This is a genomic window from Shewanella canadensis, from assembly GCF_003966225.1.
In the GTDB taxonomy this organism is placed as follows: domain Bacteria; phylum Pseudomonadota; class Gammaproteobacteria; order Enterobacterales; family Shewanellaceae; genus Shewanella; species Shewanella canadensis.
In genome coordinates this window covers 115,344-230,686 of the sequence record NZ_RXNU01000002.1, presented here as the reverse complement: position 1 = coordinate 230,686, position 115,343 = coordinate 115,344, and the positions used below count along the sequence as shown (strand labels likewise).

106 protein-coding genes and 1 other RNA gene (2 of these 107 cut by a window edge) are annotated in these 115,343 nt (G+C 46.7%); 49 read left to right on the top strand and 58 right to left on the bottom strand.

Annotated elements, in window-relative coordinates:
- Both ccoG and EKG38_RS04545 read right to left on the bottom strand, forming a co-directional pair.
- Positions 1 to 1,419, bottom strand: the 5' portion of a protein-coding gene (gene ccoG / locus EKG38_RS04550) for a cytochrome c oxidase accessory protein CcoG (RefSeq protein WP_126519036.1). It extends 27 nt beyond the left edge of the window; only the first 1,419 of its 1,446 coding nucleotides appear in the window; it begins with the start codon at positions 1,417 to 1,419; the stop codon falls past the left edge of the window.
- Between the two features lie 298 nt (positions 1,420 to 1,717).
- Positions 1,718 to 3,178 carry a sigma-54 interaction domain-containing protein gene (locus EKG38_RS04545; protein WP_126519035.1) on the bottom strand — a complete coding sequence of 487 codons (1,461 nt, stop codon included), beginning with the start codon at positions 3,176 to 3,178 and terminating at the stop codon, positions 1,718 to 1,720.
- Between the two features lie 178 nt (positions 3,179 to 3,356).
- Here EKG38_RS04545 and EKG38_RS04540 point away from each other — a divergent pair, with 178 nt between their 5' ends.
- Positions 3,357 to 4,016: a LysE family translocator gene (locus tag EKG38_RS04540; protein WP_126519033.1), complete on the top strand. Its 660-nt coding sequence runs from the start codon at positions 3,357 to 3,359 to the stop codon at positions 4,014 to 4,016.
- Positions 4,017 to 4,148: 132 nt separating this feature from the next.
- Here the strand turns inward: EKG38_RS04540 and EKG38_RS04535 are convergent, their stop codons facing one another.
- The 3 genes from EKG38_RS04535 to EKG38_RS04525 form a co-directional block, all read right to left on the bottom strand.
- Complete coding sequence (locus tag EKG38_RS04535; protein ID WP_126519032.1) at positions 4,149 to 4,448, bottom strand: DUF3144 domain-containing protein; 300 nt, start codon at positions 4,446 to 4,448, stop codon at positions 4,149 to 4,151.
- A 272-nt stretch (positions 4,449 to 4,720) separates the two neighbouring features.
- Positions 4,721 to 5,266, bottom strand: a complete 546-nt coding sequence (locus tag EKG38_RS04530) for a type II secretion system protein (RefSeq protein WP_246033085.1) — start codon at positions 5,264 to 5,266, stop codon at positions 4,721 to 4,723.
- Between the two features lie 90 nt (positions 5,267 to 5,356).
- Positions 5,357 to 5,920, bottom strand: coding sequence for a type II secretion system protein (locus EKG38_RS04525; RefSeq protein ID WP_126519383.1), 564 nt, complete (start codon positions 5,918 to 5,920; stop codon positions 5,357 to 5,359).
- A 197-nt stretch (positions 5,921 to 6,117) separates the two neighbouring features.
- On the opposite strand from EKG38_RS04525, the gene ung reads away from it, so the two are divergent.
- The gene (gene ung, locus EKG38_RS04520) at positions 6,118 to 6,786 is read left to right on the top strand and encodes a uracil-DNA glycosylase (protein ID WP_126519029.1); all 669 of its coding nucleotides are present in this window, start codon (positions 6,118 to 6,120) and stop codon (positions 6,784 to 6,786) included.
- Here the strand turns inward: ung and EKG38_RS04515 are convergent.
- Both EKG38_RS04515 and EKG38_RS04510 read right to left on the bottom strand, forming a co-directional pair.
- The gene (locus EKG38_RS04515) at positions 6,770 to 7,279 is read right to left on the bottom strand and encodes a copper resistance protein NlpE (RefSeq protein WP_126519027.1); all 510 of its coding nucleotides are present in this window, start codon (positions 7,277 to 7,279) and stop codon (positions 6,770 to 6,772) included. The genes ung and EKG38_RS04515 overlap by 17 nt on opposite strands.
- A 70-nt stretch (positions 7,280 to 7,349) precedes the next feature.
- The gene (locus tag EKG38_RS04510) at positions 7,350 to 8,006 is read right to left on the bottom strand and encodes a 5-formyltetrahydrofolate cyclo-ligase (RefSeq protein ID WP_439332638.1); all 657 of its coding nucleotides are present in this window, start codon (positions 8,004 to 8,006) and stop codon (positions 7,350 to 7,352) included.
- A gap of 312 nt (positions 8,007 to 8,318) precedes the next feature.
- On the opposite strand from EKG38_RS04510, the gene EKG38_RS04505 reads away from it, so the two are divergent.
- Positions 8,319 to 8,711: a hypothetical protein gene (locus EKG38_RS04505; RefSeq protein ID WP_126519026.1), complete on the top strand. Its 393-nt coding sequence runs from the start codon at positions 8,319 to 8,321 to the stop codon at positions 8,709 to 8,711.
- Between the two features lie 315 nt (positions 8,712 to 9,026).
- Here the strand turns inward: EKG38_RS04505 and ssrS are convergent.
- A non-coding RNA gene (ssrS, locus tag EKG38_RS04500) (6S RNA) lies at positions 9,027 to 9,207 on the bottom strand.
- Between the two features lie 203 nt (positions 9,208 to 9,410).
- Positions 9,411 to 9,719 carry a cell division protein ZapA gene (locus EKG38_RS04495; RefSeq protein WP_126519023.1) on the bottom strand — a complete coding sequence of 103 codons (309 nt, stop codon included), beginning with the start codon at positions 9,717 to 9,719 and terminating at the stop codon, positions 9,411 to 9,413.
- A gap of 769 nt (positions 9,720 to 10,488) precedes the next feature.
- Here EKG38_RS04495 and EKG38_RS04490 point away from each other — a divergent pair.
- The 7 genes from EKG38_RS04490 to EKG38_RS04460 all read left to right on the top strand — a co-directional run bounded on the left by EKG38_RS04490 (position 10,489) and on the right by EKG38_RS04460 (position 19,720).
- On the top strand, positions 10,489 to 11,055 hold the full coding sequence (locus EKG38_RS04490) for a UPF0149 family protein (protein ID WP_126519022.1): 567 nt from the start codon (positions 10,489 to 10,491) through the stop codon (positions 11,053 to 11,055).
- 135 nt (positions 11,056 to 11,190) lie between these two features.
- Positions 11,191 to 12,453, top strand: coding sequence for a 2-octaprenyl-6-methoxyphenyl hydroxylase (gene ubiH, locus EKG38_RS04485; RefSeq protein ID WP_126519020.1), 1,263 nt, complete (start codon positions 11,191 to 11,193; stop codon positions 12,451 to 12,453).
- A gap of 88 nt (positions 12,454 to 12,541) precedes the next feature.
- Complete coding sequence (locus EKG38_RS04480; protein WP_126519018.1) at positions 12,542 to 13,756, top strand: FAD-dependent monooxygenase; 1,215 nt, start codon at positions 12,542 to 12,544, stop codon at positions 13,754 to 13,756.
- 310 nt (positions 13,757 to 14,066) lie between these two features.
- A complete protein-coding gene (gene gcvT, locus EKG38_RS04475) occupies positions 14,067 to 15,161 on the top strand; it encodes a glycine cleavage system aminomethyltransferase GcvT (protein WP_126519016.1) in 1,095 nt (364 codons plus the stop codon).
- A gap of 160 nt (positions 15,162 to 15,321) precedes the next feature.
- Positions 15,322 to 15,711, top strand: coding sequence for a glycine cleavage system protein GcvH (gcvH, locus tag EKG38_RS04470; protein WP_126519015.1), 390 nt, complete (start codon positions 15,322 to 15,324; stop codon positions 15,709 to 15,711).
- A 136-nt stretch (positions 15,712 to 15,847) separates the two neighbouring features.
- Positions 15,848 to 18,736: an aminomethyl-transferring glycine dehydrogenase gene (gene gcvP, locus EKG38_RS04465; protein ID WP_126519013.1), complete on the top strand. Its 2,889-nt coding sequence runs from the start codon at positions 15,848 to 15,850 to the stop codon at positions 18,734 to 18,736.
- Positions 18,737 to 19,246: 510 nt separating this feature from the next.
- Positions 19,247 to 19,720, top strand: coding sequence for a hypothetical protein (locus EKG38_RS04460; RefSeq protein WP_126519012.1), 474 nt, complete (start codon positions 19,247 to 19,249; stop codon positions 19,718 to 19,720).
- 187 nt (positions 19,721 to 19,907) lie between these two features.
- Here EKG38_RS04460 and yghU read toward each other — a convergent pair whose 3' ends face one another.
- Complete coding sequence (gene yghU / locus EKG38_RS04455) at positions 19,908 to 20,777, bottom strand: glutathione-dependent disulfide-bond oxidoreductase (protein ID WP_126519381.1); 870 nt, start codon at positions 20,775 to 20,777, stop codon at positions 19,908 to 19,910.
- A 146-nt stretch (positions 20,778 to 20,923) separates the two neighbouring features.
- Entirely contained in the window at positions 20,924 to 21,772 is an 849-nt protein-coding gene (locus EKG38_RS04450; protein ID WP_126519010.1) for a type 1 glutamine amidotransferase domain-containing protein, read from the bottom strand.
- A gap of 185 nt (positions 21,773 to 21,957) precedes the next feature.
- Here EKG38_RS04450 and EKG38_RS04445 point away from each other — a divergent pair, with 185 nt between their 5' ends.
- Complete coding sequence (locus EKG38_RS04445; protein ID WP_126519009.1) at positions 21,958 to 22,830, top strand: LysR family transcriptional regulator; 873 nt, start codon at positions 21,958 to 21,960, stop codon at positions 22,828 to 22,830.
- Positions 22,831 to 22,876: 46 nt separating this feature from the next.
- On the opposite strand, the gene EKG38_RS04440 is transcribed toward EKG38_RS04445, so the two are convergent.
- The 12 genes from EKG38_RS04440 to EKG38_RS04385 form a co-directional block, all read right to left on the bottom strand.
- Entirely contained in the window at positions 22,877 to 23,563 is a 687-nt protein-coding gene (locus tag EKG38_RS04440; protein WP_126519007.1) for a transposase, read from the bottom strand.
- A 199-nt stretch (positions 23,564 to 23,762) separates the two neighbouring features.
- Positions 23,763 to 25,475 carry a Na(+)/H(+) antiporter subunit D gene (locus EKG38_RS04435; protein WP_126519005.1) on the bottom strand — a complete coding sequence of 571 codons (1,713 nt, stop codon included), beginning with the start codon at positions 25,473 to 25,475 and terminating at the stop codon, positions 23,763 to 23,765.
- Positions 25,462 to 25,857, bottom strand: a complete 396-nt coding sequence (locus tag EKG38_RS04430; protein WP_126519003.1) for a hypothetical protein — start codon at positions 25,855 to 25,857, stop codon at positions 25,462 to 25,464. Before EKG38_RS04430 ends, EKG38_RS04435 begins: the two co-directional genes overlap by 14 nt.
- The gene (locus EKG38_RS04425; RefSeq protein ID WP_126519002.1) at positions 25,847 to 27,337 is read right to left on the bottom strand and encodes a monovalent cation/H+ antiporter subunit D family protein; all 1,491 of its coding nucleotides are present in this window, start codon (positions 27,335 to 27,337) and stop codon (positions 25,847 to 25,849) included. The genes EKG38_RS04430 and EKG38_RS04425 overlap by 11 nt, the downstream gene beginning before the upstream one ends.
- Positions 27,334 to 28,812 (bottom strand): monovalent cation/H+ antiporter subunit D family protein, encoded by a 1,479-nt coding sequence (locus EKG38_RS04420; protein ID WP_126519000.1) that lies wholly within the window; start codon positions 28,810 to 28,812, stop codon positions 27,334 to 27,336. The genes EKG38_RS04425 and EKG38_RS04420 overlap by 4 nt, the downstream gene beginning before the upstream one ends.
- A complete protein-coding gene (locus EKG38_RS04415) occupies positions 28,812 to 29,174 on the bottom strand; it encodes a cation:proton antiporter subunit C (RefSeq protein WP_126519380.1) in 363 nt (120 codons plus the stop codon). The genes EKG38_RS04420 and EKG38_RS04415 overlap by 1 nt, the downstream gene beginning before the upstream one ends.
- Positions 29,174 to 30,193, bottom strand: a complete 1,020-nt coding sequence (locus EKG38_RS04410; protein ID WP_439332644.1) for a Na(+)/H(+) antiporter subunit B — start codon at positions 30,191 to 30,193, stop codon at positions 29,174 to 29,176. Before EKG38_RS04410 ends, EKG38_RS04415 begins: the two co-directional genes overlap by 1 nt.
- 23 nt (positions 30,194 to 30,216) lie before the next feature.
- Positions 30,217 to 30,558 carry a monovalent cation/H(+) antiporter subunit G gene (mnhG, locus tag EKG38_RS04405; protein WP_126518998.1) on the bottom strand — a complete coding sequence of 114 codons (342 nt, stop codon included), beginning with the start codon at positions 30,556 to 30,558 and terminating at the stop codon, positions 30,217 to 30,219.
- The gene (locus EKG38_RS04400) at positions 30,555 to 30,851 is read right to left on the bottom strand and encodes an MrpF/PhaF family protein (RefSeq protein ID WP_126518997.1); all 297 of its coding nucleotides are present in this window, start codon (positions 30,849 to 30,851) and stop codon (positions 30,555 to 30,557) included. The genes mnhG and EKG38_RS04400 overlap by 4 nt, the downstream gene beginning before the upstream one ends.
- Positions 30,845 to 31,378: a Na+/H+ antiporter subunit E gene (locus EKG38_RS04395; RefSeq protein ID WP_246033084.1), complete on the bottom strand. Its 534-nt coding sequence runs from the start codon at positions 31,376 to 31,378 to the stop codon at positions 30,845 to 30,847. The genes EKG38_RS04400 and EKG38_RS04395 overlap by 7 nt, the downstream gene beginning before the upstream one ends.
- A gap of 85 nt (positions 31,379 to 31,463) precedes the next feature.
- Positions 31,464 to 31,907 (bottom strand): hypothetical protein, encoded by a 444-nt coding sequence (locus tag EKG38_RS04390; protein WP_126518996.1) that lies wholly within the window; start codon positions 31,905 to 31,907, stop codon positions 31,464 to 31,466.
- Positions 31,908 to 32,645: 738 nt separating this feature from the next.
- Positions 32,646 to 33,095: a dCMP deaminase family protein gene (locus tag EKG38_RS04385; protein ID WP_126518995.1), complete on the bottom strand. Its 450-nt coding sequence runs from the start codon at positions 33,093 to 33,095 to the stop codon at positions 32,646 to 32,648.
- 242 nt (positions 33,096 to 33,337) lie between these two features.
- Here EKG38_RS04385 and EKG38_RS04380 point away from each other — a divergent pair, with 242 nt between their 5' ends.
- Positions 33,338 to 34,444, top strand: a complete 1,107-nt coding sequence (locus EKG38_RS04380) for a M20/M25/M40 family metallo-hydrolase (RefSeq protein ID WP_126518994.1) — start codon at positions 33,338 to 33,340, stop codon at positions 34,442 to 34,444.
- Between the two features lie 287 nt (positions 34,445 to 34,731).
- Positions 34,732 to 34,980 carry a DUF3297 family protein gene (locus EKG38_RS04375; RefSeq protein ID WP_126518993.1) on the top strand — a complete coding sequence of 83 codons (249 nt, stop codon included), beginning with the start codon at positions 34,732 to 34,734 and terminating at the stop codon, positions 34,978 to 34,980.
- A 265-nt stretch (positions 34,981 to 35,245) separates the two neighbouring features.
- Here the strand turns inward: EKG38_RS04375 and EKG38_RS04370 are convergent, their stop codons facing one another.
- On the bottom strand, positions 35,246 to 35,977 hold the full coding sequence (locus EKG38_RS04370) for a nucleoside phosphorylase (RefSeq protein ID WP_126518992.1): 732 nt from the start codon (positions 35,975 to 35,977) through the stop codon (positions 35,246 to 35,248).
- 1,086 nt (positions 35,978 to 37,063) lie between these two features.
- Here EKG38_RS04370 and EKG38_RS04365 point away from each other — a divergent pair.
- The 5 genes from EKG38_RS04365 to EKG38_RS04345 all read left to right on the top strand — a co-directional run bounded on the left by EKG38_RS04365 (position 37,064) and on the right by EKG38_RS04345 (position 44,440).
- Positions 37,064 to 38,617, top strand: a complete 1,554-nt coding sequence (locus EKG38_RS04365; protein ID WP_126518991.1) for an ammonia-forming cytochrome c nitrite reductase subunit c552 — start codon at positions 37,064 to 37,066, stop codon at positions 38,615 to 38,617.
- Positions 38,618 to 39,416: 799 nt separating this feature from the next.
- Positions 39,417 to 40,490: a DUF3083 family protein gene (locus tag EKG38_RS04360; protein ID WP_126518990.1), complete on the top strand. Its 1,074-nt coding sequence runs from the start codon at positions 39,417 to 39,419 to the stop codon at positions 40,488 to 40,490.
- 480 nt (positions 40,491 to 40,970) lie between these two features.
- Positions 40,971 to 43,022 carry a bifunctional 2',3'-cyclic-nucleotide 2'-phosphodiesterase/3'-nucleotidase gene (locus EKG38_RS04355; RefSeq protein WP_126518989.1) on the top strand — a complete coding sequence of 684 codons (2,052 nt, stop codon included), beginning with the start codon at positions 40,971 to 40,973 and terminating at the stop codon, positions 43,020 to 43,022.
- A 271-nt stretch (positions 43,023 to 43,293) separates the two neighbouring features.
- Positions 43,294 to 43,521, top strand: coding sequence for a hypothetical protein (locus EKG38_RS04350; protein ID WP_126519378.1), 228 nt, complete (start codon positions 43,294 to 43,296; stop codon positions 43,519 to 43,521).
- A gap of 502 nt (positions 43,522 to 44,023) precedes the next feature.
- The gene (locus EKG38_RS04345; RefSeq protein WP_126518988.1) at positions 44,024 to 44,440 is read left to right on the top strand and encodes a ribosome recycling factor family protein; all 417 of its coding nucleotides are present in this window, start codon (positions 44,024 to 44,026) and stop codon (positions 44,438 to 44,440) included.
- Between the two features lie 39 nt (positions 44,441 to 44,479).
- On the opposite strand, the gene EKG38_RS04340 is transcribed toward EKG38_RS04345, so the two are convergent.
- Entirely contained in the window at positions 44,480 to 46,516 is a 2,037-nt protein-coding gene (locus EKG38_RS04340) for an alpha/beta fold hydrolase (RefSeq protein ID WP_126518987.1), read from the bottom strand.
- Between the two features lie 431 nt (positions 46,517 to 46,947).
- Between EKG38_RS04340 and EKG38_RS04335 the strand changes: the two genes are divergently transcribed.
- Together EKG38_RS04335 and EKG38_RS04330 are read left to right on the top strand one after the other, a co-directional pair.
- Entirely contained in the window at positions 46,948 to 48,192 is a 1,245-nt protein-coding gene (locus EKG38_RS04335; protein WP_126518986.1) for a DUF2325 domain-containing protein, read from the top strand.
- A 250-nt stretch (positions 48,193 to 48,442) separates the two neighbouring features.
- Positions 48,443 to 49,789, top strand: a complete 1,347-nt coding sequence (locus EKG38_RS04330) for an aspartate aminotransferase family protein (RefSeq protein WP_246033083.1) — start codon at positions 48,443 to 48,445, stop codon at positions 49,787 to 49,789.
- 121 nt (positions 49,790 to 49,910) lie between these two features.
- On the opposite strand, the gene EKG38_RS04325 is transcribed toward EKG38_RS04330, so the two are convergent.
- Positions 49,911 to 50,963, bottom strand: coding sequence for an alkene reductase (locus EKG38_RS04325; protein WP_126518985.1), 1,053 nt, complete (start codon positions 50,961 to 50,963; stop codon positions 49,911 to 49,913).
- Positions 50,964 to 51,105: 142 nt separating this feature from the next.
- Here EKG38_RS04325 and EKG38_RS04320 point away from each other — a divergent pair, with 142 nt between their 5' ends.
- A complete protein-coding gene (locus EKG38_RS04320) occupies positions 51,106 to 51,687 on the top strand; it encodes a TetR/AcrR family transcriptional regulator (protein ID WP_126519376.1) in 582 nt (193 codons plus the stop codon).
- Positions 51,688 to 51,817: 130 nt separating this feature from the next.
- Here the strand turns inward: EKG38_RS04320 and EKG38_RS04315 are convergent, their stop codons facing one another.
- Positions 51,818 to 53,155, bottom strand: coding sequence for a hypothetical protein (locus tag EKG38_RS04315; RefSeq protein ID WP_126518984.1), 1,338 nt, complete (start codon positions 53,153 to 53,155; stop codon positions 51,818 to 51,820).
- Between the two features lie 568 nt (positions 53,156 to 53,723).
- Complete coding sequence (locus tag EKG38_RS04310) at positions 53,724 to 54,350, bottom strand: AAA family ATPase (RefSeq protein ID WP_126518983.1); 627 nt, start codon at positions 54,348 to 54,350, stop codon at positions 53,724 to 53,726.
- Positions 54,351 to 54,691: 341 nt separating this feature from the next.
- On the opposite strand from EKG38_RS04310, the gene EKG38_RS04305 reads away from it, so the two are divergent.
- From EKG38_RS04305 to EKG38_RS04295, 3 genes are read left to right on the top strand one after another with little or no spacing between them, the layout of a single operon-like run.
- On the top strand, positions 54,692 to 55,345 hold the full coding sequence (locus EKG38_RS04305) for a metallophosphoesterase family protein (RefSeq protein ID WP_126518982.1): 654 nt from the start codon (positions 54,692 to 54,694) through the stop codon (positions 55,343 to 55,345).
- 2 nt (positions 55,346 to 55,347) lie between these two features.
- Positions 55,348 to 56,253 (top strand): hypothetical protein, encoded by a 906-nt coding sequence (locus tag EKG38_RS04300; protein WP_126518981.1) that lies wholly within the window; start codon positions 55,348 to 55,350, stop codon positions 56,251 to 56,253.
- Between the two features lie 2 nt (positions 56,254 to 56,255).
- Positions 56,256 to 57,542, top strand: a complete 1,287-nt coding sequence (locus tag EKG38_RS04295; protein WP_126518980.1) for an MBL fold metallo-hydrolase — start codon at positions 56,256 to 56,258, stop codon at positions 57,540 to 57,542.
- A 346-nt stretch (positions 57,543 to 57,888) separates the two neighbouring features.
- Here EKG38_RS04295 and EKG38_RS04290 read toward each other — a convergent pair whose 3' ends face one another.
- Both EKG38_RS04290 and EKG38_RS04285 read right to left on the bottom strand, forming a co-directional pair.
- The gene (locus EKG38_RS04290) at positions 57,889 to 60,108 is read right to left on the bottom strand and encodes a TonB-dependent hemoglobin/transferrin/lactoferrin family receptor (RefSeq protein ID WP_126518979.1); all 2,220 of its coding nucleotides are present in this window, start codon (positions 60,106 to 60,108) and stop codon (positions 57,889 to 57,891) included.
- 350 nt (positions 60,109 to 60,458) lie between these two features.
- Positions 60,459 to 61,886 (bottom strand): trypsin-like peptidase domain-containing protein, encoded by a 1,428-nt coding sequence (locus EKG38_RS04285; protein WP_126518978.1) that lies wholly within the window; start codon positions 61,884 to 61,886, stop codon positions 60,459 to 60,461.
- Positions 61,887 to 62,251: 365 nt separating this feature from the next.
- Between EKG38_RS04285 and EKG38_RS04280 the strand changes: the two genes are divergently transcribed.
- From EKG38_RS04280 to EKG38_RS04270, 3 genes are all read left to right on the top strand, one after another.
- The gene (locus EKG38_RS04280; RefSeq protein ID WP_126518977.1) at positions 62,252 to 64,555 is read left to right on the top strand and encodes a molybdopterin-containing oxidoreductase family protein; all 2,304 of its coding nucleotides are present in this window, start codon (positions 62,252 to 62,254) and stop codon (positions 64,553 to 64,555) included.
- 127 nt (positions 64,556 to 64,682) lie between these two features.
- Positions 64,683 to 64,955, top strand: coding sequence for a hypothetical protein (locus EKG38_RS04275; RefSeq protein WP_126518976.1), 273 nt, complete (start codon positions 64,683 to 64,685; stop codon positions 64,953 to 64,955).
- A gap of 324 nt (positions 64,956 to 65,279) precedes the next feature.
- On the top strand, positions 65,280 to 66,557 hold the full coding sequence (locus EKG38_RS04270) for an outer membrane protein transport protein (RefSeq protein WP_246033082.1): 1,278 nt from the start codon (positions 65,280 to 65,282) through the stop codon (positions 66,555 to 66,557).
- A 136-nt stretch (positions 66,558 to 66,693) separates the two neighbouring features.
- Here EKG38_RS04270 and EKG38_RS04265 read toward each other — a convergent pair whose 3' ends face one another.
- Both EKG38_RS04265 and EKG38_RS04260 read right to left on the bottom strand, forming a co-directional pair.
- Positions 66,694 to 68,763, bottom strand: coding sequence for a M13 family metallopeptidase (locus tag EKG38_RS04265; protein ID WP_126518974.1), 2,070 nt, complete (start codon positions 68,761 to 68,763; stop codon positions 66,694 to 66,696).
- Positions 68,764 to 68,861: 98 nt separating this feature from the next.
- A complete protein-coding gene (locus EKG38_RS04260) occupies positions 68,862 to 69,182 on the bottom strand; it encodes a DUF1840 domain-containing protein (protein WP_126518973.1) in 321 nt (106 codons plus the stop codon).
- A gap of 376 nt (positions 69,183 to 69,558) precedes the next feature.
- On the opposite strand from EKG38_RS04260, the gene EKG38_RS04255 reads away from it, so the two are divergent.
- Positions 69,559 to 70,113 (top strand): outer membrane protein, encoded by a 555-nt coding sequence (locus tag EKG38_RS04255; RefSeq protein ID WP_126518972.1) that lies wholly within the window; start codon positions 69,559 to 69,561, stop codon positions 70,111 to 70,113.
- A 99-nt stretch (positions 70,114 to 70,212) separates the two neighbouring features.
- On the opposite strand, the gene EKG38_RS04250 is transcribed toward EKG38_RS04255, so the two are convergent.
- The 3 genes from EKG38_RS04250 to EKG38_RS04240 form a co-directional block, all read right to left on the bottom strand.
- Positions 70,213 to 70,623: a hypothetical protein gene (locus EKG38_RS04250; protein ID WP_126518971.1), complete on the bottom strand. Its 411-nt coding sequence runs from the start codon at positions 70,621 to 70,623 to the stop codon at positions 70,213 to 70,215.
- A gap of 106 nt (positions 70,624 to 70,729) precedes the next feature.
- Entirely contained in the window at positions 70,730 to 71,626 is an 897-nt protein-coding gene (locus tag EKG38_RS04245; protein ID WP_126518970.1) for a prohibitin family protein, read from the bottom strand.
- 207 nt (positions 71,627 to 71,833) lie between these two features.
- The gene (locus EKG38_RS04240) at positions 71,834 to 72,079 is read right to left on the bottom strand and encodes an HP1242/YdcH family protein (RefSeq protein WP_126518969.1); all 246 of its coding nucleotides are present in this window, start codon (positions 72,077 to 72,079) and stop codon (positions 71,834 to 71,836) included.
- Positions 72,080 to 72,787: 708 nt separating this feature from the next.
- Here EKG38_RS04240 and EKG38_RS25085 point away from each other — a divergent pair.
- The 3 genes from EKG38_RS25085 to EKG38_RS04225 all read left to right on the top strand — a co-directional run bounded on the left by EKG38_RS25085 (position 72,788) and on the right by EKG38_RS04225 (position 76,791).
- Positions 72,788 to 74,497, top strand: a complete 1,710-nt coding sequence (locus tag EKG38_RS25085; protein ID WP_221767745.1) for a thrombospondin type 3 repeat-containing protein — start codon at positions 72,788 to 72,790, stop codon at positions 74,495 to 74,497.
- A 333-nt stretch (positions 74,498 to 74,830) separates the two neighbouring features.
- On the top strand, positions 74,831 to 75,397 hold the full coding sequence (locus tag EKG38_RS04230; RefSeq protein WP_126518968.1) for a coiled-coil domain-containing protein: 567 nt from the start codon (positions 74,831 to 74,833) through the stop codon (positions 75,395 to 75,397).
- Positions 75,398 to 75,678: 281 nt separating this feature from the next.
- Entirely contained in the window at positions 75,679 to 76,791 is a 1,113-nt protein-coding gene (locus EKG38_RS04225) for a GGDEF domain-containing protein (protein WP_246033081.1), read from the top strand.
- Positions 76,792 to 76,845: 54 nt separating this feature from the next.
- Here EKG38_RS04225 and EKG38_RS04220 read toward each other — a convergent pair whose 3' ends face one another.
- Genes EKG38_RS04220 through EKG38_RS04205 form a run of 4 tightly spaced genes read right to left on the bottom strand, consistent with a single transcriptional unit; the run spans position 76,846 to position 81,733 of the window.
- Positions 76,846 to 77,718 (bottom strand): M48 family metallopeptidase, encoded by an 873-nt coding sequence (locus EKG38_RS04220; protein ID WP_126518967.1) that lies wholly within the window; start codon positions 77,716 to 77,718, stop codon positions 76,846 to 76,848.
- Positions 77,715 to 78,275, bottom strand: a complete 561-nt coding sequence (locus EKG38_RS04215) for a hypothetical protein (protein WP_246033080.1) — start codon at positions 78,273 to 78,275, stop codon at positions 77,715 to 77,717. The genes EKG38_RS04220 and EKG38_RS04215 overlap by 4 nt, the downstream gene beginning before the upstream one ends.
- Positions 78,275 to 80,101 carry an adenylate/guanylate cyclase domain-containing protein gene (locus EKG38_RS04210; protein ID WP_126518965.1) on the bottom strand — a complete coding sequence of 609 codons (1,827 nt, stop codon included), beginning with the start codon at positions 80,099 to 80,101 and terminating at the stop codon, positions 78,275 to 78,277. Before EKG38_RS04210 ends, EKG38_RS04215 begins: the two co-directional genes overlap by 1 nt.
- Before the next feature lie 9 nt (positions 80,102 to 80,110).
- Positions 80,111 to 81,733, bottom strand: a complete 1,623-nt coding sequence (locus EKG38_RS04205; RefSeq protein WP_126518964.1) for an HD family phosphohydrolase — start codon at positions 81,731 to 81,733, stop codon at positions 80,111 to 80,113.
- Positions 81,734 to 82,125: 392 nt separating this feature from the next.
- On the opposite strand from EKG38_RS04205, the gene EKG38_RS04200 reads away from it, so the two are divergent.
- Positions 82,126 to 83,214, top strand: coding sequence for an NHL domain-containing protein (locus EKG38_RS04200; protein ID WP_126518963.1), 1,089 nt, complete (start codon positions 82,126 to 82,128; stop codon positions 83,212 to 83,214).
- Between the two features lie 168 nt (positions 83,215 to 83,382).
- Here EKG38_RS04200 and EKG38_RS04195 read toward each other — a convergent pair whose 3' ends face one another.
- Positions 83,383 to 84,264, bottom strand: coding sequence for a radical SAM protein (locus EKG38_RS04195; protein ID WP_126518962.1), 882 nt, complete (start codon positions 84,262 to 84,264; stop codon positions 83,383 to 83,385).
- A gap of 45 nt (positions 84,265 to 84,309) precedes the next feature.
- On the bottom strand, positions 84,310 to 85,122 hold the full coding sequence (locus EKG38_RS04190; protein ID WP_126518961.1) for an enoyl-CoA hydratase/isomerase family protein: 813 nt from the start codon (positions 85,120 to 85,122) through the stop codon (positions 84,310 to 84,312).
- 167 nt (positions 85,123 to 85,289) lie between these two features.
- Here EKG38_RS04190 and EKG38_RS04185 point away from each other — a divergent pair, with 167 nt between their 5' ends.
- The 3 genes from EKG38_RS04185 (at position 85,290) to miaA (ending at position 88,347) form a co-directional block, all read left to right on the top strand.
- Positions 85,290 to 86,240 carry a LysR family transcriptional regulator gene (locus EKG38_RS04185; RefSeq protein ID WP_126519373.1) on the top strand — a complete coding sequence of 317 codons (951 nt, stop codon included), beginning with the start codon at positions 85,290 to 85,292 and terminating at the stop codon, positions 86,238 to 86,240.
- Between the two features lie 305 nt (positions 86,241 to 86,545).
- Entirely contained in the window at positions 86,546 to 87,256 is a 711-nt protein-coding gene (gene deoD / locus EKG38_RS04180; protein WP_126518960.1) for a purine-nucleoside phosphorylase, read from the top strand.
- A 185-nt stretch (positions 87,257 to 87,441) separates the two neighbouring features.
- Positions 87,442 to 88,347 (top strand): tRNA (adenosine(37)-N6)-dimethylallyltransferase MiaA, encoded by a 906-nt coding sequence (gene miaA / locus EKG38_RS04175; RefSeq protein ID WP_185826771.1) that lies wholly within the window; start codon positions 87,442 to 87,444, stop codon positions 88,345 to 88,347.
- 43 nt (positions 88,348 to 88,390) lie between these two features.
- Here miaA and EKG38_RS04170 read toward each other — a convergent pair whose 3' ends face one another.
- Positions 88,391 to 89,275, bottom strand: coding sequence for a LysR substrate-binding domain-containing protein (locus EKG38_RS04170; protein WP_126518959.1), 885 nt, complete (start codon positions 89,273 to 89,275; stop codon positions 88,391 to 88,393).
- A gap of 101 nt (positions 89,276 to 89,376) precedes the next feature.
- On the opposite strand from EKG38_RS04170, the gene EKG38_RS04165 reads away from it, so the two are divergent.
- From EKG38_RS04165 to EKG38_RS04155, 3 genes are all read left to right on the top strand, one after another.
- Positions 89,377 to 89,679 (top strand): putative quinol monooxygenase, encoded by a 303-nt coding sequence (locus tag EKG38_RS04165; protein ID WP_126518958.1) that lies wholly within the window; start codon positions 89,377 to 89,379, stop codon positions 89,677 to 89,679.
- A 3-nt stretch (positions 89,680 to 89,682) separates the two neighbouring features.
- Positions 89,683 to 90,678 (top strand): Gfo/Idh/MocA family protein, encoded by a 996-nt coding sequence (locus tag EKG38_RS04160; protein WP_126518957.1) that lies wholly within the window; start codon positions 89,683 to 89,685, stop codon positions 90,676 to 90,678.
- Positions 90,679 to 91,131: 453 nt separating this feature from the next.
- A complete protein-coding gene (locus EKG38_RS04155) occupies positions 91,132 to 91,596 on the top strand; it encodes a hypothetical protein (protein WP_126519371.1) in 465 nt (154 codons plus the stop codon).
- A 96-nt stretch (positions 91,597 to 91,692) separates the two neighbouring features.
- Here EKG38_RS04155 and EKG38_RS04150 read toward each other — a convergent pair whose 3' ends face one another.
- Positions 91,693 to 92,184, bottom strand: a complete 492-nt coding sequence (locus tag EKG38_RS04150) for a MarR family winged helix-turn-helix transcriptional regulator (RefSeq protein ID WP_246033079.1) — start codon at positions 92,182 to 92,184, stop codon at positions 91,693 to 91,695.
- A gap of 99 nt (positions 92,185 to 92,283) precedes the next feature.
- Between EKG38_RS04150 and EKG38_RS04145 the strand changes: the two genes are divergently transcribed.
- Positions 92,284 to 93,498, top strand: a complete 1,215-nt coding sequence (locus EKG38_RS04145) for a multidrug effflux MFS transporter (RefSeq protein ID WP_126518956.1) — start codon at positions 92,284 to 92,286, stop codon at positions 93,496 to 93,498.
- A gap of 41 nt (positions 93,499 to 93,539) precedes the next feature.
- Positions 93,540 to 93,815 carry a hypothetical protein gene (locus EKG38_RS04140; RefSeq protein ID WP_126519369.1) on the top strand — a complete coding sequence of 92 codons (276 nt, stop codon included), beginning with the start codon at positions 93,540 to 93,542 and terminating at the stop codon, positions 93,813 to 93,815.
- 131 nt (positions 93,816 to 93,946) lie between these two features.
- On the opposite strand, the gene EKG38_RS04135 is transcribed toward EKG38_RS04140, so the two are convergent.
- The 8 genes from EKG38_RS04135 to EKG38_RS04100 all read right to left on the bottom strand — a co-directional run bounded on the left by EKG38_RS04135 (position 93,947) and on the right by EKG38_RS04100 (position 100,578).
- Positions 93,947 to 94,357: a MoaF-related domain-containing protein gene (locus tag EKG38_RS04135; protein ID WP_126518955.1), complete on the bottom strand. Its 411-nt coding sequence runs from the start codon at positions 94,355 to 94,357 to the stop codon at positions 93,947 to 93,949.
- Between the two features lie 178 nt (positions 94,358 to 94,535).
- Positions 94,536 to 94,949: a nuclear transport factor 2 family protein gene (locus tag EKG38_RS04130; protein ID WP_126518954.1), complete on the bottom strand. Its 414-nt coding sequence runs from the start codon at positions 94,947 to 94,949 to the stop codon at positions 94,536 to 94,538.
- 173 nt (positions 94,950 to 95,122) lie between these two features.
- Entirely contained in the window at positions 95,123 to 95,311 is a 189-nt protein-coding gene (locus EKG38_RS04125) for a hypothetical protein (RefSeq protein ID WP_126518953.1), read from the bottom strand.
- Between the two features lie 88 nt (positions 95,312 to 95,399).
- The gene (locus EKG38_RS04120) at positions 95,400 to 96,263 is read right to left on the bottom strand and encodes a nuclear transport factor 2 family protein (protein ID WP_126519368.1); all 864 of its coding nucleotides are present in this window, start codon (positions 96,261 to 96,263) and stop codon (positions 95,400 to 95,402) included.
- Positions 96,264 to 96,347: 84 nt separating this feature from the next.
- Positions 96,348 to 97,223 carry an AraC family transcriptional regulator gene (locus EKG38_RS04115; protein ID WP_126518952.1) on the bottom strand — a complete coding sequence of 292 codons (876 nt, stop codon included), beginning with the start codon at positions 97,221 to 97,223 and terminating at the stop codon, positions 96,348 to 96,350.
- Between the two features lie 111 nt (positions 97,224 to 97,334).
- The gene (locus EKG38_RS04110; RefSeq protein WP_246033078.1) at positions 97,335 to 98,918 is read right to left on the bottom strand and encodes a Na+/H+ antiporter NhaC family protein; all 1,584 of its coding nucleotides are present in this window, start codon (positions 98,916 to 98,918) and stop codon (positions 97,335 to 97,337) included.
- Complete coding sequence (locus tag EKG38_RS04105) at positions 98,890 to 99,819, bottom strand: NmrA family NAD(P)-binding protein (RefSeq protein WP_126518951.1); 930 nt, start codon at positions 99,817 to 99,819, stop codon at positions 98,890 to 98,892. Before EKG38_RS04105 ends, EKG38_RS04110 begins: the two co-directional genes overlap by 29 nt.
- Positions 99,820 to 100,188: 369 nt before the next feature.
- Positions 100,189 to 100,578: a VOC family protein gene (locus EKG38_RS04100; protein WP_185826770.1), complete on the bottom strand. Its 390-nt coding sequence runs from the start codon at positions 100,576 to 100,578 to the stop codon at positions 100,189 to 100,191.
- A gap of 427 nt (positions 100,579 to 101,005) precedes the next feature.
- Between EKG38_RS04100 and EKG38_RS04095 the strand changes: the two genes are divergently transcribed.
- Complete coding sequence (locus EKG38_RS04095) at positions 101,006 to 101,281, top strand: hypothetical protein (protein WP_185826769.1); 276 nt, start codon at positions 101,006 to 101,008, stop codon at positions 101,279 to 101,281.
- Between the two features lie 227 nt (positions 101,282 to 101,508).
- Here EKG38_RS04095 and ppiC read toward each other — a convergent pair whose 3' ends face one another.
- On the bottom strand, positions 101,509 to 101,787 hold the full coding sequence (ppiC, locus tag EKG38_RS04090; RefSeq protein ID WP_126518950.1) for a peptidylprolyl isomerase PpiC: 279 nt from the start codon (positions 101,785 to 101,787) through the stop codon (positions 101,509 to 101,511).
- 307 nt (positions 101,788 to 102,094) lie between these two features.
- Here ppiC and EKG38_RS04085 point away from each other — a divergent pair, with 307 nt between their 5' ends.
- Positions 102,095 to 102,403: an ArsR/SmtB family transcription factor gene (locus EKG38_RS04085; RefSeq protein WP_126519364.1), complete on the top strand. Its 309-nt coding sequence runs from the start codon at positions 102,095 to 102,097 to the stop codon at positions 102,401 to 102,403.
- A 71-nt stretch (positions 102,404 to 102,474) separates the two neighbouring features.
- Here EKG38_RS04085 and EKG38_RS04080 read toward each other — a convergent pair whose 3' ends face one another.
- Positions 102,475 to 103,905, bottom strand: a complete 1,431-nt coding sequence (locus EKG38_RS04080; RefSeq protein WP_126518949.1) for a glutathione synthase — start codon at positions 103,903 to 103,905, stop codon at positions 102,475 to 102,477.
- A gap of 165 nt (positions 103,906 to 104,070) precedes the next feature.
- Here EKG38_RS04080 and EKG38_RS04075 point away from each other — a divergent pair, with 165 nt between their 5' ends.
- Both EKG38_RS04075 and EKG38_RS04070 read left to right on the top strand, forming a co-directional pair.
- Positions 104,071 to 105,186: a permease gene (locus EKG38_RS04075; RefSeq protein WP_126518948.1), complete on the top strand. Its 1,116-nt coding sequence runs from the start codon at positions 104,071 to 104,073 to the stop codon at positions 105,184 to 105,186.
- Between the two features lie 379 nt (positions 105,187 to 105,565).
- Positions 105,566 to 105,925, top strand: coding sequence for a hypothetical protein (locus tag EKG38_RS04070; protein WP_126518947.1), 360 nt, complete (start codon positions 105,566 to 105,568; stop codon positions 105,923 to 105,925).
- Positions 105,926 to 106,041: 116 nt separating this feature from the next.
- Here the strand turns inward: EKG38_RS04070 and pyrC are convergent, their stop codons facing one another.
- Positions 106,042 to 107,076 carry a dihydroorotase gene (pyrC, locus tag EKG38_RS04065; protein ID WP_126518946.1) on the bottom strand — a complete coding sequence of 345 codons (1,035 nt, stop codon included), beginning with the start codon at positions 107,074 to 107,076 and terminating at the stop codon, positions 106,042 to 106,044.
- Between the two features lie 209 nt (positions 107,077 to 107,285).
- Here pyrC and EKG38_RS04060 point away from each other — a divergent pair, with 209 nt between their 5' ends.
- Positions 107,286 to 108,107 (top strand): substrate-binding periplasmic protein, encoded by an 822-nt coding sequence (locus EKG38_RS04060; protein WP_185826768.1) that lies wholly within the window; start codon positions 107,286 to 107,288, stop codon positions 108,105 to 108,107.
- A gap of 10 nt (positions 108,108 to 108,117) precedes the next feature.
- Here EKG38_RS04060 and EKG38_RS04055 read toward each other — a convergent pair whose 3' ends face one another.
- Positions 108,118 to 108,684, bottom strand: a complete 567-nt coding sequence (locus EKG38_RS04055; RefSeq protein ID WP_126518944.1) for a TetR/AcrR family transcriptional regulator — start codon at positions 108,682 to 108,684, stop codon at positions 108,118 to 108,120.
- Positions 108,685 to 108,821: 137 nt separating this feature from the next.
- Between EKG38_RS04055 and EKG38_RS04050 the strand changes: the two genes are divergently transcribed.
- Both EKG38_RS04050 and EKG38_RS04045 read left to right on the top strand, forming a co-directional pair.
- Positions 108,822 to 109,373 (top strand): dihydrofolate reductase family protein, encoded by a 552-nt coding sequence (locus tag EKG38_RS04050; RefSeq protein ID WP_126518943.1) that lies wholly within the window; start codon positions 108,822 to 108,824, stop codon positions 109,371 to 109,373.
- A 68-nt stretch (positions 109,374 to 109,441) separates the two neighbouring features.
- Complete coding sequence (locus tag EKG38_RS04045) at positions 109,442 to 110,233, top strand: CLCA_X family protein (protein WP_126518942.1); 792 nt, start codon at positions 109,442 to 109,444, stop codon at positions 110,231 to 110,233.
- A gap of 89 nt (positions 110,234 to 110,322) precedes the next feature.
- Here the strand turns inward: EKG38_RS04045 and EKG38_RS04040 are convergent, their stop codons facing one another.
- Entirely contained in the window at positions 110,323 to 110,862 is a 540-nt protein-coding gene (locus tag EKG38_RS04040; RefSeq protein WP_126518941.1) for a redoxin domain-containing protein, read from the bottom strand.
- Between the two features lie 489 nt (positions 110,863 to 111,351).
- On the opposite strand from EKG38_RS04040, the gene EKG38_RS04035 reads away from it, so the two are divergent.
- Positions 111,352 to 111,579, top strand: a complete 228-nt coding sequence (locus EKG38_RS04035; protein WP_126518940.1) for a hypothetical protein — start codon at positions 111,352 to 111,354, stop codon at positions 111,577 to 111,579.
- 96 nt (positions 111,580 to 111,675) lie between these two features.
- Here EKG38_RS04035 and EKG38_RS04030 read toward each other — a convergent pair whose 3' ends face one another.
- Positions 111,676 to 112,626: a LysR family transcriptional regulator gene (locus EKG38_RS04030; protein ID WP_126518939.1), complete on the bottom strand. Its 951-nt coding sequence runs from the start codon at positions 112,624 to 112,626 to the stop codon at positions 111,676 to 111,678.
- 16 nt (positions 112,627 to 112,642) lie between these two features.
- Complete coding sequence (locus EKG38_RS04025; protein ID WP_126518938.1) at positions 112,643 to 113,599, bottom strand: LysR family transcriptional regulator; 957 nt, start codon at positions 113,597 to 113,599, stop codon at positions 112,643 to 112,645.
- 400 nt (positions 113,600 to 113,999) lie between these two features.
- On the opposite strand from EKG38_RS04025, the gene EKG38_RS04020 reads away from it, so the two are divergent.
- Positions 114,000 to 115,343: the 5' portion of an OmcA/MtrC family decaheme c-type cytochrome gene (locus EKG38_RS04020; RefSeq protein ID WP_126518937.1), read on the top strand. It continues 885 nt past the right edge of the window; 1,344 of the gene's 2,229 nt are visible here — the first part of the coding sequence; its start codon is at positions 114,000 to 114,002; the stop codon falls past the right edge of the window.

Here is a 115,343-nt window from a genome sequence, read left to right as displayed (position 1 = left end):
TCCGAAGAAGTTAGACTCCTGGAAAACCGCAGTCTCATCGTGACCGACTTCAGAGACCGAAAATATGATCGGACTTGGCGTGCCGGGTAGCATGAGTGGGTCGGCTCGTACCGTGACCGGGTAATCAAGCAGCTCACCCGGCTTTATCACTAACTCCTGTTGCGCGGAGAGCTGAAATAGATCCCGGTTATCGACAGATAGACGATAATACCGTGTCTCTTGGGTCTTGTTTCGAATCTTGAGCGTATAGCTATTTTCAACCATATCATCGACGGTTTCACGATATAGCTCCTGCCTGTCACGTATGACGCTGAGCTGAATTTCGCTGCGGTTATTCATATCTATGCCAATCACAATAAACATGATGATGGCGGCAATGCCGTAGCCGATAAACTTAGTCGATCGGTATACGGGTTTGGGCTTGCCTTCGAGAGCATTTTCACTGAAATAACCGATTAGGTTTGGCTGGTATCCGAACTTATCCATGGTTTCATTGCAGGCGTCGACGCAGGCCCCACAGTTGATACACTCGTACTGTAAGCCATTGCGGATATCTATGCCGGTAGGGCAGACATCCACGCACAGGTTGCAATCGATGCAGTCACCAAGATCAGTCTCTTGTTTACGTTTTCTGGGGCCACGGCTCTCACCCCGCGTCGCATCATAGGTCACCGTCTTGGTATTGCCGTCGAACATGGCCGACTGGAATCGGGCGTATGGGCAGCAATGAAGGCACATCTGCTCCCGCATCCAGCCGGCGTTGAGGTAGGTACACAGGGCGAAGAACCAGACCCAGGCTGAAATCCAGAAGCTGGCCTTTAGGGTAAAGATATCCGGGTAGAGTTCTCTAGCTGGAACGAAGTAGGCGATAAAGGCGCAACCTGTGAGCAGTGCGGCTAGCCCCCAAGTCAGATGTTTAGCGAGTCTCTTTAGTATCTTATTCGAGCTCCAGGGGGCCTTATCTAAGGCTAAGCGTTTGGTGCGGTTGCCTTCTATGCGGGTTTCAATCCAGACAAACATAAAGGTCCAGGCCGTCTGCGGACACAGATATCCACACCAGACGCGTCCCCAGAATACGGTCACGAAGAAGAGCAGGAAGGCAGCCGCAATAAAGACCCAGGCCAGCACGGTGAAATCCTGTGGCCAGAGACTGGTGCCGAAGAAGAAGAACTGCTGTGCTTCGAGATCAAATAAAATGGCTTGCCGGCCTCCGTAAGAGATAAAGGGCAGCAACACAAACAGCAACACCAGACCTGTGTTCATCCCGGTGCGTATCTGCTGAAATACTCCCTTCTGTTCCTTTATCTGGATCTTATTTGCGCCATGGCTACCGGAGGGAGATCGGTCAACCGGGATCTGTTTGACTGCTATGGTGTTACTCGTGGTTTGGTATTTGGGTTCGTTTTTATTGTTTGGCATCTTACTTCTCTAAATGACACAAATCAGACTCTACACATACGCAGATATAGCAAGGCTTAGGCCAACAATGTGACCTTGTTAACTAACTGAAAGTAAGTTGGTTTATGTTTTTTAGATTAATGCTGGATCACGACATATCACTCTTTGGCGATATGTCGTGATTGGTGAGGCTGAAAGTCTTTAGCTACTTTAACTATAAGCCCTTAGCTATAGGCCGGGGGGCATATCAAGGGCCCATTTCAGAGGCTCATATTAGAGGCTCATATTAGAGGCTCGTACTAGAGATAGGGCCCTGAGCTTATACGGGGCGGGTGATATTGAGTTTCTTCATGCGGGATCTAAGCGTACTTGAGGGCAAGCCCAGTTTAGCTGCGCTACCTGTGGGGCCTGAGATACGCCAATGGGTCTCCTGCAATACCTTGGTAATATGTTGTTTCTCCATCGCGGCAAGGCTCTGATCGCTTGAGCTTTTTACCGTTTCATTTGGAGACGATTCAGGAGCAAGTTGCTGGGACAGCTGCAATACCTGACTCTGAGAAAGGATGGACTCTCTTTCGATAACATTTTGCAGCTCGCGCACATTGCCCGGCCAAGTGTGTTGCATCAGCCTCTGCAGCCCCTTGTGGCTGACACGGGTGATCTTCTTGCCCAGCTTGCGATTAAGCTCTTGAATGATATGGCTGACTAGCTCGGGAATATCGCTGAGTCTGTCTCTCAAGGGAGGGACGAAAATGGGGAAGACATTGAGACGGTAGTAGAGATCCATGCGAAATAGCCCCTGTTCAACCCGCTTGAGCAGATCGTGGTGGGTCGCTGTGATGAGTCTGATGTCGACCTTAATGGTGTCGCTGCTGCCGACTCTCTCAAACTCCTGCTCCTGTATCACCCGCAGGAGTTTTGACTGAGCCTCCAGAGTCAGTTCGGCCACCTCATCGAGAAACAGGGTCCCGTTATTCGCCAGTTCGAAACGTCCCTTGCGGCGACTCGTCGCGCCTGTGTAGGCGCCTTTTTCGTGGCCAAAGAGTTCACTCTCGAGCAGATTCGAGGAGAACGCGGCGCAGTTGACACAGACTAAGGGTTTATCTGCACGATTACTGAGTTTATGAAGGTTGCGGGCGACCAGCTCCTTGCCGGTCCCGTTCTCACCGCTGATCAATACCGTACTCTCGGTATTGGCAACCAATTTAATCTGTCCGATCAGCTGTTTTATTTGTGAACTGGTTCCAGAGATCTCAACATCACCGGTTTTATCTGCCAGCTCCAGTTGAAGATACTGATTTTCAGAAGATAGCTTCTCTGACAGCGCCTGCACCTGCTGCAGAGCCTGTCTGAGTGACTGCTCGGTCTGCTTCTGTATGCTAATATCACGAAATATCGCGACCACACCGATAAGGTGACCATCCTTGTAAACCGGCGTCGAAGTATAATGCACAGGAAAGCTGCTGCCGTCCTTGCGCCAGAAGACTTCATGGCTTATCTCGCGGGCTATGCCATCTTTTAAGGTGTTATATATGGGGCAGTCTTCCTTGGGGTAATGGCTACCATCAAGATGGCTATGGTGATGACAGTCATGGATATTTTTCCCCAATAGCTCGCCACTTTTCCATCCGGTCATGCGCTCGGCTGCGGGGTTAATAAATACCGCGTTACCGTCGAGATTAAACCCATAGATCCCCTCGCTGACCGCATTGAGAATGAGCTGGTTTTCCGGCAGAAAACCGTCATGAGCCGAGCTGGCGTTTAAATTAATACCGGTCATAGGACACCGAAAGAGTAGATGGTTGAGGCCAGTATAACGCTAAATGCCTGAGTCGCGAAATGTCGTGGATTACATGGTGCCGCTTGCAAAAGCCTGTCGCAGCTCTTACCATCCAGAAAAGTGCATGAGATGAAACTCTGAACGAGTGAGTCTTTTGTTAATTAAATGTAGGGATATTATGAGTTTTACTGCCTGGCTGAGTTTACTGGCCATCTGCTGTTTGGGCGCTATGTCGCCGGGTCCGAGTCTGGCGATGGTTGTGCGTCACACACTGACGGGGGGCCGTGGTAAAGGCATACTCTGTGCCTGGGCGCATTCCATCGGTATTGGCTTGTATGCGTTAGTGACATTGCTGGGACTCGCCGTCGTGCTGAAACAGGCGCCTATGGTATTTAATGGTATTGCGATTATCGGCGCACTTTATCTGGCCTGGATGGGGGTTAAAGCATTAGGTTCTAAGGGAGGCATATCGGATAAATTAGATGCCGGAAATGGCTCCGATAGTGCCTCATCAACAGATCTTTCGGCGGGTCATTCGAGGGCGGCAACATTCGCGGCAGCACGAGATGGGTTAGCGATCTCGTTATTCAATCCTAAAATAATGCTGTTTTTCCTGGCCCTGTTCAGCCAGTTTGTTATGGCTGCCGACAGCCTGTTTGGTCAGTCATTAATTGTCTTTACGCCACTGATTATCGATGGCCTTTGGTACACCTTTATCGCGCTTATCTTGTCACACCCTTCGGTGTTGCCTAAGCTCAGAGCAAAGGCTGCTATCATAGATAAACTCTCGGGTGTGGTACTCATCCTGCTGGCTATTCGGGTTATCGTTACTATCTAAGTTATTTGGGCAATGAATAACGACTCTCATCGGCACTAAGCCTAAATCAGGCCCATACGGCGGATACAAAAATGCCATCGCAGTTATCTACTGACGATGGCATTGTTTTGGCTACGAGTTTCGAGCTTGAGCTTAAGCTGGCTCTTCAGTTTTTTCAGCTTGAGAGACTGGTGGATTCTTGATGTGATCCTCCAGGTTATCGTTAAGCATGTCTTTGTATTCTTTTGAAAACCACTCTAGTGCCGCATCTTTCTCTGCCGCAAGATCGGAAGATTTTATTGCCGCTTCGAAAGCGTTGAAACGCGAAGCTGCAAAGCGTAATGCCGTGCCTACCTTACTAACATCTTGCTCTTTACCGCTTAGCTCGTTTGCAAGGGCAATAAACTGATCGGCTAACTGAAAAATGGTGGTTTCTTTTCCCGCTTCTGACATGGTGCACTCACTCTGTAATAAATTTTTAGTAGCCAGATTCTAACTTAAATTAGCCATTAATAAATCATTGTTATGAACTATATGCGATCTTAATCGCTATCGGTTACAAGCTAAGAGTGACGGGCTACGACATTCTCTATGTAGGAGCGGCTTTAGCCGCGAATGTTTTGGGTTAGAATGCGCTACATGTCGGGGCTAATGCTTGTCATCCTGAACTCATTCTTTGTAAAGAGCAGGATCCATCTAGCTTCTAATTGCCTTTGCTTTGCCTCTTAAACTTCCGGATCTGAATCTGTGGTTACCGTACCGTCACGGGAATCATAATAGATGGAAAGTGCGGGCAGCTCATTAAAGAAAAATTTGCATTGATCCGGGCTGATATAGGTCGCTCTATAGACTGAATCAGCCACATCGGCAGAGGTGGATACCTTAGGTGCATCTAGCAGTATGGTGCGCCATACTGACATGCAGTCATTGGTATTGTTCAGTCGTGGACTCGCTTCGAAAGGGGGGTAACTTTGAGCCGGCCACCCCCACTGGTTTATATCCAGTTGACCGCTACTGCCATCGTCATAGACCTGGAGGTTATCGACGGGGCCTGAATAGCCCTTAGATGCCCACTTCACATTGGCCAGTTTTATGCCCGTAGAAAAAGCACCTCCGGTTCCCTCCACCGTCGAAATTTGAGCGTCTTGCTTGATATTAATAAACTGTGGCAGCGCAATAACCGCCAGTATTCCCAGCACGATAATTACCACAACGAGTTCAATTAAGGTAAAGCCTGAGGCTCGTTGTGTTGGGGAATACCTGTTGTTCATTCTGTCATCCATGCAAGTGATTATCGGGTGAGCGTTATCCGCTAGCCCTCTTTTAGTTGTTTTAGTTATGTGTGTTATTTCTGGGTGTTATTAGCTATCTGGATCTGAGTCGATAGTGACACTGCCGTCAATCGAGTTGTAGCTGATGCTCAGGTTAGTATTGGCCGAGTAATCATAACGGCATCGTTCTGGTGATAGGTAGTTAGCCTTATAGTCGGTTTCATCGCTGCTGTCCGCCTCTGAGATGCTGGGCTCATCACCTTCGAAAATGGTTTCCCAGACAGAGATGCAATCGGCCTCATTATCGAGTTTAGGTGAGTCGCCTTTTGAATCTGCGGTTTCCCAATGCTGCGCCGGCCAACCGGTGTCGTTAAAGTCTAATTCGCCATCCTTGCCTGTGCCGAAGACCTGCAGATCATCGGCGGGGCCGGAGCCTACGCGGGTAGCCCATACGGCTTTAGCCAGGTTTATGCCTGATTTAAATGCTCCACCCGTGGCTTTAACCGTGGAAATATGGGCATCTTGAGAGATATTGAGAAATTTGGGTAGCGCGACGACAGAGAGTATTCCAAGTATAATGATCACCACTACAAGCTCTATCAGAGTAAAGCCTTTAGTTTTTGCGATGGAAGAGGTCAGTGAGCCAGAATACATACTTGTAATAAACCGAGTGCTATTTAATCTGACCATAATAACACTTTAAAATCGGTTTATAATCTGAGGCTTGTCAGAATTGTAAAAATAGTTGTAATAATAGTTGTAATGTTTGTCGTGCATGCCTGATGTAAATGCCTGTTTGTTACTGGTTTTTGTTGGTGTGTTAATCGAGTTTAAATCGTTAATGAGGGTATATGGTAGAACATTCGAACTGGGATTCATTTATTGAGGCTGAGAAACAGCAGGATTATTTCACTCAACTTCAGGCATTTGTATCTGCCGAGCGAGCCCAGGGTAAAGCTATCTTTCCCCCCCAAGATGAGGTGTTTAGCGCCTTCGAATTGACCCCTCTAAACAGGGTTAGAGTCGTTATTATCGGTCAGGATCCCTACCATGGTCCGGATCAGGCCCACGGTCTCTGTTTCTCGGTCAAGCACGGCATTAAAACGCCGCCCTCATTGGTGAATATGTATAAAGAGCTCGTCGATGACATCGACGGGTTTGTTACTCCTGATCACGGGCATCTGTCGAGCTGGGCTGAGCAAGGTGTGTTGATGTTAAATACCGTGTTGACCGTAGAGCAGGGCAAGGCCCACTCCCATGCCAAATCCGGTTGGGAAACATTTACCACTCATGCATTGGAACTGTTGAATCAACAGACGACATCGATTGTCTTTATTCTGTGGGGCGCTCACGCCATTAAAAAGGGCAAGGTGATCACCGCACCTCAGCACCATATTCTATCCGGGCCGCACCCTTCACCACTCTCGGCTTATCGGGGGTTCTTCGGTTGTAAACATTTCTCCAAAACCAATGCCTTACTGGCATCTGAGGGAAGTGAACCTATCACCTGGCAGGTTTGATTTTAATTAAACGATAGCTGTCGGCCAAGGTGCCGGTAACGCGATTACCAGCCCTGTCTAACAAAAATAACTGGTTCTCGCCGACCAGAAACTGCTTTTCTGTTTTCTCGTTGGCGGGCTCTTGCTTCAAGCTTATTTTACTACCTGTCGAGTTCCACTCAAACACCCCTTGCTCGATAAAGGTCTTATCACTTCTGCCTAAGTATTCAGATTCCAGAATATAGCGATTATCGCGCTTGAGGGTCAGTAGGGTCTTGATCCCCTCGCAGCTTGCACAGGGTGTGATACCCGAATAGGTGCCATCCCAATCGAGAGCATTTTGGCTATTATCGCCAATCGGCAGTTGCACCGCCTGCTCAGAGACCTCAAGGGTTGACTGGGTTGTCTCTGCGTCTTTCTTCTGTTCAGGGACCTGAGTCGAACAGGCCGTAACGGTTATCGCTAGCAGAGCCAACAGAGCCAAGTTAGCTCGTACATTAAATTGAAGTTTCATCCTATTCCTTATTCTTTGTTGGTTTCCGCTCTCTACTCGCACCTCGTCCCTCGCTCCTAAAACCTCGCATTTAAAACTTCAGCACCCGTGTCGGTGTCACTATCATAGGCAGAGGGACATCCCAGTGCTCGCTGGGGAGCGATTGGACCTGCTGGCAATCATGGGCAAAACCTATGGGGTAGGGTTTGCCTATTTTTTGCCAATTGGCTAACGTTCTGTCATAGAAGCCGCCACCCATACCCATTCTGCCCCCAGTGTTGTCGAACGCCACCAAGGGGGTGACAACGGCATCGAGCTGATGGGGTAAAATCATCTTACTGATATCTAATACCGGCTCCAAGATCTTTAACTTATTCTCTACCAATGCCGTCTCGGGCGTGTAAGCGAAGAAGAGTAGGTTGCCTTTAGTGAAAGGATGAAGGCGGGGCAGATATAGGTTAACCCCCTGTTCCCAAAGGGCACGGATCAGGGGCTGAGTATCCAGCTCACCATCATTGGTCAGGTAGAGGGCGACATGTTTAGCCTCGAGCTTAGTCAGTTCAGCAAGTATTAACTGCGTCGCAGTGGCGGCAAAGCTGTGTTGTTCCTTATCACTTATGCATCTTCGGGCATCGCGTACTTGCGCTCTGAGCGCCGTGCGCGTCGCTTTAGCCGATTGACTCGATGAGAATTGTGGTTTCAATGATTGATTCTCTTTCTCTGGTCTGGTTCTGTGTATCCCTTTCACCAGTGTATCTCCTGAAGAGGCTCGACTACAAATGAAGCTATCTCATCTACCTCTGAGTGCCCTAGTGAGGGGCTACCCCATCAGATGCCAAGCCCTCTGCATTAAAAATAGCGCAAATATACAGCAAGTGTCCGGTGGCGGACAGTTGTTGGCCTGACAAGTCTCTATATTATCGCCCTTCAAATAATGAATCTTGATTACTGACAAGGCAACTATGAAGAACTCCTGTTTTTAAGAGCAAGGAGAGTGCTTTGGCTTTGGTCACAATCGTAAGACGTACAAATTTAGCTAAAAGTGGAGTGGAAAGGGTCGATGAAAAACCTTAATAGGCGAGTAAAAAAGAGTGAAGGCCGTAAGCTTGGTTTTATTGGAAGCCTGCAAATCTCTCTCGCATACCTTATTGTACCCGCTGGCGCCGGGGCGCTGCTTGGGTTAGCCGCTGGACTGGCTTTTGCCAGTACGGCAGTAGCGGGTTTCGATGAGAAGGTCGCCGCCTCGTTTGCGGCTAAGTATCAGGTGTGTGCACTGAAACTTAAAGATACACCCGGATACCGACTCAAGGCGTTGGGGCTTAAGGCTAAGTCAGATGAGATTGGCCGCGACAAGCTAGGTGGTGGCGGATATATAGCGGCTTTTCAGAAAGAGAAAAAGAAGGCATGGCTGCTATCAAAGAAAGAGTGCAAGAAGTTCGCGAATAGACTCTGAGAGTTCACATCCTGTTTAGAACCTCTATTTGTGGGGCTTGAGGGTTCATATTCTATTCAATTCTAGCCGAAGTGAGTGTCCCCCATGTAGGAGCGGCTTTAGCCGCGAAGGCTTAATAACCATGAGCTTTGCTCATCATTCTTAACTCATTCTTTGTAAAGAGCAGGATCAATGCCTCTGCTGTTTGAATACTTCACAGATTGTAATAGCTCGATAAAACTCCAGATACAAAAAAGCCATCACGGTTAGGTGATGGCTGGTTTGTTGCTCGAATCTTGTGACTCGAACCTAGGTCCTAGAACCTTCTTTAATAAATTGCTCCCCAAAAAACCGTTGCCAACGTAGCCCTTGAACCGTAGTTCAAGGCGGGTAAATGATTATCTCCTAAGGCTTCTCGATACGAGCCGAGCATGCACAATGTCAATAAAACATTCACCCTGGGTTTTGTAGATATCGGCACAGGGACATTGCCGGCTGACGCGAATCCCAGGGAGCAAAACTGGTTATCAGGTCCATCTTGTTAACTAATTCTTTCTTAGCTAAGCGTCACGCCCGTAAAGGGGTAACACAATAAATGGACACTGATTAAAATCTTATCTTTAACTCATTCCAGAAAACAAATTCCAGAACTCTGTCTCAAATTCTGTCTCTAACTTCTATCTCTAACTATAGTCGCTAACTTCTATCTCTAACTACAGTTTAATCGTCTTTTGTCGAACGCTCAACGAGTGCGTTCTCTAAAGTCGACTGAAGCAAACCGATTTTATCATCCATTTGCTTAATATAATCTTGATTTTTTTGCTGTTCTTCCAACAACTCATAACCGATATTCAGGGCTGCCATAATGGCAATTTCTTCGCGACTCAAATTGTTGGTTCGGTTTTTCAATGAACTCAACTGTTGTTCGAGGTTTTGTGCCACGTGCTGCAATGCTTCCTCTTGTCCTTGCGGGCAAGCGATGGAGTATGTACGGCCTAACAAGCTAATTTCAATAGCGTGGCTACTCATGACGCAAAGGGTCCTTTCTTCTGGCTCTTGAGCGGACTATATCGGTCTGCATGGCAAAGTGCAACATGAGTAAGCGCTAAGATGCCCAAGATTAGATTAAATGTTGTTTAGATAACCAAAGCAGGATGAATAACGCCCAAAATCCATGAGGAACTCGCTAAGATGCCCCAGATTGGCTAGCATCAAAACCGTTTGTTTAGATAACCAAAGCAGGATGAATAACGCCCAAAATCCATGAGGAACTCGCTAAGATGCCCCTGATTGGCTAGCACCAAAACCGTTTGTTTAGATAACCAAAGCAGGATGAATAACGCCCAAAATCCATGAGTAACTCGCTAAGATGCCCCTGATTGGCTAGCACCAAAACCGTTTGTTTAGATAACCAAAGCAGGATGAATAACGCCCAAAATCCATGAGGAACTCGCTAAGATGCCCCTGATTGGCTAGCACCAAAACCGTTTGTTTAGATAACCAAATAGCGCATGAATAAAGGGCAAAGAGCAGGTGGCATGAGCTATATATGTAGGAGCGGCTTTAGCCGCGAATGATGTAGGAGTGGCTTTAGCCGCGAATGTTCTCTCGTTGCTTTTGTTGGATTCTGAAACAAGTTCAGAGTGACAGGAAGGGGGGCTTTCGAAACTTCCCACCTTATTCAACCCGAAAACCATACATAAAGGCTTAGATGTCGGTGTTGTGCATCGCTTTTCTTGGTTGAACGTGTCACTTCTGCTAGCATGTATACCAGTATATTTTGCTTTCGGACACAGTTATGGCTACCCCTCCCTCTTTACGTATAGACAACTTAATGGCAGCACTCGACGCGGCAGAAATTGGTCAGCAGCCGGGTGAAGTACATGGCGCGCTTGTGGGCTTGATTTGTGGTGGTGTCGAGCAATCAAAAAAGGCATGGAATAGTACATTTTTGGAGCTGATGAATGATGGTCTGCCCCTGCCGGATGCACTGCAACAACTGATCGATGAGCTCTATCAGGATACCCTGGCAAGATTGTCTGATCCCGATTTTGGATTTACGCCTATGCTTCCTGAAGAGGAGGAGCCCTTAGCTAAACGTGTCGAGGCGCTTTCTCTATGGGTGCAAAGCTTCCTGACCGGTATTGCCATGGTTCAGCCCAAGCTGAATAAAGCGTCGAGTGATGTGCAAGAGGTTATTAAAGATCTTGCTGAAATTGCGTTGGTGGAATTTGATGTTGGCGATGATGACGAGTCTGAGTCAGCGTACATGGAGCTGACGGAATTTTCTAAGATGGCTGCCTTGCTCTGCTATTCAGAGTTTGGCCCTGAGCCCTCAGAGCAAGAAGCGGGTGTTATTCACTAATAACAGTTGGTAGTCGATAGGCTATAAGCAAATAGTCGCGACACACAAAAATCTATCTCTTATCGAGTTTCGGCACAGCGTTTGTGACTCAGACGTTATGCCGGATAAGAAGCTTTGGTGTAGTAGAGAACCTTAATGAAAGCTCAAACTGAACAAGATACCTGCCAAACAATTAATGTTGTCGATGTCGCCATTGTTGGCGGTGCGATGGCCGGGGCCACCTTGGCCTTAGGGTTAAGAAAATTGGCTAAAGACCTTCGAAGACCACTCAAGATTGCCCTTATCGAGGCTCATCGCCCCGATGACAATCATCCTGGTTTCGATGCGCGTTCAATTGCTGTCGCCCACGGCTCTATCTTCGAGCTGAATCGACTCGGAATTTGGCCAAAGATAGCCCATCTCGGCACCCCGATAGAGAACATTCATATCTCAGATCGCGGTCACTTTGGCATGACCGAGCTCAATGCAGATGATTTTTACCTAAAGCATCTGGGTCAGGTTATCGAACTCGAGCAGGTGGGTAAGGTGCTGTTTAAGCAGATAGCAGACACCGATATTGAACTCTATTGTCCGGCTAAACTTGCTTCGGTTGAGGCGCAAGCTAACGCGCAGTTGCTGACACTCGATGATGGCACCCAATTGAGTACATCACTGTTGGTGGCTGCCGATGGGGTTAACTCCAAAGTCAGACAGGCATTTAAACAGCCTCTCGAACAGGTCGATTTCGATCAGGTTGCGGTCATTGCTAATGTCGAAGTTGCCAATGAAAAAACGGGCAAGGCCCATGAAAACTGGGCATTCGAGCGATTTACAGATTCCGGTCCTCTGGCTATTCTGCCCATGGCCAAGTCTAAAGGGGTCAACAGGGTCTCCTTGGTGTGGGCACTGAGGCCCGATGATGCCGAGCGTTTATTGTCAGTGCCTAAGGCCGAGTTCCTAGCCGAATTGCAGCAGGCATTTGGCTATCGCGCCGGTCAGTTTACCGGTATTGGCGAGCGCCACTCTTATCCCTTGTTACTTTCGCACATGCCCAGACCTATCTACCACCGTACCGTCTTTATCGGTAATGCGGCCCAGACACTGCATCCCATTGCCGGTCAGGGGTTTAACTTAGGTCTGAGAGATCTGGTGAGCTTACTCGAAGTACTAAAGCAGACCATAGAGAGCGAAACTGTCGATGAGCTGGACCTTGGCAGCGCTCAAGTGACTCATCAATATCTGCAAAGCCGGGAAGCTGATCGAAGCACAACCATGACAAATATTGAGTTTCTGGTTCGAGGCTTCTCTAACGACTATTGGCCGCTCGTTGCAGGGCGCAGCCTGGCATTGAGGTTATTGTCATGGCTGCCGCCACTGAAGACGCCTATTGCGCGTAGTGCGATGGGGTGGCGATCATAATCGCTAAAGCTTTAAACATTAGCTTTGACTATAAGTTTTGAGCGCAAGTTTTGCAGAATCATAAGTATTTACTTTTAAGGATGGTTAAATGTTGAGTACACAAACCTATGATGTCGCCATTATCGGCGGAGGAATGGTCGGGCTGGCTACCGCTATCGGGCTGGCAATGGAAGAGTTGCGGGTCGTGGTTATCGATGCGGGCGAAACTCATGTCGTCTCGGGCGAAGCCAGACTTAGGGTCAGTGCCATCAACAAGGCCAGCCAGCGATTACTGCAAAATTTGGGGGCCTGGAGCTACCTGGACAATGAACGTCTCAGCCCCTATCAAAAGATGGAGGTGTGGGATAAGGATAGCTTGGGGAAAATCGGTTTCGATGCTCACTCACTCAGCGAGCAGCACCTTGGCAGCATCATCGAAAATGACAACATCAGTTTTGCCTTGGCGAAAAGAGCGGCCGAGTTTGACGAAATTACCCACCTCGAGAATCACCGCCTGGAGAAAATTGCTTTCGGTGAGCGTGAAGCCTGGTTAACGCTGGACAACGGCGACAACCTTAGTGCCGCATTGGTGATAGGCGCTGACGGTGCTAACTCCTGGGTACGTGAACAGTGTAAAATTCCGATGACGTTCTGGGACTATGGCCATCACGCCATCGTTGCCAGTATACGCACCGAGATCCCGCATTTAGACACCGCAAGACAGGTCTTTCTGGATGAAGGGCCATTAGCCTTCTTGCCTATGTATGAGTCCAACCTCTGCTCTATCGTCTGGTCAGTGCCGCCTGCAAAGGCTAAAAAACTGCTCGACGCCGACAAGCAGGAGTTTGAGCGTACACTTACCGCCGAGTTCGATGGCCGTATGGGCATGTGCCACTTAGAAGGGGAGCCTCAAGCATTCCCGCTCAGAATGCGTTATGCCCGTCACTTTGCCCGTCATCGTCTGTTACTGGCCGGCGATGCGGCGCACACCATTCACCCATTGGCGGGGCAGGGGGTCAACTTAGGCTTCCTGGATGCGGCAGCCATTATTGAGACTATCGGCGAGCTAAAACTCGATGGTAAAGATATCGGCGATTATGGCAATCTGCGCGCGTTAGAGCGTTGGAGAAAGGCCGACGCCCTGGAGATGATCACTGCAATGGAGGGCTTTAAACGCCTCTTCGAAGGGAGCAATCCGGTGAAGAAAGCCCTGCGCGATTTCGGCCTGAATTTGGTCGATAATATTTCTCCTGTGAAAACACTGTTTATGCAACAGGCGATGGGTAATAAAAGCAGCCTGCCCAAACTCTGTAAAGCAGAATAGTAATTTTGTAGGATAGGATTAATAATCCAATTTTTTCAGTAAGTTGTTATGGCTTTATTTGAAAGCGTCTCAGTGCATGTAAAAAAACTACATGCTTAACATGAGAAAAAGTAATGGTTTAATCGTTCGGATTAGAAAATTCTCTTGTATACAAAACTGTGACTCAGGGTATAATTTCGCCGCATTTTGATACATGACTTTGATGCTATTTAACGCAATAGATGTAAGTTCTATCTTTGCAATCACATCCTGGCAGTGAGTTCCCTACGCCAGGCAAAGACCCGAAAAGGGCTACAAAGAAGAGATAATAATGGCTAATAAAACAGTACTCTTTAACAAGCACTTGGAATCTGACGCCAAGATGGTCGATTTCCATGGTTGGGATATGCCTCTTAACTATGGTTCACAGATCGAAGAACATAACGCCGTTCGTCAAGATGCCGGTATGTTTGACGTGTCACACATGACCGTTGTCGATGTGACCGGCACTGATGCTTGTGCTTTCCTACGTAAATTATTAGCGAACGATGTCGCTAAGCTTAAGGTTCCCGGTAAGGCGCTATACGGCGGTATGCTGGACCATAATGCTGGCGTGATTGACGACCTGATCACCTATTATCTTACCGATACCCATTACCGTGTCGTAGTTAACTCTGCCACCCGTGAAAAAGACTTAGCCTGGATTGCCGAGCAGGTTAAAGGCTTCGACGTTGCAATCACCGAACGCCCAGAGTTAGCGATGATCGCCGTTCAAGGACCTAACGCCAAAGCGAAAGCGGCCATGGTTTTTAACGCTGACCAAAACGCTGCTGTCGAAGGGATGAAGCCATTTTTTGGTGTTCAAGCCGACTCTCTGTTTATCGCGACGACAGGTTACACCGGCGAAACGGGTTACGAAATCATCGTGCCTGAAGCCGAAGCCGAAGCGCTATGGCAAGGTCTTTTAGAAGCCGGTGTTAAGCCCTGTGGACTAGGTGCCCGTGATACCCTGCGTTTAGAAGCTGGTATGAACCTATACGGTCTGGATATGGACGAAACGGTTAACCCGTTAGCGGCCAACATGGGCTGGACCATTGCGTGGGAGCCACAGGACCGTGACTTTAACGGCCGTGAAGCACTGACCGCGATTAAAGCCGCCGGTACCGAGAAGATGGTTGGCCTTATCATGGAAGCCAAAGGTGTGATCCGTTCGGGCATGTCGGTATTTTTCACCGATAGCGAAGGCGTTGAGCAGCAGGGCACCATTACCAGTGGTACATTCTCGCCGACATTGGGCTACTCTATTGCGATGGCCCGCGTGCCGAGAAGCATAGGTGATACTGCTGAAGTCGAAATGCGCAAGAAGCGTGTCTCTGTTAAAGTAGTTGCCCCAAGCTTCGTACGCAACGGTAAACAAGCCTTTTAATAGAGTTAGTGGTGGTTGTTTTTTGTTGCCTGTGGTCTTCGATGCACATCAAGTGTGCGCAAGCTCTTGAAACTTGAATGAAACACCTGCTAATTCGAACGAAAAATCAGTATATTGTCTTATCAATAAAATTTAGATCTCGGAATAAGGATTAACAATAATGAGCAACATTCCAACTGAATTAAAATACGCTTCTTCTCACGAATGGATCCGTAAAGAGGAAGACGGTAGCTATACCGTGGGTATCAGTGAACACGCACAAGAGCTTTTGGGCGACATGGTATTCATTGAGCTTCCTGAAGTTGGTGATACCGTGAGTGCCGCTGAAGATTGTGCCGTTGCAGAATCAGTAAAAGCCGCATCAGACATCTACGCGCCAATATCGGGTGAAGTACTTGCCATTAACGAAGCGCTTGAAGATTCTCCAGAGCTGGTCAACAGCGATGCATTCGGTGACGGCTGGTTCTTCCGCGTCATGCCTAGCGATGTTGCAGAGATCGACAACTTGCTCGATGCCGAAGGCTATCAAGCCGTTATCGACGAAGAATAAGCCTTGATTGAAAACAAAGCCTCACTCTCTTAGATTGAGGCTTTGTTCGTTATAGCCATACATCCTAAATCAAAAATGAGACCGGTAACTCCGCCCCCTACAGGTTGGATATCGGCAAAAATGGAACCAGGTTATCATGACCACAGAAACCCTCACTCAGTTAGAGCAGCACGAACTATTTATCCGCCGTCACATTGGCCCGGACAGTGCGCAACAGCAAGAGATGCTGAACTTTGTTGGTGCAGAGTCTTTAGAAGACCTGACACAGCAGATCGTACCTGAGTCAATTCGCCTTAACCGTGACTTAGCCGTTGGCAGCGCGTGTGGTGAAGCCGAAGGTATGGCCTATATCCGTGAAATAGCGGACAAGAACAAGGTCTTCAAGAGCTATATCGGTATGGGTTACTACGGTACTGAAGTGCCAACAGTTATTCAGCGTAATGTATTTGAAAATCCAGGTTGGTACACGGCTTACACCCCATATCAGCCAGAGATCGCCCAGGGCCGTTTAGAAGCGATTCTTAACTTCCAGCAGGTCTCTATGGATCTGACCGGTCTGGATTTGGCCTCGGCATCACTGCTCGATGAAGCCACCGCAGCGGCAGAAGCTATGGCACTGGCCAAGCGTGTCTCTAAGGCGAAAAAAGCCAATATCTTCTTCGTCGCCGATGACGTATTCCCACAGACATTGGACGTAGTGAAAACCCGCGCCGAATGTTTTGGTTTCGAGATTGTCGTCGGTCCCGCAAATGAAGCGGTTAACTACGAACTGTTTGGTGCCCTGTTCCAGTACACCAACCGTTTCGGTGAGATCACCGACTTTACCGAACTATTCGCCGAGCTTAAAGCCAAGAAGGCGGTTGTATCGGTTGCCGCCGATATCATGTCACTGGTGATGCTTAAGTCGCCAGGCTCCATGGGCGCAGATGTGGTCTTCGGTAGTGCCCAGCGTTTCGGCGTACCTATGGGACTTGGTGGTCCACACGCGGCATTCTTCGTTACCCGTGACGCACACAAGCGTTCACTGCCGGGTCGTATTATCGGTGTATCACAAGATACCCGCGGTAACCGCGCGCTACGTATGGCGATGCAGACCCGTGAGCAGCATATTCGCCGCGAGAAAGCGAACTCCAACATCTGTACCGCACAGGTACTTCTGGCCAACATGGCGTCGTTCTATGCCGTATACCATGGCCCACAAGGCCTTAAGATTATCGCCGAGCGTATTCATCGCCTGACCGATATTCTGGCATCTGGCCTGACGGCAAAAGGCGTTGAGCTGGTTAACGGTACCTGGTTCGATACCCTCTCTCTAAAAAGCACCGACAGCAAAGCTATCACGGCCCGCGCCGTGGCTGCAGGGCTTAACCTGCGCATCGATTCAGATGGCATCTTAGGTGTCAGCCTGGCTGAAACCACACTCCGTGAAGATATCGCCGAGCTGTTCGATGTTATCTTAGGTGAAGGCCATGGGTTAGATGTTGCTGCACTCGATGCCGAAATCATCAAGGCTGGCAGCAGCTCAATTCCGGCTCAGCTTGTTCGTACCGATGCCATCCTGACTCACCCGACCTTTAACAGCTATCACAGCGAAACCGAGATGATGCGTTACATCAAGCGTCTCGAAAACAAAGATCTGGCGTTGAACCACTCGATGATCTCACTCGGTTCATGCACCATGAAGCTGAATGCGGCGACTGAGATGATGCCTATCAGCTGGCCTGAGTTCGGTAACATGCACCCGTTCTGCCCGCTGGATCAGAGCGAAGGTTATACCGATCTAATCGGAGAACTCGCCGATTGGCTTGTGGATATCACAGGTTATGATGCCATGTGTATGCAGGCCAACTCTGGTGCGTCTGGCGAATATGCCGGTCTGCTGGCTATCAGGAATTACCACATCTCACGTGGCGATGCTCACAGAAATGTCTGTCTGATCCCTCAGTCTGCTCACGGTACTAACCCGGCCTCGGCTCAGATGGCTGGCATGAAGATTGTCGTTACCGCGTGTGATAAGGCCGGTAACGTCGACATGGAAGACCTCAAAGCGAAAGCGGCAGAGGTGGCTGAGAACCTTTCATGCATCATGATCACCTACCCATCGACGCACGGCGTGTATGAAGAGACGGTAAGTGAGATCTGTGAAGTCATTCATCAGCATGGCGGTCAGGTATACCTCGACGGCGCTAACATGAATGCTCAGGTTGGTCTGACAACACCGGGCTCTATCGGTGCAGATGTGTCTCACCTTAACCTGCACAAGACTTTCGCTATCCCACATGGCGGCGGTGGACCCGGTATGGGCCCAATCGGTGTTAAGGCTCACTTAGCGCCATTTGTCGCCGGTCACGTTGTGGTTAAGCACGGTCGTGAATCTGACAACAATGGTGCGGTTTCTGCGGCGCCATACGGCAGCGCAAGCATCTTGCCTATCACCTGGATGTACATCAAGTTATTGGGTCATCAGGGGCTGAGACAGTCAACGCAGGTTGCCCTGCTAAGCGCTAATTACGTGATGAAGAAGCTGTCTGAGCATTATCCTGTGCTTTATACCGGCCGTAACGACCGTGTTGCACACGAGTGCATCATCGACTTGCGTCCGCTTAAAGAGTCATCGGGCGTGACCGAGATGGATATTGCTAAACGTCTGAATGACTATGGTTTCCACGCACCAACCATGAGCTTCCCGGTTGCGGGTACGCTAATGATTGAGCCGACGGAATCTGAGTCTAAGGTTGAGCTGGACAGATTCATCGAAGCGATGATCTCTATCCGCGGCGAAGCGTCGCGCGTCGAGTCAGGCGAGTGGCCAGTGGATAACAATCCGCTGCACAACGCACCGCATACACTGGCTGACATCATGGACCCAGAGTTTGACTCACGTCCATACAGCCGTGAGACCGCCGTATTCCCAACGGCAGCGGTTAAGCTAAACAAGTTCTGGCCTACGGTTAATCGTATCGATGATGTGTTTGGTGACAGAAACTTGTTCTGTGCTTGTGTACCAATCTCAGATTACGAATAGGTTTTCGTAGAAAACCTTTTGTAGGAGTGGCTTTAGCCGCGAATTGATTAAAGCGAACCAGAGATGGTTCGCTTTTTGTTTTTATAGCCGTCATTCCGGCATGCTTGTTGGCCGGAATCTATTCTTGTTTCTTATGGCCTATCGGCCACTAAAGTCGTGGAATTCCATTCCACACCAGGGCAAGGAGGACTGCTCGTCCTCGCCCTCCTTGCATCCACCCTAACGCCCCGGCGAAGTTGTCTTCCTCCGGTCTTTCTTGAAAATAGCTAACGTTTCCGATGGGGCGTCCATGCCCCCCGAAAACTAGCCCCACATCCGTGTGTGGTTTACGCTATTTTCTGCGAAGCCCTTTGGCAACTTCCAGCGGGGACAGTTGTAATCTACGAGGGTGTTTGATGTTGTTAGGCTAAAGATATGGTTATCCTGTCTTTTTGTTTTTTCCCGTTGCATCAGCGGTCGTTAGATAGCAAAATCACTCTTATCATCAGAATGCTCAATGAGCCATTACCCATGACAAATGAAAAATCAGAAGCACAAGCATTGGAAGAGTTGCAGCAAGGACTTCCCATTACGATAGCGGCTGATAGTCGCTTCTCAAGTTCGCTTAAGCCCTTGTTGACCCAGCTGGAGATGTGGCTCAACTTTCAGGCACTAAAAGCAGATTGGTATAGTAATGAAGATTTTGCCCTCTCCTTTGATTTTACCCTTGTCAGGTCATTGGATGAGAAGATGCAAGAGTTGAAGACTGCTAGAGCGTCTTGTAATACAAGTAATGGGAGCGCCGCGGCGGCTTGGAATATAGAGAAAGGCTATGCGTATCACTATGAAAGCAGCAACCTGACGACGATTGCCTTTATTGCGGTAGATGATCTGCTTGAAGGTGGCGTGGGTATTGAGCAGGGAATAAAAGACAGATTGCTTGCTGTGGCTAATGCTGTGGCCAACTCTGTGGGAAGTGAGCATGGCCTTTTGGCTTTGTCGTAGAGGAACGCCATTTAGCTAGCTCCATTTGATGTAGGAGCGGCTTTAGCCGCGAATGGATTAAAGCGAACCAGAGATGGTTCGCTTTTTTATGGGAAATGGAAATTTTACTCTGACCCCATTTATTCCATTTATTCCATTTATTGACCCCATTTATTATGGCTGCCCCGTCTTTTGTCTTTACAGGCTGTTAGGCATCGACCAGTTTGTTCTGAGTTCTTAATTCAAAATCACTCGCATTATGGCGTTCATGTAACTGCTCGTCCAACTCTCCCCAAGCACGATTGACCATTACCCCACGCTTAACCGCTGCCCGTTTACCAATTTCTTCTGTCCAACGTACCAAGTTTTTATAAGATTGGGTTTGTAGAAATTCTGCGGCTTCATAGACTTTGTTTTGTATTAGTGCTCCATACCAAGGCCAGATGGCCATATCAGCAATAGTGTATTGGTCGCCACACATATATTTGTTATTAGCCAAATGTTGATCTAGTACGTCAAGTTGTCGTTTTACTTCCATGGTAAACCGCTCTATCGGATATTCGAACTTTTCTGGTGCATATGCGTAAAAATGGCCGAATCCTCCGCCTAAATACGGAGCACTGCCCACTTGCCAAAAGAGCCACGACATACATTGTGATTTAAGAATCGGTTCTTTGGGTAAAAAAGCATCAAACTTCTCAGCTAAATACAACAATATCGCGCCAGATTCGAAAATGGGAAGTTTATTATCATCGTTATTATCCACTAAAGCAGGAATTTTAGAGTTTGGATTTACCTCGACAAATCCTGAGCCGAATTGATCCCCTTCCATAATATTAATTAAATGAGCATTGTACTCGGCTTCTTTGATCTCCAAAGCTAATAACTCTTCCAATAGAATTGTCACTTTAACGCCATTAGGTGTGGCCAACGAATAAAGTTGTAAGGGGTGCTTACCCACGGGCAAGTCCGATTTATGTGTAGCGCCTGCTATAGGGCGATTGATACTGGCAAACTTGCCACCACTTTCTGTATTCCATTGCCAGATTTGCGGTGGCTCATAAGTATATTCAGACATTTCAGCTCCGTAATTATTATTGATGCTTTTAAGGTTTTCATTAATCACTGTCGATATTTTCGTGATTTTCATACTAAAGCTCTTACTTACAGCCATATGGAGAACAGTAGGGCTTTAATCACTAACCCCACTGTTTTGTTGTGTCGTTACTTATCAAATCTACTGAGAATTTCTTGCGCAACAATTACCGCTGAAGCCGGATTTTGACCTGTGATCAGCTCACGGTCGATGACTACATTGGGATACCAAATTTCTGAGCTTTGGCTATATTCTCCGCCTGCCAATTCTAGAGCTGTTTGCGGATAGAATTTCATCTCCCCCCCGCCTAGCCAACCTTTGCCAGCTTCCTCTTCATCATTACTAAACACGGTCATTTTGTAACCGCTATAAATCCAGTCTTGTGGTTTTTCTGTGGCTTTACCTGACGCTAACGAGGATGAAAATTGTGTTGCATTTGGCAGCGTTGAGAGCAAGGCAATAGGCCCATGACAAACTAGCGCGGTTACTTTTTGGTTATTATGAAAGTAGGTTAACAATGATCCCAGTTGTTTATCTTTTAACAAATCATTCATAGGAGCATGGCCACCGGGTACATAAATGGCATCAAAACGGTCATAGCCTATCTGCTCTACACGGCTCAAACTGATCACAGGTGACTCAACTCGGTCTACCAACTTCAGTGAGTTAAGCAATTTTTTATGCTCTTTCAGTGATTGCTCATTACCGCCAAAAAAAATTGCGTTGTCAGACACCTTATCCATGGTTGGGGCTAAACCTTTCGGGGTAACAAAAGTCACATCATGGCCGGCATCCAAAAAAAGTTTTACTGGCTGCATTAGCTCGTTTAGATAGAAGCCAGTTTGATAAACATCAGTTCCTTTAAGCTTTAGCTGATCTTTATCAGACATAACGACAAGGATGTTCTCAGCGGCAGCCATTTGGCTACCGGCTGCAAAAATTAAACTCGCTAAGACAGATTTAGAAAAAAATTTCATCGTGTGCACCTATTATTCCGTTTACCCACTCAGCGTGGTAAGTTATTTCCAATTCATCAATTAAAGATGATGTATTTGGGTGTTTTTTATCTTGAAGCTAGCTTACAAGCTAAAATTCGATAGAAAAACCGTGAATATGTGTATTATCAGTTTCCATTATGGAATTTAGAGTCTAGGAGACACAGATGGATACCCTAAGATCAATGGCCTTATTTGTTAAAGTCGCTGAAACTGGTAGCTTCAAGCAAGCTGCAGAAGAGATGAACTATTCCAACTCCCTGATCAGCAAAGATATTGGTAAGCTTGAGAAGATGGTTGGCGCTCGTCTTCTGCAACGCTCCACCCGAAAAGTACAGTTAACTGAAATCGGTAAGGGCTATTTAGAGCGTTGCCGTGAGATCATGAAATCTCATCAGGAAGCTCAGGATTATGTGCAGGAGATGCAGGGGCAGCCAAGAGGACGTTTAAAGATCAATGCGCCTATGACGCTGGGAATAACCGATTTAGGCCATGCGTTTAGCGCATTTAGCGCGCAGCATCCAGAAGTTGAATTGGAAGTTGATTTGAGTGATGATCCCGTTGATCTCATTACCCAGGGGTACGACGTAGGATTTCGTGCTTCCAGCTCTGGCATTGATGTAAACTACGTAGGTAAACCCATTGCCACTTTTTCCTTACATCTGGTGACGACACCGAAATACATCAAAGCCAATGCTCCCATTAATAGCCAGGAAGAACTCAGTCAACACAATTTTTATATCTATAGTCTGGCTATCAGGAAAAATAAATTGCCTCTTGGTGGTGGAATTACGGTTTCTGGCAATATCAAAGCTAATAACACGATCTTTCTGCGTGAAGCCATACTGCAAGGCAATGGTATTGGGCTTCTTCCCAGTTTTGTGTGTGCCAAAGAGATTCAATCCGGTGATTTGGTCGAGTTATTCAGTGACAATTCCTTACCCAAGTTAAATTTCTATGTGCTATACCCCAGCCGCCAATATACACCGCCGAAATTAGCAAAGTTTGTCGAATTTATGGAATCTTGGTTTAAGAAATAAATGGGGTCAAAATAAATGGGGTCAGAGTAAAATTAATTTACGGTCGCTACTTCAGGCTTGGTCTTCCCCGTTTTTTCGGTCGCATGGACGCCCCTGTTAGAGTTTCAATCTCTTTTTTAAATTTATCACTTCCGATAGCCATGCCTTTGTTGGTGGCGTTGCGTATTTGGGTAATGAGTTGAGTATCTATATGGTGTTTGAATAGTGCTCTGTAGTTTATCTGCCTTTGAGTGGGGTTACTCGCGAGTGACAGATAGGTTTGATGGGGAGTGCATAGAGTTGAGTTTTTTCCGAGTGCATTAATTTGATAACTTGACCACTTATAGTCAGAAGGTTCAGCGACCATCTCAGCTCTTACTGGGTTGAGCTCAATATAGCGATAGACTTGAAGTAAGTACTGTTCAGTTTGTACCAGGCAAGACTTGAATCTTCCCTCCCATAATGTGCCTGTACGCTTGTAAGTAAAGTTGAAGTAGCGAACGTACTGCCTACCTAATGATTGCATCATTTGGCTAATCGCATTTGGTTGTAATGGGGTGCACAGAATATGGACATGATTAGTCATAAATACCCAAGCATGAATATGAACTTGATATTCAAATGCATATTGCTTTAGCCATTTGGCATAAAGCATAAAATCCTCTTCTGAAGCAAAGCAGGCTTGACGGTTATTACCTCGTTGAATGATATGGTGGGGAATATTTACTGGGCAGTTCCTATGGGCTCTTGGCATCTGCAAACTCCTTTTGCAGCTTAAGTATAGTTTTTAGTCTAGCTCAAAATTTATCTTACTCTGACCCCATTTAAAACTAGGGTTCTGTTCTGGTTAAAGTTTTATGGTTGGTTAAGGCATAAAAAAGCGGCTTGCATATCGCTATGCAAGCCGCTTGTGTTCATTACTATTTACCCGAGCTCTCTATTCGAGCCTTACGCTAAACAGATAGCTTACTCACAAACCCGATAAACAGATAGGACGCCAGTAGCACGGCTACCCAGAGCACCATATTGCCTGAAGGGTATGAGCCTGAGAGTAAGCCTCCTAAGCCTTTATGCTTGCTGGCGATAAAGGTCTGGCATTGACTTAGTCTACTAGTAACAGCGTTGCGCAGCGCGCCGTCTGCCTGCCAAATTACCGCAAACACTTTTTGCAGCACATTGGGAATGGCTCGCCTGTAGATCCAATCTACATCTAAGTTGGTCGAGCGCAGCTCTGGCGGGTACATGCCTCTGAGATTTAACCAAACAAACGCTAAGGCTGAGAACAGCAGTAACTGAGTTTGCGCCAATACGTGGGTCGCATCGTAAGGGTTGTAACCCGTATCGTATGGCAGCAGCGAGTAAAGCGCAGCAGGGTAGATACCGATGGCCACACACAAGCTGGCGGCGATAAACATGGCGAACAACATATTGCGCGGCGGATCGCTCGCGCGCAGGCCTGAGTCGTGTGCGAAGAAGGCAAAGTAGGGGATCTTAATCCCTGCATGATGGAATACACCGGCGGAGGCGAATAGCAACATCAGCCAGATCCAGTCATAACCGTTTTCAAGCGCCGCAGACATCACCATAGATTTACTGACAAAACCACTGAACAGCGGGAATGCTGAGATAGAGGCTGCACCGACAATACAGAGTATCGTGGTCTTGGGCATGGTCTTATACAGGCCGCCGAGATCTGAGCCGTTCATTCTGCCGGTCATATGTAGTACAGCGCCCATGCTCATAAACAGCAGGCCTTTAAAGATCACATCGTTAAAAGCATGTGCAATTGCGCCATTGATTGCCAGTGCGGTACCGATACCAATACCGACCACCATAAAGCCGACTTGGTTTATCAGGCTATAGGCCAGTACTCTGCGGAGATCATTTTCAATCACCGCAAAGAAGATGGGGAAGCAGGTCATAGCTGCGCCAATGTATACCAGCAGCTCAGTGCCAGGGTAGGCGCGCGCCAGTGCATAAACGGCCACCTTAGTGGTAAATGCACTGAGGAGCACAGTACCCGTTGGTGTGGCTTCCGGGTAGGCATCGGTAAGCCAGGTATGGGCAAACGGGAAAGCACATTTAATACCAAAGGCGATAAAGATCAGCCAGCCAGCAACGCCCTCCAGGCCGATATGACCAAAGGCCAGTGAGCCCGTTTCAGCGGCATAAAACAGCGCGCCAACCAGTAAGATGACACCAGATAGCACTTGAATGATCAGGTATCGCATACCGGCATGGTAAGCGCGAGATGTTCTGCGCGCCCAGATTAAAAATACCGAGGTAAAGGCCAGTAGCTCCCAGAATACAAATAGGGTGAGCAGATCGCCGGCAAATACCGCGCCCAGTGCACTACCTGCATAGAGCATGGCTGCTACCTGTTGTACGGTATCTTTAACATGGAGCGAGTAGATAATGGAGATGAAAGCGGCGATATGAAATACATAGCCGAACATCAAGCTGAGTTTGTCAGCGCGGTATGGCACCAGCTCATAGTCTAAAAATGTCAGCTGCAGGTGAATGCCTTCAGGCACGGTCCACAGGTGCATTGCGCTAATGACAGGAATGGCCACCATTATCGCACCGCGAAGTTTGCCCCGGGTCATTGCAGCAATAAGCCCGCCTATAAAGAACAGGGTAAAGGGCGGTAGCTCAAGCATCCACATTGTGATCACCTATTTTTTTGTTTTCAGCCTGATTGTTTGCACCCTTATGAGTGTTTTCATCAGCCGCATTTTCTAAAATGTTTTCGTCATGATTTTCGTCATGCTTGCCATAACTTTTGTCATACTGCTTATCGTAATAGTCTTCTGAGCGCATCAGAAAGGTGCGCATCCAGCGAGCGATGACCACCAAGACCACACAGCCTACAAAGCCATAGATGGGGTAGAAGGCTGGCAGGTTTTCCCAGCTATGATAGACATGGCGATGGATGACAAAATCAAGCACCACAAGCAGCGCGCAGCAGGCATAAAGTAGATGCAAAACCCGTTTAGTGTTTTTAGGGTTATCAAACAGATACTGCTTGTCATTGTTGTTAGTGCCCATGACTGACTCCCGGTACAGTTAAGATGGTTTTAGCCAACTCATAGAGGGGTTGCGGATAGATAAACAAGATGAGGCAACCTAAGGTGGTAATAGATAGTGCGATGAGTGACACCATTGGGGCTTCTTTGATGCCAGTCTTTGCCGTTGGGTGCCCCTTGCCAGGGAAAAACGCATGATAGGGAATAGGCAGCAGGTAGGCGATATTGAGCAGTGAACTCACCATCAACACCATCATGATGACCCAATAACCTGTCTCTATCGTGCCCATTAGCAGGAACCACTTACTCCAGGTGCCGCCAGCGGGAGGCACGCCAATGATACTCAGGCTGGCGATAAAAAAGGCCGCCATGGTGACTGGCATAGTAAAGCCGAGGCCGCGCATTTCGCTGACTTTCGATTTATGGGTTGCTACCAAAATAGCACCAGCACAGAAGAACAGGGTGATCTTGCCAAAAGCATGGGTAGCAATGTGCATCGAGCTACCGATAACCCCAGATGAGGTGGCCAGCAGTGCGCCTATGGTGATATAGCCGAGTTGGCTCACGGTCGAGTAAGCGAGCCGCGCTTTTAAGTTGTCCTGACGCATTGCCACTATTGAGGCAAGCAAGACAGATGCGCCAGCTAGATAGAGCAGAAACTCGGTGGTCGGCAGGGTGGGCAATAGCTCGATACCAAAGATAAACACGCAGACCTTTAATATGGTGAACACCCCAGCCTTAACGACTGCTACGGCATGCAGCAGGGCGCTCACCGGCGTTGGCGCGACCATGGCGGCAGGTAGCCAGCGATGGAACGGCATGATTGCCGCTTTACCAATACCAAATACAAACAGTACCAATATTGCTCCCACCAAGCTGGTATCGACATTATCGCCAAACACGCCGCCTGGGGTGAAGTCCAAGGTGCCGGCCACAAACCAGGTCAAGATAATCGCTAACAGGAAGAAGGCGATAGAGGTGCCGAGTAAGATCCCTAAGTATACGCGCCCTCCCTGTTTGGCCTTTTCGGTACCTGCGTGGGTCACTAAAGGATAGGTGGAGAGGGTCAACACTTCGTAGAAGATAAATAGGGTGAACAGGTTGGCCGAAAATGCCAGTCCCATCACTGCGCTTATGGCTAACGCGAAGCAGAGATAGAAGCGGGTTTGATTCTCCTCCCCGTGACCGCGCATATAGCCAATGGCATACAGGGTGGTGATGAGCCATAGAAAGCTGGCAATCAGGGCGAACAGCATCCCTAAGGGCTCAACGACAAAGCTCACTTCCAAGCCAGGCAGTAGCTGCCACCAAAACACCTCGATAGATTCGCCAGCACTGAGGCCTTGATATAGGTTTATCACACAATAGAGAACTGCAAGGCTGATGCTTATGGTTACAGCCTCACGAAGGTTGGGATGTTTTCCCGTTGCCAGGATCGCCAAGGTGGCGAGCAGTGGCAAGATAATGGTTAGCTGTAGCAACAGCTCCAAAGAGTGATTCATGGGTTAATTCCAAACAAGCTTTGAGAAGCCGCCTGTGCTACCTGCACACTAAGACGGGTATCGATACCAAAATAGATGTTGGCCAGTACCAGTGCCCAAATAGGGGCGAGGAAGGTCCAGGGTGCTTCCTGCACGGCTTCACGACCCGGCAGAGGGGGCTTGAAATAGGCTATTTCAACGATTCGCCATATATAAACGACTGCCAGTAGAGAACCCAGTAGCACCAGCACGGCTACCGGCCACATTCCCACCTCAATGGCGGCGACGAGCAGGTACCACTTGCTGACAAATCCGACTGTCAAAGGCACGCCAATCAAACTCAAGCCACCTACCACTATGGCTGCCATGGTGAGGGGCATCTGTCGCCCCAGTCCTTGGAACTGGCTAAGTTGTACACTGCCGATGCGGTACATCACCGCGCCTAACGCTAAAAACAGGGCGCTCTTCATCAGGGCGTGGTTAAACAGGTGCAGCAGGGTGGCCATAAGCCCGGTGCTGGTGTGGATGGCAAAGCCAATAATCATGTAGCCAACCTGAGCTATGCTCGAATAGGCGAAGATATGTTTGACATTGGTTTTATATATCGCCGCCGTTGAAGCCGCGAATATTCCGACCAGCCCAAGGACCAAAAACAGGTTCTGCAGCGGCAGGGTGGAGAAAGAAAACTCGATGCCAAATACCGTAAAGCTAAAGCGTATCAGCAAGTAAACCGCAACCTTAGTCGCCGTGGCAGCGAGAAATGCAGTCACTATTGAGGGCGCATAGGCGTAGGCATTCGGTAACCACAGATGCAGTGGGAATAGTGCCAGTTTTAGACAGACACCGACGATTAAGAAGGCAAATGCGGCAAATACGGTGCGTGTTTGGTTAACCTCAGCAAGCCGATTGGCGAGATCATCCATATTCAGCGTACCTGTCATCTGGTACAGCAAGCCGATGCCGATCAGAATAAAGGTCGCGCCGATAGTACCCATTATCAGGTATTGATAAGCGGCCCAAAGGGCGCGTCTATCTTTGCCTAAGGCAATCAGGGCATAGGCTGATAGTGAGGAGATCTCCAGAAATACGAATACATTAAACACATCCCCGGTAGAGACGATGCCGAACATACCCGTTATTGACAGCAGGTACAGGCTATAAAAGAGCGTGTGACGATCTTCTGGCAGCTCTTTTTGGATACTGGTATGTGCTGCAAACAGCACTACAGTACCGACGGCTGAGATGATCAGCAGTAAAAGGGCGTTGAGCTCATCGATGCGATATTCGATCCCCCAAGGCGCATCCCAGCCCCCGAGTTGATAGATAATGGTGCCAGAGGACATCACCTGTTGCAGTAGGAATATGCTATTGAGGCAGGTAAAAGCGCTCACCAGTAGGGCAAACAGCCATACCAGTTTGGAGCGGTTTAGGAACCAGCATAAAGGCGCTGCCATCAGCGGCACAATAACTTGTAAAATAGGCAGATGGGCTAACACTATGTTTTGTCCTCAGTAAGCTGATCTTGAATTTGAATCTCATCCTCTTCTATAGAGCCGTATGACTCTTTGATTCTTACGACCAATGCAAGGCCGAGAGCCGTGGTGGCTATACCGACCACAATCGCGGTGAGAATAAGAACATGGGGGAGGGGGTTAGAGTAGCGGCTCACTCCTTCTGCCAGGATTGGCGCGCTACCGCTATCGACATTGCCCATACTGATGTAAAAGATAAAAACCGAGGTCTGGAAAATCGTTAAGCCAACCAATTTTTTGATCAGGTTGCCATGGGCGATAACGATATAGAAACCGATCATCATCAGTAATACCACGATCCAGTAGTTATAGAGTCCCAGTAGCATCACTCCCCCTCCTTCTGTTTTGTACTGCTTTGTTTAGTAGAGTGCTGTTGTGCTTCTCTGCGGCCTGCAAAGTTGAAAAAGATAATGATCATCACCGCGGCGACTGTGCAGCCCACTCCCAGTTCGATCAACAGAATACCTAAGTGCTGGCCTGCAATTGGGTCGTCAGCGAGTACGTTGTAATCTAAGAAGTTACCGCCGTTAAATAGCGAGGCCACGCCAACACTGGCATAGAGCAATAAGCCGATAGCTGCGATCAGCTGGATCAGCGATTGATTAAAGACACGCCTAGCTTTGTCTAGCCCAAATAACATGGCATAGAGGATGATTGCGGCGGCAAAGATCACACCCGCCTGAAAACCACCCCCAGGGCCAAAGTCGCCGTGGAACTGCACATAGAGTGCAAACAACAGGATAAAGGGGATCAATATTTTGCTAATAATTCGCAGCACCATATGCTGCTCATGCATCTGATCTTTATTGCTCTCTTCGCTGTTCTCATCGCTGCTCTGATCTGAGCGAGATGACCTGCGGCGTAGAGGCAGCGACAGGAGTGACAGCACACCAATACCGGCAGTAAAGATAACGGCGACCTCACCTAAGGTGTCAAAGGCACGGTAGCTGGCAAGTACCGAGGTGACAATATTGGGTACACCGACCTCTTGCATAGAGTCATTAATATAGCGAGGGGCGACATGTTGATGAACAGGTGCTTCAAAGCTGCCAAAATAGGGCATATCTAAGGTGCCGTAGATCAGCATTCCACCTGTGATAAACACGACTAGCAGAGCCAGCAAAGGTTTATGACGTTTAGGGGCCTCGGTGCGACCAGTCATGGTGATAGCTGCCAGCATGAGTAAGCCAGATATACCGGCGCCTACAGAGGCTTCGGTAAAGGCCACATCCACGGCATCCAATACAACAAAGAAGCTCGCGGAGAGTAAGCCGTAGATCCCGGTTAACATCACCACGGCCAACAGATCTTTTGTCCGAACAATGGCGATAGCGATTACGACCAGAAAGCTTAATAGAACGACATTAACTAAAGTTTCGATGGCTTGTCTCCTCCCTGGTTGCTTGACTCGTCGAGCACGGGCTGTAAGTTGTTACGCAGTGCAGCCTTGGCCAGTGCATGACTTGCAGTAGGGTTGATAAATAGGGTGAACAGTAGAATCATCATCAACTTAAGTAGCACCAAACCCGCTGGATTTTGTAGCATTAGGCCAATAAGTATCATTCCTGCACCTAAGGTGTCGGTAACACCTACCGCGTGCATGCGGGTAAAGAAATCCGGGAAGCGCAAGATGCCAACACCACCGGATAGGCATAGAAAGCAGCCGAGCAGCAAACACAAGCCACTGCCGATCTCGAGTAAGAGGTTCATTGTTTACCCTCTTTGGTTGATGTTTGCTCTTGAAGCGAGTGCTTAAACTCAACAGAGTCAGAAAAGCGCAGCACGCCGATAACACTGATAAAGTTGATCAGGGCGTATACCAGGGCAATATCCAGAAATTCGGGTCGTCCCATCAAAAAGCCCAGTATCGAGATCAGCAGCACCGTTTTAGTGCCAAACATATTAAATGCCAGGATCCGATCGTATAGCGTTGGCCCCACGACGCAGCGAATGATTGCGAGGAGCATGACAACAAGAATTGCGATTGTGGCTGCAGTTAACATCTGTTTTCCAATTCAGTGACTCGGCGATCCATTTCGCCGGCTTTTAAGGTGTCGATATTTTCTTTGAGTAGTGAGTGGATAGTCATGCGATCGCCGACTAAGTCCACAGTTACCGTACCCGGCGTTAAGGTAATGGAGTTGGCGTAGATAACCTTGCCGAGATCTGTGCGCTGACTGGCATCTATCGTGACAAGGGTGGGGGAGATACTGCTATTGCCAAGCCAGATATGTTTGACCACAGAGATATTGGAAACAATGATCTCTTTGGTTAGCCATAGCAGGTAGCCAGACATTTTCAGTGAAAGGTGAACTGGCTGAGACTCATGGTCGATCACATCCATCCTGTGTGCAATATAGAGAACCAGCAAGATAGAAGCGGCCCCCAGTGACAGCAGAAGTGGGTTGCTGTAGTTTGAGTTAATCCACCAAAAGAGAGACAGGCTCAAGCAGAGGCTGAGTGTGTGGGTCGGCATCTGATAGCTTACCTCCTCTAGTGGTATTTTATTTAGTGCTTTGCTGTTATTCATCATTTTTACCGTTACCAATATGCTTATTGGGTTGAGGGTCAATATCTAGTTCTGCTAATCAGTTTTGTTAATGTCTTACAGTGGTTTATGAGCATGAAGACTCAGCTTCAAGCGCATCGAAAATTTGCGTGTGTAGCAACTGCATCGATTCGATTGGGTAGGACAGATGTCCAACGAGGCGCTCTGCTAAGTGCTCAACATTGTCATCTCTAGACAGGCATAGCTGGATCGGTTGCTCCTTCGATGTGCGTTTTCCTACTCGAGTTTGATAGGCTCTATCGAAAAATACTCCCGATGTTTCACGCAATACGTAATCTGATTTTGTGGTTAAGGAACCAGCCAGAAACCCCTGAATATAGTAAATACAAGAGTTTGCAGAGCGATCTTCAGGCGCATTCTTAAGTGACATACAAGATTCAAGTACCGCTTGCTCCTCATCTGTGGGATCACTTGAGCCTGCAAATACTGAAAAGGATAAAGTTGATGTCAATGCTAATGTTAATAGCGCTAATAACTGGCTGCACTTCATTTAAACTCCTTGTTTATATATTAACTTATTCGAGTGAGAGAAATTCGAGTGTCGTAAATACATAGAAAACATAAAGATTAAATGTTGCTGCGAAGGTTAGCGTCTTAATTTCGATATCGACACTTAATTAACTTCTGGAGTATTCAGGTGCTTACCCTACCAGATTTCGACCTGTCTATATTACTGTTGCAGCCTGTGTATAGGGGGCGTAATAATAAGTTAATTATTCATCCCTGGTTTATGTTTATATTTTCATTGTTATGCATAGTCACTCATTGACCTTAATAGTTAAGAGCAAAGAGCTAGTTAGTGTATACTCGAATATTGTTTCTTTATTCATCGAAAATAACGAGGTGTTATTGCATCTCATTGTTTTTGTTGGGATTGTCTTTCGTCGTAGATGCGTATTTAATCTAGCTGAATAAATGATTAAGTTTTGATTTATGTTGGGTTAAGCTTCTTTTGGGCTATTTTTAAGTTTATTTTAAGCTTTAGTGTGGGCTTAACTTATAAGTTGGCTGGTGTTTTATTTAGACTAAGTATAAAAATTATTAAAGCGTCTCTAGCTGTTATAGGTCGTTTTTCTTGATGAAAATATTTGGTTACTGTTATCACCTTATAAATTAGCCAGTTTCCTGTTGCTGACTTTATTAATTACTTAAAATAAATGGGGTCAGAGTAAAATTACTCTGACCCCATTATTGAATTGGAGATTTAAAAGCTGCTGAGGAATTTTAATCAGTCAGCTACAGAAGGCTCTACCTGCATCCAATCGACCTGGACGCCGGCTTGGTCGAACATATCTTGGCTGACTTTAATCTTATCTCCCCAGCGCGACAGGAAATCTTCGCTGGGTTGCGGGCTATGTACGGCGCGTAAACCCGTTTGGATTATCTTGGCGGCGCAGTTGGGGCAGGGGAAGTGGGTCACCCAGATCTCACAGCTACTCAGATCACGTTTGGCATGGAGAATGGCGTTCTCTTCTGCATGGAGGGTTTTCAGGAGCTTCATCTCTCGGTTGTCGGTTTCGGCACTATCGGAGATCCCATGGGGGTAGCCGTTGAAACCTAATGAGACAATGCGGTTATTTTCGGTGATCACCGCCCCAACTTGAGTGGAGGGATCTTTACTCCAGGATGCAACGAGTTCAGCCATCTGTAAAAAACGTGTCGCCCATTTTGTCATCATCTACTGAAACTCCTAAATCTATACTATTGAATAAACCGCTCAAATCAGGTGTTATTCTCTATGGAGAACAATGATAAAGCAACTGATAACCAATCAATAAGAAATAAGTTGGCTCGGGAATAAGTTGGCTCGGAGTCTGCACACTTTTCCTTTCTGGCATTTCTTTGATGTAACCCATCTATCCTGTGTCTCACTTGGGTTTATGATTCTTGTCTATTTCGCAGAAAAGAAGTCGCAAACAGATGACAATTATTAATCAACAAAGACTGGTTGAACACTTTCTCTCGCTGGTGAAAATCGACAGTGAATCAGGCAATGAAAAAGCGGTTGCTGAAACCTTAGTCGAGCAGCTCGGTCAACTGGGCTTTGAGGTGACTCAGCTTAGCGTTCCTGGCACTATTTCAAATGGCTTTAATATCTACGCCAAGCTACAGGGTTCGCTTGAAGGTAGCATTATTTTCAGCAGCCACATGGACACTGTGACACCCGGTAATGGTATTGAACCTATCATTGAAGATGGCATTATTAGCGCTAAAGGCGACACCATTTTAGGGGGCGATGACAAATCAGGCATCGCTGCGGTGATGGAAGCGGTTCGTGCCATTCAAGAAAGCGGCGAAGCACATAAGACCATTGAAGTGGCGTTTACCGTTTATGAAGAGCGTGGCATGCACGGCGCTAAGAACTTCGATATGAGCAAGATAGAATCTAGCCAAGCTATCGTGCTTGATTCCGGCGGCCCAATTGGCACCATTATCACTACGGCTCCGGGTCAACAAAGCCTGAAAATTACCATCAAAGGTAAACCTGCCCATGCGGGGCTGGAACCTGAAGCAGGCATCAATGCCCTGACGGTAGCTGCCGATGCGATAAGCCAGATGCAGCTGAGTCGAATCGATGATGAAACTACCGCCAATATTGGTGTTGTGCGAGGTGGTCAGGCGACCAACATCGTCATGCCTGAGCTGTACATTGAAGCGGAAGCCCGCTCATTGAATGATGAGAAACTGGCGAAGCAGGTAACTCACATGGTATCGACCTTTGAAGCGGCGGCACAAAAGCATGGCGCCGGTATAGAGGTTGCCTCGAGTCGTTCTTACAATGCGTACCATATCTCGGACGATGACACGCACGTCGTTGCGATTAAAGCCGCTTTTGAAGCCATAGGTATCGAAGCTGTCACTAAGCCTACGGGTGGAGGCTCAGATGCCAACATCTTTAATGAAAAAGGTCTGAAGACGGTTAACTTGTCGACGGGGATGTCTAAAGTGCACACCACCGATGAGTTCATTGCTGTCGCCGATTTGGTAAAAATCACAAGGTTTGTCCGCTGCTACCTGACGCGCTGATAAAAGTGGATTGTTTCCACCACTTGCGAACCATGAGGCAAGCTGTCGGTCGGTGCCGATAGCGGTCTTTGGAGTATCGGCCTTTGCTCTATCTGAGTCGAGATAAATGCTGTCGCGATAAATGACGAGCTATTGCCTGGCTATTGTTTAGCTATTGTCTAAAGAGTAGGGAGGGAAGGGCACTCACATTTATTACTGCCGCGCTTGAGCATATGGCCTGTATTGCCTACAATAGCGCACGATTTTTTATACCATTTTTCAACTTTTTTATAATTGGGGCCACGACCATGACTGACACTACAGCGAAACCAACTTTACCCGATCGCCTTTCTGGCAATCCCCGTAGCCCACACCATGTGGAAGAAATTTTCCAGTTCGAGATCGGTATCAAGGTCAACGGCAAAGAGCGTTTTGATGTCGAGGAATATTGCATCAGTGAAGGTTGGGTAAAAGTCCCGACACACAAGGCATTGGACCGTCGCGGCCAACCGCTTATGATGACAATTAAAGGGACTGTTGAAGCGTTTTATAAGTAAAACGCTTTTAATGTAGGAGCGGCTTTAGCCGCGAAGTGATTAAAACGAACCCCTTGCGGTTCGTTTTTTTGTACATGGATGTACTTATCCCTGATCGCCATGGATGGTGAAGGAAGGGATTTGTACATGGCCGAAAAATGTTCCATACATTTTCGGCATTCTCTCCATCTGCCCCATAGGGATATGGGAAATGTCTTTGAAGTGTAGGGAACACTTAAGACCATGGAGGTCAGATGTACTTATCACTAATAACTAATAACTTCTCTTACGGCTGTAACCACAGGGCGTGCAACGCGGCTCTGGAGGCGGCCAGTTCCCCCTGCATCATCACGGTATCGGCATTAAGGTATTGATTGACCCCATCCTGAACATCTTGCTGGTACAGAACAACATTATTGAGTATTGAAGCCACTTTCAGCCCACGAAGCCTGCCTACGGTCAACAGGGCGGATGTTTCCATATCTGCACCAAGCACGCCTTTTTGGCTCCAGTGCTGACACACGCTATCCTCATCATCCCGGTAAAAACTATCATGGGACCGCACCAGACCGATGTGAGCCGGGTAGTTATTCTCAACCAGATATGCTTCGAGTCCAGCCAGCAGATGGCGGTCGGCGCAGGCAGGAAACTCACTGGCCACATAGGCTTTAGAGCCTCCCTCATCGCGCACCGCAGCCTCGGCAACAATTAACTCGCCAAGGGCAATATCGTGCTGCAGCGCCCCAGCCGAACCGACCCGAACTATATATTTGGCGCCACAAAGATTCAGCTCCTCCAGTGCTATGATGGCCGACGGCGCACCCACCCCCGTGCTACACAGGGTGATCTTCTTGCCCTGATACAGGCCATTCATCAGCCGAAACTCGCGGTTATCGGCTAACAGTTCAACTTGCTCCAGCAGGGCTGAGATGCGATTAACACGATCCGGCTCACCACACACTATGACATGCTCGGCCACCTGTTCAGGGCTCACCGCGATATGGGGTTGTTTGCTCATCTTATTGCCTCTTAATGACAATACCCGCCATCATCTTACTGCAGCCTTACTGATGGCAAGAGTAATTAAAGGCGGGTATGTCTGATTCTGTCTGCCGGGGGCTCTTGTAAGGATAACCAGCAGCAATGGGTATGGCCGATATCATACCAAGTCAGGATTTAGATACTTAGATCCTGTCGTCATTATCTGATCAAATAACATCAGCAAATAACATCAGCAAATAACATGGCCATAATAGTTTCCCAGTGGGCCAGCTCATTTTGGTTTATAAAGCGTTGCTAAGCCCTGTTACAGATAATTCCATTTGCAGCATCGGTGTAGCTTCTGACCTATAAGGATATTGCAAGTGTCGGAGATTACGGCGGTGGGTAGAGTTGTTGGGCTTAAGGCATGCTAACTCTATCATTTCGTGCCATCTTTTCGTTTTCATCATCGTTAGGAGCTGGTCGGCTAGGACCTCTTTACCGGTTCACTCTTCTTTGTTGCTTGTTGATGTTCTTATTCATTTAGTTTCAACGGAAAATTAAGGTTGAGTTAAGAAACGTGCTGTAGGAAGCCCTGATTTATCTATAGCTAGTGCTTATTTTCTGCTACTTATTTGGATCTGGTCGTTGTTTTTATGGTGATTTGTGAAGTCTATCTGCATTGCTTTTTGATAAGTTAAGTTAATATTTTAAGTTTCATAAGAAAAGACTTTTTCCTTTTGCAAGATCTTGTTATTACTCGTCTTTATATTTATTGTGTTAGTTTTACTTTTTTATAATCTTATGTGGCCTTCAATCTGGGTCGCGATATATCGCTATATGTGCGATATATCGTTTAATTGGGTGTAACCTTTACTTAATTAATAAATTTCGCGTACCTATAAGGAGATAGTTAATTCAGGGTTAAAGTTTGATCGGTAACATGTTTAATTAATTTGCTTAGGTGTTTATCACATTGTTACTTTAATTTTATGTTCAGTTGTTTTTGCTGTGATATTAATTGTTTCAAGCTCGTTGGACGGTTAAATATTGAGGGTAATATAATTTAATTGTTGATGAGCTGGTTTTTAATAAAAATTAAAAATGTCGATGAGGAATGAACATGAAAATTAAAAAGCTGGCAATTGCTGTCATGCTATCAACCGTATTTACCGGTTATAGTGTGGCAACAGAAGTCGATTTATATAAAAGTGAAAATTGGAAAAAGCAGTTCCCTGAACAATATACTACCTGGGCTGAAACAGAAGAGACCACCCCTGAATCGGGTAAATTGGATGACTTCTTAGCTTCTAATCCAAACCTTGTCAGCGCCTGGGCTGGCTACGGTTTTGCAAAAGATTATAATCGTGCCAGGGGTCATCAATTTGCGATGACTGATATAATAAAAACGCTGCGTACAGGGCATCCGGTTGTCGGCCATGATGGTAAAGTCGTTGGCGAGGCAATGCCTGCTAACTGCTGGTCTTGTAAAACACCCGATATCGCTCGCATGTATGACAAGGTGGGGGAAGCTAATTTCTCTGACAATAGCTGGTCAACCTGGGGCCACGAAATGTCTAATTCAATTGGTTGCGCCGATTGTCATGAGTTAGGCAGTGATGAAATCAGAATTAGTCGTCCCTATGCCGCTCGCGCAATGAAATCGATTGGCAGAGACTTTGCTGATCAAAAACAGACTATGCAAGCCAGCCAGACTTGTGCTCAATGTCATATTGAATACTACTTCGAAGGTTCCGACAGTAAGAAAGTTCGCTACCCTTGGGATCATTGGGTGCCAGGTGTGAAAACTGATTATAAAGAGGTCGTGAGCTACACCGGCACTGATGGTCTCTATAAAGGTTTCGCGGCTGAAGCCAAGCTTGCGTACTATGATCAGCGTAACTTCAAAGACTGGACCAATGCTATTTCGGGCGTACCATCGCTCAAAGCGCAACATCCTGAATATGAAAACATGTCAGATCGAACTGAACATGCGATGGATAATCACTTAGAGTTTGGTTGTACGACTTGTCATATGCCTAAGGCGACCAATAAAGCCGGGGCTAAGTACTCCAATCATAAAGTGACGTTTGACGCTGAACAACTGCCTGAAAACTGTTTAAGTTGTCATGAGGGCGCTGATTTCGAAGAGATGTTCGATGAGCGTAAAGCTGAAATCAAAAAGCTGCGTTTTGCCGCCGATGGCACAGATCCCCGCTTGACTGAAGCCCACTTTAAAGCACAGGCAATTTGGTCTGCGAATGGGGTTAAAGGTCTCGAAGCAGGTAAGAGCATTGGTGAAGCTAAGGGTAACTACGAAGCGGCATTAAAAGCAGGTACTCCGTTAGCGGCAGAAATGGATAGTTTATTAACTAAAATCAGACATGGACAGTGGTTCTGGGACAGCGCAACAGCGTCTCATGGTATCCATGCTCACAATCCTACAGAAGCTGTACGTCTGCTGGAAAAGTCGAATGGGATTTTAGATGAAGCGATTGCTGAAGCCGATCTGTTATTAACTAAGTATGCGCCTAATTATGTTTATGATGGCAGTAAATACGATACAAAAGCTAAGGTACAACCTTTAGCAGGCCTTAATTTTGAAGCGATGAAAACCTCGAAAGACAAATTTATCGAGAAGCGCGTTGAAAAAGAATGGCCTGTTGATTTGAAATAAATAGCCTCTCCACTATTACTCTCAAATCCGTTGCCAGTCGATGTAAGTCGACTGGCTTTTTTATTAGCAAGTTTTCAAATTAAATAACATAGTCACCTATTATCACCGCCAAACTTAAGGAGACGAGTGATATTGTAATTACAAGGCTCTATTCCTATGGGTTTATTCATTTAGTAATAAGTCCATAAGTCCATAAGTCCATAAGTCGGGTCAGAGTTAACTTTATTCTATTTTATTAAACGGCTGTACCATTTAGTTGGCGGACGTTTTAGTGAATCACATCCTTAATTTCTAATTATCATTCGTGATTTATGCTGGTTATAAGCTTTTGATAGTGAGTGCAGGTCATGAAGAGATGGGTCTTAGAGTTCGCTTTTTGTAAATCTACTTATCCCGGATCGCAGGCAGGACTTGTGCCTTTCAATTTGTCATTGCCGTCTGGGAACTACCAATATTTTGGCGATGCTTTTAGCCGGGATCGATTTATGTTTCTTATGGCCTGTGGCCACTAAGGTTAAGACGCTTTCCCCGTTACTGGTGCTGCCAGGTGTTAAGCGTTTGAATATGCTGATTTTGTTGTTTGGTTAACATGGCATGGGTCGTACAGTTAGGAGGTTAGGCCAGGGAATACTTATCCCTAAATTGAATATTTTGTATATCGATTTTAAGCAATAAATCATATTCGAAGAGTATTATGTAGCTTCAGCTAAAAGTGTGCTCTATAGCAGTATTCTTGTCATAATTTACCGCTACCATTGGCACCAAGCTATATATGATTAACTTTTCACAAGGAGTATTTATGGCCCTTAGGCATCAGCAAAAAGTGTACCTACCCAAGGACGTTCGAAGTAATCAATACATCACCGCGGAAATCATAGTAACGGATGCCTTGCTGGCCCATTATCCCGATTATAAAACCTGTTATCAGACGCTTAGCCGCGCCATTTTCAATCTTGCCGAGCAGGAAGAGTTATATAACATTCATGTGATCACTAACGATAAGTTACCGGTGGTGCGTTTTCACACCGAAGCCTATTGCTTCCCAACCGCAGAACAGATCATATTTTTCTATAATCCTGAGTATCATGAAGCGCAAACGCTTCATAGTCAGGATGATTACCGGGCACGTAAAATCAGGATCGTATTGTTAGCGACGGGTGAAGAAATTCGCAGTAATTCGGCTAATTTTCATATAAAAGTGCAGTCTTTCCTCGCCAAGCTGATGCCTCAATTGCCGGAAAAAGATCTCAAAATCAAAATCCGCGACCATCAACATCTCTCTTATGACCTGTTCGCCAAGGCTAAAGGCAACAAAGAGAGTTATGGGTATAAGCTACGTTCAATCAGCGACAGATATAGAGCAAGACAGTGTCCGCTCCCCGACGGTCACGGTTCACTGTGCTATGTCACGGTAAAACTACCGCTAAGCCGTAAGCTCAAGCAAGCGTTATTGCCGACTCATACCGATGACTTTACGCCTCTGTATAAGAAGCTGGAAGATACCTTTATCCAGGCCGCATCCGGCAACAAACTTAACCGGATCGCCATGGTGGCTAATGGGCTAACACCACTGGTACGTAACAGTAAGTTCGATCAGGTCGATGGTACCGACGAGGTGCAGATGCTCGGCTTCGATCCTAATATCGAAGAGCTGCAATATATTCGCCATTGGGACGGTAATCGATTAGTCGAAACGGTGAACTTTACTATCGCCGCAGGCGTAAAAGACTCTAAAGATGACGGACTCAGCCGTTATTTGAATCGGGTTGAAGATGCGTTAAAGAGCCTTACGTCTGAGTTAGCGTTAGATAAATCACGCGAAGAGCTCATTGTGCGGTTCCATCAACATATTAGTTATAAAGCCCCTGAATAGGCTATCAGTTAATAAACCCCGTATCCCTCCCGCAATTGTGGGTTGAGTCTTGCCTATCCTTAAACATTTGATTTCGGATGTTTGAGGAGGCAAGCCTTTCTCATACCTTCTTGCATTCAAGGCATTCAGGTGTCCTACCTATCAGATGCCGAGCACGCCTTTGACATGAATATCCCTCCCATTTTTTTGCAACAGCAGGCTGAGAAGATACACCCTTTTATCATAGTGCTGCTCAATGGTATGAGTCGCACAATGAGGAGAGGATTTATGCTTGGATTAACCTAGGAAGATCGGGAAGTGTAAAGATTGTAAAGGGTGTGGGTAACCGCTCTGAATTAAGTTTATTTACAGTTTCGCATCATATAGTCGCCGGTTCGCTATCAATGTTGCAGCAAAAAAGTAACGTGATAGCAAAGATGAGACATATCTTCATAAAAAATGAAGAGTGGCTCGGGGTCTTTAATTGATGGAAAAATTAATATGTTAAATAAGAAAGTATTAGCAGTAGTCATCGCTTCAACATTAGGTCTGACGGCTTGTGGTTCCGATGATAAAAATGACGCTGTAATTGCAGCTCAAGTCGATCTTCGTATTCTTGAAACCAGTGATCTTCATACCAACATCATGGATTATGACTATTACAAAACAAAGTATGATCCAACCATTGGACTCGCTCGTACTGCCAGCCAAATTAAGCTGCAAGGTGCAGAGGTTAACAACTTCGTATTAGTTGATAATGGTGACCTATTGCAAGGTAGCCCAATGGGTGACTTCGTTGCTGATAACTTTAAGCGTGATAACACCATTGGTGGTACTCACCCTGCGTATAAAGCAATGAATACGCTTGGCTACTCTGTAGGTAACATAGGTAACCATGAGTTCAACTATGGCTTAGATTTCTTAAGCGAAGCGCTTGCAGGTGCTAACTTCCCTTACATTAACGCTAACGTACTATGTGAAGCCGATTGCTGGGAAGGCAAAGCGAAGGGCGATAACTTATTCACCCCATATATTATCGAAGAAAAAATGGTTACCGACAGCAATGGCGATCAGCAAACCATTAAAATTGGCTATATCGGATTCGTACCACCTCAAATCTTACTCTGGGATAAGCAAAACCTATCGGGCAAAGTATCGGTAATGGGGATTGTTGAATCGGCTGAAAAATTCATCCCAATGATGAAAGCCGAAGGTGCCGATGTCATCGTTGCCATTCCACACTCAGGTTTGGGTACGCCTTCAAATCCAGTTGATGTAAACGACGAAAATGCCACATACGCGCTATCACTGGTAGAAGGTATCGATGCGATCACATTTGGCCATAGTCATTCTGTATTCCCGTCGGCAACATTCGAAGGTCTGGAAAATGCTGACTTAGAAAAAGGCACTATCAACGGTGTAGCAGCTGTTATGCCGGGTCGCTGGGGTGATAACTTAGGTATTGTGGATCTTAAACTTGAGATGCAAGACGGTGCATGGGTTGTGATCGACCGTACCGCTAAAGCTGCGCCGATCTACGACAAAAATGCAGATACACCAGAGTTGGTTGATGCGGATGTTGCCATTCGTGACGCGGTCGCACTCGAACACCAAGGCACGCTAAACTATGTTAATCAGCCAATTGGTAAAGCTTCTACTGATATGTACAGCTTCCTAACTCTGGTACAAGATGATCCATCGGTACAAATTGTCTCTGATGCGCAGATTGCCAAAGTAAAAGCTAACCTGACTGATGATTTAAAAGATATTCCGGTGTTATCAGCCTCTGCACCATTTAAAGCTGGCGGACGTCACAGCACTACAGCCGATGCACAATCTTATGTCCAGGTACCGGCCGGTGATTTGACCTATAAGAATGCGGCGGATCTGTATCTGTATCCAAACACTATGGTTGCACTGAAAGTTACGGGTGTAGAACTAAAAGATTGGTTAGAGTGTAGCGCCAACCAATTCAACCAGGTTAACCCTAATACAACTGCACCTCAGTATTTGATCAACTGGGACACACACCGTACCTATAACTTCGATGTTATCGATGGTGTAACCTACAAGATTGATGTCACTCAGCCGACTAAGTTTGATGGTAATTGTCAAGTGGTTGATGCTAGTGCAAACCGTATCGTCGACCTGACTTATACTGACGGTGAAACCGTATTTACAGGTGAAGCGTTAGCGGCGAAAGAGTTCATCATCGCATCTAACAACTATCGTGCATTCGGTGGTAAGTTTGCCGGTACAGGTCCTGATTACGTGATCATGGAGTTGCCAGATAGCAACCGTGAAGCACTGGCGCAATACATCACTGCCGAGACCGAAGCGAATGGCGAAGTTGATCCAAGCGCCGATAATAACTGGGACTTTGTGACGATTAACACAACGACTGAGTTGGATATTCGTTTCGAAACTCAAGACAGTGACATCGCCGATTCATTCATCTTAGAGAATCAAGTACGTCCGTTGACCAAACGTACTGATTTAACTGATGAGTTTGGTTTTGCCATCTACAATATCGACTTAACAGCAAACCAGTAACCAAGTAAACATACGATGCTTGGTTTTCTAATTGCTTAATAAGCTTGTTAAATATTAAGCAGTAAAACGCTAAAGGCCCACTTTTCACAAAGTGGGCCTTTTTTCTTAATTCACTTTTTAGCGATTAGGGGAAATATTGATGAAAAGACAAGAGACAGGTCTATTTTGTCTTTTGCTGCTGCCTTTCTCTCTTTGATCTTAGTTAACTTGTAACAGGGCTTAACAATCTATTATATTAGTCAAATGTGATGCTAATAATGGAGGGACGATGGTGACTGATGACAAGTTAATCTTGCTGCTTAAGTGCTGTATCGCTGTCGGCCTTAGCCTGATCTCTCTCGGCATCTATTTCCACAACTACAGCGACACGGTTGAAGCTATGGGCGTCAAAGGGATCATCATTAGCGCAATGTGTGTGGCCTTCGGCATGGCGTTGTCTTTACCTACTAAAATGTATCTGACCTTTATTCTGGTTAAACGGGAAACTGAAAAGAAATAACGATAAAAGTGGCGCTGAGAAACTTAACTGGCTACCCCAAATGATTAAAGTAGGAGGGGGAGGAACGTTAGTCATCCAACTCAATTTCGGTGATAACAGGCTTTCCATCGAGGTAGATATCATCGATTTCATCTTTCATACCAGGATGAAATCCAGTCACATTATTCGCGACATTCTCAAAGTGAGTATGTTGGCTGAATGTCTTAATAATTTGTTCATTTTACCCTCTTTGAATGTGATAAATGTTTAAGTCGTTACTTGATTGAACATATTTTTCCATAGTAAATCGATAGAATTCAGTTAGTTTCTATTCGATATGGTAATTGGTTCGGGCGGAAAATAGGGACAAAAATACTGACTTATCTTTTCCCTTTGCATGGCACTTAAAAATAACTAAGCGTGCTTAGATAAATGAGGTCTGAGTAAAAATTTTGGCAAGGGGAGAAATGGTAGATAAAATGGTGTCACAGTAGACCTTCAACTGCCATGAATAAACACAGCCATGAATGAAGCCATCACCATCTCACTTCCCTCCCTTATTCATCGAATAGGGCGGGAGGCGGTTAAGCAAGCTCAAACTGTTGCCAAGCAATATCACTGTGAGCTTAAGCGTGTGCGTCGCTCCAGAAATTGGGGGCTATCCGGTGAAGCCATCAAGATTCAATCGTTTACAGAACAGTTGAAAGTGGCGCAATTGAAAACGGCTCAGTTGCAAAGGGAAGGTGGTGAATTTCGTTACCTTATCCAAAAGATTGAAACCGCTTTGCTTGATCATACCGACAAGCTTGAACCTTTAGAGGTAAAGCTCGCCCGTCTGATTAACGACAACCCCAACATCACCTTGAGTGAGTTGATACACACTACCGATTGCACCATGAGCGAGGCCAGAACGGCACGCTTTAATGCCGACGCTTGGTAAAAGCGCCTGATAAAAAGCGCCTTACTAACTACAAAACAGTTACTCTGTCAGTACGCCATATTGAGCAATCTCTTCTGCTGTCATCCAGTGGATACCATCGGCGGGGGCGGCCTCCAGGGTGTACCAGTAAAAGCTGGTATCGATCCCTATCGCCTTATAATAATCCAGGTACTTAACGTGTTCTTGGTGATCGCGAGGGTAATCCAGTGCGACTTTGCCGCTGCCATCACTCCAGGAGTGCACACCAAGCTTAGCGCCCGCTTCGGCCGTGCGTTTAACCCCGGATAAGAACATATCTGTGCCGCCGGAGGCTACCATGCCATCGGCTGGGATATGTGTTGCAATACCACGCTTTCTGATCTCCATCGAAGCTAACAAGTTGGTGTCATCATCCATAGAACCCGGCACATTTTGCATCACTATGGTCTTAATTTGCGGGTAGCTGTTAAGCAGTGTCTGCATCACCTCTAAGGTATCTGAGCCGATAACGCCATTCATATAAACGGTATCTGAACGGTCATCACTGTTTTTAAACGTAAAGCTCGCCGATTTCTCCTCGCCGTCTCCGCCTTCATAGCTTACATCGGGGATCTCAGAGACACAGCTTGCATCGACAGCTTGATTTGGCTTAGCTAAAAACTCATCTGCCAGCGTATCGAAACAGCTAAAACCAGCCATGAGTTGCCCATGCTCACCCTGAGGGTTGGTAATGTTTTGTGCATTGGGCATGTTTTTAGCGACCAGCGCACCCCAGGCCGCCGGGGTTTGGGTATCGTTTTGGCCGTTGAGTATTAACACCGGCAGTTCACTGGCCACAGCTTGTGTCTCAATATCGTTCGCCGCGGCTACATTCCACGCCTTGCAAGAGGCTTTATCGAAGCCCATATGGTACATGCCATTTACCGCGACTTGGGTGCTCGCTGACCAGCCCTGGCTATTAGCACCAGTCAGAGCCGTGGTGTTAAGAAATGGGTACTCTTCGGCGCAGACGGTAGATAAGCCCATGGCGCCGTAAAACTGCTCCTCTTCATCACTCCCTTCATTACCTTCTCGTTCACCGCTATCTTGTTCATCGTCTTGGTCGGCCATTAACGATGCTAAGGCCGATTGATATTTACTGGTATCTTCATTAACCGCTAACAGGTAGCTGATGATCACCGGCTCTTTGATGAGTTCGAGTAAGTTTTGAATGAATACGCGACTCTCAGTCACCATGCCTTCATTATGCATACGGGCAATAATGTCTTCGATAATGACTTTGAAATCATCAGCAGGACAGCTATCTGTGTTGTCACAATTTTTGACTATCTGATTCAAAGATTCATAGTTTGCCCACGGCGTGTCAGAGATACCGTTCACCTCTATCGGGAACATGCCATCTAAAATAACACTACGAGTACCTTCGCTGTTTTCTCGCATTATGGTTGTTGCGAGGCGGGTTCCATAAGAGATGCCATACAGATTCCACTCTGGAATTGATAAGGCTTTTCTCAACTGAATAAAGTCATGAGCATTCTGTACGCTATTATAAGCATTAAGATCGACGCCGGACTTTTCCAGCCTTGCTTTACATGCCTGTAGCTGTTCTGGCGTACCCGCTTCACCACTATACTCAGTGCAAAATAGTGCCGGCTTCGAATAGCCTGTGCCCCGCTGGTCAACCAGGTAAACGTCTCTGTTTTTGATGAAGGTGTTACTTGTTATCACCTGACCAATACTCGCGCTCGCATTTCCGCCAGGACCACCTTGCAGGTATACAAGCGGATCGGCTTTTTTTTCTGACGAGGTTGAGGCCAGTTTTATCACGGCTATCTCAATATTTTTTTCTGATGCCGGCTGACCATATAGGGCGTGTTTCTCCGGCACGCTAAGGTAGCCACAGCCAGAGCCCGGTGTTAACAGCGCTAACTGGCTTGCTGACAGCATCGCTTTACACTCAATTGGCTTATAGGATTTGATGGGGTCGGTGACTCCAGTTCCTGTGGTCTCTGTTTTCGAACCAGAACCACCACAACCACTTAGCATACTGGTCGCAATTATTGTCGTTGCAATAAGGGGTAATTTATCCTTTATCATTGCTGGCTTCCTTCGTTAAAAATTTAAAAATGTATGGTTTTCACAGTTTCAAAAATTATTTCAAAGTGCTGTGATGAGCCGTATCCCGCTGAGCGATTATCGGGCATCTGAAACGCGTTTAGGGTAAGGGTATGTAAGGAGTTGTATGTAATAAGTGACAATTGTGGTTAACGGGAGGTTGAGAGGGGCTGGTCGTTAGAGGTTAATGCGGGCGTTCGCCAAAGAGACGCTCAAGGCGCGGCAAGCGCGACTCTATCAGAAGGGCTGGCAGCTAGCTGTCGGAATCCAGAAGTTTACATATCTAAATGATAATTATTACCATTGACAGGTCGGGTGCAATCATTACACTGATGACATTAACGACTCAATCATTGCCAAAGGGCAAGCATAACCGCGATAGAACCACGGTAGAATAAGGGGAGGGGGACGGCATGTGCGATGCGCCAGGTACTGCCACAGGAGCAGAGGTATTAAATAGCTTCAAGGGTAAACGTAAACTGTGGGAATTAACCAGCAAGCTGCTATGCCCGGTCATAGGTACCTGCCTGACCACCTCTGAGATCCGTAAGTTGGCCCAGAAGGTTGTCGACAAAGAGCAGGCCCGAAAAAGCGATTACTGGCTGCACACCTGGGTGGTCTCCAACTGCGACAGCAAACACCGCCTCTCTTTGACGGTACAAAAGCATCTGGATAAAAAGTTTGCCGCCGCCATAAAGCGTTTCGGCCAGCTCAAGTGTCGCGATGAACTCAAGCAGGTCTGGCTGCAACATATCGATCGAGGGGCCAGCGCCGAAGCCCTATGGGCACTGTTGACTCATCCCTTGTGTGATCTGGCCATGCAGGATATGGCCTACGAAACCATTCATATGTTGTCGCATCAGATTGGAGCCGGTCAGCGTGCAGATCTGAAACGTCTGCACGAGGCTGAAAAAGAGCTGGTCGAACTGAGAAAAGCACTGGATAAAAGCCAGCAGAAGGCCCATCAGACCATCTCCAACAAAGAGAGTCAGCTGGACGCTCTGCAACGGCAGGTGGCCGAACTCAAAGCGGATAACCTACGCCTCAAAGAGCACAATCAATGCCTTGAACTGGGAGAGGACCACAGCGCACTGGCGCCACAACTGCAGCAGCTGCGCAACGAACTGGCCAGCAAAAGCAGCTCGGTCGAGATCCTGGACAGACAAAAGCTGCAGTGGCAGCAGAAACTGCAACAGAGTGAAGACAACATTCTGGATCTGACTCAGAAACTGCAGCAGCGGGAGCAGGAGACCCGGGCACTGGAAGGGTTCGTGAAGCAGAGTCTATCTCCCTGTAATGGCTGCAGCGCCGACAGCTGTCGCGATTGTCCGGATCTCAAGGGGCAGAAAATTCTCTGTGTTGGCGGTATGCACCGTATGACTGACCAATACCGGGAGCTGGTGTCCCGTTGCAACGGCGAATTCAGCCACCACGATGGCGGCGTCGAAGACCGTAGTAAACGTCTGGACGCCCTGCTGTGGTCAGCCGATGCGGTTATCTGTGCCTCCGACTGCATCAGTCACGACGCCTACTACCGCCTGAAGCGCTTCTGCAAGCAGCACAATAAACGCCACCTGTTCATCCCCTCTTCGGGCATATCGAGCTTTGCCAAGGCTATGGACGACGTGGCCAATGGAGTCAGCTGCATCAGCCTGTAACACATGTCAGCTTTTGATGTAGGAGCGGCTTTAGCCGCGAAGGTTTAATTAATATAAGTTACGAGGAACGGGACACGAGGCATAAGCCGTAAGTAAGAGCCCGTTGGCCATAAGCTCTTAGCCGCGAATTGATGAAAACTCCCTCCTTTGGGGTTAACGATGCCGCCCATATTCATGGTTCTTCTATCGATATGCCGGACTAATATAGTAAAGCCTTATTGTGATCTGTATCATACGTGCCAGACATTTTATGATGAAGACTGACACGATGAGCAATGCCAATAAACCCGCTACCAACGCGCTGCTAAAACAGGCCCACAACAACATGCCTCTGGGCGTGGCAGATAGTTACCGATACTGGGGTGAAGAGAACACCGTATTCGTTAAAAGCAGCCTGGGCTGCACCATTACCGATGCAGACGACCAGCAGTTTATCGATTTCCGTCTCGCTTACGGGCCTATCATCTTGGGTTATCGCGATACCAGAGTAGATCAAGAGGTCGTGGCAGCTATCACCGAACGTGGCACCATCTCCGGCTTCTCAACTGATCTCGATTCTCAAGTGGTCGAACTGATCAAGCAGATGTGTCCGAATATTGAGAAGGTGAGATTTGCCAACTCGGGTACAGAAGCTGTGATTGGCGCGGTACGTACCGCCCGTGGTTTTACTCATCGTAACAAGATTGTGGTGGTTGAAGGTGGTTTTCATGGCCTATACGACGAGATGATGTGGAAATCAGATGTTGATAACTGGGACAGCGAAACCGAAGCGGCGCCAAAGATTGCCGCTTTTGGTGGCGGTATTCCTGAAGCGAGTCGCGAGCACCTGGAAACTGTGCCTCTCAATGACTTCGCAGCCATCGATGAAGTCTTTGCCCGTGTTGGCAATGATATCGCAGCCATCGTCATTGAGCCGATATTAGGCAATTGTGGCAGCATTGCATCGACCCAGGAATATATGCAGAAATTGCGTGATATCTGTGATGCCAATAGCACCCTCTTGATTATGGATGAAGTTAAAACGGGTTTCCGTGTCGCTAAAGGTGGCGCACAGGAACTCTATGGCATCCATGCGGATCTCACCACATACGCTAAGGCTATGGGCAATGGTTATCCGGTCGCCGCCTTCGGTGGTCGCAAGGAGGTGATGGACGTGATCAGTTTCGGGAAGAATGGCGTCACCCACGGTGGCACTTATACCGCCAACATGATCGCCCTAAGTGCCGCCAAAGCGACGCTGACAATTTTGAATGAAACCAATGCCTACGACACCATCAACAAAGCCGGCGTCGATATTCAACAGGTGTTATCACGGGTATTTATCAAACACGGTATCGAGCACAGGTTCGCCGGCCCCGATGCTATGTTCGGTATTCATTTTGGCAGCCAGGTACCGCATAACTATCGTGACTGGAAGAAGACCGACAGCGACCTGTATACCGAGTTTGCCCATAACCTGATTAAGAGCGGCATCATGCTGGAACCTGACTCACGCGAGCCTTGGTTTATCTGTGAATCCCATAAGGATATCGATCTGGCCAAGCTCGAAGAGATTGCCGATGCCGCCATGGCAAAAGCCATAGCCGATCGCAAGTAGAGCTGAGTCTGGAACTTGTGATACAAAAAAGAGGTTAACCTTAGGGTTTACCTCTTCTGCCTCAAAACGGAGATGAGATTTTATCGCAAACTTTTCACACTAACTTTTCACACAAAATTAGTCACACTAAGCTGGCCAGCATCTCATCTGAATATTCAACTAATTCATCCCCTTCACGGACTCGGGCGACATAATCGGGATTAGCGATAAATGGTCTGCCGATCGCTAACAGATCAAATTTATCTGCGGCTATGGCGGCGCTGCCCATTTTGGCGCTGTAGCTTCCTACGCCAACGAGGGTCTTACTATAAACGCTACGGACGTAACTCGATGCGCTGCCACCCAGATAATCAAACTCCATGGCATCGTCGAAAATACCGATATGTAAAAAGGCTAAATCACGTTGCTCCAGCTCAGCGAGTAAGTAATCAAACACGGCGCGGTCTTTACTGTCTCCGGCCATATTGACATAAGCCCCAGGTGAAACTCTTAGTCCTGTTCTGTCACTGCCAATACGGGCAGATATCGCATCCACAACGGCCAAGGGGAAGCGGGCCATATTTTCGGCTGTTTGACCATATTCATCGGTGCGACGATTACTGTCGCAATGTAGGAACTGATCGATAAGATAACCATTAGCCCCGTGGATCTCTACACCATCGAAGCCTGCATCTATTGCGTTCGCCGCGGCTTGAGCGTAATCAGCGACTAACTGAACTATCTCATCATGGCTTACCGCTTTAGGGACTCGATAGGTCAATTCACGCATTCTGGGGAGACTTCCCTCCAGGCCAACGGCAGAGGGCGCTATTACCTGAGTCGAGCCTGATTTTTCAAAGAAGTGAGGGTGCGCGACTCGGCCGGTATGCCATAGCTGCGCAAATATTTTGCCACCAGCTTGATGCACGGCATCTGTCACTACGCGCCAGCCATCTATCTGAGCCGGGGTAAACAGACCGGGTGTATTAGGATAGCCCTGACCATCGGGACGAATAAGCACTGCTTCAGAGATGATAAGACCTGCTTCGGCGCGGCGAGTATAATATTCAGCCATAGCCTGAGTCGGCACTAATTCTTCATCTGCCATACAACGAGTCAATGGCGCCATCAGGATGCGGTTTTGTAGGGTGATAGTCTCGTTGAGCGCAAAAGGTTGAAATAGGTTATCAGTCATAGCGACCTCTTATTCTTGAATGTTCATTCAAGATATTCTTATTTGAACGATCATTCAAGTATTATTTTGAACAAACATTCAAAATTAAGTACAATCAGTTAATAGACGATTAATGAGCCAAATCCCGGAGTATAAGCCGCCAATGCGTAATGCAGAATTTGATAGAGAGAAAGTGCTGAGATCCGCCATGACCGCTTTTATGGACAAAGGTTACGGCAAGACGAGTATGCAAGATCTCACTAAAGCCACAGGTTTACACCCAGGCTCTATCTACTGTGCATTCGATAATAAACGGGGTCTTTTATTAGCGGCCTTAGAGCAATATAAAACCGACAGAAGTGCAGAGTTTCAGAGCTTTTTCTCTGGAGGCAGGCCAGTATTAGTCGAGCTGAAAGCCTATCTGGATAACATCGTTCAGGGGTGTATTAGTGGTGAAGCGGCGAAGGCCTGCCTGCTCACTAAAGCGCTCAACGAGATGGCTCAACAAGATGAAGAGGTGCAAAAAATTATTACGGATAACTTAGCCAGCTGGCAGCAGGGACTCGCCGATGTTTTTGAGAGGGCCCAAGCTAAGGGGGAGCTCAGCGCTAAACGTGATAGTCAACATCTGGCACGCTTTTTAGCCATGGGAATTTACGGTTTAAGAACCTTTGCACACACACACCCTCAGGGCGAAACCCTGCAAGAGCTAGCCGACCAACTCTTTGGAGATATCTGCGCTTAGGCTTTTTCAATTAAAGGTCTAAAAAAAGCGAACCCCTGAGGGTTCGCTTGTTGTGGCCATCAGATGACGGCAAAATAATATTTGGCTGAGCCTTTATATCTATCAACTCTTCCTCTGCCTTTAGGTCAATTTAATTAAAGCCCTCACGCTTGCCTTGGGGGGTTAATAGCAGTTGTTGGTTTTGCTCTAATAACTGCTTGATTTGTTCTATTTCCACCTGAACTTGTGCCAGAGCAGCGCTGTTATTTGCCGCGTTAATTTTAAGTAACGCTGTATCCGCCTTTAGCTTAGTCACATCTGCTTTTACATCTACACCATTATCTCTCACGCTTTTCAAGCATTGTTGTGCGGTATCGTCTGCGGACGCCGATACAATTTGTGCTGCGATAACCAGCCCCTTCTCGACGGCCCCGACGACCTCTCCAACCATCTTGGATATACCCGCTACCAGGGCAAATGGAACCACAGCCGAGCCTGCATTAAAACCTGCAACGGTCTGATTGGCTGCAGGTTTGACATTATTTTCTGCTGTTTCCAGTGCGGCGGTCGTGAAAGATACCGCGCTGTTCGCTATGGAGACACCTGTTGCGATAATTTCAAGCAGGGCAGGTAGATCAAAGTCAGACTCACAAATATCTTTGGCGGACATGCTAGCGCTTAGAGGGGTTAACTGCCTCTCTAGTATGGCCAGGTTATTCGTCACGCCATTGATGGTCTCGGTCGCCATGTTGGCTGTATATATGCCATCGGTCAATCGACCAACGACCCTCTGTTTTCTCTCCTCCTTTCTGGATTTTCCAGAACCATTGGTATTCATTTTGTCTGCACAGACTTCCTGGCACATATTTTCCGCTCTTTCATTTATCCAGACGTCGGTGCCGTCATCCTTTATCGCCGAAAAAAAGTCACATTTTCCGTTACCTAACTTATTTTTTCCATTTCCACTTTCAAAGCCGGAATATCCCATCAGACTATAATTATCTTCCGCCAGAGAATCATAGAAAGGCATATCCGATGTCTTGCACTTTTTGCCTTTCTCTTGATCGGCTTTGGTTAACATTTCATCATAATCATTACTTTCCACCGCTTCGTTCGCTTGCTTTGCTCGTTTATGTTCGTCACGCAGGAATTGTATTTTGTCGCCAAGATCATCATCCATGACGCTCTTTTGCATACCGAAAGGCGATAAATTCAGTGCTCGCGTCTGGCGGAGCGCACCCTCAACCGCCTCTATCATACTTTCCTGGGAGTCGAGCAGTTCACCCATACAAGATGAAATTGAAGTTTCAGTTTCTCCTACGGCGTTGGCGACTTGCCCACAGTCTCCACTGCTAGCTGCGTGGGCCAGGCCTGTTGAGGCGAAGAGGTAGCAGGCCGAAAGAAGGCTTATTACCAACAGTTGCCGCGATAATCGAGTCGTGATCGAGTTTTGTGTCCATGGATCATGGGTAATTTGAAAGAAGCTCATCGTATAATTTCCTTGTAGTTAAAGAAGTTATTCCTTATAGATAAACGACAGCTTGGGTTATGGAAAGCTGTGAGGGGGAGTCACTATTTCAGCAGCCTCACCTTAGTCATATTCAAGCCTAGGTGGGCTAAAGTTATCTTCAAGCGGGTACAGGATGAATACTTGATACAGATCAAATATGCAGAGACAAACTCACCAGATCTTCTTATAGGGGAAACCGTTGTTCGTATATGGAGACACGCATGGCTACCTAGGGTTTAGCGGGTACTAATAGGACCTAAGTTAACTGGCTAGCTTCATTTAATGTAGGAGCGGCTTTAGCCGCGAATTGATGAAAACGCATCTTTTGTGGTTCGCTTTTTTGTTTGTTTTATGGCCTGCCGGCCACTAAACTTGCAGCTTGTTCACTACTCTTGAGTTTTGTTGGTTGGAGCACATTGAAGAGCTTGGTTTTGACGTCGTCTATTTGGTAGCTGCGTTTAGCTTCAAACCTTATTAAGGGCAGGGATGCACTTTCGCAGGCTTGTTAGATGAGTTGGTCGCGGGCTAGGCTTCAATATGAACCGAGTTACTTTGAGAAAGTGGGTACAAAGCTTGGTCCCACATACCCTCCGTTGTGTCTGTTGATCACGTTTTCGATGGTCATTATTCCAAACATAATCTTCTTTACGAAGGACTCTGAATTGCCAACGAAGTAGTAGGAGGGGTGCCGTGACCATATACTCTGGAGTTTTTTGTCCAGCTCTGCTGCCTGAGTCGAAGACTCGTTTCTGATTGGGTTATTACTCTGAATGTCACGTCCGCTTGCGGCGGCAGATTCGAAGAAGATGACGGCGTCGTAACGACTGAGCTCTTTTTCAATGGTGGAGCCTACCTCCTCAAAAAATTCATCTTCCGTTCCGGGCCAGTAGGCCAGGCCATCTAATGTGCCTCTGTCACAGATAAGGAATCTGTCGGGGTACTGTTTTTCCTGGATGTTTTCTACATTCTGCTGAAGCGAGAAAATGGTTTTTTGAACATTCTTGACCACCTGCTCATCACAGGATCTGCCAATGCCACCGGAAAAGAGCACGGTCGCAGACTCCGGGACGATGGCAACTGTATCGCCAAGCTCGCGACGGAATAGGTCGAGCGCCGTGGTCTTGCCACCACCAGGCCCACCGGTTACCACTATTTTTATCTGTTTTGTCATCATCACCTCTGCCAAGGGCCGGATGTATTAGGCCGGAGAAAAAGCAGTCACTACAAGCAATTATGGCACGACATCTGAAATTATCGAGTTTGAGACCAGCTTATTAACTTGATCTGTTCTCCTTACTTTACATCGCTGATGTCATCTACGAATTCCGAGATTTGACTATGCCATTAAGCTTTACTTCAGCTCTTTATGTTCGGATTCGTCACTTTATCTCTTTCGGATATGAGTCTTGGTTTTGTGATGCCCACAGCAAAAATAAAATAAATACAGCTTGACGCTTAGTTTCTCGCGACTTCATTTGAATATATAGAGATATTGAATAAAAAAGGTTTTTTAACTTGGGATTATTAGACGAGATTAAGTTATTACACGTATCGGACCTCCACTTTAACCAAGCTCAATTTGGATGGATATCTGAACAGGCATGCCATTATGATGTGTTATGTATCAGTGGAGATCTGCTTGATGATTCTTTGCATCAAACGCTTAGCTGCGAGGAACAAATTGCGTGGATAAAGCAATGGACATTAACGCTTCAGATCCCCACGTTTATTTGCTCTGGAAACCATGACCAGTTGCAGCTTGAAAATGATGAACAACCATCTGCACACTGGCTTCGAAACCTAGAAAGTAACCAACTCTACCTTGATAACAATATTATCGATTTAGGTAGCTATCGATTTGGTTGTATACCATACGAAAATCCAAATTTTCATCATTTTAGAGATTGTGATGTCCTGTTACATCATGTGCCCCCATCTAAGTTAAAAGTAGCTAAGCAAGGAGGGGATGATTGGGGCTGCCCAGATATCCGAGCCGCAATCCAATTTGGTGAGTTACAGGCAAAATACATTTTATGTGGTCACGTACATCACCCCAAGGCTCGTTTTAGCAAGTTTAAGAATAAGTTTATTTCTAACCCAGGCAATAACCCTAGTGCCGAAAAGCCTAACTTCAACTCTATTAATCTAAACACAGCAAGTGAGAAATAGTCATGACAAAACAATTTGCACGAAAATTTGCTCTCAGCCAGTTATCAGACCCAAAACCGGAATGGTGGAAGGAACTACTGCTGCGGCTCAAACCCGCAGGTGAGGAGTTATCTTCTAATGGACTTCGATTAGCTGTACGTGAAAATTACCTCAATTTTTATCATAAAGGACAAGCGATTGCGAAAGTCGCCTTTAATCGAGACAAAACGTTATATTCAGAGCAGCATGTTAAATATGTATTTGAGGGGGTAAATACGCAAAAATATGTAAGATTAACCGGAAGTGATCCTTCGCTTATCAATCCAGAGAAGCCAGAAAATAGTGCGCAATACCTTGGCGGAAAAACGTTAGAAGATTGGATTAAACGCTCTAAGGATCATAACGGTGATGAAAAAACTTTTGTAGAAAATGTCGCAGCGGCAAACAGCAATGTTATTGATATGGAAATGGGGCTGCCTGGAAGTGGGTATCGGATTGACTTAGTGTCATTGGAGCGGCATGAAGATGGAGCTAGTTTAGTATTTTGGGAGGCTAAACTTACGACCGATAAACGTTGCCGTACCAATAGTGAAGAACCTGAAGTACTCGAACAGTTGGCACGTTATCGAGAGTTTCTAACTGATAGAGATCATCAAGGGGAATTACACAAAGCATATATCATAGCTTGCCAAGTGCTGGTCAAAATAACGGAGTTAGCAGGGAAATCAGTGGCCCCCATTATTAAAGATGTCGCAACGGGTCACTTACCGCTAACGATAGACTGTGAGCCAAGATTACTTATTTACAATAACGAAGAGGATAAACAAAATAGTTGGTCACGTCATGAAAAGAAGCTAAGAGAACACTATGTCACGATGCAGGTGATGACTGATAGTACTGATTATAAATTGCAAAGTGGGAAGCCGTGATAATGCCACAAACCTCTGTCACAATACTGCGTGGGGCCGATACCATAGGTGGTAGCTGCATAAAAATCAGCCATGGTGAAGATAGTATTGTATTGGATTATGGTGCTCCACTCATGGATAACACAGGCGCATCGATCGATGCTGACTTAGTTGCAAGCCCATCGATAGAAAATGGTATTTTACTTGATATTCAACAGCAAGAAACTAAGCCTCCGTTAGCTTATCTATTATCCCACGCACACCCAGATCACTATGGTCTGCTTGGTTCATTACCTAAAAGTTCGATGATATATCTGTCAGATAGTAGTTATTCCATGATGACTATTGGCAATTTATTTTACCCTGAACCACTACGTTTCGATTCGCTTGAGCAATGTCGGCAGTTTTCTCCCGGTAAACCGTTTCAGATAGGTCCATTTACGGTTAAGGCTTTTTTGATGGACCATTCAGCTTTTGGTGCCTGCAGTCTACTCATCGAAGTTGATGGTAAACAGGTATTCTACACGGGAGATTTTCGTGGGCATGGGCGAAAGTCTCGGGTGAGTAATTATATCTACGCCAATGTTAAGCAGCCTGACCTGATGCTGATTGAGGGAACAACCCTTGATGGTGGGCACTCGCAGCAGTTTCCAACCGAAGCCTCGGTTGAAGAGGCAATGGTTGCTGCCTTTAGTGAGCGAGACCAGCCGGCTTTTGTCACTGCCTCGGGTGGTAATATTGACAGAATTGTAAGCCTGTATAACGCGACCAAACGCACAGGTAAAAAGTTGGTCATCGATTTATACCAACTTTACTTGCTAGAGTCGTTAAAGAAATATTCTCCAAGTTTACCACCACATAACAACGACCATCTAAAAGTGATATTTCCCAAATCCCAATTAGCCATCATTAAAGCCGAATTCGGTGACGATTTCCTACGGCATAGCCATCGCCATGTGAATCTTGATAAGTTACAAGGTACAGACTACGTATTTCGAGTCTCTCCATACCAGATGACGCGATACCTTGATGCATTTGTTGAACAAGGCGTTAGGCCTAAACTTATCTATTCCATGTGGTTAGGTTATCAAAGTAAGCAATCGAAGTTTGCAGAAATGGCCGATAAATATCAGGAGTCATGGCAATACGCACACACCAGTGGTCATGCTTACCTGGAGCATTTACAGAATTTTTCAAGCAAAATTGCACCTATGGTTTTAGTTCCTGTTCATACTCTTAATCGTGATAAATTTTTAAATGATTTCGAAAATGTGCGTCTAGTAAAAAATGGTGAGAAGATAGTTTTATAATGAAGTTTCTCGACCCTGTATCGTTTTAGGATGAGTGCTAATTATTATCCAATAAAGTTAATGAAAATTAACGGTAGATTTAACCATTTTATCCAGGTTGATTGTTGAACAAGACAAGTATCGAGAATGCCAGCTTGGAGATCTAAGGCGTATAGATATTTGACCGCAGCCGCTGCTGGGGGGGGGGAAGTGGAAGATGTCGGTATTGCTTGTTGCGTGCCTTTTGTTTTCACAGAGGTAAGTGATGACAGACTTTGAGACTGCCATCACTTGTGGTTTACTCGGCCGGTCGTTGATTCACTTGTCGTTGATTCAAGAGTCACCGAACGCCGGTTTACTTAAGCGCTTAGAACTGATAGTTCACGCTTACGTTAAAATAGCGCCCAGGTTGAGTGAAGTTGGTATCCGGGGTGCCCAGTGAGTTGAGCAGGTATTTCGACTGGCCAGCCACATCGGCATAGTCGATATACTCTTTATCAAATAGGTTGTACACACCGGTTCTTAGCTTCCAGCTGTCGTTGATCCGCAGGCCTAAGGTTAAATCAACCACGGCATAGCCGGGGGTGTTATACACGCTATTGAATGTGTCCATACCCGGAAATATATCGAGATCAGTTGTACGATCCATCTTATCTGCAAAACGCACGACCGTTGCCACATCGGCTTCCATACCCGCAAGTTCGGTATAGTAGTTGGCACCAACCGTTCCGCGCATAGGGCTGACGCTATTGAGATAGTCGCCATTTTCATCTTCACCATGGGTGTAAGACAGGTTTCCCCACAGCTCTAAGCTATCACCTATCCATTGATTCACCTGGGCTTCAAAACCGTACAGTTTAACCTCTTCACGGTTAAAGTAGCCGTACTGAAGGTTCATCTGTGGAAACACGTCCATGCCCAGGAACTGCCAGTCGATATAATCTTTTACCTGACTGTAGAACAGGGTTAGCTCGTAGCTGGTATCGCTATGGCTGCCACGAACGCCGGCTTCGAAGGTGTTGCTCTGTTCTGATTCCAGATCATAGTTAGGCTTGAGTAGTACTTCCATCGGCATGCCGGGTTCATTGATCACCAGTTCGCCCCATTTCTGATCCGGGGTCGGCATTTTGTAGCCATAGGTGTACTGTCCGTAAACGCTGACATCATCGGTTATGTGATAGATAAGCCCCAGTTTGGGTGACCAGAAACTTTCACTCATTTCATCAAAGTTCTCCGGGTCTTGCTCAGAGGTCAGGGTAGATTTATCTGGCGTGTTTTCGAAATTGTCGAAACGGATCCCAGCTATCAGGTTCAGTTTTCCGTCGAGCAGTTTGATATCATCTTGAGCAAAAACACCGATACGTTGGCTATCGGTATCGGCAAAGGTAAAGGGATGGCTGACTTGCCATTCTCCGCTATCTTGTTCGGCATAGGTGCGGTGACGCAACATGCTCGACAGCTCCAGATCCATCCCGTAGGTGATGTTATGGCCATAGCTGTCTTCACCTATGTATTTATTAAAGGTGCTGTTAATACCCAGGCGCTCATCTTCAAAGATGTACTCTCTGGCGCGATCATTGGTCGACTGGTTGTTGCCGTCAAAACTGTAGTAATCACGATCTTCGTTCTGCTTAGTCGCACCGTAATACATCACCACGGTCAGGCTATCATGCAGCGAACTGGGCTTATCAGAGCGCAGTTGCAAAGCACCGTTAAGTACCTGGGTGTCGCGCCGGGTATCGACTCGCTCCGTTAAAGCTGAAGTGTCGTCAAACATCGGCTCCCAACGTTCAAGTTTCTGCTCCAGATAGTCGACGCTCAACTGCAAGGAGGTGTGGTCATTGAAGTGGTACTTACTCTTCAGTAATATGCTGTCCTGCACTAAATCAGAGTCCGGCAGATCTTGCTGGTAATTTTGTGTTTCTTCACCGACGCGGCGCTGGTAGGTGAGTAAATTTTCAAAATTGCCTACGCTGTTGGCGGCCGTAAAGCCGGCGCTGTACTCATTATTGATACCGCTATAGCCACTGTTGACTGACAGGTATGTATCATCACCCATCAGATAATCACTGGCATCTTTTGTACGCATGACTACCACACCACCAAGGGCATCTGAGCCATACATGGTAGAAGCCGCCGCTTTGACGACTTCCACTTGCTTCAGGCTCTGTACTTCGGTGAGTCCACGCCCGGTACCTTCGGCGCCTGGTCCCAGTGGTGAGGCATACTGGTTATTGACGCGTACACCGTCTTTTACCATCATCACTCGGTTACCACCGATACCACGAATGGTGACCGTGGTTGGTTTTCCTGCCCCGCCTTTTACCCCGACAGCGGATTCATTACGGAACAAGCTACCAAAGTCATTACTCATGCTTTTTTCGATAGCCGCTTCGTCAATGACTAAGATTGAGCCCGCAACCTGTTGAATTTCTTGCTCCATACGCGAGCCGGAAATAACAATCACTTCATATTTTGCCGGGGCTGATTCTTGTTCGGATTTGGATGCTGAAGAGATCTCTTCGGCTTGAGCATTTAGTGCTGAAGTGACCGCCAGTGCCAGTACACTAACTTGGAGCTTGTTCATCGTTCACCTTATTTGTTGTGGTAATGAGAATTATTATCCTTAAGTGAGCGCTATCTTATACCCTTCTGCTAGTGTGGTCTTGTTGTTCATGTGTAAATTTGGCTGTTTGGTGAAAAAGAGAGCTAATTATGGAAAGCAGATCACACCTGTTTTTGCTGTCGAATTCGGGTCTTAGGACAGCTCATAATGTGCGACCCATAGTTAAACCTAACCGATTAGGAGCTTTGGAAGGTGTCAATTTTTTTTTGGGGGGGGTCTAGCCAAGGGGCAGGCAACCACCGAAGTTTGGTGGCTGCTTGAAGTTATCCCTGTTTCAGGTGATAGTAGTTTTAGGCGATAGCCGAGTGGGGTTAACCGTCGATAATGCCATCACAGTCATTATCTACTTTATCGCTCCATTTAGGACCGCCACGGTCTTTCTCACCTGGGTTGATTTCAGAGTTAGCGTCATCACAATCACCCTCTTCGACGCACCAGCCATCTCTATCGGCATCGGTACAATCACCACCGGGGTCAGGGTCGCCGCCTCCGAGGAACTGTGAAATATCTGAGTAATAGGCGGCGAAAGCACCATCGACTGTGGCGTTACTACTGTCGTCACAAACGTCATTGACATTGAAGCCACACCCTCCGCTGAGTTGACCCACTATCTCAGCATCACTGTTTAACACCGGCGAGCCGCTGCTGCCACCTTCGGTAGCACCCAATAGATCGCGGCTATAGATCCAATTTCCCCGAGGCCAGGAGCTGCAGTTTGGCGCTTCGGTGTCGACCCAATGCTCTGAGTATGCCTGAGGAGCGCCGCCGGGGTGGCTTATCCTATAGAGGTAGGCTTCGTCAGTGGATGCTATTGGGTCTGTGTTCCAGCCCAGATATATAGAACCGTCAGGAGGGTTATCCGAGAGCCGGAGCAGGGAATAGTCACCCTGTCTGCCGCTCTTGACGATGCTCGAACCAACTGTGCTGGAGTCGGGCTGTGTACTACAATCTTGTGGTTCTGTAGAACAGGTCTGAGTATATTGGAAGAAGGTCTCGACTGAGTTAGCTTCCCGCCCTTTGCTGACGCAGTGTCTGGCTGTCAGAAAGTAGGGGACTTCACTATCGCTGTCGCTGTCGGCGACTAGGCCTCCGGAGCAGACATAATAAAAAGCACCGGATCTGAACAGTATGCTGGCAAAGGCGTTACGGACATCACGAATATTGTCTGGCATGCCGATGTTTTTACATTCGGCGTTCTCAACACAGGAAGCGTTGAAGTCACACAGGTTCCCTCCCATATTGACGGCACCGGCGCCCTCTATATGAGCCGCGCCACGAACCCTGACCTCTTCACCGATAAAGGTATGGGTGAAGCCATCCTGTGAATACTGGTATGCCTGGCCGGACTCGTTGAACACAGAAACCACACCCTTCACATGGGCCAGCTCCAGTCGAACAGCATAGGCGCCGGGAATATTAATAATCAGATCGGCCTTATCGTGTGAAACCGATTTTCCGACGGCGCGATGTACTCCGACCCGGTAACGACCGGTGGGATCCACCCCTGGTGTGGTTAAGGTGCTGAGTTCACTGGTGGTCAGTTCGACTGTGTGTCGCTCTGCTGCACGGAGGGATGCTGACAGTTGTCCATGCAAGTTTTTCATTGCCTGTTTCTGCTCAGCTATGGCTTGGCCTTTGGAAGCTATTTCCGAGGCCTTATTCGCGGCCAAGGTTTGGGCGGAAGAGACTATGGTAAGCCCCAGCGATGCGATTATGAGGAGTTGATTGAAGTACTTCATCTGTTTTACCTTCGTAGTTTCCCCTCTATTAAATATAGCTGTTTTTACCAGTGATGAACCGCTTCATGAGGGTCATAAGCTGAGCAGAATCACCCACTAAATCTAACTGGTTCAATGCGTAGGGAAACTCCTAATCTCCCCCCCCAAATTAACTGAAATTAATAATGCTTCTCATGTTAATTAGCATTAAGAAATGAAAGGTTCGTCTTTTTTATGTGTTCAGCTAAAGGTCGACAAGCGCTTGTGGCGATGGTTAACGGGGGAGCAGTTCAAACTCTGTCGCTCTGGATTTGTGAACAGAGAAGCAATAGAGGTAAGCTGCGGACATCGAAGAGGGTCTTCTTGAGCTTGTATAGGGGAAAGTCATGAGTGAGCTGCAAATTCCAAGCTATTGCGCTCAATGTATTTCGCGTTGTGGTTGTCTGGTTACTGTGAAAAATGGTGCATTAACTAAGGTACAGAATCTTGCGGGTCATCCGACCGGAGATGTTGTCTGTGTTAAGGGGAAAGCGGCGCCGCAGATAGTTTATCATCCCGACCGTCTACTCACGCCTATGCAACGTACTCAACCCAAGGGGAGCGATAATCCCGGCTGGCAACCTATCTCGTGGCAGCAGGCGCTTGGCACTATCGCCGATAAACTCGGCGAATTCAGATCACAAAGTGGTGCCAAATCTGTTTGTTGGGGCATAACGACACCGAGCGCCACGGCTATCGCCGACAGCTTTATCTGGATTAACCGTCTGGCTCATGCGTTCGGGTCTCCCAATAAATTGTTTGCGACTGAAAACTGTAATTGGCACAAAGATTTTTCTCATGCTTATGTATTCGGGCAAGGCATTGGCATGCCTGATTATCAGAATACTGACTGTATTTTGTTATGGGGCTTTAATCCGAAAGAAACCTGGCCTGCGCATGCTTTGCAAGTGACTCTGGCGCAAAAACGTGGCGCGAAACTGATAGTTATCGATCCCCGAAGGGCCGGCTTGGCCGATCAATCTGACTTGTGGATGCGGATCACCCCAGGAACCGATGGGGTGCTGGCGATGGCGTTAGCCAATTTGTTGATCGCCAATAACCAATATGACCAAAGCTTTGTTCGTCGTTGGAGTAATGGCCCGCTGTTAGTGCGCGATGATAACGGGAGTCTGTTGACCGTTGAAGATCTTGGGCGAAACAGTGCTAACAAGCTGGAGCGAGAGCAATTGGTTGCCTGGGATGAGCGAGCAAAAGCCGTTGTGCTTTATGACCCACAGTCACGGCAATACCAAAGCGATTCGATAGAAGAGGCCGTACTTGCCTTGGACGGTAGAATAGAACTTAATGGCATTCAATGTCGGCCCGCTTTTTCTCATTATAAAGATGCATGTCAGCAATACACCCTTGAGTATGCCGAATCTGTAACCGGTATTTCGGCAAAGCAAATAGAGCAGATGGCTTCGATGATGGCTCAATCCAAGGCGGTGAGCTATTTCTCGTGGACGGGTACCGCCCAACATCAACAAGCAACACAGACGACGTTGGCGATAGCGAGCCTATATGGACTCACAGGGTGCTTGGATAAACGAGGGGGTAATGTCTATTTCTCTAAGCCTCCGGTTAATAATCTAATGGGGTTTTCGTTACTGGACAGTGATCAGAAAAAAGAGGCTTTGGGGGCTGACAAGCCTCTGGGTCCCTGGAAAATGGGTTGGGTAAACTCAAACGATCTACATTCAAGTGTGGTACATCAAGCGCCTTATAAAACCCGTGCCCTCATCGCCTTTGGCGGCAACCCGATCGCAACTAAACCCAATGAAGCGTTTGTACGTGAGACTCTGCGGGAGTTGGAGTTCTATGTCCATGCGGATCTATTCTTGAATGAGTCGGCTAAAGAGGCCGATATCGTGTTGCCCGTATCCAGTTCGTGGGAACGTTCGGGATTAAGCGCAGGCTTCCTCGTTTCTCAACAGGCTGAATCCTTGTTGCAGCTGCGTAAACCCGTTATTGAACCTCTGGGCGAGGCTAAGTCGGATACCAATATCGTGTTTGAACTCGCCAGGAAATTGGGATTGGGAGAGCACTTCTGGGAGGGAGATATCGATGCTGCCCTTGAAGAGGTATTGGCGCCTACCGGAGTTAGCTTATCAGAGTTAAAAGCACAACCGGTCGGCATCGACTTAGGACTTAAAACCCAATATCAGAAATATCGAACTCAAGGTTTTAATACTCCCACCGGCAAACTGGAGTTTTATTCTGAGTGTTTTCTAAAATCGGGATATTCTCCTGTTCCTCAGTTTCCTGAGATCCACAGTGATGCAGACTACCCACTAATCCTCACCTCGGCAAAATTCAGGGCACATTGTCATAGCCAACATAAGAATGTAGGCATGCTGAATCGCCGTGCAGATGGTCCGCTTGTCGAGATAAGCACTGAACTGGCTCAAGAGCTGTCGATTAGCGCCAATGAGACAATCATTATTGAGACCCCCATCGGCCAGATGACTGCGGTTGCCAAGCTTAATGCGGACTTAGCGAAAAATGTACTGTGTGCTCAGTATGGCTGGCAGGAAAGTGGCAAAAACTATAATGGCATCATAGAGCAGACCCCATCGGATCCCATCAGTGGCTCAAACCAATTGAAGAGTCAGTGGTGCAGAATCAGCAAGCTTGAGAATCAGCCGAGTTGAGCTGAATTTTGGTTTATGCGGTTACAGCGGGGTTCAAATCATCGACTATGATCTGTAGAGTACGCCACAGATTACAGTTAGTGACTTTGCTCCGCGTGGGCGAACATGAAATAAGAGTATTAAACAGATGAATAACGAACAGAATGTTATCGATAATCTGGAAGAGTTAGCGCGATTTTTACTGTCGGTAGAAAATGGTGGTTTAGGCTTGGACGGGGTTGCCGGTGTGGGCATGGCAACCAACAACGCAGATGGACGTCACTTCGTTGCGGTATTCGATAACAATAATAAACTGCTTCATGCCCGCTGGATCACCCAAGAGATCTTCGACACAGGTAAAGAGATGGTTCGCAATGGTGTAAGCACTAAGCATGATGTGACCCCGGGTGTGTCAGGCTAGTCGTCATCCCCTCATTCCACTATCTCATTATAGAGAGGCAAGGTTCGAGGCACGAGATATCCTCGCTCCTCGCTCCTCGCTCCTCTACTCCTCGCATCTGAAACATCTGCTTCACTATTCAACAATTTTTTTTACTTTTCCGTCCAAAATACGACCTTAATTTCATTAATGTGTTCGATATTCGCATACTATCAGTGTAGTGTTTTTGCTCTATTTTAGCGTCGGCCTGTATGGCTGCGTTTACTCAGTTAAGGCAAGTTCGATAAACCAAGCTCGATAAGCTCGGAAAGGGCGGGAGTCAGAGGGTAGCAATCTATGAGAGAGATGAGTCGATTGAAGAAAACAGTCATTATTGGCGCAACGATATTGTTTTCACAACAGGCATATTGCGCGGGGTTTCAGCTTAATGCGCAATCTAATGCTGGCCTGGGGCGCGCATTTGCCGGGGATGCGGTGATTGCCGATAACGCCTCCTCTATGGCGCGTAATCCCGCCACTATGGCACTGTTTAAAGAGGCTGCATTGTCGGCGGGCTTTATCAGTATTACCTCGATGGTCGAAGTTAAAGATGCGGTTTATACCCGCGATTTATATAGCCAGGGGGCGTTAGTCGATAGCTCGGCTCAATCCGCAAATTATGATGATGCGGGTGACAACGCCATCGCGCCCAATATCCACTTTATTATGCCGATTAATGACCAGTTCGCCTGGGGCATTAACGCGTATTCAAACTTCGGGACTAAAACTGAATACAGTGAGGATTATATCGCCGGCGAGTATGGCGGTATGAGTGAAGTGAAGAGTTACAACCTAGGGCTATCAGGCTCTTATCGCATGAATGAGCATTTCAGTATTGGTGCCGGGTTGGATATCATTGCCAGCACCGGCAAGCTCAAGAGGAGCCTGCAACCGACAAATACTAATTTATTGACTGTCGATGCTAAAGGCTGGGGGGTGGGGTTTAATCTGGGCGCCGTATATGAGCTTGATGATAACAATCGATTTGGTCTGTCCTATCGTTACAGTCCAGAAATGGAGACCGAGGGGGATGTCGACTACGCCGGCTATTTGGCCGAGTCTGGCCCTATCGACGATACGGTATTGATCCCCCTGCCAAACATGGCTGAATTTTCCGGTTTTCATCACCTCGAAAACACCAATATCGCGCTGCATTACAGTATTCAGTGGATAGGTTGGAGCGCGTTTGAAAGTCTGGAGGCCGAGACCAGTGGCACACTTAATAGTTATGAGTGGAAAGATGGTTGGCACTACGCTATCGGTGCGACTTACTACCTGAATAATGCCTGGACCCTTAGGGCGGGCTATCTGTACGATACCAGCGCGCAGGATAAGCTTACCTCGATTTCGGTACCTGATTCGAACAGGCAGTTTTTCTCAACCGGCTTCACTTACCAGTTAACGCCAGACTCTGGCTTAGATTTTGGTTTTACCTATGTACTGGGCGAAGATGTGAGTGTGGTTGAGTCGAAACCTATGATCCCGATAGATATCGCCAGCGGCACCTATTTGGCCACCAATCTTACGGCGACGAGTCATGCCAACGCCATGATGGTCGGATTGCAATACAACCGGACTTTTTAGACTTTTTGGCCAAAAGAGTGGCTAAAAAATCACTAAACTAATCGCATAAAAAATGCCAGTCAGAACCCTGACTGGCATTTTTACTTACAGATTTTTTCCTAGGACCTAGGACCTAGAAGCTCTAGCCTTAAACCCTTTACCAGATGCGTACGCGCTGGTCTTCCGGCAGATACAGATCGTCACCCGGTTTAACATCGAATGCCTTATACCAGGCGTCGTGGTTACGTGGTGCCTGCGCGCGATAGCGGCCCGGTGCGTGAGTGCCGCCACGGAGCTGGTTGAGCATGCTCTGTTCGGTGCGTTTCTCTTTCCATACCTGTGCCCAGGCAAGGAAGAAACGTTGATCGCCGGTGACACCATCTATTACCGGGGCTTCTTTGCCGTTCAGGCTGAGCTTGTAGGCATGGTAAGCCATGGCTAAACCACCCACATCACCGATATTCTCGCCCAGGCTGTTACGGCCATTGACGAAGTTATCCGGAATTGGCTCGTACTTGCTGTACTGCTCGGCTAACTTATCGGCTTTTGCATCGAAGGCGGCGCGGTCTTCGTCTGTCCACCAGTTGCGCTGAATGCCGTTAGCATCAGACTTTGAGCCTTGATCGTCGAAGCCGTGGCCCATCTCGTGGCCGATAACGGCACCGATACCACCATAGTTAACGGCTGGGTCGGCGTTAGGGTCAAAGAATGGTGGTTGGAGGATGGCAGCCGGGAAGACAATCTCGTTAAATGAGCTGTTGTAGTAGGCGTTAACACGTTGTGGCGTCATGCCCCAGCGATTACGGTCAGTCTTCTTCAGCTCTTTGGCGACACTTTCAGCCTTAAAGAACTGACGCAAGTTAGCGATATTACCGACTAAATCTTCGCCTGTTAGCGTTAACCCTTCGAACTCCTGCCATACGTCAGGGTAACCAATTTTAGGGGTAAATGCGGCAAGCTTAGCGTGGGCATTGACCTTGGTATCCGCGCCCATCCAGTCGAGACCATCGATACGTTGGCCCAAGGCGCTACGCAGGTTTTCAACCAGCTCTGCCATCTGCTGTTTTGATGACTCAGGGAAATAGCGTGCAACGTAGACCTTACCTATGGCGAAGCCCAGAGACTGTGTGCCTGACATCTCTGCAACGGCACGTTTCCAGCGAGGTTTAGGTTCTTCCTGACCGCTTAGGGTTTTGCCATAAAATGCAAAATTCGCGGCGTAGATATCTTCAGACAGTAGGTCCGAATTGTTACTGATGGTGTGGAACGTCAGATAGTCCTGCCAAACGCTTAGGGACTCATCATTAACCAAAGCAATCATGGCTTTTACCGGATCGGGCTGCGAGATGTTTAGTTGCGGCACCTGGTAACCGGTTTGAGCGAAGTAGCTATCCCAATTGAACCCCGGGTACTGCTTGGCTAAGTCTTCACGTTTTACCTGATTCAGGGTGAGGTCGCGGTTACGGCGTTTCTCTCTTGGCCACTGTTCATCGGCCATCTTAGTCTCTAGGGCTAGAATCGCAGTCGCACGTGTTATACCGTCTTTAACGCCGGCAAAGGTCAGCATCTTGGCAATATGTTCTACATAGGCGGTGCGGATTTTGACAAAGCGTTCGCCGTCTTCGAGGTAATAGGAGCGATCGGGTAGGCCTAAGCCGCCGGCGCCGACAGACATCTCGTATTGATTTGGATCGAGGCGATTAAACCACATTCCACCACCGATGGGAGATGCAGCGCCCGTGAGCCACGCATTACCAAATACCTTGGTTAGATCATCGGTAGATTCGATCGCTGCTATCTGATCTAAGGTGCCCTGAATTGGGGTGATACCCAACTTGTTGATGGTATCTGTGTCCATGTATGACTTGTAGAAGTCTGCAATTAATTGCTCCTCATCGTTCAGGTCGTTGCGACCAGCGATGTCATCGATGATCTCTTTGACCTGTTTTTCACTGCGCTCAGCCAAACCTGTAAATGCACCGAAGCGGGTCTTATCGGCCGGCATAACATAGTTGTCATACCAGGTACCGCTGGCATACATAAAGAAGTCATCACCGGGTTTAACGGCTTCGTTGCGCGCCGATAGATCGACACCGAAGCTACCCAGCTCGGCTTTACCGGGGGTTACCTTGGTTATTTCACTTTTCGCTTCGTTGTTGATCTCTGAAGTGCCGCAGCCCGCTAAAAAAGTCGTGGCTAACGCGATAGCTATTAAGGATTTTTTCATTGTTCTATTTTCGTCCTTGCTAAGGGGGAGTTAGATAAACGGATCCATATTCTAAGATTGCCATAAAATGTCAACCAAAGAATTGTTAGCAAAGGTTGTTATTCCCACATCACGTTCGATTCCGACTCCACCGCGGATTTGAGGAGTTCAATGAGAGGTAGTGCTCTATGCCTTAAGCTCACCACCGGCTCATTGTCCTCGTCATCTTCATTATCTGTGGAGCTTGGCGGGGTGAGCGGAGAAGCGTTTGGTTCATCTTCGACGGCCTTAGAGAGTCTTTTCAGCGCCGCGGGCACATCCTCCGCTCGAATTGCTCCCGGTACAGTGCCGCTGTGGCCCATTATTTTCACAAAGGTGAGTGCGATGTTCCCAAACAGGGTGATGTTTGAATAGTACTGCGTCTTAAAGGTTACCAGCATGGGAGGCCTCTTCTTATGCGGCAAATCAGCTACAGGTTTGCCGGGGTGTTGGTTATGCCATCAGTATGATTGCGCACTTAAGAGTTCGCCAGTAAAAAGCCCGCATCATAGGGGCTTTATTGTGTCTAAGAAGAGCCTGGATTAGACATTGTCGGTGAAGTAACTGCCTTCGCAATCAATATTAGATTGTCGCTGTAGTTCCCGTGAAACTCGTCTCATGTTGAATACTTGTTCTCAGGCTTTTCCTGAAACCTGAATGCTTGCTGAACACGCCTTAGATTCACACTGAATTCATTAACGCTTTTACCTGAATTGCATTACCCTACGCGCCATATCGAAACAGGTGTAACGAAAAATAATTTCTTTGGGGACTTTTGTGAGAAAACTATCTATTGCGGCAGTATCATTATTAGCTATTTTTGCATCAAGCAATGTGGCAGCAGCCAACGACCACACAGGTTTCTATGTCGGTGGCAGTCTGGGTCAGCTTAAACTAAAAGCCAAAGGCAGCGAAACTGGTGTAGGTCTAGGTGCATACGGTGGTTATAACTTTAACGAGTGGTTTGGTTTAGAGGCTAACTTATTTGTCTCAGGCGATCTGGGTGACAGTTATACAGACGTAGGTGCCGGCACCTTTGCATTTACCCCTAAATTTACCTATCAGATTAATGATACATTTTCCGTATATGGCAAAGTCGGTTTAGCGTCTATGGCCGTTGTTACAAAAGACGGTTTCTATGGGAATGAAGATTATACTGGCTTCGGCTGGGCCTATGGCGTAGGGGTTAATGCCTCATTGACCGAAAATCTGAATATTCGCCTTGGTTATGATGTTGTGACCGGTGAGCTGGATTCAGAGTATTCTAACGGACAACAGAATATCGATACCGATATCTCTAACTTCGCGTTAGGCATGCATTACCAGTTCTAATCACTCCCCTTGAATAAAGGGCTGGGCGAGTAGAGATAAAAAAGGGATATCAAGATATCCCTTTTTTTGTTTTCGCTACAGCCCATATTCCGATAGGTATTACTCTTTTACTAATCCAAGCTGATCATTATTAGGCGATAGTTTTTTGATTTCATTGAGTGAATACAAAACCGCTATCAGGGTTACACAGCCTAAATCAACACCCGCGTATGCCACAATTAATATACTGATTATTGAGTCGAGGAGATTAGGCTTTTCATTCCTGAATTTCGATGCAAGAACTAAATGCTTAACCAGATTGCCACCGTTATAAACCAGACTGCAAAACACTCTTATCAGATATAATAGAGCCATTACGATTAAAAACTGTTTCATTAAGGGCTTGAAACTAGTGAGCTCTGCGTAGGCGTCATAATTGAGATCGATGAGGAGTCCCAATAATGCCGCCACTAACGGTAATGCCAACTTCATGACCAGAGGTTTTGAGGTGAATGACACTTTATCGTTCATACTGCTTACCCTGGTGCTCATCTTGATAATTAATTGTGTTAATACCGATTGGTAAAAGAGGAGTCAGGCTCGACTCCACTCCATCTCAGGCATATGTAGCCCAAGACTAGTTCGAGTCTGACTTTTCTCTGATATCCATGATTGGCATAATGCCTTCACCCATCATAGTCGATGGCAGTTTGCCGTCCCACGCTTGTGCTTCTGTCAGCTTAACAATCAGCGGGTTCCCCTTTAGTGCCTTCGACTTAGCTTCAATCGCCTGTGCTTCGGCTTTACCTTTTAATAGAATGGATTTTGCTTCAGCTTCGGCGATCTTCAAAATCCCTTTAGCTCTGGCATCGGCGGTGTTGACCTCTCTTAATGCTTCGAGGCGTTGACGTTCGAGCTTGTGCTCTTCTGCCGCCGCAAGGTTTTTCTCGGTCTGTTTGATCTCTATCGAGTTAATGTATTTTTGTGGCAGAGTAATATTTTCAATTTGAATGTTATCTACCACAACCGGGAAGCCTTCCATCTCTTCGGCCAGACGGCGTTCTATGCCTTGAATCGCACTGGCCCTGTCTTGAATAAGTTGTTCCGCTTCGAATTGTGGAATCGTGTCCTTGGTGGCAGAGCGAAAACGTGGGTCTAAAATACGTTGTTCAAATTGACTCAAGCCACCATAGCGTTTGAATAGTTCGAGTGCCGCCTCTTTGTTAACCGTCCAGTTAACGGATACTTCGACGGTGACCGGCATCTGCTCCTTGGTGCTAGATGCCATTTTCTCTGCATTTTTACGTGTGCGCACCTCGATCATCTCGACGGTTTCAATGAAGGGGATCTTAAAGTGTAAGCCTGGGTTTTGTTGTCCCTTTGCTTCACCGAAACGTTTTACCACGCCGACATGGCCTTCAATGACAATAAAATAGGAGTTGAACAGGGCGATAATCAGCAAAATAAGTGGCATAAATTTAACGATTGAGATTGATTTGAAAAACTTGGGGGACTTTAACTTTTGTTCCAGCATTTGAGTATCCTTTCTAAGTATGCGGAGCAAAGATATCAGTTAATGTAACCTTATGAAACATTTGTAGCGCCAAGGTTACGCGCTCTTTTTAAAAGTGTGGTTTGAAAGTATTTCGCGGATGAGGCATAAAAACAAGCGGACCTGAGTAGATCTATACTCAGGTCTGCTTATTTCTTGAGCTAGTAAGGTATCCTTGGATTTAAAGCGCTATGCTTTTTCAATCGCTAAGCGTTGAAACAGTGAATCTTTCAGTTCGGCTCTATCATGCTTTAATTGGTGCATGGATTCATCATCGATTGGCGCGCCCTTTAATTCGAGCTCTCGAATTTCTTTATCCAGCGCATTGTAATGTTTGGCCCCTTTTGCAAAGGCTTCGTTGCTTTGAGAAAGCTTAACAACAATATCTCGGTATTCAGGAAACTCATTTATAAGAGAGTGATCTTCGCCTAACATAAAAACCCCTTTTAATTAGGTAGTTAATAAACAGAGCTGTCGCTTTATAAGTAAAGCTAACTCTGATGTTAATTACAAGTTTGCAAGCAAGCTTTATAAAAATCCGTTTATCGTATTATTGGCATTAACGTGAACTAATAGGCGACCCATGCAGAGAGCCAGCTAACGTCAACAAAGAACTCAGGGTACAGCGAGAATGGCATCTGACCCTGATTAAAATTTAACTCATTCAGTGCTATGGGAACATAGATTTTTGGGTGAAGTTTGATGTAAATCAATTGCTGGTTTGAATATGTTGGCCGCTATCTGGTTTTCTAATCTGCTTAAGATAATCTTGTGGGTCAATGGTTTTTTATGAGGAGCGGGCCGATTTTGTGCGGGTCGAACATGCTGGTCGATTATCGAACCCGGCAGTCATCTTTTTCGGAGGAAGAGTGTCGGAAAAGACATTTTTACCTTACCTTTTCATGTATATAAAACACCTTGTTTTTATATGGCAAATTACCGTGGTTTCTAAGTGGTTGAATATTCCGAAAGTCACTCGTGTCAAGGGGTGTGGCTAAGTTCGCCTCTAATGTTCTATATCAATGTTTAGCCCTCTAAATACACTTGTCAGGCCAGTTGTTAACTATACTTCTTAGACGAATTGTTGAACAAAATAGTTCGGGATTTACACCTAATGCAAGGAGTAATTTAAAGGAGTAAGTTATGAGGTTTATATTAATTCTTACGATGTTGTTAGCGAGCCTCCCATTGGTCGCTAATGCACAAGCAGATGAGCAAGTGGTTACCATCTACTTCGCCGGTACAAATATGACTCAGGATTATTGGAATGAAACCGAATTTTTTCATCCATTCTCTGAGCCGGAAACGATTGCGACCCTGTATGAACAGCAGATCCATGGTGGCAATCATCATAAGAAAATCCTCGATGGCTTTGCATGGCTCGAAGCCGCACTGCCTGATTGGGACGGTAAGTTTTCAGAAGCTGAAGGGAAACTGGAGGAGGTGATCGATAATTTTCCTCAGGAGGTGTCAGATTCATGTGATTTGACCCCTTGTATCATACTTAATTTAGTGGGATTCAGCCGAGGCGGGGCTTCGACTCTGCATTTCGCCCACACAATCTCTAATGAGGTGGAGCACGCTGACCTGAAGAGTAAGATCAAAAAAATCAACATATTGAACTTCGACCCGGTTCCCGGAGATGCAGGAATGGGTTCGGAAGTATTCAATCTTCCGGATGATGTTGAGTATTTGGGCTTCTATTCTGTCGATGAGCGTACCCAGTTCTTCGCCCCGGTATTTCCCACCCCAACGGCGGCTCATTATGATGTATTTACGGTTCCGGGTAGTCACGAAACTATGGTGGGTAACATCTATATGGGCGGACATCGAGGCCTGCCGCGCCCTCTTCAAGATGTTGGAAAGGTTGAAGCCATACGTGTGGTCTCTTCTGTACTTAAGATAGTGGCGACCGAGGTATTGGGCTCTTCCGACTGGGGACACGTCAGGTTTAATGATGACCTGTCGCATCCGGCGAGAAATTTGAGTTGGTATGATGGGGTTACTGACACAGATGGCGACGGCAGCATAGGGATCGATGAACTTGAGAGCTATTTTACCGGAAGGTTAGATTCTATCTATACCGTGTTTGCTCCAGCTCCATTTTACTCTGATCTTATGCGCAGGGAGTCATTCCTGCCTACGCTTTGGCGCGAATACTGGTTGGGGCTTCTATGTGTTCCTGAATCACTCCCAACCTTTACCTCAGTGCTCTGGCCACGTTGTGTTTACCATAGGCCCGGAGGTTATGCAGGACCACTTCTTATTTCCGATCGTAGCCTGAATGGAGCTGGCGTTCCCGAATACCCCCTGAATGCCCTGGAGGGGAGTGATTACAGGATCTGGAGCCTGCTACTGGAGAGAGGTAGCCTGGATATCGATGAAGATATTGTTGATTACAACGAGGATAACTGTCCATTCGACTTCAACCCTGAACAGGTTAATACCGACGGCGATGCCTTAGGCGATATCTGTGATCCGGATATGGATGGTGATGGGATTGACAATGAGTCAGATAATTGCCCGCTTATCCCTAATACCGACCAAGCTAACTTTGACGGTGATGAACTGGGTGATGTGTGTGATCTCGACGCCGACAATGATGAGGTCAATGATGACTCAGATCTGTGTCTTTACACTCAGCTTGGCGCCACAGTGAACGCCAGCGGTTGCAGTATTGCTCAACTCGTTCCCTGTGAGGGGGCTGATGAGAATACTAGCTGGAAGAATCATGGTCAGTATGTCTCCAAAATGGCGAAGGAAGCTAAAACCTTCCGTAAGCAGGGGTTGATAAACCAGTGGGAGTTTTTGACTATCATGCAGGCGGCTGCGCAATCAGCTTGTGGTAAGTAAGATGACCACCAGTAAAAGCTTTTGCTTATAGTTATTACTTTCTTGTCGAGTATAGACAAAAAGGCTTCTGTAGTGTGCAGAGGCCTTTTTATATTTACCACTCAAAATGAACTAAAGCTGCACAGAACCTGCTCAAAACCTAAGTCACCGATAAGCCTTATAAAGTATTTAGTTTGGTTTTTGTGTGACAGTTTAAGAGATCCACTCGCGGGGAGCTTGCGAGTGGATTTTTTATTAAATGGGGTAAGTAAACATGCTTATGTAAACCATTGTTAAGTCGGTTTTCTTGAAAGGCATGGTTAAAAATGGCATTATCCAAAAAAAGGAATTTTTATGTCTATTAAAGCATTAAAAGCAGTCGTTCATTTTAATGAAAATCAAAGGATTGCCCCCCGATTCATTCTCACATATTTGGTTATTTGGTTTGTATGGCATAACCAACTGTTCACCAGCTTCTTCACCACGAACGGCGATCTTTTGACAAGATCAAATGCGGCACTGGCATCCGTTGCGGATAATCACTACCTCATCGTTCTGGCTATAACCTGTTTCTTTTATGTGGCGCGACTCGGCTATTATTTTTTGAAGAATAAAACTCATGCCCTGTTAGAGGAAGACGATATCGCCGAGCTGAAGGTCGGCAGCGATCAACGTTTTGCAAAGAATGAAGATATCGACAGGTTACTGTCTATGATTACCGACCTTAAAACCCAACTTGCGACCACAAAAGAGAGAGAGCAAAAGGCGAACGCTGACAAAAATTTAGTGATTAAAAAGTTCCTGGCTCTCCGGGAGGAGTTAGATGAAGTTAAGGCTGAAAATGCACTCCTCACTAAGTCTAATAAAGCATTGAAGGCTCGAAACTGCGATATGGAAACGGGTATATTAGAACCCAGCTGATACAGATTACTTAAGATTAAGAGATCGGCTTACCCACTTTTTCAGACTTTGTTAATGCCTATCATGCCGGCTAATACCTAGCTGGCTCGCCTGTTGTCATCCCTAATTTCTGCTTTAACTCTATCCTCTGGGGGATGTTGCGTAGGCGCGTTTAGCCGTCGCAATATTAACTCAAACGCACGACTCTATAGCCCCCTTGATTCCTGATTCCTTTTATTCGTCAATATCTGTTGGTCATATATACTTTATTTAACCGTGAATAAACATTGGTCACCATCTGAATGAAGTCCCGGGTTCCCTCATTTGAAACTCAATTGATAAAAGAGATGCAGCTATACCTGCTCAACTCCGTAGGCTGGGTAATGAAGATGTCTATATTGTTGCTCTCGGTGATCATTATCCACTCCTATTTCTTACCCGATGGGCTCTTAGTATTACGGCAGGCACTTCCCTGGTTTATTCCACTTTTGTTCACCATTGGAATGCGTTTCCTGCTCATCAAGAGGACTGGTTTTAAACAATTAGACTTGAATAAGTTTTATATTTTTCTGTTGCTATTTGATTTCACTTGGCTGCTTGTTTTCTGGGGACTAAGAGATGGAATGGATGAAACACTCGTTGCAATAGAAGCGATGTTCGACATCCTGATACTGACCTGGGCTATAGCGCTGTTTCCCAACAGGAAGGCAATGATTATCGCAACAGTGCCCCTGATGGTCAGTGTCTGCGCGATAAGGTTAAATGCTTATCCGCAATCGCCCCTGTTTCCTATTACCAAACTATTATGTTTCGTCGCTATCGTATCGACCGGACAGAAAATTATGGAGTCCTGGTTTATCAAGGCGGTAAGTCGAGATGTTGAAAACAAGAAATTAGTCAGACAATTCAGACGGCTGGCATTAATCGATGGCTTAACACAACTGAGTAATCGACGACAGTTCGATACCATAGTGGAACAGGAGATCAGAGCCGCAGAAAGAAATCATAATCCGCTGAGCCTGATCATGATGGATATCGATTTTTTTAAACGCTTCAATGACAGTGCCGGGCACTCTGCCGGAGATGAGTGTCTCATTGCCGTAGCTCAGGTACTGACAGAAACGGTTAAGCGTCCTCGGGATCTGGTGAGCCGCTACGGTGGTGAAGAGTTTGTGATTGTACTTCCATCTACCGACCTTCAAGGCGCAGCCAAGGTTGCCAAGGCGATTAGAGATGCTTTAGCAACCAGGGCACTCCCTCATCCAAGTTCAGATGTCAGCCCACGGGTAACCATGTCTCAAGGCGTATGCCAGTGGCAATCTGGTATGAGTTCTGAGGCATTAATCATTGCTGCAGATGAGCAGCTATATCGTGCGAAGCAAGCCGGACGAGACCAATTTAAAGTGAATGGCTAACCCCGCTATTCATCAACTCTGAAGGATAGCCGCTCAAACTTTTAGCTTTTTATTTTACTTACCCCCCGAAAAGATACCAGCCATAGTGCGGGTAAATCGCTCTTTGGCTGAGGGTAAACTCTCATACTGCTCGAATCCGCTGGCCATCGCTATATCTAATCGGCTGAGTCTTTCATCCAGTGATGGGTGGGTCTTAAACAGCATGGCGATACCCGCGTCATTGGGATTTATCATCTCCAGAGTCTGCAGTGCGGCGGGCAGACCATAAGGGTCGTAGCCGGCTCTGGTGGCTAACACTATGCCCATACGGTCTGATTCAAACTCATCTTCCTTATCTAATCCGCGGGTATAGAGTTCTGTTCCTGCGGTAATGAGTTTTAGTGACTCGGTACTCTGCTCATTTGCCGTTAAAATGAGATCGGTTATCTCGGTTAATGCACTCATGCCACTGGCTTTTTTTAGTGCGTTAAGATGGTGCCTTCGCAGCACATGAGATATTTCATGACCGAGTACCCCGGCCAGCTCTGCCTCATTGTTGAGAGTAAGCAACAAGCCTTTGGTGAGCACTATGTAGCCACCGGGCGTGGCGAAAGCATTGATGCTGTTGTCATCGAGCACGGCGAAGCTCCAGGGGAGTTCCGGACGATCGGAGTGAATGCTGACCCAGCGGCCGACCCGGTTGACATATTGCTGCACCTCTTGGTTTTCAAGCAGGGGGGCGACACCAAGCAGATTGGTGGCTATCTCCCGGCCCAGGGCAATTTCGGCAGTTTCATCAACCTCGGTCAGGGCATCTTGGGTATGCTCCAGTGCCGAAAGTCCCTTACCTATATCGATATTATTAAACACAAAACTCTGATTCGACCCGCAGCCACTGCAAGCGATGCCAAGGCTCAGGAGTAAAATCGATGTGGTTAATTTATTCATGACTTACCTCCGGAACCTGACGTTGAGATCTGTAGATAATCCTGTTGCTGTTCACGAAGGTTTTGCTCTTTGGCGAAGGAGTGGGCTTCAGTTTTAGATACTGCCAGGCTTTGCATGGTTGCAAACGCATCCGGGTTAGGAGTGGGGTCTGAAAACTTGTTCTCATCGAGTCCGCGAGAAGCGGTCGTGACCGTGCTACCACTGCTCCCCGTGGTGATGAGGTTGAATAACTCTTTGGTACCGGCAAAAGAATCTGATGTCGACTCTGTATGACCGGTAAAACGCACACTGAACATCTTCACCCAGCCGATCTGCTCTTGGGCCCGGATCTGCAACCAACTGGATTGCCGTGACAACACATGGATATTGAGCGACTGGGGTAGGGTGGTTGCCGTGGTTGCATCGCTGAATGGCTTGCGTTTCAGCTCTGTTTCCCGGACCAGACTCGCGTTTTCCTGCTCTGCTTTATCTTGTCCAAGGCTGGGACTCGCGACTGTGAATAAAGGCAGTATTAGCCAGAGTGACACTGCTTTTCGAGCCGCTAAAAATCGTTTCATCAGGTTTTCCTTACCGGTGCGAAAAGTTCAACTTCTTGTGACCGCCCCTTAACCTTATAGAAGCCGTAGGGCTTGAAGTCAAAGTGGTCAGCGCACAGATCCATGGTGTCACCGGACACTAAAATTCGGGAGACCCCTTTAGTCAGCCCCTCGATTCTGCTGGCTAAATTTACCGTGTCTCCGATGGCGGTATATTCCTTACGTTGTTCCGAGCCGATAAGGCCGACCACGGCGGGGCCCGAGTGGATGCCGATGCCAACATCAAAGTTGGCATCTTGTTCCCCCAGCTCCTCCTTGAATTGTTGCAATACCTCAGCCATCTCCATTGCGGCATTGACCGCATGAATGGCGTGCTGTGGGTCGTCCAGAGGGGCGCCCCAGAAGGCCATGATGCAGTCACCGATAAACTTATCCAGTGAGCCTCCATGTTTAAATACAACGGCCACCTGCAGGGTAAAGTAACGGTTTAACAGGCTCACTACCTCCTGTGGTGTACGGTCTTCAGAGAGGCTGGTGAAGCCGCGAATATCTGAAAATAGTACAGAGACCTGTCGGCTCTCTCCTTCACGGCTTAAGCCTTCGCTTGAGACCAACTCTTTCACCACAACCGGGTCGACGAATCGGCTAAAGAGCTCGACCGTTTTTTTCCTCGCTCTTAGCTCGACAAGGTACTCCCGCAGCGATAGAGAGAAGTAATAGAGCCACATCAATAAGAGTGGCGTTAAGATATGAAGTAAGACCTGCCAGCTAAGTAACAGGTAGCTGGTGAGCAGGGCTATACCGCTTGCTCCCAAGAGTGAGAGTCCCACGAGAACAGCGTTGAGCCTGAACATGAAGCAAACATAAACGCCAATAATTGCGACCAAACATATCAGCAAGTAACTCCATAGCGGTAGTGTCGTCATATAGCTTTGGTTCTTCAGGTTATCTATGGCGGTAGCGAGAATGTCCAGGCCGGAATAGAGGCTATCGATTGGCGTTACTCTAACATCATGTAGCGCCGAGGCGTCGGCGCCAATGATGACAATTTTATTCGCTAACTCCTTGAGGTCTCTGAGGGGCATCTCCCGATTAAAGTCTTCATAGAGATCGGCATAGGATAGCCTTCGATAGGGATTTTTCGGGCCACGCCATGAGAGTGTAATATGCTCGACCATGGGAAGCTCGTAGCCGAGATCACTCACGACTCGGGCTGGCAGAGAGGGCAATAACCAGCCGTAAAGATCCCTATAAACATCATATTTTCGTCCCACACCATCTCTGTCATTAAGAAAGTTCACGGTGCCTAAACGCCAGAATTTAGAATCGATCGCCAGCGGTGGCATAAGCGCGGCTCTGGCATTTTGCATCGCCTTTTCGGTTCTGATCAAGCCAACTTTATCGGCGATAAGCGCAAGTTCGGGTCCATTCTTATCTTGCTCTGAGTCAAGTCGCACCATGGCGAAAAAGATATTCTGCTTACCCTCGAGAGCCTGATTGAACAGGGTGTCACTCTCTGCTCGATAGAGATCCCGTTCGACGAAAGAGAGATCGAATACTATGGCCTTAGGTTGTTGCTTGCTGATCCCCTCGACCATCTCACCATGAACCGAGCGAGGCCAGAACCAGCTGCCCACCTGATTCTCCATACGGGCCAGGCTGGCATCATCGATATTAACAATCACGATATCAGGATCCGGTTGCACGCTTCGGGCATGTATCTTGACGAAATAATCGGAAAGACCAAACTCCAGAGGCTCCAGCGTCTTAAGCCAGAGCACCTCGGTGAGTACCAATAACAGGAAGCCTAAGCTGAATGCGTTGAGAAAGTGGCTGCTCTTTTTCATCTGTTCTGCTTATTGAGGCTTTAAGAAACCGGGGATCTGTGTTTCATCGACCTCATCAATTTGCGCACTATCCATAAATTGATTGGCGTACTCGAGATACACTTTCTGTTTTACAAAAATATGGAACAGCTCGGGGTCAATGTGTCCATTGAGACTAAATTTTCCCAGAATTCTCAAAGATTCAGATAGCGTCTTCCCTGTCTTGTAGGGGCGGTCCTTGGCTGTTAAGGCTTCAAAGATATCGGCGATTGCCATTATTCTTGCCTGTACCGACATATCTTCACCGCGCAGGCCTCTGGGGTAGCCTTTTCCGTCCATCCGCTCATGGTGCCCACCTGCAAATTCAGGGATATGCTGCAGGTGTTTCGGCCAGGGCAAGGTTTCGAGCATACGTATGGTGAGTGAGATATGGTTGTTAATAATTTTTCGTTCCTCATTGGTCAGGGTGCCGGCCGGGATCATCAGGTTTTCAACCTCCTCCTCATTGAGTAGCGTTTGCGTGTTGCCCTGTTGATCGACCCAGGTGTAATTGGCGATGGAGGCGACGCGCTGCAGATCTTCATCTTTCATACGCTCAGAGCCGATATTGGCATAAGCCAGAAAGGTGCGATCATCTTCAAATTGTTCGAGTTTACATTTGAGCTCCCGGGATAATCGGTCCGATGCTCCTTGGGCTGCCAGCTTTTTCAGATAGTGAATTTCAACGTCCCGCCTGAGAATCTCGAAGCGGGCATCGATCAGGTGAATACGGTCGAAGATAGTCTGTAACTTAGTCGCCTTTTCGATGACATGAACCGGTGTCGTTATCTTGCCGCAGTCGTGCAGCATACCGGCTAACCAGAGCTCATATCGTTCACTCATCGACATGGAAAAATCTTTTAATGCTCCCTCATCTGTCTTCTGTGCAGCATCGGCCAGCATCATGGTTAACTTAGGTACCTGCTGACAATGTCTGCCGGTATTCGGTGACTTTTCATCGATGCCGATGTTGATTAAATTCACCAGAGACTCGAGCAGATCCTCCAGCTGTAATATGAGCTCTTGATTAGTGATGGCAATCGCGGCCTGAGAGGTGAGTGCCTCGATAAACACCTGGTCCGTCATTGAGAATGGTTGAACCTGATGGGAGAAAGGTGCCTTGGAGTTCACCAGCTGCAATACGCCGACCAACTCGGAGTTATGATCCAGCATGGGAACCGTTAACAGGGACTGGCAGTGATAACCATAGAATTCATCGAATTTGCGCATCCCTAAAAAATTAAACAGGGGCGTATCGTACACATGTTCGATATTGACCGACTCTTTGCGGTTTGCGGCGTAGGCGACAACGGCTTCTAAGTTCGGCTCTCCGTTGTCCAGAGATAGCGGGATAGATCTCATCTGTTCAGACTTTTCCAGGGTGCCGCCAAAGTGAAGATCCAGAGAGTCGTTGAAAAGGATATCAAATTCCAGATATTTTTTATCCGCACTGACGCGGTATAGAGTACCTCCGTCGGCATGGGTGATATTTTTTGCCGTCTGTAAGATGCGTTCCAGCAGGACCTCGATATTTTTGATGTCATTGAGTGCAATACTTAGGGTCGTAAGGTGCTGTAACCGCTCTGCAATCTGTTTGTTACTGAGTTCAGACATGTTTAAAAACCACTTAAAATCAGAGATCAGGGAATAGAGCCAAGCCGTATGTCGAGGCACTTTTGTTGTGTGCTTCTACTTCATATAGTCGCGATCATAGGCGGCGTCAAACTTGTTCCCGGCCAGAGCTCTATGAAGATGGTCCTATGGTAAACAAGTCGACAATAACGGGAGAGTTCGAGCTTAAGCTGGGTATGTTTGTGGTACCGACATACTGTTGTAGAGGATTAGGTTGTTACGGTGGTCTGTCATATTAGGTTTGAACTAGATCTGTGTCTCATTCTTTTATTTTGTAATCCATATACTGGCTAAATCTATCTCATTCCTTTAATTCAATGGCTCTGCCAGTGAAAGGGGGAGTGTGTCACCGGTAAACCAATCATGAGGATAATATGACTACTTCTGTAACAAACGGGTCCCCAATTGGGCTCGTTCTCGCCACTCTCTTAACCTCTTTGCCATCTCAGGCTGTTGAAACATTTAACTACCAGAGCTTCTCTGACTCATTTTCGATAATAGATACCATCGCCGGAAGGGGGAAGCATGGTGAGAAGTATCATAACGGTTGGCAGACAGGCTTTGAAAACCACTCGGCTAAAAAGGCCGAACTGTCGAGACCACATCAGGCGATAGCGGATTCAGATGGCAATATATTTATTGCCGATAAAGACGCGCATGCGATCAGAAAAATAGATCTCAATGGGATGATTTCAACCTATGTCGGAACCAATGAGTCCGGTTTTAACGGTGACAGTTTGAAAAGAACCCAGACTCAACTTTCATTTCCTAATGGTATCTGGCTAACGGCCAGTGAAGCGCTTTTTATATTAGATTCCGGCAACGATATGATCAGGAGGGTGGACCATGACGGGACTGTGACCACCATGTTTAAGGATGAGGAGGGAATTAAAACCGGCCGTGGGCTATGGGTCAGTAACGATGAGTCTGTGGTCTATTACTCTTCAGGTTCTGAGTTAAAACAGTGGCGCAGGGATAGGGGGATTCGTGTTCTCGCTGATGGGTTCGATGAGCTGGCTAACCTTGCGGTGAATGCCAGAGGGGAGCTCTTTGTCACCGACCGGGATGCGAATCTGGTCTATAAAATTTCGGCGAATGGAGATAAAGAGATCGTTGCCGGCACGGGGAAACGCTCGGGGTGTGGCGATGGCTGCCTGGCGACTGACACCGCACTGAATCAGGTCAGGGGGATATGGTTTCATCCTAATGGGGGTTACTTCTTAGCGACACATAAGGGAGGACAGATCTGGTTTGTCGATCCGGATGGAGTCATACACCTATTTGTCGATGGCGGCAAAAATGATCAGCACTCTGGTGATCGTCGAGCCTACAAGGCGCCCGGTATGAAAATCAGCGAACCCAGAGCCATCTCAATGGATAGCAAAGGCAACCTGCTGATAACGGAGAGTGATTACGGCTATATCAGAATTGTGAAGCACACTGATAAAGCCGAAGTTAAGTGAATAGGGTACCTTCCTGATGTGGTGGGTGGTTTTACCTCTTCGTACACTGACTGGATTCAGTGAGAAGATGTGAGGCATCATGGCAATGACTCTTTCTGTGTATCTTTGCGACACGAGAAAGCCGTGATTGTGGTTATCACGGCTTTAATGGGTTAATTCAGAATCAAATTAGAATCGTCCCATATATGCCTGACCGATTAAGTTGTTATCCCTGCGCCCAAGATGATTATCGATAGCGGTTATCACATCAGGGGCGATCTCTTTGAGCATACCCTTTATCGGCATTAGATTAGATGCATGGGTGCCATCGATATAAAGATCCGGGAGTGTGATATGTTCCAGTAATACCTTCATCTCCTCCAGTACCTCGTAAGGATCGAGCAGTGTAAAATCCCCTCTGGTCATCTGTCTGTGTAGAACCGTGCCCGGCATAGCTACTGTGGTTAGCGTACCTAAAAGGTGCGGCTTCATCCGGTTGATGAGCTCCGCCGTTTCAATTGCGTGAATACGGGAGCGCTCGCCACGGCCTCCGAGGCCAACCATCACCATAGCTACCAGCTTTATTCCTGATTTTACAATACTACTGCCTGCCTCTAGCATCTCTTTGGCACTGACCCCTTTACGTACCTCTGTTAATACTCGATCCGAACCTGACTCTACCCCCAGATAGGTCATGGTTAATCCGGCTTTTCTTAGCTGGGTCAACTCTTCTAGGGTTTTACTTAGCGTACTCTGTGGGCCCGCGTAAGTACTGACATGGCTTAGTTCAGGGAAAGCGCCATAGAGTTCAGATAGGATCTCTAACAAGGTATCCGTTGGCAGCGAAATGGCGTCGCCATCGCTCAGGAATACTTTTTCTACTCCTGAGCCATAGGCTTGTTTTGCCATCTGAATATCTTCTTTAAGTTCCTCTATGGTGCGAACCCGATAGCGCACATCTTTGTACATAGAGCAGTAGGTACACTTGTTGTAAGAGCAGCCAACGGTACACTGCAAAATATAGGCGCCGGCTTCCGGTGGTGGTCGATAAATTTTACCTTCGTATCTCATAAGGTGCCTCCGTTGAGATTGATGAATTTAGATGCTTGGTTAGGATTACTTTGCGAGCTCTGCTGCTGTGTCTGCGAAAATCCCCAGCATATCTTTTGCTTCCCGCTCAGTCTGACCACCATGCTTCAGAAATGCGGCGATAATTGTCTGGGTCTTCTTCTCTTTAGCCCGCTCAAGAAAGTAGCGTAATTCAAGCTCACTGCCTGCGGCTTCATCCTTTATTGAGGTGGCGATTATCTCTTTATACATTTCGATGTCACGGATCTCCCACTTGGCGATGATCGATAGCACCTGGGCAAGAAATGCCTCAATCTCTGCCTTAGGCACGAACTGGGTGATGATGTTCAGGGTTTCAGCCTGCTGTGCAGTGAAGTCCATGCCTGTGAGTAAGGCCTGCAACGCCTTGCCTTTACCCAGACGACGGGCAAACTGGACTGCACCCTGACCGCCGGTTGGTATATTGATATATAGCTCAGGTTGGGCAAATGCTGCATTCTCGGTGCCATAGGCTAGGTCGCAAGCCATCACAAACTCATTGCCTCCGCCGCGAGCCACGCCATCGACTACGGCGATAGAGACCTGCTTCATGGCTTTTATGTTTTCGATCATGTGACTGAACTCGATGGATGCCGCCTGACCGCCGGGTGTCCCGTTGATCACATTCAGATCCAGGTGGGCGATAAAGAACTCTGTATGGAAAGATCTGAATACCACCGCCTTAGTGTCACGATCATCCTTGAGTGAGAGAATGAATTGGTTAAGTTCGTTAATCAGCTCTATGGTGAGAATATTGACTGGCGGGTTGCTGATCACCACCGTTGCGATGCCGTCGGTGTTGCTAATTTTAAGTGTGTTCATGCTTGTTTCCTCTTTCATGTATTGATGTTCCAGGCTGGCTGTTTTGCCGCTTCTGAAAGTTCAACCAATATACAAGCGCAATAAGTAATGAAAAATACTCGTATTGGAAACTTATTGGTGCCAATATGGCACCAATATGGACCGATGCAGTTCCGAAAGGAGGACGAATGGATCTATCGAGTCGATTATTACTCTTGCTCGAAGTCGTCGAGTCAGGCTCATTTACTAAAGCTGCCGATATGCGAAACGTAGACAGGTCGGTTATCTCCAAGCAGATAGGAAAATTGGAAGATGAGCTAAATGTTCGCCTGTTAAACAGAACCACACGTTCGCTGTCGCTGACCACGGCGGGCGCAGAAATGGTTAAGCAAGCGATACACCTGCGGGAGATGTTGAGTGAGACCAGCCGAATTGCCCAGAACTATCATAGTGAGCCCAGGGGCACGCTGAGGATCAGCAGTTCAACATTTTTTGGTCGCCAGTACGTTCAAAAAGCGGTTGAGGTATTTCAAAGAAGATACCATCAGATCCATGTTGAGCTAAGGCTGGAGGACAGAGTCGTAGATATGGTTTCCGAGGGATTCGATATTGGTTTTCGCATCGGAGAGCCGAAGGAGTCGAGTCTGGTGGCACGTAAAATTGCCAGAAACCGATTACTTATCGTTGCCTCGCCGGACTTTTTAAAACGACATAAAGAACCACTCACCATAGAGGCACTTGAGCAACTGCCCGCGGCAGTGTACTCGGCTCCCGGAGTCTTGCTCGATAAGATAAAATATTTCGATGCTGATGGTGAAGCTGCCCATATCCAGCTAGATATAGCTTATAGGGTCAATGATGTTGAGATGATGGTGATGGCGGCGTTATCGGGCAATATGCTGGCCGTGGTCACGGCGCAGACGATCGAAAATGAGGTGTTTGAGGGGAAACTGGTACCAATCATGACGGACGTTAATTTGGCCGACTTTGGCACATTTTTCGCTGTATACCCCCACAGAGAGCCGGCGATAAAAACGACACTCTTTATCGAGACCCTGAAGGAGATCATAGGAGCGGATATTCCCGTCTGGGAGTCGAGAGTCCCGGGTTTTGATAACATGTATGGTTATACGCGCTGAGCTTGTTAGCGGGCTCATTTCTTAGCCGGGTATCGTTACCGAGAGTGAAACTCTCTCATCTGGTCTAAAGCAGAAACTCGAGCAGTGGTGGGCTCTTCATCCGTTTGGCCGGGTAGAGCATTCCCCTGTCTTATCGATGAGACCATCCGGTGAAACAAATAGCGCAAACTCGTAATAATTAACTAGTATTTAATGTAAATGAGAGTAGAAGCAAATGCGTGTCCTCAACCTGTTTTGTGGGCCCTGAGGAACCGCTGCATGTTTCTTGCTCAGATAATAGTCAATTAAGCGATAAGGAATTTGTTATGGCGACTCCCCACATTAATGCTAACCCTGGTGATTTTGCTCCAACCATACTCATGCCGGGTGACCCTCTGCGAGCCAGATATATTGCCGACAAGTACCTGGAAAATGCCAAACAGGTCTGTGATGTTCGTGGCATGTTGGGATTTACGGGGACCTACAAGGGCTGCAGGATTTCGGTCATGGGTCATGGTATGGGGATCCCCTCCTGTTGCATCTATGTTCATGAACTCATCAGCGAGTTTGATGTGAAGAATGTCATCCGGATCGGCAGTTGTGGTGCCGTTCGCGATGATGTGAATATGATGGATGTGGTGATCGCTATGGGAGCTTCTACCGATTCAAAGACCAACAGGATGAGGTTCAGCGACCATGATTTTGCCGCCATAGCCGACTATCATCTGCTTGAAACTGCTGTAAACAAGGCCCGCGAGCAGAATGTGTCGGTTCGTGTGGGTAATATTTTCTCGGCCGATCTCTTCTATACGCCTCAGCCTGAACTGTTCGCCAAGATGGAGGATATGGGGATTATGGCGGTGGATATGGAAGCCGCGGGGATCTACGGTGTCGCCGCCGAATTGGATGCCAGGGCATTAACCATACTCACGGTCTCTGATCATATTAAACGTGGCGAGAAACTCAGCTCCGAAGACAGGCAGAAGTCTTTCAACGAGATGATGAGTGTCGCCTTAGAGACGGCAATCAGTCTCTAGGTTTACGTTAGCCGCTCACCAATAGGGCGGCGCTTCAGGTTAAAATGAGCCGGTAAGTTACTCAAGATTACTTACCGGCTCATAGTTTCACGCTTCATTAGTAGAATCCTGTTGGAGCCTTTACGGGGCTAAGGTAAAATTTCGGTAATCTCGTCTACTGCCCGTTATTGGAAAACAGTCTGTTTATGAAAAATTTCAACTTGATCCTGGTCATTGGAGCTACAGCTTCGGGTAAAACTCGCCTGGGTGTTGAGCTTGCAAGACAACTCGAGGGGGAGATCATCTCTGCCGATTCGAGACAAGTATATAAGGGGCTGGATATCGGCTCGGGTAAGGATCTTGCCGAATATGGTGAGGTACCACATCACCTCATCGATATTGTCGAGCCAGGCCATGAATATAATGCCTTTCAATTCCAACAAGATTTCTTCGAGGCTTTTACCGATATTCAGTCTCGCAATAAACAGCCTATTCTCGTCGGTGGTACAGGGTTATATGTCGATGCCGTGGTTTCCGGTTATGAATTTGTTCAGCTGGATAAAGATTTTGCCCTGAGGTCCGAGCTGGATCTACAGCCACTGGAACAGGTTCAGAAGCTGCTGCTGGAGCTCGATGCCGTTCAATATGAAAAAACCGACCTAACGGTTAGGCCCAGACTCTATCGCGCCATCGAAATAGCAAAAAACAAACAAGCAGCTCCAAAGCCAGCTAAGGCTCTTCCAGAAATAAGACCGCTCTATTTCGGTATTCAATGGGACAGGAAGGTCCTGCGTAAGCGAATCAAGACCAGATTAAAGGAGCGCTTCGAGCAGGGCATGGTCGAAGAGGTGCAGGGACTATTGGACAGCGGCGTATCACACGAACAGCTTGAATATTATGGTCTCGAGTACCGCTTCGTCAGCCAATATATCGCTGAGCAAATCAGCTATGAGGAGATGTTCGATAGGCTGAATACCGCTATCGGTCAGTACGCTAAGCGTCAGGAAACCTGGTTCAGAAGAATTGAAAAACATGGCGGTAAGATCCACTGGTTACAAGGTTCGGGTGACATCTACCAGCAGGCCTGTGAAGTGTTAGCTGGCTTGGGTTAATTGCCGATTTCGACTTGTTCAATAGATCTTACGGCCTATCCCTTTAGAGATTGGCGTTCATCGCGGTCAACACAAATTCAATGAAAACCCGTGTTTTCAGTGGCAGCGCCTTGCTCTTATACATGAGGTGTATCGGTGTCGGGATGGGGACTTGTTCGCTCAATATTTCTATCAACTCTCCACGGCCTAACTCTTCGGAGAGTAGTAAACGTGGTTGCAGTAAAATCCCTGTACCTTTCAACGCTGCGACTTTCAGAGCCTGACCACTATTTGAGGTTAATCGTGAATGCTGCTTATCAAATGCTGAAGTATCGATACGCAGCGCCAGACTCGATTGAATATCTCCGTAACTGAATCCCAGACATTGATGCGACGCTAACTCATTCAGTGAAAGAGGGACTTGATGGCGGGCAAGGTAATCGGGAGAGGCACAAAACATCATTTCATAAACGGCAATCTGGCGAGCGATTAACGAGGAGTTGGCGAGTTCACCGATGCGGATCACCACATCTACTGGATCGTGAAGAGGATCTATTAAGCCGTTATCGAGTGTCAGTTCAACATTAATATCGGGGTAGCGTTGCAGAAAATCTGCCACTATTGGGGCGAGTAGGATATTGCCGAAGGTTACCGGTGAATTAATGCGTATCCTTCCTTTGGGTCTATTTTCTAATGCTTGCAGACTATTTTCAGCTTCCGCAATATCATCCAGAATTCGCTGGCACTCTAAATAATAGAGCTGTCCGGCTTCCGTTAATGACTGTTTACGTGTGGTGCGATTTAACAGCTTAGTCCCAAGGTGCGCCTCTAAGAACTTAATGTGTTTACCAACCATGGTTGAAGTGATTGTAAAATTTATCGCGGTGCGAGAAAAACTACCATGTTGTACCACATTGACAAACACCTGCATGCTCTTCAATTTATCCATATTCCCAACTCATAGTTAGTAAACAATTAACCGGATGGTAGTTTATCAATTGTAAGGATTCAATTAAATTGCATGCTCTACTCGGTTAATCTGGACAAATTATGTTTGAACAAGGCTTATTTATTACAGCGGAACTGCAGGTTAAGCCTGATATCGATCTCGACACGGCCGTTGCGGCTATACATTCCTTTTGTGAGGGAATGAATAGTGAGAAGGGGTGTTCGATGGCGCTCCCCCTGCAAGACAGAGAAAATCCTCGCCGCTTCATCTTCTGGGAACGTTATGAAGATAAAGCCGCCTTCGAACAACATTTTCAGGCCGAACATACGCAAAAATTTATCCAATCCGGTTTAACTGAGTTGGTGCAGGCATTCGAAACTCAACTGTTAACAGAGCTGAAGTAAAACATGAACAAGACATTGAATTGGGGAATACTTGGGACAAGCTTTATTTCAGGAGTCATGGCTGATGCCATTGTTGAAGAGGGTCATACCTGTCTGCATAGCGTGGCTGGACGTTCTGAAAAAACCTTGATGGAATTCGCTGAAAAGTACGATATCGCAAACATCTATCAGGATTATGATGCACTGATTAACGATGATGAGGTCGACATCATCTACATCGCGTTACCTAACCATCTTCATCATGACTTTGTGATAAAAGCTGCCAACGCCGGCAAGGCCATTTTGTGTGAGAAGTCATTGTCTATCGATATGAAGAAGACGGATGAGGCGCTCGCAGCAGTTGCAAATAATCAGGTTTTCTTTGCAGAGGGATTGATGTATCTCACACACCCATTTGCCAGAAAAATAAGTGAGATTATTCGACTGGGCACCATTGGCGACATCCGTTCTATCAATGGAGTCTATTGCGCCTCTATCGCCCAATTCGTGAATCCGGATAGTAAAGGGGCCTTGTATAACTTAGGCTGTTACCCTGCCTCTCTTATGCACTTAGTTATGCAGCAAGCGTTCGGTGACGGAATCTTCGATAACTACCGTATAGCGGCATCGGGACGTGTTGGAGAAGATGGTAATATTTGCGAGTCGGCTGCAAGCATCCAATTTGCTAATGGTGTTATCTGTCAACTTCATACCGCGGAAGATTATGGTCTGCATGCCGACTTTACGATACTTGGCAGTAAAGGCAGCTTAGTGCTAGTGTCTAATCCCTGGTTAGCCGAAGCCACGGGTAATCAACTGGTTATTACTCAATATGAACAGCAAGGTAAAGCGATCTCGGTACCCGCTGACGGTAATGGTTTCCTCTATCAGGTTAGATTAATCAGAGAAGCGATAGAGCAGGGAAGCGCTTCACTGCAACGCCCCGCTGCAACCCCAGAAGACTCGCGTCAAATAATGAAGATACTGACAGATTGGGAAGTTGCCGCTCAAGTGAGATAAAGCGTTTGGTGCTGTTATCTGCAAATGTTTTACTTCGCCTTTATTTAAGGCTCAAGCCTCTTTCAACTCCCTTTTAACCTTTAATAGTAAGTAAGGTTGAGAGGGGCTGCAGTTTAATAAAGGGTGAGTACAGATTCATCTTGTCAAATGAGGGCTGAGTGTAAAGTTGATTACAGTTGACCATTTCATCTTATCTATATCCTCATTTTTAATGTTGTAAATCCCGCGTTAACTTCTAAGCTTTTATTTATGCCCCCAGACTCATAAGCTTGAATAGTGAAATACCCGCTGCTAGCTTTAAATCTGGAGCTTTCTTCTCTGCCTATTGCTGTTTTATCTGCTTATTCCAGCTCGATTAAAGCCGCGAAAGGCAGGATTAATCGATTAGTCGTATTAGGTGTTCCAGCCTATTTAATCTGTGACAAAAACATTTTATTTAAAGGTACCTAAGTGATGACCCCTATTCAGATGATTAAACGTATTATATTACTCGTTGCCATGACGCTCTCTATCGGCGTGTTCGCCGCTCACCACGAGGGTGCGCCTTCGAGCGGGGCTAAGGATATGCCGGGCGCGAAAGGCACATTTGAGTTTAAACCCGCCGACTGGATGTCGGGGCAGAAGACTTGGTGGAAAGATAGTGATGGTGTTGCGCCAGGCGTCGCCGGGTGTCATATCGGAACCGATGAGAAGGGTGTGCCCAATGGCAGATTGTTTGGTGAGGCTTGTCTGCCAAACGGCTTATTGGTCGAATCGAACCCGGGCAAAGATGTACTTCATAGCCATAAAGATGATATTGGTCACCCTGATACCTTCGATTGTAATGCGTGGTGTGTTGGTACGGGTAAGAAGAGCGGTATGTGCATGGTCGCCGCAGCGGCGCCCTGTGAACAATCTGCCATATGTGCCTGTGAATAGAGGCGCAAAGATAGGCATTAAAAGCGAACCCGTGCAGGTTCGTTTTTAGTGAAAACGTATTTGCTTTATAGACTATAGAGCCAGTAACTGAATACTTTACGGTAATTCATAGCGGTCCAGTATTCGTTGCATCAGCGTATCTAGTTGCGCCAGCTCATCGGCACTCAAGACCTCTAAGATGCGCTTTTCTTGCTGGTGTAATCCCGGCAGCACCTCCTCAACGAGCAGCTTTCCCTTTTCGGTAAGCTGAACGAGTTTGCTGCGCTTATCCTCAGGGTTATCGTACCGTTCAATTAACCCTGCTTGGCTTAGACGACTGAGCACTTTGGTGAGTCCCCCCGAGCTGAAAAGCATGCTTTGATACAGCTCGGTAGGGGATAGACAGTGTGGAGCCGGATTACGGCGTAATGCGCAGAGCACGCCAAAATCGGCTTTTTGTAATTGATAATCTCCAACAAAATCATGAATGGTCTGTTGGAAAATATCGCTGACCCGACCGAGTCGTAATAAGGCTGGGTAAGCTGTTTTGGCGCACTCTGGCCAATTATCTGCCATCAAGTGTTTAAACTCTTTAATGCTGTTGTTCACGGTTTCATCATCTAATAAGCAAGCATTTTGACAATATATCTTGCTGGAAAGATATTATCTAGTTATTATCTTTCCGGAAAGATAAATAAGAGGTACTCGATGACGCGAGCGTTCCCCACCCATCTAGATAAAACCCTGGTCATTACACTTTCAGCCATATGTGCAATAACTCCCTTTGCTATAGACAGTTACCTGCCGGCCATGCCCGTAATGGCTGAGAGCATGAATGTGGATATCTCCATGTTGTCTGTAACCGTCAGCCTGTATGTGCTGGGATTAGCTGTCGGACAATTGATTGGTGGCCCTCTGTCTGACCGAAAGGGGAGGCGACCTGTGATGGTTCTGGGATTAGCCATTTTTGCTTTAGCCAGTGTATTGCTCACCACGAGTAGCAGTATCGAAATGTTGTGGTTATGGCGCGCTGTTCAAGCGGTAGGGGGCGGCATTGCGCTCGTAGGGGTTCCTGCGACGATACGCGATAACGCCAATGGCGCTGAGGCTGCAAAACTCTTCTCGCTGGTTGCGCTCATCACTATGATCGCACCATCTATCGCACCGAGCGTCGGTACATTAATTTTATCCCTTGCCGATTGGCGAGCGATCTTCTACTTCCTCGCCCTTACCGCTGTGCTAGTGATCGGACTGGCAGTTGCGTTTATTCCCTCTGAGGCGGCCAGTGTTAAAAAGGCGACGGGTGGTCATCGAGGGTTAGGGTTTATCGGGGTGCTAAAGGAGAGGCGTGCCCTCGGGTATATGATAGCTCAGGCGTTTGCTTATAGCGTGATGATGATCTTTCTTGCCAACGCCTCGATGATCTACATGGGGTTTTTTGGTGTGTCGGCCGAGCAGTTCTCGATGTTGTTTGCTGCGAATATCGCCACCCTCATTGCGATGAATCGCCTGAATACCTTCTTACTTTCAAAATTTGAGCCTGCCACCTTACTTAAAGGCTTTCTGTTGATGCAGTTTTTCGGTGGACTAACACTTCTGGCCTCGAGCTTGATTGCACCGGAGCGGCTATTATTTGTCGTTCCCGGCTTTGTCATCGCTATCGGAGCCAACGGTGGAATAATGGCTAATGCCAGTGCCTGCTACCTGAAATATTTCGGCAATAATGCGGGGACAGCATCGGCTGTACTCGGAGCCGTTCAGTGTACGGTCGGAGCATCGGTTAGCGCGATTGCAGCTTTTATCAGTATGGGGATGGTGCAACCTGTGATTATCGTAATGCTGGTGTCATCGACGATAGCTTTGATGGGAGCCATGCTTGGCGGTTCGGGCTCAGGCCTGGAGATCAGTGAAGAACTTGTGTGAGTTGACGGTCTAAGTCTAAGGCGCGTTTGGAGCGACAAATGATGAATAAAAAACCTGATCGTAAAACGGCTATGATGCAGATTATTGAGCATGTCAGAACCGATTTTCCTCTCGATGCTCCGGAAACGCAGATTTGCGGTACCACATGTGTGGGGTGTCCTAAGAAATTACTCGAGCTCGTCGACTCAGAGATGATGTACTGGGAATCGAATATTGAAGCGGGAGAGGTTCCGAATTTAGGTGAAATCTCACGTTTTGCCAAGTTATGTAAGAACGTAAGGCGCGGGCTGATACGTAATGGTTTAATGGAAAAGTGACCACGATGCATTTTCCTCACAAGAGGTCAAAATGAGCTGCATCTGAAAAGCGGGAGTTGGCTCCCGCTATCACCTTGAATGAGCCTTGCCGTATCCACAACTCCTGTGTAAGTTTTGCCGTCTTAGCCGGACTATTTCTCTACCAGAGTTAACTCTTCGATAATTCCGCCATCGAAGCGGGTAAATTGTTTCGGAGTGCCGAAACGAAATATTCCAGAAGAGTACATGACATTATTATCGAAATTGAAGATGAGAGTTGTGTAGTCCGGATGTGACTCCTCCAGCCAGCTTACTATATACATCTTATGGCCAATCTTTCTGGAGCTATAGGCTAAGTCTTTATTTTTGTGTCCTTTCCTTGGTCCTGCTACCCACTCATATTTGAGCATCCCTTGATAAATTTCAAAGTGGATGGCTCCACCGTTTGAATAGTAATAGTTCATCGAAGTGCCATCTAACAGGTGTTCAGGCTTTTTTTCCTGGGCCCATGACTGGCTTGTGAAAGCGATGATAATGAACAGTATGCTTGCTAACTTTTTCATTGTCTTCAGCTCCTTAATGTTGGCTTAGTTTTAAGTTTTAAGTTTTTTAGATTGAGCTTAACGGGTTAGCTTATAAGGTTGAGTCGATGAGGTGACAGTTGCACTTGCTTGGAGGCAACAACTTCAATCAATGATTGGCATGGCATATGCCAATCATTGTGGGTTATTGTCGCTCGACTCAGAACTTCCCGCTGTTTTTCCATTGTACTTCAGGATGGAATTTTTCCTGAATATCCCAATGCTCTACAATCTTTCCCTCTTCCAATCTGAATAGGTCGAAAAAACACCAGTCATCATCGTTTTGCATGGTATGACTTAGGGCGACAACGAAGTTTTCTTGACCTATGATGCGGTGAACCTTGACATACTTTGCCGTAATGCCCTGTGCTTTAAACTCCTGTATGTGTTTGAACAGTCCCTCTAACCCGTCTCCTACAGTAGGGTTGTGCTGGTCATATTGCGTAGTTGAAACAAAATTCGTGACCGTATCAACTTTCCCGTCAATGAGAATATCCTGACAAAACTGCTCGATTAACGCTTTGTTCTCTTCGGTTTTGTCTGAGTCTTCAATCTCAGTGGGACCGTCGACCATGGTGCGTCCAGAGAACGTCTCCTCCACATACTCCTGAGACAGGCTCCATTGTTCGATGAGTTTGTCACTCTCATCGGTATCGAACAGGCTGGCAGTGACCCACTTTTCACTCCCTTCATTGAGAGTTTGAGTAAGATGAAGGAATACATACCGGCCATCGACTATCGAACGAATTAATCGAATATCCCGACTCGCTGAACAAAAGGTTGGTAAAACTCAACAAAACCTTCTACACCATCTTTAATATCCGCGGCATGCTGGATAAATTTGTCCCCCGTGTATTGGGTAGCGGCTTCTCTTACTTTGCCGTCTCTTATTCCTTCGAGATAAAGATGTTGTGAATTTCTAAGTTTTTGACTCATTTTCCCTTCCTCTTCCTCTTCCTCTTCCTTTTCTCTTACTTAAACCATGGAGTCGTACCAAGATGAAACCGCTTGGACTGGCAAGGTCTTAAAATCCAAATTTGCCGTTATTGTTTTTCCATCTGTCTTTCGTTGGAATCGGTTCTATGATGTCCCAGTGCTCGACGATCTTGTCATTTTCAACACGGAACAGGTCGTAGAAAGAGACGTGTTCGCCACCGAAGCTCCCCTCGCTGATGCTGAGCACGAAGCTTCCTTCACCCAGTACGATATGATTTTTAGTGAACACCATCTTGATGCCCTGTTTAGCCATCTCTTCGAGTGCTTTACCCAGACCATTTAGACCATCGGCAATGGCTGAATTATGCTGAAGGTAGTTTGCGTCACCCTTATCGATAAAACGTCCAAGCTGGGCAAAGTCGCCCTTGACTAAAATTGTGTCGACGAAGTCTGCGACTAACGCCTTATTTTGCTCCGTTTTATCTGAATCGCTCACTGTAGTCGGACCGTCCAGCTGAGTGCGACCACTTGGATTCGGTGCGGCTTTTTCTGTCAGATTGTCCCAGTGCTCTACGATTAACCCGTCTTCGAAGCGGAACAGATCGAAGCCGACCTTAGGTCCAAAGAAATTATAGTCGGTATGGGTAAATACATAGTCGCCATCCTGAAAGGCGCGTTTAATATCTACCTTGGCGCTACCTTTCGGAAGTGCCTGGAGCAGTGCCCCAAAACCCGCTAAGCCATCGGCAACAGCCAGATTGTGTTGAGTGTATTTGTCAGGATTCACATAGGCTACGGCTTTTTGATCGCCGGTTTCAATGCTGTTGAGCAAGGCTACGGCCTTCTCTTTGTTAGATAGCGTCATTGTTTGTTCCTCTACTGAAACTGGACTGGAGCATGCCGCGCATACCAGAACTGTGGTGGCCAATGCCGCAGAAATACTTTTCTTCATCATAATTACCTCTCGTTGGTGTGGGGTAATTATGATGAAATTTGGCATGGCTTACATGGTCAGAGCTGGCCTGAAAATGGTCAATTACGAACCTTTAAACTGTTTCTGAAAACGGGATGGGGTGAGAAGGGTATGTTTTTTAAAGTATTTAACGAAGTTACTGGCGTCCTCGAAGCCGAACTCATAGGCAAGCTGTTGAGTGGGCAAACCATCCAGGATAAGGCGCCGCTTAGCTTCTAATATAGTATGAGCGTCGATCAGCTGTTTAGCTGTCTGGCTGGTGGCCATCTTGCAGATCTGATTCAGGGTTTTATAAGTTGTATGTAACCTGTCTGCGTAGTAGATAGCATCTCGTGTGCGATGGAAGTTATTTTCGAGTAACTCGACAAAGCGAGTGAACTTAGCCTGCTGATCTTTGTTTAATCTATCATGTTGGTTTTCAGGCATCACCCGGTGCAACATCAGCGACAGTGAAGAGAAGAGGAACATGACGATTAAGGGGTTAGACTGAGGGTGCAGCAGCTCTTTATTTATCTCACTCAGTAACTTTTCACTGCTGCTCATGACCTCAGGATCGGGGAAGAAAATCGGTTGGTAGGAATAGGCCAGGTGTGTCGGAGTGAAGTCTGACAGCCTCATATTCATCAACGCCTGATCAATAAATGCCTGGGTGAATATCAGTAATTTTCCTTTCGGTTTATGCTTAAAATCGAACGCATGAACCTGGTTTTTTTGAACGAAGATAAAGGCGCCGGATTGGTAGGGATAATTGACAAAATCGATCAGGTGAGTGCCTTCGCCCTCTTCGATGTAGATCAGGTTGTTGAAGTGTATTCTGTGGGGCACTCCGGGGTGAGGAGAGTAGCTATGCTCCCGCTCATAGAGCTCCTCTAAGTCGATGACCTCTATTTCGCGGTTGGCCGTTTTCCTATGGTTAAAGCTAACTTCTGGGATCTTCATTTCGAAACAACAACTCCTGTAAGATGCTAATTATCATGGAGGCGAAAGCCTCTCTCTTTTGCGCCATCTCTATCTCCGAAAATGAGATACTTTCTGTGTAGGTGTAGGTGTTTAAGTGTTAAAGCCAACCACAAGGTAAAATACCAGTGAAAGCAACGCCACAGCCAAAGTATAGGGCAACTGAGTGACGAAGTGATTTTCTGGCGGACAATCGGCTGCCGTTGACGCCACTATGACCGAGTCGGAAATCGGTGAACTTTGATCGCCAAAAACTGCCCCGGATATCACCGCGGCAAGCGCGATAGGTACCGACAGATCGACCCCCACGGCGAGGGGAATAATAATCGGTGTCATAATGCTTACAGTTGCGCCGGAGCTGCCGGTAGAAAAAGAAATTAAGATACAGATAACAAAGATGGATGCAGGCACCAGCCATAAAGGTAACTCGCTGGAGACAAAGCCAGCTATGTATTTTCCGGTTCCGAGTTGCCCAGTTATATTACTCAATGAAAAAGCCAACACCAGAATGATAACCGCAGGCAGCGTATGCTTCATCCCCTGTATGCACCATTGGATATACTGCTCCATCTTAACCTGACAGAGACGAAAATAGATGCCAGTGCCGATAAGAGAGATAAAACCGCTCCAATAGATTGCCGAACTGATATCTCCCGCCAGAATATTGCCCTTGCCCGTGGTGAAACTGATGACAAAAATTGAGCCCAGTAAGATGATGATAGGCAGCAACATAGCCCCTATGCCAATGTTTGATTGATGAGCAGACTGAACGATGGACTGACTAACTGACTGATTATCGGACTGAGAGTTAGGAGCTGAATCGGTCTTTTTTGCGTCGCTCAATTCAGTGGCTGTGAAATCGGATTTCTTATACGCCAATATTGGCACTAAGGCTAGTATGGCTATGCAGTAGACTTGGTAAGGTAATGCGGCAAAAACATAGGTAATTGGCTTATCGGTTAAGGTGCCGTTTTCCACCTGAGCACCGATTAGGCTGATAAGAAAAACGCTGGCACCACTGAAGGGCATCAGCCAGGCCAAGGGGGCTCCGGTGCTATTGGCGACAAATGCCAGTTTCTCACGGGAGATACTAAATTTATTGAACAGTGGCCGACCGATTAGTCCAACCAACATCATAGACCCCACACCCTCCAGGCACATCAAAAATCCAAAAGCGAAGGTGATAAGTTGAGCCCTGGGCTTGGAGTTTACCAGATGGCGTTTGTGGGATATTTGATAGATAAGGGCATCGATACCGCCTGATTGCCTCATGACATTAATGATGGCGCCAATCATCAGGATAAAGATCAGGCTTTTGACCGAGCTTGATGACTGAAAGGTATCGGCTATCGCATTAAAGCTGTTTGCCACACCGAGTAAAATATTTTGCGATAGCAGGATCGAGCCTGTCATGATACCGGCAAAAATAGCCACATAGACCTGTCTTGTGGTAATGGCGAGTAATATCGCGAGGCAGGGAGGCAGTATGGTTAACCAAGTATTCATAGTAGGGTAAAGCTCTATCGCTAGGGGGTGTTTGATGATTAAAGGCTGAGTAATAAGCTGGTGTCTTTCGACGGGTAATCTCTGCTTGAAACTTTCTGCCATGATAAAAGAGATAACCTCCAGGTTATCTCTTAACCATTCGTTATTTATCTTCGAAGATAAATTTTTCATCCTTTAACGCATCTTCAGGGCGCTTACACACGTAGTCTGGATAGATTTCACTGGCACGTAGAGTCTGGTCTGTGAATGCGGCAAGCTTATCGATGACATAGATAACATAGTTGATGCCCCACCGCTCCTTGTCTGTTTCGGCCCCTTTCTTGGCCGTTATCTCATCACCCGAGCTCTCCTTCTGCTCGATGATGTACTCAGTGGAGAAGTGCTCATATTCAAACTGAGTGTCTGGCCAGTTTTGTTTGAGCTGGGCTAACATCTCATTTTGAGTCAGGGCGTTGTAATCTAACTGAACACACTTATTTAGCGTGCGATCATCGGTCACGGCCATGGCGGCGAGGTAGCCAATATCTTCGATATCGTGCGTGTAGATAGGAATATCCAGGTCACCGAATGTGGTGATCTTGCTGAAAAATCGTAAATTTGGCATAAAATAGTCGAAGATGCCGCCGTTGTAAAAAAGGGTCCAGTCTAAGCTTGAATTTATGAGTAGATCATGGAAGCTTTTCTTCTGGTCGAAGATCTCACCATCTCCCATCTCAAGCGCCTGAGTATGAGCGCCAAACTCGGTAGGAACAAATCGTTTTACGCCGGCTTTAACCGCCGCCTCAAGCCAGAGAGGTTCAAACTTCTGGATGATCTCCTTCGAGCCGGGCACGCTGGCGACAAGGGTATCCACACCTCGAAGGGCCTTTGTCAGAGCATTGACATTTTTCATATCCGGACACTCGACAAGTGTCGCGCCCAGTGTTTCGAACTCTGTTAACTTGGCCTCATTGTGTGGGCCGCGTGCGCGAAATATGATGGTAACTTGGTGCCCTAGTGAGAGTAAGCCTTTAGTTAATGGCGTACCGACCTGGCCAGTGGCACCAATGACTGCAACATGTTTTTTATCCATATAAAGCTCCTTTCGGCTTAGCAAGATGATATTTGATGATGGGGAGGAGTATTGAAGTGGTAACAAGTGTTTGAATCATACTCAGCCTTTTTATGACTCTTATGTTAATCAAGCCAGAGTGGCTTTACATGGTCAGACTTAGACTAAAAATGGTTAATCTCGAACCTAAACCCTATTAATGAACTTTTATCGCCCACATTGCTATGTCGGATCCCCCTATTCGGGCTTGAAGAGATTAAGATGATTAAATTGCCTGAGGTGGCTTTGGGAGCCAAAACGCTGAATGGAAAGGAAGAGTAGGGAGGGAGGCCTGCCACATTCAGGATGGGGCCGAATGTCTATTGCTTCCCGTACTGCGATGAGTGGGAGTTAGCGTTTCCACTGCCTGAGTTCGATAATCAGTCCGTCAGGATCTCGTATCTCTGCGCGATAGGAGTCGCCTAAATCGACAGGCTCGACGGCTAGCGGTATACCTTTAGCCTTGAGGTAGTTGACCGCCTTCGTCATATCGTCAACCTCAAGCGCTATGGCGCGATAACCAACCTGCCAAGCCGCCTCCGATTTTTGTTCGGGAGTCTGGGTAGAGATGATCTCAACGACAGTGTCGCCCAACTCCAGAAAAATGACCTCCTGCATGGGGGGCATATCTACTTTTGTTCGACTCTTAATCTTGAAACCCAGAATATTAACGAAGAAACCTATGGTGACGTGGGGGTCTCGGGGAACAATCTCTACGTGGTCGACTCTCTTGAAAATCATGTTAACGCCTTTTCATTCAGTGAATGTTTAATAGCAATCGGTATTAGTGCTGAGAAGCTTAGCGAGAGAGATTCTATCGGTAGTGAATTAGGTGAAAAAGTAAAAAAAAACGGTGGTTTTATTCTAATAAATCGAATGCTTGTTGGTATTTACAGCTAAGGCAGATTTGCGAATCGATGCGGATTGAACTCTTTTTGTTACAAATGGAATGAAACTAAACGTAATAAAGATAACTCCCGCGCTTTCTATTTAACTGTAGCTCTAAGTACAACTAAGCCCCAAACCTTGAGGCAAATGTGCGACCGGTTACCTGTTATAGGGCGTGCTCATATCCCATTTAGGCTTTTGAGCACAGAAGGTAGATGAGTATCTCCCTTCTAAGAGCGGGCGTCCTCTTCTGGCGCCAATGATGTTAAAGGATGTAAACATGAACATTCTCACAAACAAAAGGTATCTATTGGTAGGTGTGTTAATTGCGTTAGCCAGCACTTATGTATCGGCCAGAGGTGGCGGGCAAGGTTTCGGCGGTTTTAATGCCATCACTAAGGCTCAACTCGAGTCAACCTGGAATGGTAAAGCAGGCCCGCAACATACGGCGGTAAGAGGCGTTAGGGTACAGTGGTATGCCGATGCGTGTGGAGTGGCCAATGGGCATGCTAAGGATGCCAAAGAGTGCATGAAAAACACAAAAAAGGTTAAATAGGCTCACTAGGCTTCGAGTTACGAGAGCGGGAACAAGTTCCCTGCGAGTGCGCCAACAAGTTGTCTGCGAGGAAAGGAAAGGGCTTGTATTTTGGAGGGGAATATCAATCTGGAACCTGGAATCGCGTAGCCCCAAAACATTCGCGGCTAAAGCCGCTCCTACAAATAACGCCAATAGCTCGCATCTCGTGGCTCGAACCTAGAATCTAGGTTCTAGGTTCTAGAGCCTTAAGTCCTATAAAGTATTTTAATCACATGCCAACCGAACTTTGTTTTGACTAGGTGTGGGGTGATAAGTTCGCCTGTGAAACAGACCTTATCGAACTGCGGCACCATCTGCCCCTTCTTGAATTCACCTAAGCTGCCGCCCTTTTTGCCCGATGGGCAGGTGGAGTGCTTCTTGGCCAGCACGTCAAACTTAGCGCCTTTATTCAGTTGCTTGATAATATCTTCGGCTTGCTCTTTATGTTTGACTAATATGTGCAGTGCTGCAGCGGTTCTTGCCATCTCTCTTAACTCTCATCGTGTATTCAATAAACTGACTCAGGTATCAGTCAGACTCGTTAGGTGAATTATACCCGTCAAGGCTTCAGAGTCATAACCAAGTTTCACCTCGACCGAAGCGATATACCAATTGTCCGACAGTCAGGTTGTCTCGGCTGGACAATTTTGCGCTCTAGTCTGTGGTATAGACAAGGCCGTAGGAAGCCGCTAAGGCATTTTTTCCTCTCTATTCAATGGTCAATATTGGCATAAAATCATATTTCTGTTATTATCGAAATATATTTATGTTTAGATATGGGCAGATGGCGTGATGGATATTGAAGTGGTTGCTAAGGCGTTGAAGGAGTTGGGTCATACGACTCGATTAACCATCTATAAGCGAGTGGTCCGCGCTGGATTTCAGGGCTTGGCGGTGGGCAGTTTGCAAGAGCAGCTAAAGATCCCGGGTTCAACCTTGTCACACCATATTTCCAGCTTAGTTTCTGCCGGACTCATCTCCCAGCGACGTGAAGGCAGAACCCTGTTCTGTGTCGCCGAGTTTGATAAGCTCGAGGGCGTGATTGGTTTCCTGCAGGATGAGTGTTGTATCGACGAGGAGTGCTGCACGCAAGAGGAGTAATGTGTCCAGCTGTTGGCTATAGGAGTGTTTGCTCAACACTCCTGTTCTATTTGAAATCTGGTTTACTTGGTTTACTTGGTTTTCAGGTAGGCCAGCGAGTCTAAAACTCCCATGCCTGAGTGTACGCCACCTTCGGTTGTCGTGGCCGATTTACTGCGAATAAGATAACCCGCATAGCCTTGCTCTTCTACAGCAGGTTTTCCCTCTATATGTACGGTAAACATGCCTATCTCACTGATCAGATCAAGAATAACAGACTGCTCACCTTTTCTCACCAGCAGAGCAGGGTTTGCTCTCGGTTTTGGTTGCAATCGTCTCATCAGCGACCACACTTGATACTCTTCGGGGTTCAGTCTTTGGAGTGTTGGCTGTATTTTTTCATCAAAAATGCAGTGTCCTCCCCCCTCTCCCTGGTTTTTTAGTACCCAGTCACCGCTCGATTGTTTACTCATCCAGTCTGCGCTGTGCTCATCTACTGCTAACATCTCACCGAGTAGAGCTTTGACAGCTTTCGCTTCATCTAGAGTTAAGCCAAATCGTGATAACTGGGCTGGAGTCATGGCTGTCACCAGCATCTGAACACGTTTGCTGGTGGCCAGCTGCTGACTGACCGTGGCATTAACGGCGACTCTGTGTTGTTCGATAAAAACGCGGGTCTGTGTAAGGGCTTCACAGCAAACCTGGCCTATGATGTCATTGGCGGCGTAATCACAATAGTCATAACCTGCCCGCAGGTAGACACAGTCGATTGGACCAACGCCGGCTAACAGCAAGCGGTTTTTTGGACCACTGCTGAGTCGTCCGTGCAGTTCACGAAAGGTGCGCCTTACTGTTCTTATTCCTTTACTTTGCAGTGCCAACTCCAAAAGATGTTGGTCGAACACATTGTCTTCGTTGGTCTGCACTATCATCATGAATGTCGGCGGACCTTTATCGTCAAATTCCCGTTTAATCTGCATTGTTGCTTTGGCAATTCCCTGGGCAAGCCGTTCTATGGCTGGGTTGCCGATAAGCTCACTTTCATCAGCGTGCGACCAGTTGGCATATCTCTCTGGCCACTGCTTTTTCAGGTAACTATGTAACTCATGAATACGCTGGCCGAATGGACCCATGCCCGCTGCTATGCCATTAAACTCGATCAGCTTTGGACCGTGTTTTACGTCATCCATAAAGTCGCTGCGCATTATGAGTAGAGGTAACCTTGGTGTCTTTTTCAGTTGACGGTGCATGGTCAACAGGGCTGCAAAAAATGGGTCTCCGTGAGCAACTGGCTCTATGGCGTTTAGCAAGAATGCATGATCCTCAGAGACTCGGTGAATCATTTGTCCGAGAAGAGGCACACTTGTCTTTAGGTTCTCAAATCGTTTTCTGTCGATGGCGGTGGGCGTAAAACTCAATGGGGCATGACTCGCCGAGTCTGGTGCATTTTTTAAACTAAGCCCTTGTAAAAGAGCCCATTCGATGGCGTCTTCGGTCGCTGCTTTAGTCTGACTATCTATCATAGTGTCATCTCTACCTTAGTTTAATCGAAGTCTTAGTTGTGTTTTATTAATAATATATTTCGGCTTTTCTAGAATTATAGGTTGACAAGAAAATTAATTCAATTATTATTTCGAACATTCTCGAAATGAAAGTCTCGAATTAACGAATGAGTAGGAAATACTATTATGAGCCCTGAAATCTTAACCATGGCCCGTGAGGCCGCAGATATGTTTGCCTTTCTGGCAACCGAATTGATTATCCTCTTTCTTGTCATCAGCTACTTTGTTGGTGTGTTACAGGAGATTATTACCCCGGAAAAAATTCAATCTATTTTGAGCTCCCGCAACGGCAAAGGCTACGTGATTGCGGCGCTACTCGGTGCGATCACACCATTTTGCTCCTGTTCGACTATCCCATTCCTTAAAGGCTTGCTCAGAGCAAGGGCGGGTTTCGGCCCCATGATGGTGTTTTTGTTCTCCAGCCCCTTGCTCAATCCGGTGATCATTGGTCTGTTTGTGGTGACCTTCGGCATTAAGGTGGCGGTGTTCTACTTCACCATAGCCTTGGTCGTGGCAGTTACTGCGGGCTTTGTCCTGGAAAAACTGGGCTTCGAGCGTTACGTTCGTCCCGAGGCGTATGAAGCAAGCGACGCATCAAGCTGTAAAGCGACGTGTGGTGATACGAATACAGCAGTTGAAACTAGCAGCGAGTCAACTTGTTGCGACAGCCAAACAAAGTCAGCTGTTCAACCTGTGACAAGCTGCGGTGCTGCACCTGCACTAGCAATGGAAGCGAGTGGCTGTGGAGCAACCACTTCACCAGCAGCAGTTTCCTCTTGTGGCACTGGCTCATCATGTGGAACTGCAGACGCTAAGGTGGGAAGTTCTGAGAGTAGATGGCTGCGGATCTGGCGCTCAACCTGGAAAGACTTCAAGCAGGTATTTCCATACTTGCTGCTGGGTATCACTCTAGGTTCGTTTATCTATGGTTTTATCCCGACAGAGCTGATTGCTAAATATGCGGGTGAGGGGATGTGGTACGCGATCCCTGTGGCAGCGATTATCGGTATTCCACTGTATATCCGAGCCGAAGCGGTGATCCCATTGAGTGCAGCCTTAGTGCAGAAGGGGATGGCATTAGGTTCTGTGATGGCCTTGATTATCGGTAGCGCGGGCGCGAGTCTGACCGAAGTGATTCTGCTTAAATCTATCTTTAAGAATCAGATGATCGCCGCATTTCTTACTGTGATCTTGGGTATGGCTATCGGCGCAGGTTATCTCTACAGCTATATGTTCAGTTAACTCAGTGGCTCGCGGCGTAGGCGTCTATGGCGCGAGCTCTATAGGGAGCGCCCCGGTCGGGTATCGATAGTGAACAGGGTCTCTCCTCTCTCCTTTTTTCTCTTAGTTCCCCTATTTATCTCTGTTTTTTTGTTACGTGATCCTATTCAAAATTCTTTCGTTAATCCCGATACCTCTTTGAAACAAACTGAACCAATTGTTATGGCTATGCTCAATAAGTGGTGACGGGCTGCAGAGATGTTTGTTTTCGGTCTTGTGCCATTTCTGTTGGAAGTTAAGTTCTGATATTGAGTCTTACTGTTGAATCTCCATTGATTCATTTTGAAGAAACGTAGTCGATATAATAATTAAATAAAACAAGAGGTTTATATTGGAAAAAATGAGTAAGTTGCTGCTGTTAACTCCGGCTATATGTACATGTTTAACCATAGTGATTGCAATTCTTCATTACTTTCACATTTTAAATAACGTCACGGGAGTGCTGGTTTTACTGGGCATCACCTGTGTGGTTAATGTGTTGAGTTATTTCGTGATCTCCATAAAGACAAAAGGGAACCTTCCCTATATTTTGCTTGGGAATATGATGTTTTTTATCGTTTTTGTTTTTTCAGCGACCACGGTACAAAGCCACAACTGTGAACATCATGAAGAGGCTGTGGTATTTCAGTATGGTGTTCATGATGCAGGTGAAGAGATAAAAATTGGTGTTGGTGCCACCTGTGTAAATTGTAGTAAATAGCAACAGATGATCTGAACGAGTCCCACCCCCGAGTATCAGAAAGCCCGCTTAGTGCGGGCTTTCTGTTTTCTGAAATCTTTCTATCTATCTGAGACTAAGTTTAAACCACGTAAAACCTAACTCTTTACCTTCCAGTTAATCTCTTCTCCGGCGAAGAAAGGCACTATGGGGTTACCGTTTGGCAAGACGATCTCACTCGGGACCGTCCACTTCTCTTTGACTAAGGTGACGGTACTGGTGTTTCTTGGCAGGCCATAGAAATCCGGGCCATGAGTACTGGCAAAGCCTTCAAGTTTGTCGATGATACCTAAGTCATCGAAAACTTGTGCGTAAAGTTCCAGTGCACTCCAGGCGCTATAACAACCGGCGCAGCCACAGGCCGACTCTTTACGGTGCTTCTCGTGAGGCGCCGAATCTGTGCCTAAGAAGAACTTACTCGAACCGGTTGCGATTGCTGCGCGCAGTGCTTCCTGGTGAATGTTGCGCTTAAGCACCGGCAGGCAGAAGTTGTGCGGACGCACGCCGCCGACTAACAGATCGTTACGGTTAAGTAGTAGATGTTGAGGTGTGATGGTTGCGGCCACATTATCAGAGGCTGACATCACGAACTCGGCGGCCTCTTTAGTGGTGATATGCTCGAATACCACCTTAAGGTTCGGGAAAGCGTCTACGATGCGAGTGAGGTTACGCTCAATGAATATCGCTTCACGATCGAAAATATCGATATGAGACTCGGTCACCTCACCGTGAACCAGCAGCAACATGCCGATTTCAGCCATTTTCTTAAAAATTGGGAATAAGCCGTCAACGGCTTTTACCGCAGCGTCTGAGTTGGTGGTTGCGCCAGCGGGGTAAAGCTTAGCCGCCACAACACCCGCCGCTTTAGCCTCTATGATGTCTTGCTCTGTGGTGTCATTGGTCAGGAAGAGAGTCATAAGAGGCTCGAAATTTGAGCCCTCTGGACGCGCGGCCAAAATACGCTCACGGTACTCAATAACCATTTTGGTATCGGTCACTGGTGGCAATAGATTTGGCATGACGATAGCACGTTGGAAGAGTCTGGCCGTGGCTGGCACGGTTTCTTTTAACATATCACCGTCACGGAAGTGAAGGTGCCAATCGTCGGGGGTAAGTAGGGTGATCTGCGTCATTTGGGTTTCCTAAGGGTTTACGATAAGCATTTACCAGCTTATTTCTGCGCCATATTATGCCAGAAATCGGCTTTTTTGGGTAGGTGAGTTTGCGCTCTCTCATGCGGGATCTGTAATGTTACCCAAAGAGGGATTTAAGGCTTGTGCCACTCATCAGTATGGCTATTGTTTTTGAACTACAATGGAGGTGTAAGCAAAGGATACCTACAATGCGCCTACTTTTTAAATGTCTGTTGCCACTTTTGTTGCTGCTCCCTCATTTTGTTGTTGCGGAAAGCAGACCCTTAAGGATCCTCTCTCACGATCGTCCCCCTTTTCATTTTGCTGACAGCCAAGGCGAGGTCGTGGGCATTTGCGTCGACATTATCGATATTATCTTCGAGGAGATGGAGCTTGAGTATGAGGTGATCGATCTTAAATGGGCCAGAGTTTGGCACAAAATTGAAAAGGGAGAGGGTGAGGCGGCATTTACCACATCCAGAAAGGCGCCGAGGGAACCCTATCTCTATTACCCAGAGACAGATATGTGGCGTTCAGAATTTGTTTTCTTCGTACAAAAATCAGATAAAGCTTTGGCCCCGAACGGCAGCTATGCTGAGGTGGCAAGATCCGGCGGTAAGGTTGGTGTTTGGCGGGGGGCATCCTATGATGATGTTTTTTGGAAAACATTTCCCTATAAAGACGGTACGACAACATACTCTCCAAACCTTAAAAAACATGACGTGTACAACAAGCAGCTGTTTATTGTTAAGGGCCCGAGTCATGCGGTAAAGATGCTGGGGCGTGGAAGAGTCTCTTTCTTCCTTGAAGACCGAATTACCGGACAATATTTAGTTAATAAAAATAACCTGGAAGGAAGCGTAGTCTCCTACGAGCAGGTGGTTTTTTCTAAAGGTTATCCTATGCCATTCATTAAAAACTCGGATTATCCTGACCTGAAGCAGATTAGCGAAGAGTTTGAGAGACGATTGATCATATTGAAAAATGATGGCCGTTATGAGGCAATCCTGAATCGCTGGCTTAATCAGTAGTTCGGGTGAGTTAAGTGGACGCCATATGTTCCAGTGACGTCATATAGAAATTAAGTGGACCTTCGAGTAGTGGCTCAACCTCATGAGCGCCCGGGGCACAATTGACAGCCAGTGCCAGTCCGTGAAGATAGTCGACCCAAAGATCTAAGCTATGTTTTTTGGTTGCATCCGTTAAATTAAGTGGGGAAATTGCGGTCTGAAAGCGTTCGGTAAAAACCACTGCTGGCCCATCTGTTGTCATGCCTAACATGGTTTCCAGTAAGCCCGGGTATTGCCGTAATAAGCGGAGGTAACTCAAAGATAGCTGTTTGAGTTCGGCTTGCCATTGCTGACATGTTTTTGGTTGATAGATCTCCTCAATCAAAGAACGTGTGATAGCTTCGAGTAGTGCACTCTTATTATCAAAATAGTGATAGATGGCCATGGCATCTACCTGCAAAGCAGTCGCTAGCTTACGAATACTGGGCACCTTGCCTTCAAGGCGCATTAACTCCTTGGCTTTGTCGCCAATGACTTCTTGACTCAATTGTCCCGCCGATGCCTTGGGGCGCCCTCGTTTTCTATCCTTGACAGACATTATGAATACTCATTAATATAAATGTAATTCTACAGTGTAGAATATTTTAGTTGAATATGTCGAATAATCCAAGTGATTAAGTTTACTGAATCGAATCGGTACGTTTGTTCGGCTCGATAAAATTTGTGGAGAGAGTGATGAGCAACATAGTGTATATCGCGGTGAGCCTGGATGGTTACATCGCCGATAAAGCCGGGAGTGTGGATTGGTTACATTCAATTCCAAATCCTGAAGGCTCAGATATGGGGTTCGGTGAGTTTATCGGGAGAGTCGATGCCTTGGTTATGGGGCGCAATACCTTCGATATGGTGCTGAGTTTTGGCATCGACTGGCCTTACAGTAAACCTGTGTTTGTGTTGAGTAATACTATGGCCCAGGTCCCTGCAGGTTACGAGGATAAGGTGTTTATAGTTAATGGGCCGCTCGATGAGGTGTTGGTTACACTGCGCCGGCAGGGATACAAAGATCTCTATATTGATGGTGGGGTGACGATTCAAAATTTTCTGAAAGCGGACCTTATCGATGAGATGATCATTACCACAATCCCTGTGCTCTTAGGTGGTGGTTTGCCTCTGTTTGGTGACTTAGTGACACCGTTAAATTTCAAGCATGTGAAGTGCGAAAGGTTGCTCGATAGTTTAGTCAAAAATCACTATCTGAGAGTGCGTGACGGGGTTAACGGGAAATAAACTGGCCTGCAGAGAAACTTTGCCTCAGACTAGCATTCAGAGCCACGTTAGTCAGCGAAGAAGTGCGAGTGTTAAAACATAAAGAGTATCTACGTCAGGGCCCCGATTACCGCTTCGGTGAACAGGTGAGTTTTCATGATATCAAAGAAACCTTTGGTCTGAATCATATTCGCATAGGCAGCTGGGTCGAAGAGGATGAGAAGCACAAGGCGGCCAATCTTATCTTTGACTCTTTAGCCGACTTAGCGTTTATCCTGAAACTGCCTCCTCAAGCCATTGGGCTTCGACAGACACTCAATCTGGCTTTCGGTAGTGGTGGGCAACAGGGCGTGCAGGCGCATTATATGCCTGCTGGCCGAGAGCTTGCACTGGCCAAGAATGCGGGAGCAGGTGCTCTGGCTCATGAGTTTTGGCACGCCTTCGACCACTATATTGCGGCTAAAGCTTTTAAGGCTAAAGGCAACGGCAGATCAGGAGTCGCATTTGCCACTAGTTGTTGGCTGGCCGATGTGACGAGTATTAAGCATCCACTAAATCAAAGGCTAGAGCAGGTTTTCGCCACTACTTTGTTGACTCCAGATGGCACTGATAGCCATGCTTATGTCGATAGAGCGGTCGCATTAGATAGCCAATATGGTCGGCAGTATTTATCAAAACCCACCGAGCTGATGGCCCGCGCTTTCGAGGCCTGTATCGAGTCACACCCAGAGATACATAACTCTTATCTCGTCGCCGAGACCTTAAGTTCATCACTGGCCGATTCCGGTGGTTATCCTGACTTGGAGCACCGACAGCAAATCTTCTTGGCACTGATTGCATATTTTGAACCCCTGGGTGAAGCTTTAGGGCGTGAAGGATAAAAATTAAGAATAATAGAAAGCTAAGAGCTACTCTGGGCTATAAGATCTCAATCTAAGCTGACAATTTTCGGTGCCAGTTGGTGTGCCGCTTAATATGCAAAAGTACCGCGGATCGGGTAGTCGTTATCCGGATCGCTTATCCACTCCAAGCCCGAGACTAAGGCTTCAAGCTCCGGGCGACAGAAGGGGTTATTGGAGATATCGATGACCTGAATGACTCCCACCCGATTAACCACGAAGAGTCCTGGCTCGGCAAAGTCATGGTCGGTTTCCTGTTCAGAGCGAGGAATAGAGATATATAACCCGAGTTGCTGCATCTGCTCTTGAGTCAGGCCGTAAGCGATTGGGAAGCTAGTGGTTAGCTTCTCTTTATGTGCCTCAAGCTGAGTCTTGGAGTCGGCCGAGACGGCAACAATATCAAGGCCAATTTTTTGTAAACGTGTTTTATAGCCTTCTAACTGGTTTAGGTATTTTGTGCATAGAGGACAATGTTGCCCACGGTAGATCACCACCATTTGCCATATAGCCTCATGATAAGCGCGCCCTAATGTGATCGTATTGCCATCGAGTGTATTGGCCCTTATCGAAGGGAAGTTTGAACCTGCCGATAACTTTACTGAAACACTCATAATTTTTGTCCACTTTAAGATGGGGAATAGCGATTACAATACAATATAATTTTAGTTCATTAATCATCTATTTGGGGGGATAAAGTTTAACCTGATATTTGATTATCAAGCAGAGATTAACTTGAGGCAGAACTTTCGGATTACTGAAGCATAGCTCTTTGCTATCGCACATTATCTATCCGCATTGTCTATCGGCATTAATTAACGGATACCTCCGGGGCGGGCCTCTCCAGAATCTGATACTGGTAACGAACCTATTTATATGCATCTCCAGACTTATACCTTATTACTGAGTTGTTATTAATTTTAGGTACAACCAATTATAAAAAACTGCCTGATGATTTAGATCACAGCTTTGATATGAGGGAGGCGATCTGTTCAGCAAGTATTCAGAAATTTTCAGTTTATTAAGTTTAAATTAATAATGATGCTTAACATGGTAAGTAATTGGCAAAGATAATCTTATCTTCGATTCTTTAAGGAATACTTATGAAATACCTGACTCTGTTAACTGCCCTTGTTTTTGCAGGTTCTGCTGCCGCTACAGATTGCTCCGATTGCCATGAAACAATCGACCTGACTGTGCATTTAGAAGCGGAAGCGACACTGGGTACCTGTAATGACTGTCACGATATGGGCAGTGCACATGAGGTGGATATGGAAATTCATGAAGCAACGCTGACGATGACAGAGTGCGCCGACTGTCACGGGATGTAATACCGGCTTTAACGTCCTCGGTCGGCTCGTGCCGAGGACAAATTTACAGCGCCTGTCTCTCCTCATATCTTTTTATCCTCGACCCTCGACCCTCGTTTACTTGTGCGCCTCGGTAATGAATTTTTCCAGTGCTTGCTGCAGCCATTGAGGTGAGCTGACCTGACCTTCCTGATTGTGTTTTAACCATAAATAGGTCGTTGGATAACTGAAGTTTTTTAGTATGTCTTTATCTTGTTGGTAATCCAGTATCTCAGCGTGAAGTCCTTTGATGTTTTGTAGAAAGTTAACCGCAGCCCTGACACCCACAATGATGATGGCATTTGAATTCAATAGGGTATTGGCGGCGCTTCCCAGATCTGAAACGGTGGCAAATACCTCTAACTTCTTTCCCTGTCTCTTCGCATAGTTTACCAAGGGTGATTTATTGGCGGGGAAGGGCATGGTGATCAGCTTGACTATCGGGTAGTTAATCATCTCATCGATAACAGGGTTGTGCCAAATCGGGTGCCCTTCACGTGCAATTAAGTGTCCGCCTCTGTGTTGAATGATGGGCTTTGACAGTATTCCCTTTCTATCGGCGGGTTCGAAGGTGATGGCTGCATCGAGCTCTCCATTTTGGAACTCATCTATGCTGGTTTTTGTCCAAGGGCAGAGGGTAACATCTATCTTGGTATTATTCTTGTCTGCCGCTTTAAGAATGGTTTGAGGTAAGTTAATCTCAAGTTGTGGCACAGTGGCAATCGTGAAACTTGGTTCGCGCTGATGCTGAATATTATGTAAGTATTGCTGTGCTTGAGTGCTTGCCTTAAGCATCTCCAGCAACTGAGGGTAGAGGTTGTGAGCAAGCTCAGTGGCCTCGAGACGGTTATTCTGCCTGATAAAAAGTGGATCTGAAAATGCCTTTCTCAGAGCATTTAGCTCGCGACTGACCTTGGGCTGAGACAGTGCTAAATGATCGGCTACATCATTGACTGCCTGCTTTAGATAGACTTGGCAAAATATTTCAATGCTTAGTAAGTTGAGATTCAGCAACTTATCTATGGACATTTATCTTTCCTTTTATTCAGGGCTTTAATGCGACGTTGTCGTATATAAATTGTGTTATCGCTAACTGTAACCAACTGGGGATTTGATGGTTCTGCTTTCTTTTGGTCAAATAATGACGGGGAAGACCGCTTCTCTGACAAAGCTCGAGTTGTTGCTCTTTTGATAACTTCATCGAACGTATATCACTATTTTTATTTAGAAAGGTTATTGCGCTTAAAGAGCTTACTAAAGCCATGCCGTTGCTGGTTTCCAGCAGTGCGCCGAGGTCGGCAAGGGCACTGACTTTCGCTTCGATATTGAGCTCCACTCCCTGATCTTTTGCGTAGAACTCTAACGGATCCCTTAGATCACTGAATTCTGGCATGTCGATAACGATATAGGCTTGCTTGAGAATATTATCTAATGCCGTGGGGTTGACGGTTTCCCAGATAGGATGGTTTTTGTTACCGACAAGAAATAGCGATTCTCCCTCGGCAATAAAATCCGATTGCAACTGCTCGGTATTATAGGCTCTGTGGGTGACGGCCAGATCGATCTCTTTCTGTTTTATCAAGCTGCCGACATCACCAGTGCAAGGTTTAATATTAAATAGGTATTTTTTCTGATGTTCGGTCGCCTTATCTTGTAATAGACGACTCAGGTTTGATGAAAGTAGTGGCGGACAGGCGATAACAATTTCTTTCTTATGAGTATTATCCGATTCAATATTGAGACGACTACAATTCTCCGCAATCTGGATGATTTTCTTCATCGACGGATAGATTTCATCGGCAAACTGGCTGCGTTCGAAGCCGTGCTGCTTACGGATAAATAGAGGGGCATCGAGAGAGTGACGTAATGCCTTCAAACTTCGACTTATCTTGGAAGCGGGTACATTCAGAGCCTGGCCCACTAATGTTGAGTTTAATGACTCATAAAGTAGTACAAACACTTGGATATCAAAGAGATTATTCTGCTTAAACTTACTCATCATTATTATATTTATATAAAACACACCTAGCTAATTTAGGGATAAATACGCGGCAATGCGAGGATCAATATCATGTAAATGAATGAAATGTAATTAAGGTTACGTTTTTGTGATCTTGAGTTTATCCGTTAATGATATCTACGCCTCTCATTTCTATTATTCGTTGTTCGCAATTTCATTTATCGAATGTTAGCCGGAACATCTGTTAAATATAAGTTTGTTAATATCAAGTGTTGCAACAACCTATAGAGATTAGTGTGTAACACTGTTATTTATTCGTATGTTAGTTTTTTGTACTGGGGTTCAAGCTGTGTTGCAAAGTGATTTGCTTCAAACTTATTCATCTGAAATATCTTTAGCATTTCATATGAACCACATGGTGGTTACATATTAGGGAGATATAATGATTATAACTAAAAGAAAAACGTCGCTAGCACTATTAATTGCATCCGCAATGATGGTCACAGGTTGTGGTGATGATGGCAAAGATGGGCAAAACGGTGCAGATGGTTCAAATGGTGGCAATGGCGAGAATGGTCAGCCCGGTACTTCCGGTCTTCATATCGATATGGCTGCTGAAGCGACTGCAAATATTACGAACGCAGCGTATGCAGACGGTATTATTACTGTCGATTTCGATCTGGCAAATAAAGAGGGGGTCGGCCTATTTGGACTGACCGGTGAGAATGAGTTCCATGATTTCCGCTTTTCACTCGCTCAACTGCAAACTAACACTGGTTCTGAGCTAAAGCAGTGGATGTCACTGCTTAACGAAACGACCAATGATGCAGGGACGACATTCGAGCAAGGGTTCGAGAAATTAAATGATTGCCCCGAGTGTTTAGTCGACAACAAGGATGGTACCTACACCTATACATTCAATACTAATCTAACGACCGCTGAAGACGTTGCAGGTATCGTGTTTGATGCCGACCTGACTCAGCGTATCGCCATTGAGATGCAGTTCGAATATGACTCGGGTCATGAACTTGCTGAAAATGCTCACTATGACTGGATCCCATCAACCAATGCGACAGAGGGTGTAGAGACTCGCGAGTTAGTGACGCTTGAAACTTGTTACACTTGTCACCAGCCAGATAGCCTTAAGGCTCACGGTGGTCGTAGACTTGATCTAGAAAACTGTCAGTCATGTCATAATGGTATTGTCTCTGATCCTAATGATGTTTCAGTTGAATTAGGTCATATGGTGCACGCTATCCATATGGGACCTGAGCGTGAAGGTAAAGATGCAGAGGGCAATGTTGTTCCTATGCCTTATACCATCGCTGGCTACGGCGGCGATCATGCATTCGATTACCCGGCTTTCCCGACTAAACCCTTTATGGACTGTGCGGCTTGTCACGTTCAAGATGAAGAGTTAGCCGACAAAGATCTATGGTTAGCGAATGCTAATGCAAATGCCTGTACGGGTTGTCATACAGACTCGCCTGCACAGCATAAGTCAGATAAGAACCCTTCCCTGTCTTGTACAGACTGTCACAGTGCAGCGGTTCATGCTGATCATAAGAAGCCATATGACGCAGCTGAAGATTACAGTGTTGAAGTTAGCAATGTTGTCTTAAACGTTGACGGTCTACTTGAGTTTGACGTTAAGGTTATGGACAGTGCTGGTACACTGGTCACTGAAGATGAGATCTATAAACAAGGCTACAGCAACCCATATATGGTTGTGAGCTGGGATATCGAAGATGATTATCCTGAGCAGCTTGTGTCTTTAGATACAGAT

Bases quoted from the DNA above. Each gene is read 5' to 3' on its own strand.
- EKG38_RS04545 (WP_126519035.1), bottom strand. From the start codon at position 3,178: ATGACCGGTATTAATTTAAACGCCAGCTCGGCTCATGACGGTTTTCTG.
- EKG38_RS04540 (WP_126519033.1), top strand. From the start codon at position 3,357: ATGAGTTTTACTGCCTGGCTGAGTTTACTGGCCATCTGCTGTTTGGGC.
- EKG38_RS04535 (WP_126519032.1), bottom strand. From the start codon at position 4,448: ATGTCAGAAGCGGGAAAAGAAACCACCATTTTTCAGTTAGCCGATCAG.
- EKG38_RS04530 (WP_246033085.1), bottom strand. From the start codon at position 5,266: ATGAACAACAGGTATTCCCCAACACAACGAGCCTCAGGCTTTACCTTA.
- EKG38_RS04525 (WP_126519383.1), bottom strand. From the start codon at position 5,920: ATGTATTCTGGCTCACTGACCTCTTCCATCGCAAAAACTAAAGGCTTT.
- ung (WP_126519029.1), top strand. From the start codon at position 6,118: ATGGTAGAACATTCGAACTGGGATTCATTTATTGAGGCTGAGAAACAG.
- EKG38_RS04515 (WP_126519027.1), bottom strand. From the start codon at position 7,279: ATGAAACTTCAATTTAATGTACGAGCTAACTTGGCTCTGTTGGCTCTG.
- EKG38_RS04505 (WP_126519026.1), top strand. From the start codon at position 8,319: ATGAAAAACCTTAATAGGCGAGTAAAAAAGAGTGAAGGCCGTAAGCTT.
- EKG38_RS04495 (WP_126519023.1), bottom strand. From the start codon at position 9,719: ATGAGTAGCCACGCTATTGAAATTAGCTTGTTAGGCCGTACATACTCC.
- EKG38_RS04490 (WP_126519022.1), top strand. From the start codon at position 10,489: ATGGCTACCCCTCCCTCTTTACGTATAGACAACTTAATGGCAGCACTC.
- ubiH (WP_126519020.1), top strand. From the start codon at position 11,191: ATGAAAGCTCAAACTGAACAAGATACCTGCCAAACAATTAATGTTGTC.
- EKG38_RS04480 (WP_126519018.1), top strand. From the start codon at position 12,542: ATGTTGAGTACACAAACCTATGATGTCGCCATTATCGGCGGAGGAATG.
- gcvT (WP_126519016.1), top strand. From the start codon at position 14,067: ATGGCTAATAAAACAGTACTCTTTAACAAGCACTTGGAATCTGACGCC.
- gcvH (WP_126519015.1), top strand. From the start codon at position 15,322: ATGAGCAACATTCCAACTGAATTAAAATACGCTTCTTCTCACGAATGG.
- gcvP (WP_126519013.1), top strand. From the start codon at position 15,848: ATGACCACAGAAACCCTCACTCAGTTAGAGCAGCACGAACTATTTATC.
- EKG38_RS04460 (WP_126519012.1), top strand. From the start codon at position 19,247: ATGACAAATGAAAAATCAGAAGCACAAGCATTGGAAGAGTTGCAGCAA.
- yghU (WP_126519381.1), bottom strand. From the start codon at position 20,777: ATGTCTGAATATACTTATGAGCCACCGCAAATCTGGCAATGGAATACA.
- EKG38_RS04450 (WP_126519010.1), bottom strand. From the start codon at position 21,772: ATGAAATTTTTTTCTAAATCTGTCTTAGCGAGTTTAATTTTTGCAGCC.
- EKG38_RS04445 (WP_126519009.1), top strand. From the start codon at position 21,958: ATGGATACCCTAAGATCAATGGCCTTATTTGTTAAAGTCGCTGAAACT.
- EKG38_RS04440 (WP_126519007.1), bottom strand. From the start codon at position 23,563: ATGCCAAGAGCCCATAGGAACTGCCCAGTAAATATTCCCCACCATATC.
- EKG38_RS04435 (WP_126519005.1), bottom strand. From the start codon at position 25,475: ATGTGGATGCTTGAGCTACCGCCCTTTACCCTGTTCTTTATAGGCGGG.
- EKG38_RS04430 (WP_126519003.1), bottom strand. From the start codon at position 25,857: ATGGGCACTAACAACAATGACAAGCAGTATCTGTTTGATAACCCTAAA.
- EKG38_RS04425 (WP_126519002.1), bottom strand. From the start codon at position 27,337: ATGAATCACTCTTTGGAGCTGTTGCTACAGCTAACCATTATCTTGCCA.
- EKG38_RS04415 (WP_126519380.1), bottom strand. From the start codon at position 29,174: ATGCTACTGGGACTCTATAACTACTGGATCGTGGTATTACTGATGATG.
- mnhG (WP_126518998.1), bottom strand. From the start codon at position 30,558: ATGAACCTCTTACTCGAGATCGGCAGTGGCTTGTGTTTGCTGCTCGGC.
- EKG38_RS04400 (WP_126518997.1), bottom strand. From the start codon at position 30,851: ATGTTAACTGCAGCCACAATCGCAATTCTTGTTGTCATGCTCCTCGCA.
- EKG38_RS04395 (WP_246033084.1), bottom strand. From the start codon at position 31,378: ATGAATAACAGCAAAGCACTAAATAAAATACCACTAGAGGAGGTAAGC.
- EKG38_RS04390 (WP_126518996.1), bottom strand. From the start codon at position 31,907: ATGAAGTGCAGCCAGTTATTAGCGCTATTAACATTAGCATTGACATCA.
- EKG38_RS04385 (WP_126518995.1), bottom strand. From the start codon at position 33,095: ATGATGACAAAATGGGCGACACGTTTTTTACAGATGGCTGAACTCGTT.
- EKG38_RS04380 (WP_126518994.1), top strand. From the start codon at position 33,338: ATGACAATTATTAATCAACAAAGACTGGTTGAACACTTTCTCTCGCTG.
- EKG38_RS04375 (WP_126518993.1), top strand. From the start codon at position 34,732: ATGACTGACACTACAGCGAAACCAACTTTACCCGATCGCCTTTCTGGC.
- EKG38_RS04370 (WP_126518992.1), bottom strand. From the start codon at position 35,977: ATGAGCAAACAACCCCATATCGCGGTGAGCCCTGAACAGGTGGCCGAG.
- EKG38_RS04365 (WP_126518991.1), top strand. From the start codon at position 37,064: ATGAAAATTAAAAAGCTGGCAATTGCTGTCATGCTATCAACCGTATTT.
- EKG38_RS04360 (WP_126518990.1), top strand. From the start codon at position 39,417: ATGGCCCTTAGGCATCAGCAAAAAGTGTACCTACCCAAGGACGTTCGA.
- EKG38_RS04355 (WP_126518989.1), top strand. From the start codon at position 40,971: ATGTTAAATAAGAAAGTATTAGCAGTAGTCATCGCTTCAACATTAGGT.
- EKG38_RS04345 (WP_126518988.1), top strand. From the start codon at position 44,024: ATGAATGAAGCCATCACCATCTCACTTCCCTCCCTTATTCATCGAATA.
- EKG38_RS04340 (WP_126518987.1), bottom strand. From the start codon at position 46,516: ATGATAAAGGATAAATTACCCCTTATTGCAACGACAATAATTGCGACC.
- EKG38_RS04335 (WP_126518986.1), top strand. From the start codon at position 46,948: ATGTGCGATGCGCCAGGTACTGCCACAGGAGCAGAGGTATTAAATAGC.
- EKG38_RS04330 (WP_246033083.1), top strand. From the start codon at position 48,443: ATGATGAAGACTGACACGATGAGCAATGCCAATAAACCCGCTACCAAC.
- EKG38_RS04325 (WP_126518985.1), bottom strand. From the start codon at position 50,963: ATGACTGATAACCTATTTCAACCTTTTGCGCTCAACGAGACTATCACC.
- EKG38_RS04320 (WP_126519376.1), top strand. From the start codon at position 51,106: ATGCGTAATGCAGAATTTGATAGAGAGAAAGTGCTGAGATCCGCCATG.
- EKG38_RS04315 (WP_126518984.1), bottom strand. From the start codon at position 53,155: ATGAGCTTCTTTCAAATTACCCATGATCCATGGACACAAAACTCGATC.
- EKG38_RS04310 (WP_126518983.1), bottom strand. From the start codon at position 54,350: ATGATGACAAAACAGATAAAAATAGTGGTAACCGGTGGGCCTGGTGGT.
- EKG38_RS04300 (WP_126518981.1), top strand. From the start codon at position 55,348: ATGACAAAACAATTTGCACGAAAATTTGCTCTCAGCCAGTTATCAGAC.
- EKG38_RS04295 (WP_126518980.1), top strand. From the start codon at position 56,256: ATGCCACAAACCTCTGTCACAATACTGCGTGGGGCCGATACCATAGGT.
- EKG38_RS04290 (WP_126518979.1), bottom strand. From the start codon at position 60,108: ATGAACAAGCTCCAAGTTAGTGTACTGGCACTGGCGGTCACTTCAGCA.
- EKG38_RS04285 (WP_126518978.1), bottom strand. From the start codon at position 61,886: ATGAAGTACTTCAATCAACTCCTCATAATCGCATCGCTGGGGCTTACC.
- EKG38_RS04280 (WP_126518977.1), top strand. From the start codon at position 62,252: ATGAGTGAGCTGCAAATTCCAAGCTATTGCGCTCAATGTATTTCGCGT.
- EKG38_RS04275 (WP_126518976.1), top strand. From the start codon at position 64,683: ATGAATAACGAACAGAATGTTATCGATAATCTGGAAGAGTTAGCGCGA.
- EKG38_RS04270 (WP_246033082.1), top strand. From the start codon at position 65,280: ATGAGTCGATTGAAGAAAACAGTCATTATTGGCGCAACGATATTGTTT.
- EKG38_RS04265 (WP_126518974.1), bottom strand. From the start codon at position 68,763: ATGAAAAAATCCTTAATAGCTATCGCGTTAGCCACGACTTTTTTAGCG.
- EKG38_RS04260 (WP_126518973.1), bottom strand. From the start codon at position 69,182: ATGCTGGTAACCTTTAAGACGCAGTACTATTCAAACATCACCCTGTTT.
- EKG38_RS04250 (WP_126518971.1), bottom strand. From the start codon at position 70,623: ATGAACGATAAAGTGTCATTCACCTCAAAACCTCTGGTCATGAAGTTG.
- EKG38_RS04245 (WP_126518970.1), bottom strand. From the start codon at position 71,626: ATGCTGGAACAAAAGTTAAAGTCCCCCAAGTTTTTCAAATCAATCTCA.
- EKG38_RS04240 (WP_126518969.1), bottom strand. From the start codon at position 72,079: ATGTTAGGCGAAGATCACTCTCTTATAAATGAGTTTCCTGAATACCGA.
- EKG38_RS25085 (WP_221767745.1), top strand. From the start codon at position 72,788: ATGAGGTTTATATTAATTCTTACGATGTTGTTAGCGAGCCTCCCATTG.
- EKG38_RS04230 (WP_126518968.1), top strand. From the start codon at position 74,831: ATGTCTATTAAAGCATTAAAAGCAGTCGTTCATTTTAATGAAAATCAA.
- EKG38_RS04225 (WP_246033081.1), top strand. From the start codon at position 75,679: ATGAAGTCCCGGGTTCCCTCATTTGAAACTCAATTGATAAAAGAGATG.
- EKG38_RS04220 (WP_126518967.1), bottom strand. From the start codon at position 77,718: ATGAATAAATTAACCACATCGATTTTACTCCTGAGCCTTGGCATCGCT.
- EKG38_RS04215 (WP_246033080.1), bottom strand. From the start codon at position 78,275: ATGAAACGATTTTTAGCGGCTCGAAAAGCAGTGTCACTCTGGCTAATA.
- EKG38_RS04210 (WP_126518965.1), bottom strand. From the start codon at position 80,101: ATGAAAAAGAGCAGCCACTTTCTCAACGCATTCAGCTTAGGCTTCCTG.
- EKG38_RS04205 (WP_126518964.1), bottom strand. From the start codon at position 81,733: ATGTCTGAACTCAGTAACAAACAGATTGCAGAGCGGTTACAGCACCTT.
- EKG38_RS04200 (WP_126518963.1), top strand. From the start codon at position 82,126: ATGACTACTTCTGTAACAAACGGGTCCCCAATTGGGCTCGTTCTCGCC.
- EKG38_RS04195 (WP_126518962.1), bottom strand. From the start codon at position 84,264: ATGAGATACGAAGGTAAAATTTATCGACCACCACCGGAAGCCGGCGCC.
- EKG38_RS04190 (WP_126518961.1), bottom strand. From the start codon at position 85,122: ATGAACACACTTAAAATTAGCAACACCGACGGCATCGCAACGGTGGTG.
- EKG38_RS04185 (WP_126519373.1), top strand. From the start codon at position 85,290: ATGGATCTATCGAGTCGATTATTACTCTTGCTCGAAGTCGTCGAGTCA.
- deoD (WP_126518960.1), top strand. From the start codon at position 86,546: ATGGCGACTCCCCACATTAATGCTAACCCTGGTGATTTTGCTCCAACC.
- miaA (WP_185826771.1), top strand. From the start codon at position 87,442: ATGAAAAATTTCAACTTGATCCTGGTCATTGGAGCTACAGCTTCGGGT.
- EKG38_RS04170 (WP_126518959.1), bottom strand. From the start codon at position 89,275: ATGGATAAATTGAAGAGCATGCAGGTGTTTGTCAATGTGGTACAACAT.
- EKG38_RS04165 (WP_126518958.1), top strand. From the start codon at position 89,377: ATGTTTGAACAAGGCTTATTTATTACAGCGGAACTGCAGGTTAAGCCT.
- EKG38_RS04160 (WP_126518957.1), top strand. From the start codon at position 89,683: ATGAACAAGACATTGAATTGGGGAATACTTGGGACAAGCTTTATTTCA.
- EKG38_RS04155 (WP_126519371.1), top strand. From the start codon at position 91,132: ATGACCCCTATTCAGATGATTAAACGTATTATATTACTCGTTGCCATG.
- EKG38_RS04145 (WP_126518956.1), top strand. From the start codon at position 92,284: ATGACGCGAGCGTTCCCCACCCATCTAGATAAAACCCTGGTCATTACA.
- EKG38_RS04140 (WP_126519369.1), top strand. From the start codon at position 93,540: ATGAATAAAAAACCTGATCGTAAAACGGCTATGATGCAGATTATTGAG.
- EKG38_RS04135 (WP_126518955.1), bottom strand. From the start codon at position 94,357: ATGAAAAAGTTAGCAAGCATACTGTTCATTATCATCGCTTTCACAAGC.
- EKG38_RS04130 (WP_126518954.1), bottom strand. From the start codon at position 94,949: ATGGTCGACGGTCCCACTGAGATTGAAGACTCAGACAAAACCGAAGAG.
- EKG38_RS04125 (WP_126518953.1), bottom strand. From the start codon at position 95,311: ATGAGTCAAAAACTTAGAAATTCACAACATCTTTATCTCGAAGGAATA.
- EKG38_RS04120 (WP_126519368.1), bottom strand. From the start codon at position 96,263: ATGAAGAAAAGTATTTCTGCGGCATTGGCCACCACAGTTCTGGTATGC.
- EKG38_RS04115 (WP_126518952.1), bottom strand. From the start codon at position 97,223: ATGAAGATCCCAGAAGTTAGCTTTAACCATAGGAAAACGGCCAACCGC.
- EKG38_RS04110 (WP_246033078.1), bottom strand. From the start codon at position 98,918: ATGAAAAATTTATCTTCGAAGATAAATAACGAATGGTTAAGAGATAAC.
- EKG38_RS04105 (WP_126518951.1), bottom strand. From the start codon at position 99,819: ATGGATAAAAAACATGTTGCAGTCATTGGTGCCACTGGCCAGGTCGGT.
- EKG38_RS04100 (WP_185826770.1), bottom strand. From the start codon at position 100,578: ATGATTTTCAAGAGAGTCGACCACGTAGAGATTGTTCCCCGAGACCCC.
- EKG38_RS04095 (WP_185826769.1), top strand. From the start codon at position 101,006: ATGAACATTCTCACAAACAAAAGGTATCTATTGGTAGGTGTGTTAATT.
- ppiC (WP_126518950.1), bottom strand. From the start codon at position 101,787: ATGGCAAGAACCGCTGCAGCACTGCACATATTAGTCAAACATAAAGAG.
- EKG38_RS04085 (WP_126519364.1), top strand. From the start codon at position 102,095: ATGGATATTGAAGTGGTTGCTAAGGCGTTGAAGGAGTTGGGTCATACG.
- EKG38_RS04080 (WP_126518949.1), bottom strand. From the start codon at position 103,905: ATGATAGATAGTCAGACTAAAGCAGCGACCGAAGACGCCATCGAATGG.
- EKG38_RS04075 (WP_126518948.1), top strand. From the start codon at position 104,071: ATGAGCCCTGAAATCTTAACCATGGCCCGTGAGGCCGCAGATATGTTT.
- EKG38_RS04070 (WP_126518947.1), top strand. From the start codon at position 105,566: ATGAGTAAGTTGCTGCTGTTAACTCCGGCTATATGTACATGTTTAACC.
- pyrC (WP_126518946.1), bottom strand. From the start codon at position 107,076: ATGACGCAGATCACCCTACTTACCCCCGACGATTGGCACCTTCACTTC.
- EKG38_RS04060 (WP_185826768.1), top strand. From the start codon at position 107,286: ATGCGCCTACTTTTTAAATGTCTGTTGCCACTTTTGTTGCTGCTCCCT.
- EKG38_RS04055 (WP_126518944.1), bottom strand. From the start codon at position 108,684: ATGTCTGTCAAGGATAGAAAACGAGGGCGCCCCAAGGCATCGGCGGGA.
- EKG38_RS04050 (WP_126518943.1), top strand. From the start codon at position 108,822: ATGAGCAACATAGTGTATATCGCGGTGAGCCTGGATGGTTACATCGCC.
- EKG38_RS04040 (WP_126518941.1), bottom strand. From the start codon at position 110,862: ATGAGTGTTTCAGTAAAGTTATCGGCAGGTTCAAACTTCCCTTCGATA.
- EKG38_RS04035 (WP_126518940.1), top strand. From the start codon at position 111,352: ATGAAATACCTGACTCTGTTAACTGCCCTTGTTTTTGCAGGTTCTGCT.
- EKG38_RS04030 (WP_126518939.1), bottom strand. From the start codon at position 112,626: ATGTCCATAGATAAGTTGCTGAATCTCAACTTACTAAGCATTGAAATA.
- EKG38_RS04025 (WP_126518938.1), bottom strand. From the start codon at position 113,599: ATGATGAGTAAGTTTAAGCAGAATAATCTCTTTGATATCCAAGTGTTT.